The 115,343-nt window shown below is 39.0% G+C and carries 102 protein-coding genes, 1 tRNA gene, 1 rRNA gene, 11 pseudogenes, 1 riboswitch and 1 other annotated feature (1 of these 117 running past the window's edge); of the genes and pseudogenes, 82 read left to right on the top strand and 33 right to left on the bottom strand.

Going from position 1 to position 115,343, the window contains the following annotated elements; genetic code table 11:
- Both rrf and RDV78_06490 read left to right on the top strand, forming a co-directional pair.
- A 5S ribosomal RNA gene (gene rrf / locus RDV78_06485) occupies positions 1-101 on the top strand; the annotation flags it as partial.
- 254 nt (positions 102-355) lie between these two features.
- On the top strand, positions 356-751 hold the full coding sequence (locus tag RDV78_06490) for a (deoxy)nucleoside triphosphate pyrophosphohydrolase (GenBank protein ID MDS1030139.1): 396 nt from the start codon (positions 356-358) through the stop codon (positions 749-751).
- Positions 752-794: 43 nt separating this feature from the next.
- On the opposite strand, the gene RDV78_06495 is transcribed toward RDV78_06490, so the two are convergent.
- The gene (locus RDV78_06495) at positions 795-2,561 is read right to left on the bottom strand and encodes a DUF5050 domain-containing protein (protein ID MDS1030140.1); all 1,767 of its coding nucleotides are present in this window, start codon (positions 2,559-2,561) and stop codon (positions 795-797) included.
- Positions 2,562-2,704: 143 nt separating this feature from the next.
- Positions 2,705-4,987: an EAL domain-containing protein gene (locus RDV78_06500; GenBank protein ID MDS1030141.1), complete on the bottom strand. Its 2,283-nt coding sequence runs from the start codon at positions 4,985-4,987 to the stop codon at positions 2,705-2,707.
- Between the two features lie 1,143 nt (positions 4,988-6,130).
- On the opposite strand from RDV78_06500, the gene RDV78_06505 reads away from it, so the two are divergent.
- Complete coding sequence (locus RDV78_06505; protein MDS1030142.1) at positions 6,131-8,029, top strand: APC family permease; 1,899 nt, start codon at positions 6,131-6,133, stop codon at positions 8,027-8,029.
- An 83-nt stretch (positions 8,030-8,112) separates the two neighbouring features.
- Here the strand turns inward: RDV78_06505 and RDV78_06510 are convergent, their stop codons facing one another.
- Positions 8,113-9,813 carry a DUF2156 domain-containing protein gene (locus RDV78_06510; protein ID MDS1030143.1) on the bottom strand — a complete coding sequence of 567 codons (1,701 nt, stop codon included), beginning with the start codon at positions 9,811-9,813 and terminating at the stop codon, positions 8,113-8,115.
- Between the two features lie 423 nt (positions 9,814-10,236).
- Between RDV78_06510 and RDV78_06515 the strand changes: the two genes are divergently transcribed.
- Both RDV78_06515 and RDV78_06520 read left to right on the top strand, forming a co-directional pair.
- Complete coding sequence (locus tag RDV78_06515) at positions 10,237-10,434, top strand: cold-shock protein (GenBank protein ID MDS1030144.1); 198 nt, start codon at positions 10,237-10,239, stop codon at positions 10,432-10,434.
- Positions 10,435-10,548: 114 nt separating this feature from the next.
- On the top strand, positions 10,549-11,955 hold the full coding sequence (locus tag RDV78_06520) for a DEAD/DEAH box helicase (protein ID MDS1030145.1): 1,407 nt from the start codon (positions 10,549-10,551) through the stop codon (positions 11,953-11,955).
- 25 nt (positions 11,956-11,980) lie between these two features.
- On the opposite strand, the gene RDV78_06525 is transcribed toward RDV78_06520, so the two are convergent.
- On the bottom strand, positions 11,981-12,238 hold the full coding sequence (locus tag RDV78_06525; GenBank protein ID MDS1030146.1) for an ATP-binding protein: 258 nt from the start codon (positions 12,236-12,238) through the stop codon (positions 11,981-11,983).
- A 92-nt stretch (positions 12,239-12,330) separates the two neighbouring features.
- Entirely contained in the window at positions 12,331-12,639 is a 309-nt protein-coding gene (locus RDV78_06530) for a histidine kinase dimerization/phospho-acceptor domain-containing protein (GenBank protein ID MDS1030147.1), read from the bottom strand.
- A gap of 146 nt (positions 12,640-12,785) precedes the next feature.
- Here RDV78_06530 and RDV78_06535 point away from each other — a divergent pair, with 146 nt between their 5' ends.
- Complete coding sequence (locus tag RDV78_06535) at positions 12,786-13,430, top strand: SdpI family protein (GenBank protein MDS1030148.1); 645 nt, start codon at positions 12,786-12,788, stop codon at positions 13,428-13,430.
- Between the two features lie 67 nt (positions 13,431-13,497).
- Here RDV78_06535 and RDV78_06540 read toward each other — a convergent pair whose 3' ends face one another.
- Together RDV78_06540 and RDV78_06545 are read right to left on the bottom strand one after the other, a co-directional pair.
- On the bottom strand, positions 13,498-13,959 hold the full coding sequence (locus RDV78_06540; GenBank protein MDS1030149.1) for a DUF4342 domain-containing protein: 462 nt from the start codon (positions 13,957-13,959) through the stop codon (positions 13,498-13,500).
- Between the two features lie 71 nt (positions 13,960-14,030).
- Positions 14,031-15,258, bottom strand: a pseudogene (locus tag RDV78_06545) (ABC-F family ATP-binding cassette domain-containing protein).
- A gap of 212 nt (positions 15,259-15,470) precedes the next feature.
- Between RDV78_06545 and RDV78_06550 the strand changes: the two are divergent.
- The 3 genes from RDV78_06550 to RDV78_06560 are packed head-to-tail and all read left to right on the top strand — an operon-like array spanning position 15,471 to position 18,761.
- A complete protein-coding gene (locus RDV78_06550) occupies positions 15,471-15,857 on the top strand; it encodes a GntR family transcriptional regulator (protein MDS1030150.1) in 387 nt (128 codons plus the stop codon).
- Entirely contained in the window at positions 15,854-16,753 is a 900-nt protein-coding gene (locus RDV78_06555) for an ABC transporter ATP-binding protein (GenBank protein MDS1030151.1), read from the top strand. The genes RDV78_06550 and RDV78_06555 overlap by 4 nt, the downstream gene beginning before the upstream one ends.
- Positions 16,728-18,761 (top strand): DUF6449 domain-containing protein, encoded by a 2,034-nt coding sequence (locus RDV78_06560; GenBank protein ID MDS1030152.1) that lies wholly within the window; start codon positions 16,728-16,730, stop codon positions 18,759-18,761. The genes RDV78_06555 and RDV78_06560 overlap by 26 nt, the downstream gene beginning before the upstream one ends.
- A gap of 151 nt (positions 18,762-18,912) precedes the next feature.
- Here the strand turns inward: RDV78_06560 and RDV78_06565 are convergent, their stop codons facing one another.
- Positions 18,913-19,407: an ECF transporter S component gene (locus RDV78_06565; GenBank protein MDS1030153.1), complete on the bottom strand. Its 495-nt coding sequence runs from the start codon at positions 19,405-19,407 to the stop codon at positions 18,913-18,915.
- 174 nt (positions 19,408-19,581) lie between these two features.
- Between RDV78_06565 and RDV78_06570 the strand changes: the two genes are divergently transcribed.
- The 3 genes from RDV78_06570 (at position 19,582) to RDV78_06580 (ending at position 22,078) form a co-directional block, all read left to right on the top strand.
- Complete coding sequence (locus RDV78_06570; protein ID MDS1030154.1) at positions 19,582-20,247, top strand: HAD family hydrolase; 666 nt, start codon at positions 19,582-19,584, stop codon at positions 20,245-20,247.
- A 17-nt stretch (positions 20,248-20,264) separates the two neighbouring features.
- A complete protein-coding gene (locus RDV78_06575; protein MDS1030155.1) occupies positions 20,265-21,221 on the top strand; it encodes an HD domain-containing protein in 957 nt (318 codons plus the stop codon).
- A gap of 71 nt (positions 21,222-21,292) precedes the next feature.
- On the top strand, positions 21,293-22,078 hold the full coding sequence (locus RDV78_06580; protein MDS1030156.1) for a transposase: 786 nt from the start codon (positions 21,293-21,295) through the stop codon (positions 22,076-22,078).
- A gap of 26 nt (positions 22,079-22,104) precedes the next feature.
- Here RDV78_06580 and RDV78_06585 read toward each other — a convergent pair whose 3' ends face one another.
- From RDV78_06585 to RDV78_06605, 5 genes are read right to left on the bottom strand one after another with little or no spacing between them, the layout of a single operon-like run.
- Positions 22,105-23,121: a spermidine/putrescine ABC transporter substrate-binding protein gene (locus tag RDV78_06585; GenBank protein MDS1030157.1), complete on the bottom strand. Its 1,017-nt coding sequence runs from the start codon at positions 23,119-23,121 to the stop codon at positions 22,105-22,107.
- A 29-nt stretch (positions 23,122-23,150) separates the two neighbouring features.
- Positions 23,151-23,954 (bottom strand): ABC transporter permease, encoded by an 804-nt coding sequence (locus RDV78_06590; GenBank protein MDS1030158.1) that lies wholly within the window; start codon positions 23,952-23,954, stop codon positions 23,151-23,153.
- Positions 23,948-24,772, bottom strand: coding sequence for an ABC transporter permease (locus RDV78_06595; GenBank protein ID MDS1030159.1), 825 nt, complete (start codon positions 24,770-24,772; stop codon positions 23,948-23,950). Before RDV78_06595 ends, RDV78_06590 begins: the two co-directional genes overlap by 7 nt.
- Positions 24,769-25,824: an ABC transporter ATP-binding protein gene (locus RDV78_06600; protein ID MDS1030160.1), complete on the bottom strand. Its 1,056-nt coding sequence runs from the start codon at positions 25,822-25,824 to the stop codon at positions 24,769-24,771. Before RDV78_06600 ends, RDV78_06595 begins: the two co-directional genes overlap by 4 nt.
- Positions 25,825-25,862: 38 nt before the next feature.
- On the bottom strand, positions 25,863-26,402 hold the full coding sequence (locus RDV78_06605) for an XRE family transcriptional regulator (protein MDS1030161.1): 540 nt from the start codon (positions 26,400-26,402) through the stop codon (positions 25,863-25,865).
- A 256-nt stretch (positions 26,403-26,658) separates the two neighbouring features.
- Between RDV78_06605 and RDV78_06610 the strand changes: the two genes are divergently transcribed.
- The 8 genes and pseudogenes from RDV78_06610 to glgP all read left to right on the top strand — a co-directional run bounded on the left by RDV78_06610 (position 26,659) and on the right by glgP (position 37,456).
- Entirely contained in the window at positions 26,659-27,282 is a 624-nt protein-coding gene (locus RDV78_06610) for a DUF47 family protein (protein MDS1030162.1), read from the top strand.
- Entirely contained in the window at positions 27,275-28,273 is a 999-nt protein-coding gene (locus RDV78_06615; GenBank protein MDS1030163.1) for an inorganic phosphate transporter, read from the top strand. Before RDV78_06610 ends, RDV78_06615 begins: the two co-directional genes overlap by 8 nt.
- Before the next feature lie 88 nt (positions 28,274-28,361).
- Positions 28,362-29,621 (top strand): exonuclease SbcCD subunit D, encoded by a 1,260-nt coding sequence (locus RDV78_06620; protein MDS1030164.1) that lies wholly within the window; start codon positions 28,362-28,364, stop codon positions 29,619-29,621.
- Entirely contained in the window at positions 29,618-33,214 is a 3,597-nt protein-coding gene (locus tag RDV78_06625; GenBank protein ID MDS1030165.1) for an SbcC/MukB-like Walker B domain-containing protein, read from the top strand. The genes RDV78_06620 and RDV78_06625 overlap by 4 nt, the downstream gene beginning before the upstream one ends.
- 25 nt (positions 33,215-33,239) lie before the next feature.
- Entirely contained in the window at positions 33,240-34,382 is a 1,143-nt protein-coding gene (locus RDV78_06630; protein MDS1030166.1) for a class I SAM-dependent RNA methyltransferase, read from the top strand.
- A 106-nt stretch (positions 34,383-34,488) separates the two neighbouring features.
- A pseudogene (locus tag RDV78_06635) lies at positions 34,489-34,590 on the top strand (choline kinase).
- A gap of 146 nt (positions 34,591-34,736) precedes the next feature.
- A complete protein-coding gene (locus RDV78_06640; GenBank protein MDS1030167.1) occupies positions 34,737-35,582 on the top strand; it encodes a DegV family protein in 846 nt (281 codons plus the stop codon).
- Between the two features lie 179 nt (positions 35,583-35,761).
- Complete coding sequence (glgP, locus tag RDV78_06645) at positions 35,762-37,456, top strand: alpha-glucan family phosphorylase (GenBank protein MDS1030168.1); 1,695 nt, start codon at positions 35,762-35,764, stop codon at positions 37,454-37,456.
- Positions 37,457-37,505: 49 nt separating this feature from the next.
- On the opposite strand, the gene RDV78_06650 is transcribed toward glgP, so the two are convergent.
- From RDV78_06650 to RDV78_06665, 4 genes are all read right to left on the bottom strand, one after another.
- Positions 37,506-37,661, bottom strand: a complete 156-nt coding sequence (locus RDV78_06650; GenBank protein ID MDS1030169.1) for a hypothetical protein — start codon at positions 37,659-37,661, stop codon at positions 37,506-37,508.
- Positions 37,662-37,673: 12 nt separating this feature from the next.
- The gene (gene feoB, locus RDV78_06655) at positions 37,674-39,656 is read right to left on the bottom strand and encodes a ferrous iron transport protein B (protein ID MDS1030170.1); all 1,983 of its coding nucleotides are present in this window, start codon (positions 39,654-39,656) and stop codon (positions 37,674-37,676) included.
- A gap of 24 nt (positions 39,657-39,680) precedes the next feature.
- Positions 39,681-39,899, bottom strand: a complete 219-nt coding sequence (locus tag RDV78_06660) for a ferrous iron transport protein A (GenBank protein ID MDS1030171.1) — start codon at positions 39,897-39,899, stop codon at positions 39,681-39,683.
- A gap of 258 nt (positions 39,900-40,157) precedes the next feature.
- Entirely contained in the window at positions 40,158-40,298 is a 141-nt protein-coding gene (locus tag RDV78_06665; GenBank protein ID MDS1030172.1) for a hypothetical protein, read from the bottom strand.
- A gap of 630 nt (positions 40,299-40,928) precedes the next feature.
- Here RDV78_06665 and RDV78_06670 point away from each other — a divergent pair.
- Positions 40,929-42,128, top strand: a complete 1,200-nt coding sequence (locus RDV78_06670) for an MFS transporter (GenBank protein ID MDS1030173.1) — start codon at positions 40,929-40,931, stop codon at positions 42,126-42,128.
- 3 nt (positions 42,129-42,131) lie between these two features.
- On the opposite strand, the gene RDV78_06675 is transcribed toward RDV78_06670, so the two are convergent.
- Positions 42,132-43,511, bottom strand: a complete 1,380-nt coding sequence (locus RDV78_06675) for a [Fe-Fe] hydrogenase large subunit C-terminal domain-containing protein (GenBank protein MDS1030174.1) — start codon at positions 43,509-43,511, stop codon at positions 42,132-42,134.
- A gap of 82 nt (positions 43,512-43,593) precedes the next feature.
- Between RDV78_06675 and RDV78_06680 the strand changes: the two genes are divergently transcribed.
- Both RDV78_06680 and RDV78_06685 read left to right on the top strand, forming a co-directional pair.
- A complete protein-coding gene (locus tag RDV78_06680; protein MDS1030175.1) occupies positions 43,594-44,391 on the top strand; it encodes a lipid II flippase Amj family protein in 798 nt (265 codons plus the stop codon).
- Positions 44,392-44,533: 142 nt separating this feature from the next.
- Positions 44,534-45,436 (top strand): sensor domain-containing diguanylate cyclase, encoded by a 903-nt coding sequence (locus RDV78_06685; GenBank protein ID MDS1030176.1) that lies wholly within the window; start codon positions 44,534-44,536, stop codon positions 45,434-45,436.
- An 85-nt stretch (positions 45,437-45,521) separates the two neighbouring features.
- Here the strand turns inward: RDV78_06685 and RDV78_06690 are convergent, their stop codons facing one another.
- The 4 genes from RDV78_06690 to RDV78_06705 all read right to left on the bottom strand — a co-directional run bounded on the left by RDV78_06690 (position 45,522) and on the right by RDV78_06705 (position 49,481).
- Entirely contained in the window at positions 45,522-46,037 is a 516-nt protein-coding gene (locus tag RDV78_06690) for an ATP-binding protein (GenBank protein ID MDS1030177.1), read from the bottom strand.
- Positions 46,038-46,136: 99 nt separating this feature from the next.
- Positions 46,137-47,306 carry a trypsin-like peptidase domain-containing protein gene (locus tag RDV78_06695; GenBank protein ID MDS1030178.1) on the bottom strand — a complete coding sequence of 390 codons (1,170 nt, stop codon included), beginning with the start codon at positions 47,304-47,306 and terminating at the stop codon, positions 46,137-46,139.
- 88 nt (positions 47,307-47,394) lie between these two features.
- Positions 47,395-48,705, bottom strand: a complete 1,311-nt coding sequence (locus RDV78_06700; GenBank protein ID MDS1030179.1) for an ATP-binding protein — start codon at positions 48,703-48,705, stop codon at positions 47,395-47,397.
- Between the two features lie 110 nt (positions 48,706-48,815).
- The gene (locus RDV78_06705; protein ID MDS1030180.1) at positions 48,816-49,481 is read right to left on the bottom strand and encodes a response regulator transcription factor; all 666 of its coding nucleotides are present in this window, start codon (positions 49,479-49,481) and stop codon (positions 48,816-48,818) included.
- A gap of 170 nt (positions 49,482-49,651) precedes the next feature.
- Between RDV78_06705 and RDV78_06710 the strand changes: the two genes are divergently transcribed.
- The 21 genes from RDV78_06710 (at position 49,652) to RDV78_06810 (ending at position 74,332) form a co-directional block, all read left to right on the top strand.
- Positions 49,652-50,632 (top strand): glycosyltransferase family 4 protein, encoded by a 981-nt coding sequence (locus RDV78_06710; GenBank protein ID MDS1030181.1) that lies wholly within the window; start codon positions 49,652-49,654, stop codon positions 50,630-50,632.
- Between the two features lie 12 nt (positions 50,633-50,644).
- Entirely contained in the window at positions 50,645-51,523 is an 879-nt protein-coding gene (locus RDV78_06715) for a glycosyltransferase (protein MDS1030182.1), read from the top strand.
- Positions 51,524-51,576: 53 nt separating this feature from the next.
- Positions 51,577-53,139 (top strand): murein biosynthesis integral membrane protein MurJ, encoded by a 1,563-nt coding sequence (murJ, locus tag RDV78_06720; protein ID MDS1030183.1) that lies wholly within the window; start codon positions 51,577-51,579, stop codon positions 53,137-53,139.
- A gap of 183 nt (positions 53,140-53,322) precedes the next feature.
- On the top strand, positions 53,323-53,961 hold the full coding sequence (locus tag RDV78_06725) for a corrinoid protein (GenBank protein MDS1030184.1): 639 nt from the start codon (positions 53,323-53,325) through the stop codon (positions 53,959-53,961).
- A gap of 120 nt (positions 53,962-54,081) precedes the next feature.
- Positions 54,082-56,040, top strand: a complete 1,959-nt coding sequence (locus RDV78_06730) for a hydantoinase/oxoprolinase family protein (GenBank protein ID MDS1030185.1) — start codon at positions 54,082-54,084, stop codon at positions 56,038-56,040.
- Between the two features lie 54 nt (positions 56,041-56,094).
- Positions 56,095-56,898: a methyltetrahydrofolate cobalamin methyltransferase gene (locus RDV78_06735; protein ID MDS1030186.1), complete on the top strand. Its 804-nt coding sequence runs from the start codon at positions 56,095-56,097 to the stop codon at positions 56,896-56,898.
- A gap of 516 nt (positions 56,899-57,414) precedes the next feature.
- Positions 57,415-58,794: a methyltransferase MtaB domain-containing protein gene (locus RDV78_06740; protein ID MDS1030187.1), complete on the top strand. Its 1,380-nt coding sequence runs from the start codon at positions 57,415-57,417 to the stop codon at positions 58,792-58,794.
- A gap of 101 nt (positions 58,795-58,895) precedes the next feature.
- A complete protein-coding gene (locus tag RDV78_06745; protein MDS1030188.1) occupies positions 58,896-60,206 on the top strand; it encodes a PocR ligand-binding domain-containing protein in 1,311 nt (436 codons plus the stop codon).
- Positions 60,207-60,227: 21 nt separating this feature from the next.
- Complete coding sequence (locus RDV78_06750; protein ID MDS1030189.1) at positions 60,228-60,863, top strand: cobalamin-dependent protein; 636 nt, start codon at positions 60,228-60,230, stop codon at positions 60,861-60,863.
- 161 nt (positions 60,864-61,024) lie between these two features.
- Complete coding sequence (locus RDV78_06755; protein ID MDS1030190.1) at positions 61,025-62,854, top strand: ASKHA domain-containing protein; 1,830 nt, start codon at positions 61,025-61,027, stop codon at positions 62,852-62,854.
- A gap of 257 nt (positions 62,855-63,111) precedes the next feature.
- A complete protein-coding gene (locus RDV78_06760) occupies positions 63,112-64,428 on the top strand; it encodes a PocR ligand-binding domain-containing protein (GenBank protein ID MDS1030191.1) in 1,317 nt (438 codons plus the stop codon).
- A gap of 3 nt (positions 64,429-64,431) precedes the next feature.
- Entirely contained in the window at positions 64,432-65,091 is a 660-nt protein-coding gene (locus RDV78_06765; protein MDS1030192.1) for a corrinoid protein, read from the top strand.
- A 16-nt stretch (positions 65,092-65,107) separates the two neighbouring features.
- On the top strand, positions 65,108-65,686 hold the full coding sequence (plsY, locus tag RDV78_06770; protein ID MDS1030193.1) for a glycerol-3-phosphate 1-O-acyltransferase PlsY: 579 nt from the start codon (positions 65,108-65,110) through the stop codon (positions 65,684-65,686).
- Between the two features lie 159 nt (positions 65,687-65,845).
- A complete protein-coding gene (locus RDV78_06775; protein ID MDS1030194.1) occupies positions 65,846-66,247 on the top strand; it encodes a GrdX family protein in 402 nt (133 codons plus the stop codon).
- 21 nt (positions 66,248-66,268) lie between these two features.
- Entirely contained in the window at positions 66,269-67,555 is a 1,287-nt protein-coding gene (locus RDV78_06780) for a glycine/sarcosine/betaine reductase component B subunit (protein MDS1030195.1), read from the top strand.
- Positions 67,556-67,590: 35 nt separating this feature from the next.
- Positions 67,591-68,031 carry a glycine/sarcosine/betaine reductase complex selenoprotein A gene (gene grdA, locus RDV78_06785; protein MDS1030196.1) on the top strand — a complete coding sequence of 147 codons (441 nt, stop codon included), beginning with the start codon at positions 67,591-67,593 and terminating at the stop codon, positions 68,029-68,031.
- Positions 68,032-68,074: 43 nt separating this feature from the next.
- Positions 68,075-69,379, top strand: a complete 1,305-nt coding sequence (gene grdB, locus RDV78_06790) for a glycine reductase complex selenoprotein B (GenBank protein MDS1030197.1) — start codon at positions 68,075-68,077, stop codon at positions 69,377-69,379.
- Between the two features lie 19 nt (positions 69,380-69,398).
- Positions 69,399-71,969, top strand: coding sequence for a glycine/sarcosine/betaine reductase complex component C subunit beta (gene grdC, locus RDV78_06795; GenBank protein MDS1030198.1), 2,571 nt, complete (start codon positions 69,399-69,401; stop codon positions 71,967-71,969).
- Between the two features lie 159 nt (positions 71,970-72,128).
- Positions 72,129-72,290, top strand: a complete 162-nt coding sequence (locus RDV78_06800; GenBank protein MDS1030199.1) for a rubredoxin — start codon at positions 72,129-72,131, stop codon at positions 72,288-72,290.
- A 79-nt stretch (positions 72,291-72,369) separates the two neighbouring features.
- Positions 72,370-73,350, top strand: a complete 981-nt coding sequence (locus tag RDV78_06805) for a hypothetical protein (protein MDS1030200.1) — start codon at positions 72,370-72,372, stop codon at positions 73,348-73,350.
- A gap of 70 nt (positions 73,351-73,420) precedes the next feature.
- Positions 73,421-74,332, top strand: a complete 912-nt coding sequence (locus RDV78_06810; GenBank protein MDS1030201.1) for an SLAP domain-containing protein — start codon at positions 73,421-73,423, stop codon at positions 74,330-74,332.
- A 9-nt stretch (positions 74,333-74,341) separates the two neighbouring features.
- Here the strand turns inward: RDV78_06810 and RDV78_06815 are convergent, their stop codons facing one another.
- From RDV78_06815 to RDV78_06835, 5 genes are all read right to left on the bottom strand, one after another.
- Positions 74,342-74,959 carry a PilZ domain-containing protein gene (locus RDV78_06815; protein ID MDS1030202.1) on the bottom strand — a complete coding sequence of 206 codons (618 nt, stop codon included), beginning with the start codon at positions 74,957-74,959 and terminating at the stop codon, positions 74,342-74,344.
- 67 nt (positions 74,960-75,026) lie between these two features.
- Positions 75,027-75,932: a selenium metabolism-associated LysR family transcriptional regulator gene (locus tag RDV78_06820; protein MDS1030203.1), complete on the bottom strand. Its 906-nt coding sequence runs from the start codon at positions 75,930-75,932 to the stop codon at positions 75,027-75,029.
- Positions 75,933-76,007: 75 nt separating this feature from the next.
- Positions 76,008-77,087: a tartrate dehydrogenase gene (locus RDV78_06825; GenBank protein ID MDS1030204.1), complete on the bottom strand. Its 1,080-nt coding sequence runs from the start codon at positions 77,085-77,087 to the stop codon at positions 76,008-76,010.
- A gap of 10 nt (positions 77,088-77,097) precedes the next feature.
- Positions 77,098-78,678 carry a phosphoglycerate dehydrogenase gene (gene serA / locus RDV78_06830; GenBank protein ID MDS1030205.1) on the bottom strand — a complete coding sequence of 527 codons (1,581 nt, stop codon included), beginning with the start codon at positions 78,676-78,678 and terminating at the stop codon, positions 77,098-77,100.
- Positions 78,679-78,707: 29 nt separating this feature from the next.
- Positions 78,708-79,859, bottom strand: a complete 1,152-nt coding sequence (locus tag RDV78_06835) for an alanine--glyoxylate aminotransferase family protein (GenBank protein MDS1030206.1) — start codon at positions 79,857-79,859, stop codon at positions 78,708-78,710.
- A 91-nt stretch (positions 79,860-79,950) separates the two neighbouring features.
- Positions 79,951-80,154, bottom strand: a binding site (T-box leader).
- A 96-nt stretch (positions 80,155-80,250) separates the two neighbouring features.
- Here RDV78_06835 and RDV78_06840 point away from each other — a divergent pair.
- The 9 genes and pseudogenes from RDV78_06840 (at position 80,251) to RDV78_06880 (ending at position 86,964) form a co-directional block, all read left to right on the top strand.
- Entirely contained in the window at positions 80,251-80,820 is a 570-nt protein-coding gene (locus tag RDV78_06840; GenBank protein ID MDS1030207.1) for a cyclodeaminase/cyclohydrolase family protein, read from the top strand.
- A 259-nt stretch (positions 80,821-81,079) separates the two neighbouring features.
- Positions 81,080-81,418, top strand: coding sequence for a P-II family nitrogen regulator (locus RDV78_06845; protein MDS1030208.1), 339 nt, complete (start codon positions 81,080-81,082; stop codon positions 81,416-81,418).
- Between the two features lie 172 nt (positions 81,419-81,590).
- Positions 81,591-82,865 carry an ammonium transporter gene (locus RDV78_06850; GenBank protein MDS1030209.1) on the top strand — a complete coding sequence of 425 codons (1,275 nt, stop codon included), beginning with the start codon at positions 81,591-81,593 and terminating at the stop codon, positions 82,863-82,865.
- A 94-nt stretch (positions 82,866-82,959) separates the two neighbouring features.
- Positions 82,960-83,292 (top strand): P-II family nitrogen regulator, encoded by a 333-nt coding sequence (locus RDV78_06855; GenBank protein MDS1030210.1) that lies wholly within the window; start codon positions 82,960-82,962, stop codon positions 83,290-83,292.
- Positions 83,293-83,615: 323 nt separating this feature from the next.
- Positions 83,616-83,691: transfer RNA gene (locus tag RDV78_06860), tRNA-Ala, on the top strand.
- 831 nt (positions 83,692-84,522) lie between these two features.
- Positions 84,523-84,726: pseudogene (locus RDV78_06865) on the top strand (MOSC domain-containing protein).
- Between the two features lie 542 nt (positions 84,727-85,268).
- Positions 85,269-86,021, top strand: coding sequence for a tRNA threonylcarbamoyladenosine dehydratase (locus tag RDV78_06870; protein MDS1030211.1), 753 nt, complete (start codon positions 85,269-85,271; stop codon positions 86,019-86,021).
- 363 nt (positions 86,022-86,384) lie between these two features.
- The gene (locus RDV78_06875; GenBank protein MDS1030212.1) at positions 86,385-86,681 is read left to right on the top strand and encodes a DUF2325 domain-containing protein; all 297 of its coding nucleotides are present in this window, start codon (positions 86,385-86,387) and stop codon (positions 86,679-86,681) included.
- A 196-nt stretch (positions 86,682-86,877) separates the two neighbouring features.
- Positions 86,878-86,964: pseudogene (locus tag RDV78_06880) on the top strand ([FeFe] hydrogenase H-cluster radical SAM maturase HydE).
- A gap of 170 nt (positions 86,965-87,134) precedes the next feature.
- On the opposite strand, the gene RDV78_06885 reads toward RDV78_06880, so the two are convergent.
- Positions 87,135-87,716, bottom strand: a complete 582-nt coding sequence (locus tag RDV78_06885) for a hydrolase (protein ID MDS1030213.1) — start codon at positions 87,714-87,716, stop codon at positions 87,135-87,137.
- A 262-nt stretch (positions 87,717-87,978) separates the two neighbouring features.
- Between RDV78_06885 and RDV78_06890 the strand changes: the two are divergent.
- From RDV78_06890 to RDV78_06935, 10 genes and pseudogenes are all read left to right on the top strand, one after another.
- Positions 87,979-88,173, top strand: a pseudogene (locus RDV78_06890) (nitrogen fixation protein NifB).
- A gap of 139 nt (positions 88,174-88,312) precedes the next feature.
- Positions 88,313-88,660 carry a NifB/NifX family molybdenum-iron cluster-binding protein gene (locus tag RDV78_06895; protein MDS1030214.1) on the top strand — a complete coding sequence of 116 codons (348 nt, stop codon included), beginning with the start codon at positions 88,313-88,315 and terminating at the stop codon, positions 88,658-88,660.
- Positions 88,661-88,750: 90 nt separating this feature from the next.
- The gene (locus RDV78_06900) at positions 88,751-88,948 is read left to right on the top strand and encodes a hypothetical protein (protein MDS1030215.1); all 198 of its coding nucleotides are present in this window, start codon (positions 88,751-88,753) and stop codon (positions 88,946-88,948) included.
- 316 nt (positions 88,949-89,264) lie between these two features.
- Positions 89,265-89,426, top strand: a complete 162-nt coding sequence (locus RDV78_06905; protein ID MDS1030216.1) for a YezD family protein — start codon at positions 89,265-89,267, stop codon at positions 89,424-89,426.
- Between the two features lie 216 nt (positions 89,427-89,642).
- A complete protein-coding gene (locus tag RDV78_06910; GenBank protein ID MDS1030217.1) occupies positions 89,643-90,092 on the top strand; it encodes an Rrf2 family transcriptional regulator in 450 nt (149 codons plus the stop codon).
- Positions 90,093-90,363: 271 nt separating this feature from the next.
- Positions 90,364-91,419, top strand: coding sequence for an ABC transporter substrate-binding protein (locus tag RDV78_06915; protein ID MDS1030218.1), 1,056 nt, complete (start codon positions 90,364-90,366; stop codon positions 91,417-91,419).
- A gap of 46 nt (positions 91,420-91,465) precedes the next feature.
- Positions 91,466-92,269 (top strand): ABC transporter ATP-binding protein, encoded by an 804-nt coding sequence (locus RDV78_06920; GenBank protein MDS1030219.1) that lies wholly within the window; start codon positions 91,466-91,468, stop codon positions 92,267-92,269.
- A 12-nt stretch (positions 92,270-92,281) separates the two neighbouring features.
- Positions 92,282-93,202, top strand: a complete 921-nt coding sequence (locus RDV78_06925; protein ID MDS1030220.1) for an ABC transporter permease subunit — start codon at positions 92,282-92,284, stop codon at positions 93,200-93,202.
- Between the two features lie 109 nt (positions 93,203-93,311).
- Positions 93,312-93,428 (top strand): annotated as a pseudogene (locus RDV78_06930) (oxidoreductase).
- 18 nt (positions 93,429-93,446) lie between these two features.
- Positions 93,447-93,775: pseudogene (locus RDV78_06935) on the top strand (pyridoxal-phosphate dependent enzyme).
- A 1-nt stretch (position 93,776) separates the two neighbouring features.
- On the opposite strand, the pseudogene RDV78_06940 reads toward RDV78_06935, so the two are convergent.
- From RDV78_06940 to RDV78_06950, 3 genes and pseudogenes are all read right to left on the bottom strand, one after another.
- Positions 93,777-93,947, bottom strand: a pseudogene (locus tag RDV78_06940) (PLP-dependent transferase).
- A 67-nt stretch (positions 93,948-94,014) separates the two neighbouring features.
- Positions 94,015-95,160: a PLP-dependent aspartate aminotransferase family protein gene (locus tag RDV78_06945; protein ID MDS1030221.1), complete on the bottom strand. Its 1,146-nt coding sequence runs from the start codon at positions 95,158-95,160 to the stop codon at positions 94,015-94,017.
- Between the two features lie 261 nt (positions 95,161-95,421).
- Positions 95,422-95,559, bottom strand: a pseudogene (locus RDV78_06950) (transposase).
- A 120-nt stretch (positions 95,560-95,679) separates the two neighbouring features.
- A riboswitch (SAM riboswitch) is annotated at positions 95,680-95,783 on the bottom strand.
- A 185-nt stretch (positions 95,784-95,968) separates the two neighbouring features.
- On the opposite strand from RDV78_06950, the pseudogene RDV78_06955 reads away from it, so the two are divergent.
- The 17 genes and pseudogenes from RDV78_06955 (at position 95,969) to RDV78_07035 (ending at position 111,867) form a co-directional block, all read left to right on the top strand.
- Positions 95,969-96,596, top strand: a pseudogene (locus RDV78_06955) (IS607 family transposase).
- The gene (locus tag RDV78_06960) at positions 96,566-97,732 is read left to right on the top strand and encodes a transposase (protein MDS1030222.1); all 1,167 of its coding nucleotides are present in this window, start codon (positions 96,566-96,568) and stop codon (positions 97,730-97,732) included. The pseudogene RDV78_06955 and the gene RDV78_06960 overlap by 31 nt, the downstream one beginning before the upstream one ends.
- Positions 97,733-98,444: 712 nt before the next feature.
- Positions 98,445-99,752: an O-acetylhomoserine aminocarboxypropyltransferase/cysteine synthase family protein gene (locus RDV78_06965; protein MDS1030223.1), complete on the top strand. Its 1,308-nt coding sequence runs from the start codon at positions 98,445-98,447 to the stop codon at positions 99,750-99,752.
- Positions 99,753-99,786: 34 nt separating this feature from the next.
- The gene (locus tag RDV78_06970; GenBank protein MDS1030224.1) at positions 99,787-100,818 is read left to right on the top strand and encodes an ABC transporter substrate-binding protein; all 1,032 of its coding nucleotides are present in this window, start codon (positions 99,787-99,789) and stop codon (positions 100,816-100,818) included.
- A gap of 133 nt (positions 100,819-100,951) precedes the next feature.
- Positions 100,952-101,938: an ABC transporter permease gene (locus RDV78_06975; GenBank protein MDS1030225.1), complete on the top strand. Its 987-nt coding sequence runs from the start codon at positions 100,952-100,954 to the stop codon at positions 101,936-101,938.
- A gap of 23 nt (positions 101,939-101,961) precedes the next feature.
- Positions 101,962-102,726 (top strand): ABC transporter ATP-binding protein, encoded by a 765-nt coding sequence (locus RDV78_06980; GenBank protein MDS1030226.1) that lies wholly within the window; start codon positions 101,962-101,964, stop codon positions 102,724-102,726.
- A gap of 31 nt (positions 102,727-102,757) precedes the next feature.
- Positions 102,758-104,239 (top strand): nitrogenase component 1, encoded by a 1,482-nt coding sequence (locus RDV78_06985; GenBank protein MDS1030227.1) that lies wholly within the window; start codon positions 102,758-102,760, stop codon positions 104,237-104,239.
- A complete protein-coding gene (locus RDV78_06990) occupies positions 104,223-105,542 on the top strand; it encodes a nitrogenase component 1 (protein ID MDS1030228.1) in 1,320 nt (439 codons plus the stop codon). The genes RDV78_06985 and RDV78_06990 overlap by 17 nt, the downstream gene beginning before the upstream one ends.
- Positions 105,543-105,638: 96 nt before the next feature.
- Complete coding sequence (locus RDV78_06995) at positions 105,639-105,995, top strand: NifB/NifX family molybdenum-iron cluster-binding protein (protein ID MDS1030229.1); 357 nt, start codon at positions 105,639-105,641, stop codon at positions 105,993-105,995.
- A 72-nt stretch (positions 105,996-106,067) separates the two neighbouring features.
- On the top strand, positions 106,068-107,264 hold the full coding sequence (locus tag RDV78_07000) for a PLP-dependent aspartate aminotransferase family protein (protein MDS1030230.1): 1,197 nt from the start codon (positions 106,068-106,070) through the stop codon (positions 107,262-107,264).
- A gap of 40 nt (positions 107,265-107,304) precedes the next feature.
- Positions 107,305-108,597, top strand: coding sequence for a pyridoxal-phosphate dependent enzyme (locus RDV78_07005; GenBank protein MDS1030231.1), 1,293 nt, complete (start codon positions 107,305-107,307; stop codon positions 108,595-108,597).
- A gap of 186 nt (positions 108,598-108,783) precedes the next feature.
- Entirely contained in the window at positions 108,784-109,176 is a 393-nt protein-coding gene (locus RDV78_07010) for a DUF4418 family protein (protein MDS1030232.1), read from the top strand.
- Positions 109,157-109,384 carry a hypothetical protein gene (locus RDV78_07015; protein MDS1030233.1) on the top strand — a complete coding sequence of 76 codons (228 nt, stop codon included), beginning with the start codon at positions 109,157-109,159 and terminating at the stop codon, positions 109,382-109,384. The genes RDV78_07010 and RDV78_07015 overlap by 20 nt, the downstream gene beginning before the upstream one ends.
- 580 nt (positions 109,385-109,964) lie before the next feature.
- On the top strand, positions 109,965-110,894 hold the full coding sequence (gene cysK / locus RDV78_07020; protein MDS1030234.1) for a cysteine synthase A: 930 nt from the start codon (positions 109,965-109,967) through the stop codon (positions 110,892-110,894).
- Between the two features lie 123 nt (positions 110,895-111,017).
- Positions 111,018-111,356, top strand: a pseudogene (locus tag RDV78_07025) (SPFH domain-containing protein).
- A gap of 9 nt (positions 111,357-111,365) precedes the next feature.
- Positions 111,366-111,545, top strand: a complete 180-nt coding sequence (locus RDV78_07030) for a toxin-antitoxin system HicB family antitoxin (GenBank protein MDS1030235.1) — start codon at positions 111,366-111,368, stop codon at positions 111,543-111,545.
- Positions 111,546-111,660: 115 nt separating this feature from the next.
- Positions 111,661-111,867 carry a hypothetical protein gene (locus RDV78_07035; protein MDS1030236.1) on the top strand — a complete coding sequence of 69 codons (207 nt, stop codon included), beginning with the start codon at positions 111,661-111,663 and terminating at the stop codon, positions 111,865-111,867.
- Between the two features lie 75 nt (positions 111,868-111,942).
- Here RDV78_07035 and RDV78_07040 read toward each other — a convergent pair whose 3' ends face one another.
- The gene (locus RDV78_07040; protein MDS1030237.1) at positions 111,943-112,107 is read right to left on the bottom strand and encodes a hypothetical protein; all 165 of its coding nucleotides are present in this window, start codon (positions 112,105-112,107) and stop codon (positions 111,943-111,945) included.
- Between the two features lie 291 nt (positions 112,108-112,398).
- Positions 112,399-112,893, bottom strand: a complete 495-nt coding sequence (locus RDV78_07045; protein ID MDS1030238.1) for a permease — start codon at positions 112,891-112,893, stop codon at positions 112,399-112,401.
- Positions 112,894-113,114: 221 nt separating this feature from the next.
- On the opposite strand from RDV78_07045, the gene RDV78_07050 reads away from it, so the two are divergent.
- Complete coding sequence (locus tag RDV78_07050) at positions 113,115-113,798, top strand: response regulator transcription factor (GenBank protein ID MDS1030239.1); 684 nt, start codon at positions 113,115-113,117, stop codon at positions 113,796-113,798.
- A 3-nt stretch (positions 113,799-113,801) separates the two neighbouring features.
- Positions 113,802-115,343, top strand: partial view of an ATP-binding protein gene (locus RDV78_07055; GenBank protein ID MDS1030240.1) — the 5' portion only. It continues 243 nt past the right edge of the window; only the first 1,542 of its 1,785 coding nucleotides appear in the window; the start codon lies at positions 113,802-113,804; its stop codon lies beyond the right edge, outside the window.

Here is a 115,343-nt window from a genome sequence, read left to right on the forward strand (position 1 = left end):
CGGAGGGGAACCACCCGTTCCCATCCCGAACACGGAAGTTAAGCCCTCCAGCGCCGATGGTACTAGGGAGTATTCCCTGGGAGAGCAGGTCACTGCCGGAATTAATTTTTAAGTCCAGTTACAAGAGTAGCTGGACTTTTTAAATTTAAACGTGACAGGGGCTGTTCTTTGACATAGCTCTGTTATCCTTTGAGAAAATAATATGAATTATAAGAAATTATTAATTGCTCCTGAGAAGGGATATAATTGTATTAGATGAAAGGACTAAGCAGATACTATGGGAAAAAACGGAAGAAATTGTTTGCTATGAGAAGTACGAAGTGTAAAAACAAATAGCCCATAATAGGAGATGTTTATGAAACTTGTTACTGCAGCAATAATTATTAAGGATAGGAAAATTTTAATTGCCCAACGGGCCGAGGATGATAAACTTGCCCTTAAGTGGGAATTTCCCGGCGGTAAAATTGAAGGTGGTGAAACGCCAGAGGAATGCCTAAGACGGGAAATAAATGAAGAGTTAAATTTAGATATCAAGGTAAAAGGACATTTTGCAACTAGCCTCTATAAATATCCAATGGGAGAGATCAAGTTAATGGCTTATCTGGCTGAAATAACCGGTGGCCAAATGGAGCTAAAGGTCCACAATGATGTGCAATGGGTTATGAAAAGCGAAATTGACGCTTTTGATTTTTGCCCAGCAGATGTGCCTATAGTAGAGGGGATAAAGAAAGATCCTTCAATCAGCTGTTGAAGGATCTTATTTAATCAAACTTACGCTAAATAGGAGAACATTTTTACTTTTCCGCATAAACCCTTTCCTGATAGCGCAGAGTATATACTATTCCCGAATCCGTTAGTAAAGCAGTATCTATACTGTCAGCAACTAGGCATGAAATTTTGCCTGGAGCATCAATTTTATAGAGGCCTAAATCATATCCGTCGGACTTAAAGTATACTCCTGCTTTGCCTACAAAAAACTCACTGGCACTTTGTTCACTCAATTTTGTTTCTTTCCCACTGGCGATGTTATATTTATATAGTTTGCCTAAATTATCAGTATTGTTATATTTATTTACCGTATAATAAATATTTCCGTCCAAGAATTTACAGTCAATTACCTTTTTGGCAACTAATATCTTTTGATTATTTCCTTCCAGATCTGCCCTGACCAGATAGCCTGTATTTAGATCAATATAATATATTGTCTGATCAATTAGCCAAAATTTTTGTGCAGGTTCAGTCAGCTTACTTTGGGTTTTGCCGTCAGTACTAATTTTATAGATACATGGCAAATCTTTTTCATCACTTTCCTGATAGCCTAAAGTATAAATATAACCATCTTCAAGATAGAATGGGCTATTGCCAGAATAACTTACTCCTTGTTCATCTATTGTCCGAAAGATGCCGTAAGTGTAGCCATTGATACCTAATTTTTCCTTTTCCCGGGTATTTAGGTTCAATTTAAATAGATTGTCAGCTGTATTAGTCATAAATCTAAAATCCGTATAATAAAAGTACTCTCCTGCTGCGGCAAAATTAGTAATACTTTTTCCGCCGGCAATTTCCTTTAACTGTTCATTTTCAAGTTTGTATACACTTTCTCCTCCCATGGTTATGTCGCCAGAGTGAAGTACTACATAAAAATCCTTGTCTAAGATTTTCATATCCCCTAGCCAACCGTCTCCAGGATTCCATTGTTCTATAGTACACAATTTCCGCGATTTATTGCTAGCAAAGTTGAAGACATGCAGCTCATTTTTTCCATTAACTTTAGAAAAATAATAGAGCTCGTTATTGATTAGTTGACAATTGGTAAAACTTTCCTCACCGGGCAACTCAATTTTAATAGCTTGTTTGTTGCCTGTTTTTTCGTATAGTCCAGCAATTTGTTTATGATCATAACTATCTAAAGTGTAATAGACAGTATCTCCGTATTTAGCAATAAGTGTGGCCCTTTGCTCATCAGAAAGTGGTTTTCTTGAATCTATTAATTGGGCTTTTATTTTAGCTTTTAGTTCCTTAGTTTGGGGACTTTGCAAGTCTATAGCTTCATTACTAAAGATAATTAATCCGTCAAGCCAGGCAACATTTTTTCCTAGTGTTTCCCCGATACCCCTTAAAGGAAGTACAATTCTACCTTCAATTTTCTGGGGAGGCACATCAAGAGTTCTAGGTTCATTATTGATGTATATGGTTTTACTGTTGACCTTTAATTTTATTGTTTTCTGTAGTGCATGATTAGTTAAAATAACGTCATTTGGTTTTTGGGCATCCCATTGAACATCCCAATAACTGTTGTTTTCGTCTAATTCAGCAGCTAATAACCCCATTAGCCTAATGGGAACCAACACTCGTCCACTTTTTTGAAATAGCTTATAGTCGCCGTAGAGATCAGTTTTTTGCCCCTTTAAGAAGACCTTATTATGGTAAGTAAAAGGCATAATTACAGCCCGCTCAAAAACCTCATCCAAGTTTTTTTGCTTAGGTTCCTCTGCCCAAAGAATTGTGCTTCCCGCCAGAAATACGGTCAATGTTAAGATTATAGTTTTTAACAACCTCACTTAAATCACCCTCTACTTTGTTGTATGGTCTATTAACCATGCTATATAGACGTAATGCTAGCAGCAAAAGTTCCTTTATAGTGCTGCAAAAAATAACTCCTGATATCTCGTTCAAAATTGAACTAGATATAGGAGTTGTTTTTTTACTTTCGAACTTCTAGCAGTTTAATGGCTTGTTCTTCGGGGAGAGGTCTGCTAATAATATAACCCTGAATAAGATCGCAGCCATATTTTTTAAGAACATCGTATTGTTCCCAAGTTTCAACACCTTCCGCTACAACTTCTAAATCTAATTTAAGGGCAAGTACGATAATCAGTTCCGTTAAGTTTTTATTGCTATTAGGGTTTAAATTGTCAATAAAAAATTTATCTATTTTAATCGTTGTCACTGGAAGCTGCTTCAAATAATACAAAGAGGAATAACCTGTCCCAAAATCATCAATTGCAAAGCGGACACCTTCCTTGAGCAATTGTGAAATGTTTTGCATACATAATTCGTAGGATTCCATAAATCTGCTTTCGGTAATCTCAATTTCAATACTTTCTGGTGGAATCCGGGCTTCTTTGATGGCATCCAGTACTACCTTGCTGAAATTATTGTCCATAATTTGGATAACTGAGGCGTTCAGGGACATTCTTAAGTCAGTGTATCCAAGGTTCAAAAGCCTTCTAACAAAAAAACATGCATTTTTAATCACCCTAACTCCTACAGGTATAATTAAGCCCGTATCTTCAAGTACTTTAATAAATTTGCTCGGAGTTACTACTTGCTGATCTGGCATTATCCATCTGAGAAGTGCTTCAAAGCCAATTATTTTATTGGCATTTAAATCATATATTGGCTGATAATATAGTTTAAATTCATCGTTTACTAAAGCCTTTCTTAAATTTTTTTCTTGTAGCGACTTTTCTATGATAGATTCATTCATTTTGCGGTCATAAAATTCACTTCTACCTTTGCCGTTTTCTTTCCCTTTGAACATGGCTGTATCTGCATTTTTTAATAATTCATTGACGCTGGTGGCATCGTCGGGATAAATAGCAATGCCGATGCTAATGCAAATATAATAAATATTGTCATTTAGGAAGATGGGTCTATTCACCGCTTGGTGGATTTCCTTGGCGATGGAACTTATACCGTCCTTGCCACTAATGTTTTTGACGGTAAGAACAAATTCATCTCCCCCAAATCTAGCTGCAGATATTTTATCTCCTGCCAAGGTAAGGAGCCTTTGGCCAATACAATTTAGAACTTCGTCCCCGGTGGAGTGGCCGTAGGAGTCATTAATTATTTTAAAGTTGTCTAGATCCATAAAAAAAAGGGCGAATTTCTCATTTCTCTTAATCAGTGCACTTATTTCATCATAGAAGTATAATCGATTAGGAAGATTTGTTAAAGCATCGAAATATGCGAGATTTTTTAATTTTTTTCTACTCTCCAGCAGTTCGGTATTTTGTTTGTTCAGATCCTTAACTAGTTCAGCTAGATTATGAGCCATTTTTATAATGGATTTGCCTAAGATGCCAAATTCATTTTTGCTGCTAATGACCGAATCAAGGAGATTATCTTGGCTAAAATCACCTTGCATAATTTTATGCACTTTTTTTAATAATTTATTTAATGGTTTATCAATAGTATCTTTAATTACTAAACTTAAGAGAAAAGGAAAAATTAGAAGTAAAAGAAAAAATAATAGAAAATAAAATCTAAGTGTACTAATAAAGGAGCTATAAAGTTCATTCTCTGGGAAAATCAGCACTAAACTTAACCCCGAATCCCCGATGGCAGCATAAGAAGCAATTTCCTTATTTTGCTTAAGCTCCAGTAAACCGCTGCCTTCCGCAAAAACTAATTTTTCAAGATTTTTATATTCATTGTTTTTTTCATCTTTAATATTCGTGACTTTGTTAATGTCGTAGTTTGCCATAGTGCCTTTTTGCTTATTTTCAGCCTGGATGAAGGGTGGATTACCTAAGATATAGCCATTATTAGTAAGTACAAAAGCATAGCCTTCACGGCCAACCTTGATCTCTCTAACGTAATCATCAATCTCACGGATAGAGATATCTGCAGTAGCTCCCCCCATAAATTTATTATTTTTATAAATTGGAGCTGTTCCTGTTATAAAATAAGTGTTTAAGATTTTATCGTAAAAAACATTGTTAAAATAAATGTCCTTTTTTTGGGGGCCAAAGCCAACTTTGTACCAATCTTCATTGAGATAATCATAACTGGAAGTACTATATCTCCAAGTAAAGACATTTTGGTTGTTGTTATCCCGATATATATAAGGGCCATAATATTTCCTGCTTTTATCATATGCATATGGTTCAAACCAAACCCCCATGCCGAAAAGCATTGGATCACTGGCTAACTTTTCTTTTATTTTGGCAAAAATAATTTTTTCATTATAATATTCAGGCATAGCTTCAATAATATCAGCTAAGTTTACTGCTGTTTTAGCTGTGGAATATAGTTTATAGTTTAGTATGGTAGCTTCCTTTTTTGCTTGAATTTTAAGTATATTAGCAATGTTTTGCTTATCATTTTTAATGTAAATATTACTGATGATAAAAAAAAGAAAACTTAAGGCGATAACAGTAATAATAACTACAAATGAAGAAAGTATAAAATAGACACTTTTGTTATTTTCTATGGGGATCTCTCCTTACTGTTCTAAAGGTATGCGTAGTTTTTCACATAAATATAAAGTGTCTTCCAACGAAATGTTTTTCATCATTTCTACCATAATAGTTTGCTGAATATCTTCAGGCACTTGAGACCAATTTTCCATAAATTGTTTAAGTGCTTTTTCTTTGTTTTGTAGCTTCCTCCTATATGAATGACACAGCGGTGTTGAGGGTCTATACGCATTTTTTTCAGCAGTTTCAAATGCAATTCTAAAACTTTTATAGAAGAGTCAAATACTCCATCGTTTATGAAATTTAAAACTACAAAATGATACAGGATGAAAATCGATCCGCATCTGTTATGTAAGGCAAATTGACCAATGCCGGCTAGGGATTTTTCTAGTGGGGGAAAGTAGTTCCAACTAGAGAGAGCTTCATGAGTAGCAAGGAGAATTAATTTAGAACTAAGCCTAAAGAATCTAATGCCATGTGCTTTATTATGTTTTAACAGCCGCAAACAGTTTGCTAAATTTTCCTTGGCGATCTTCGATAGCCTCTTTAGGGCCGCTTCTTGATCAGGGATTTTTAGAAATTGTGCCCAAGTCATAGTTTGAGAGGGGGGAACATGCTTCTAGAATAACGCTCATGGCCACATAACTAACCGGACAATAGTCATAGCTATCACCTTTGGTTAAATAATAGCAATAATTGTTTTACTAATCAATAAATAGTATTATTGCTTTTGGGGAAAATATTTTTTAATATTAGTATTTGTATAGTATCAAACAATAAAAAATCTTTGTGCTAACAAATAATTAAAATTGACCATAAATCATTATTTAGGCATATTCCTTTTAATTTGCCACGGGTATATATTAAGTGAATGGCATTGAAAACTAAGATACTATAGTATTATTTCTTATTAGGAAGTGAATCAGTTGTATCAAAATTTTAAGCGTTGGCTTTTAGGTGAAAAGCTTGCCTCAAACCAGTTGAGCCAGGAAAAATTCAATGTTTTTTGGGGTTTGCCCGTTTTGGCTAGCGATGCAATTTCTTCTGTTGCTTATGCTGTTGAAGAGATTCTTTGGGTTTTTGTACCTGTCATTGGACTAGCATCCTATTTGTGGCTGCCAAAGGTAGCAATAGGAATTATAGCATTACTGATCATTTTAACCATTTCCTATCGGCAAATAGTTGATGCCTATCCTTCTGGGGGAGGGGCATATATTGTCGCCAAGGAAAATTTAAGAACTGAATTTGGCTTAATTGTGGGGGCCGCGCTTTCCATAGACTATATCTTAACTGTGGCCGTAAGTATCTCAGCGGGTACTGCAGCTATAACATCCGCGTTGCCATTTTTGTATTCTCATAAAATAGCAATTGCAATTTTTATTATGCTGCTCATGGCTTTGGGGAACCTACGGGGAGTTAAGGAATCTTCCAAAGTGTTTGGTATACCAACCTATGCATTTATTTTATCCATCTTGACTCTGATTATAGCAGGTGTAGTTAAAACTGCTCATGGGACGGGAGGTATTATTCCGCCTAGTCCTGTGAATTCTAATGTTAGTTTTGGAACCCATGCCATTTCTTTATTTTTAATTATGAAGGCTTTTTCTTCAGGATGTGCTGCTGTTACTGGAGTTGAAGCCATTTGTGATGCAGTGCCAAATTTTAAAGCACCAGCCCAAAGAAATGCAAAATTTGCCTATATATTATTAGCTTCAGCAGTACTAATAACCTTTGGCGGAGTTGCCTATTTAGCTACACTTTACCATGCGGTGCCTAACCCTAAGCAAACAGTAATTGCGCAAATTGCACTGGATGTTTTCGGCCATAACTTTATGTTCTATATTATTCAAGCTACTACGGCGGTAATTTTAGCTATGGCAGCCAATACCGCTTATGCGGGATTTCCAACTCTGCTTTCAATTATTGCCCAAGACGGCTATGCACCTCGGCAATTTGCCAGCAGAGGTCATCGTTTGAATTATTCCAATGGGATTCTACTGCTAACCATAGCAGCCGGACTGTTGATTATAGTGTTTCAAAGTGATACCCATTTATTAATACCCTTATATGCCATTGGAGTTTTTGCTTCCTTTACCTTGGCCCAAGCCGGCATGTTTGTAAGGTGGCTCCGCATTAAACCCCAAGGATGGCATTACAAAGCTTTTGTCAATGGACTAGGCTGTTTGGTTTCTTTGATTACAGTAATAATTATTGGTATTACCAAATTTATGAGCGGTGCCTGGATAGTTTTTATAGTTATTCCCTTACTGGTGTTTGTGATGTTAAAAATACGAAACCATTATAAAATAGTATCTAAACAGTTGGACATTCCCAATGAAACTCTTAGTCAATTAAAATTAAGCCCAAAAGCAGCACCACATGTAATTGTGCCAATCGACAGTTTGAACAAAATGGTAATTAAATCATTGCGCTATGCTCAAAGCATATCTACCAATGTAGAGGCCTTTCATGTAGAGCTTTATGAGGGTGAAGCTAAAAAACTTAGAAGCAAGTGGGATCTGCTGAACACGGATATTCCTTTGGTTATTAAACAATCCCCTTATCGTGAAGTAATTAGAACTTTAGTTAAATATTTAGATTCAGATGAACATTCTTCAAAACCAGGAGATATGATTACCGTACTTTTACCTCAATTCCTTGTATCGAAGCCTTGGCAAATGATGTTACATAATAATACTAGTATCTTTATTACAAGTGCTTTGCTGAAAGAAAGAAATATAGTAGTATCGGTTTTACCTTTTTATATTGAGGAGGAACCTGAATTAACAAAAAAACCAAATGGGAAAAAAACTAGTGAGAAGTAATTAGAGACATCTAAATAGCTAAAAACGCTCTACATTCGTAGGGCGTTTAATTATATTAGCTTCAATTTAGGCTAGTTCTTAATTCAAATTTTATTTTTTTCTTCGCGCAGAAGTAAGTTTTTCATTTGGACCAGTACGAAGTCACTTATTCCTTTGGGATTTTGGGCTTTAAGTAAGCCATAAATAATTTTAGGTGTAAATACTTTCGGGTAGAAAATTAAATAACGGGTAATCCAAGCAGTAGGGTTATATTTTCGTTTATACTGGTGCAAAGATTTAAATCCATAGAAATTATTCATTTTTTCATAAGCAAAATCTAATAAAACAGCAGCAATAGATATTTCGCTGGAATCACGAACATTGGCCAAAGGAGCAAGCCCTAAGCTAGCTTCCTTAACTCCTTGGTCTTTCATTAAGTTAAAGCATGAAATTACTAATTTTTCCATGGTTCCTTTAGGGGCAGTAGGCCTTTTGCGTGTAACATCTAGATAGTAGCCGGTTCCGCCGGCATAAGGGACACAAACTAAAAAGGCCTCCACTTTTTTTTCAGCGTTTAAAGCTAAATAATATTTTCTGCCTTGAGGAAAATCTAAAGAAATGCTGCCTAAAAGAAAAGATAATTCGCTGCTTTTTTTCTCACTCAGCCACTCTTGAGATACTTCGATAATTTGTTGTTCCAACGCATAATCTCTTTTGAGCAACGGTTCATATTCGATTACATTTATGCCGGCTTTGTCGGCAGCATTAAGCATTTGCCTGACTTTCTGGGTTTTAGAGCCTTTAATTGTATATGTTGTTAAATCAAATATTGCTTCCTCGCCATATTTTACGTAACCATACCCTATTTTTTTAAACTGCTTTAAAAAACGGTCGGAAACAGTAGAAAAGCAAATATCAAGATTATTCTGGCGGCAGTATTGAGTGAATTCATTTAACAAGACTTCTGCTGTATTATCCGGGCAAAGAGGATCTCCTGCGGCTACGGCAACTCCGCTATGAACCACATAAGCAATTACTCCTGAACCGTTACTGGCAAAAAAGTACTTTTTATCATGCTCCAAAGCAAGAAAAGAGATGGGATTAAAACCATATTTTTTAACTAACCTAAATACTTTTTTCCGGTCGCCTGTTGTAGGTATTGGCGTAAAAACAAAAGGTTTTAAAATTAGGACCAAACTGGCAATTAAGCTAAAAAGATGAATCCAGAGAACTGTTTTAGCAAAATTGTAAGCTATGGCTGTTTTAAAACTCAGATGTTGAGGAACAGTGCCAAAAAGATGTTGTAAAGCTATGTCGATGCCTTTGCGGACAAAATGTATTTCATGCAATTGTTGGTGCAAGATAAAAAAACCAATGATACCATATAAAAAGGCAAAGGACATAGTTAATAAGCTGAGTATTATCCCCAGCTTAAAGGTGAAAGGGTCGCTGTCTCTGGTAAAGGATTGATGTTCATAGACTAGAGCCAGCAGAACCAATAAACCTAAAATACTATTGAGATGAAAGAAGCCTAAGCGGTGAGCCTGTACGCTGAAAGAAACGGCAAGTATAGGCACGGCTATTAACCAGGCAACTTTAAGCCTCTTGTATAAACCGTTAGCTAAAATTAATAAGCTAAAGCCAGTAAGGGCCGATAAAGTTCTATTAATTTGGATTGATTCTAAGGAAATATGACCAAGACCGTAAATTAGTTTATATTTCCAGGGAAATGCGCATAAAATATTAGAAATACCTGTTAAGACAATTAATCCCAGCAATGCATTTAAAAAAATTCTCTTACTCATTATTACCCGCCTATCAATATAAATAGTAATCTTAGATGAGTTAAATTATATTTACTTTGATTATACACTTTTTAGCTACTATTAAAATATTAAAACATTAGCCAATTCAGTTTCCAACTGTGCAAGGAACTATTACCAAAAGAAAAAATACATAAAAAGCCTTGTTAAAGTATAAAATTAAATTAAAGTTGGAAAACATATATAGGTAATTTTTCGTCCAGATAGAGGCAGCTTAAAAAATATTGCTAATTGCAAGTTTTGTTTAATTTTTCCTTGCAATTTCAGCAATAGTATGGTATCATTATGCTTGTGTTAAAAAGATGAGAAGAACGAAAGCATCTTGAGGCCTCTTATTATAAAGATGGATGAAAGATATGAAGTTATTCCGCTTTTTGATTAAAATTATTTTAGGAGGCTTTAAAAATGCAAGGTAAAGTAAAATGGTTTAACTCTGACAAAGGTTTTGGCTTTATTGAAAGCAACGAAGGTGGAGATGTTTTTGTTCACTATTCAGCAATTCAAAAAGAAGGTTTCAAAACCCTTGAAGAAGGTCAAGATGTTGAATTTGATGTAGTAAGTGGCAATCGCGGACCCCAAGCTGCAAACGTTAAACTTATCTAACATTCATAACGAACATTGAGGCATTTCCCTTAATAGGAAATGCCTTTTTTGATTCTATTTTACCTATTTTGGGTAAATTATAAAAAAAAACATTTTTATTTAAGAGGTGTATTTATGCCAACTTTTTATGAATTAGGTTTAAGCCATCCTGTTGTTAGAGCTACTTTGAAGATGGGCTTTGAAGAAACAACGCCAATTCAGGAAAAAACCATTCCTTTGGCGCTTACAGGCGCTGATGTAATTGGCCAAGCTCAAACTGGAACAGGGAAAACAGCTGCTTTTGGGATTCCTTTAGTAGAAAAGATAGATAAAGATTTGGGAAATGTTCAAGGTATGGTTATCACACCTACGAGAGAATTAGCTACTCAAGTAGCAGAAGAACTAAATAAGCTGGGCCAATTTAAAGGTGTAAGGGCTGTGCCTATTTACGGTGGACAAGATATTAGGTACCAAATTAAAGCATTAAAAAATAAGGCTCAGATTATCGTTGGAACTCCTGGCCGTCTGCTGGATCACTTAAAAAGAAGAACCATTAGACTTCAACATTTAAGTTTGGTAGTTCTTGACGAAGCTGATGAAATGCTGAATATGGGTTTCATTGAAGATATTGAAAATATTTTGAAAGAAGTTCCCGAAGAACATCAGACCCTACTTTTTTCAGCCACTATGCCGGAATTAATTCGGAAATTAGCGGAAAAATTTATGCATAATCCCCATTTTATAAACATTAAAAATAAAGAGCTTACTGTGCCCGATACGGAGCAGATTTATATAGAAGTTCAAGAAAAACAAAAGTTTGATGTACTGTGCCGTCTGATCGATATTCAATCACCAGAGTTGACAATTATTTTTGGACGCACCAAAAGAAGGGTAGATGAAATTTATGAAGCATTGAATATTCGAGGATATTCTGCAGAAGGCCTTCATGGAGATTTGACCCAAGCTAAAAGAAATAGTGTACTGCGCCATTTTAAAGAGGGTATTACTGAAATTCTAGTGGCTACAGACGTAGCGGCTAGGGGATTAGATATTAGCGGCGTGACCCATGTTTACAACTATGACATTCCCCAAGACCCGGAAAGTTATGTGCACCGCATTGGACGCACAGGCAGAGCAGGGAAACATGGCATTGCAACAACCTTTGTCACACCCCGGGAAATTGGACAGCTCAAACAAATTGAGCAAGTTATTAAGCGAAAAATAGCTCGTAAGCCCATACCTACTTTGCTCGAAGCTATTGAAGGACAACAGAGATTGACAATTGAAAAATTAATGGAGACAGTGGAGCAGGGAGATACACTACAATACAAAGAATTAGCAGAGGAACTGCTAGAAGAAATTGATTCTGTAGCCCTCCTATCGGCTGCCTTAAAATTGTTAACTAAACAACCTGATACAACTCCCGTTAAAATTACTGAGGAGAAACCTTTTGTTCCTAAAAAGTCAAAAGGAAAATCCTACCGGAAGCCTAAATTTAAGAGTGAAGGCAGAAATGATAAAAAGTATAGTAAAAGAAAATAGTTAAACACATTTTTCTAAGGCCTTTTTAAAGTAAACCTTTTTCTTTAGTTGTTAAAAATGGTTTACCTAAATCCTCCAATATTTTTGGCTCTATTCCTATGCCTTGGGCTTCACTTGCTAAGATAACGTGGTTTTCCTCAGCAGCTGCCTTGATAACTAAATTATGGCCTGGCTCCATGGCCTCAAAACCATTGGGGACGAGGTTGAAAATTAATTGGCGAATCTCTTTTTCATCTACTAGGATTGTTGGTAAATTCGCAGCTAATTCTAGGGAGAAATTCATTTCATGGCTAATGGCAGCTGCTTTGATTAGCGGCTTTAATAATTAAATAGTGATTAAGATTAATAAGTGCCCTTTGATTAAGCTCAGCAACTTTATTTTCTTGCTAAGTAAAGAAACTCTGTAATAATAGAATTAGTCCGACTTAATTCTTCAATTATAATAGAGTAATGTTTTTGAAAAGGAGCACATTTTTTTTTGCTTAACAATTGCAACAACTCTAAAACTGTCATCATGGAGTTTCTGATCTCATGGCTGATGCCGGCTGCCATTGCTCCCATCATGTTTAGACGTTCGATCCGCAGCAATTCTTCTCCTACCTTTTTCCGTTCCGTAATATCTCTACCAATGATGTGCAGACGAGGAAGAGTAAGTGTTACTAAATAGGACCCAATTGCAGACAAAAAACCACCATTTAAACATTTTAAAAAATGCCGGATTGGTCCCGGATGAACGTCAAGGTCAAAATATTACTTATTCCTTAAATTCAAGTGTTGTTGAAGATATATTAAATTGGTTTTTAAGTTTAAAAAAAAGGAGGTTGAAGCACATGAGCAGCTTCAGAAAAGATTGGCTGATAATGCTTATCCTAGCTATAATTTTTATAGTTGGGGTTCTAGTTTATCCCTTGCTTCCAGCTAGAGTGCCTATGCACTGGAATGCAACAGGACAAGTTGATGGGTATGGATCTCGCTTTTGGGGAGCTTTTGGACTGCCTTTAACGGCACTGGCTTTGTATCTTTTGTTTATCTTTTTGCCAAGGTTAGATCCCAAAAAAGAGAATCACCAAAAGTTTAGCAATGTATATGGTTTATTAAAATTAATTATTATTCTTTTTCTCACAATTATGTACTTGGCTCAAATAGGTTTTGCCATTGGTTATCCGATTAATATAGGTTTTATCACCAAATTCTGTGTAGGTTTAATCTTTGCCGTAGTAGGCAATTATTTTGGGAAATTGCGGTTTAATTATTTTGTAGGAATTAGGACTCCTTGGACTTTGGCTAATGAGCAGGTTTGGACTAAAACCCATCGGATGGCAGGACCCCTCTGGGTTGGAGCAGGTGGTGTCTTTATTTTTTCCGCTTTCTTTAATGCTGCTTGGACCTTTTGGCTTTCTATTGGTGCCTTGATGTTAGCAGTAGTAATACCATTTATCTTTTCTTATCTTTTATTTACGAAACTTCAAAGTTAGCATTGATTAGATCCAGCTCAAATAACCAGCCTGCTGTTACGTTAAACATACAGCAGGCTGGTTATTCTTATGGCTTTTTGATTTCCTGAGTGATTTTTTTGGTGAGGTTTTTGACTACGTTAGAAAATTTAGTAATTTTGTTATTAATGGAGCATTCGTCTCCTGTATTCTTCATAAAGCCTATTTTACAATTTGTGAATACAGCAAGTACAAGGGCTGCTAAAGTAACAGGCAGTGAGACAATGGCTGCTAGCAAAGCAATTGTAGTAGGTACATTGAGAACGGTTTTATCCTGTTTTTTAATTGTAAAGTTAATTCTATTTAGTTTGATAAACGCATTTTTTGTTTTTCTTAGCAATGAGGAATTAGCAAAGTGCATTCCCTCTTGCTTAAGTTTGTTTTGTTCCTCAAAATAAGCAAGGGTTTCTACTATATCTCCATTGAATTTTTCCAATGCCTCCTTAGCCTCTTTGTAGTTCACTTTAGCTCTTGCCCTAATTATATCGATTTTTTCCAGGGATATATCCATTTTTAATCCCTCCGCTTTTTTATTTTCCCTTTGTTAATATAGTAGATAAAAAAAGTTAGAAGGATAATAAATTAGGCAAGTTTTGTTGTCCAAGAGGAACAATTCCAAATGTCGGTGACAAAGTCCTGATAAAATTCGGGCTCGTGGCAGATGAGAAGAATACTGCCTTTGTATTTCTGCAAAGCACTCTTCAATTCTGCTTTAGCATCTACGTCTAAGTGGTTAGTAGGTTCATCTAAAACCAGTACATTAGTTTCTCGATTGACAAGTTTTCCTAACCGAACCTTAGCTTGTTCCCCGCCGCTTAAAACAACAACTTTGCTTTCAATATGCTTAGTTGTTAGGCCGCATTTTGCTAATGCTGACCGCACTTCATACTGGGTATAGGAGGGGAAATCCTGCCAAAATTCTTCAATACAGGTATTATAATTAGTTTCTTTAATCTCCTGTTCAAAGTAGCCAAGATGCAGATATTCCCCAAGTTCTACAGATCCCTCCAGGGGATTGATTTCACCTAAAATACTACGGAGCAAAGTGGTTTTTCCTAAACCATTGGCACCGATGAGCGCAACCTTCTGCCCTCTTTCCATGGTAATATTTAAAGGCTTGGACAAAGGCTCGTCATAACCGATGACTAAATCTTTTGTTTGAAAAATTATTTTGCCTGAAGTTCTGGCTTCCTTAAAATTAAATTGGGGTTTGGGCTTTTCTTTCAGCAGCTCAATTTTTTCCATCTTGTCAAGTTTCTTCTGCCGAGACATGGCCATGTTTCGAGTAGAAACCCGAGCCTTATTCCTAGCAACGAAGTCCTCTAGCTCCGCAATTTCTTGTTGCTGTCTTTTATAGGCAGCTTCTAGCTGTTGCTTTTTAGTTTCGTAAACTGTAAGAAAATTATTGTAGTCCCCGACATAGCGGTTTAGTTCTTGATTTTCCATATGATAAATTATATTAACTACGCTGTTTAAAAAAGGAATATCGTGAGAAATAAGAATAAAGGCATTTTCATAATCCTGTAAATAACGCTGCAGCCACTGGATATGTTCCTCATCAAGAAAGTTGGTTGGTTCGTCTAAAAGAAGAATATCCGGCTTTTCCAGCAGCAACATTTTTAGCCCATTCTATTTTTCCTTCATCTGGTTCCAAGTTACCAGTGACAATGTTCATAAATGTGGATTTTCCTTCCCCGTTGGCCCCAATAAGTCCAATGTGCTCCCCTTTTAAAAGCCGAAAAGAGACATTATTAAAAATTGCCCGGTCTCCAAAACCATGGCTCAGGTTTTTTACTGTTAAGATACTCATTTAAAGCTCCTTTCCAGATGTTTAAATATACATAATCCATTATAGCCAAGTCTAAAAGGAATACAAAGAATAAATAAAATAAACTGCCAAAACCAGTATTTACAATTGAGTAATTCTCCTTTATAATCTAACTGTACTAACCATAATAGTACGGATAAAACAGCCTGCTGTTAGATTTAGGCTAATAAGATTAAAGGGAGAGGAGGGAAGCAATGTTAGATTTAGATTTTAGAAGCAGGGTCCCAATCTATGAGCAGCTAGTAGAGAAGTTTAAGGAATTAATTATAACTGAAGTTTTGAAAAAAGATGAACAATTACCCTCAATTCGAGCTTTGGCTAAAGAACTGACCATTAACCCCAATACTATTCAAAAAGCATATCGGGAGCTAGAAATGCAAAGCTATATTTACTCTGTACCCGGGAAAGGAAACTTTGTAGCAGCTATGACCAATAAGATCAATGAAGAAAGGCTGTCTCAATTAAAAGAAGAAATGACTAAGCTTTTAGCAGAAGCTATGTTTTTAGGCCTAAAAAGAGAAGAAATCCTAGGCATTATTGAGGAGATAGATAAAAGCGGCAAAGGAGGAAGAGTAAGGTGATTGAAATTACTGGCGTAAATAAATCTTTTGAGGATTTTACTGCCTTAAAAAATATTAGTTTAAAAGTTAAAAAAGGCTCTATCTATGGCTTAGTAGGGTCAAATGGTGCAGGAAAAACTACTTTGCTGAAAACAATTGCAGGCATTTATAAGCAAGATACAGGGCAAGTGCGGATTGAAAATGAGGAAGTATTTGAAAATGTGGAGCTAAAAGCCAAAGTTAGCTTTATTCCGGATGCTTTGTATTTCTTTACTAACTTTACTATTCAGGAGATGGCTAAATTTTATAGCAGCATTTATCCTTCCTGGAATGTAGAAAGATATACAGTACTGCAGAAAGTTTTTAAGTTAGACGTAAAAAAAAGAATTAATCGGCTGTCTAAAGGGATGCAGCGCCAAGTTGCCTTTTGGCTGGCTTTATCCACTATGCCTGAATATTTGCTTTTGGACGAACCCCTAGATGGTTTAGATCCAGTGATGAGGCAAAAAGTTAAAAATTTAATTGTACAGGATGTTGCAGAAAGAGAAATGACCGTTTTAATCTCCTCCCACAATTTAAAGGAGCTGGAGGATTTATGTGATTCCATTGGGATTTTACATGAGGGGACTGTTCTATTAGAAAAAGATTTAGATGATTTAAAGGCTGACACGCATAAAATTCAAATTGCTTTTAAAGGAAATGTTCCGGAAAATCCATTTATGGGTTTAAATGTTTTATATATAGAGGAAAGAGGCAGCGTAAAAATTTGTATTATTAGAGGAAATAGGGAGAGCATTGTTGCCAAACTACAGAACTTAGGGCCGGCAATTTTAGATATTTTGCCTTTGACCTTGGAAGAAATATTTATTTATGAAATGGGGGATGTAGGTTATGAAGCCAGTAGCATCATTTTTTAAACCAGGGGTCTTTTTAAATGATTTTCATCGGCTTGGTTGGATTGGAGTTCTACATACCTTAGGACTGCTGTTATTGATTCCGGTGCAAATTCTGATGATAATGGGGGAAAGTTATGTGGACCCCCTTAGATTCAAAAATATCTTTTATTACAACAATCAGGAATTTCAAAGTTTTCTAGTAGTAATTATGCCAATTATTTTAGGAATGTGTATGCTGCGCTATCTGCAAGTTAAAAATTCAGTAGACATGATTCATAGCTTACCTATTAAAAGAAGTGCTTTACTGGGCACCCATACTTTAGCGGCATTGCTGCTGCTGTTCTTACCTGTGCTAATTGTTTTTGGCACAACATTGCTAATGCAGACTGTTTTAAATCTAGGCAGCTATTATACTATAGTTGATTTACTAAAATGGGCTGGTTTTACCATGCTAATAGAAACAACTATTTATTTAGTCAGCATTTTTATAGGCATGGCCGTAGGAATGACTATTGTTCAGGGTGCTGTAACTTTGATTTTCTTATTTTTGCCGGCAGGACTGTTGGTATTGTTTGCGGAAAATTTGAAACTACTTCTTTATGGTTTTGATTATAATTGGAGCGGAGTAATTTTTACGAAAATTTCCCCAGTTCTCAGGGTTTTAGAAGGATTTGACGCGGCAAGGCATAGCTGGGTAGCTAAGTTAGGAATGACTGCCGGTGAAATTATAGCTTACATTGCACTTTGTTTAATTCTTTATTTACTATCAGGTTACCTATATGGCCGGAGAAAATTAGAAGCGGCTTCTCAGTCCATAGCTTTTCCCTATTTGCGTCCTGTTTTTAAATATGGAGTAACCTTCTGCACAATGCTTGTAGGAGGACTATATTTTGCAGGACAACATAGTTATGCCTGGCTGTTTTTCGGCTATTTAATAGGCTCTCTATTTGGCTATTTTATTGCAGAAATGATTATAAAAAAATCCGTCAGGGTTTTGAACAGCAGCAAAGGATATGTGCTCTTTTGCTTGGTAATTCTTATACTTTTCTTAGGGATTAAATTTGATATTTTAGGCTATGAAAGAAGAATGCCGGAGCTAAGTGAAGTGAAGAGCATCTATTTTGCAGATAATTTTTATTCTTTGCAAGATCAAAGGTTAACTAAGCAAGAAACTTATGTCCAACCAGATAACATAGCCAATATCTATGCTTTTCACAAAGCATTAATCCAAGATAAAAATGAAAATGGTATTCTAGGCAAAGGTGAGTCAAGAAAGAATGTTGTCTTTGTTTATCAATTACAAAATGGCAAGAAACTGACTAGGGGCTATTCCTTTCTCCAAGGAAAATATGCAGATTACTTTAAGCCTATTGAAGAATCGGAAGAATACAAGAAAGCTCGTTATGATGTTTTAAATATAAACTTTATGGATGTTGAAAAAATTACTATTTCCCCGGAAATGAACTCCAGTAAGCAAGCTATTGTTCTAAAACCAGAGGAAATAAAGGAAGCTATAGAAATGCTAAAGAAAGATATTCATGCTCAGACCTACGAACAAATGCATAATGGAATCAAACCCTGGGCCAGCATTAACTTCCTAATTGCCGAAGATAAACTAGGCAAGTACTTTAAAAATAATGGAGAGACCCATGAGAGAAGTTTATCTGCATCCTGGGAGAAATCTTACCGAAATTTTGCTTTATGGTTACAAAAGAAAGGTTATCTGAAGGAGGCTAGAATTTTGCCTGCTGAGGTAAGTTACATTTCTGTCGAAGAATATACCAATCAACAAGAATTTAAGGAGAAGGTCTTTGGGACGGATACTGGCCGGGATAAGAGTAAAAAACGCCTTTATTTAACTGAAAAAACACAGCTGGAATATTGCTTAAATAATTATCAGTATATTGATCTGGAGAAAAAGGGCGTCTACTATCTAAGATTCTATAACAACAATAAAGAATTTATTGGAGATGGCATGTTTGATCAGAAGAATGCTCCAGAGTTCATTACGGACTTTTTCTTCAAATAAATAATTGCTCAAATAATACCCTGTTCATTCAGGGTATTATTTTTTTAGAGGCATTTGACAATAATAAGAAAACAATTCTATAATTATTGGCAAATGACATAATTGAATAGAATTTGAGATAATCCTCCCGGTTGGGAGGATTTTTTGAGAGTTAATTTTCTGCTGGTGTCAATATATTTATTAATATCTGAGCTAGAAATAACGCTGCGAAACCACCGAGTAAGGCAGTAAAAAGCTGAGGCAAAGTTAGAATTTTGGCAGCTGCAGGAGGTACGTTAACTAAATAGTTAACTGCTAAAGATAACACTAAAAATTTAGTAATTGCTCCGGCCATAACTCCGCAGATCTGTAACCCTAAGGGACGTTTAAAGAGTAAGCAGCTAAAGTAAACAAAAAGGGCATTGCCAAGCATAATGAAAGGAATTGCTGGTGCCAAAGGACCAGGCAGAATTCCCCTCAGGAAAGCCAAAAGAGGCGTTAGGATCCCAATACAGATGCCGCTTAAGGGGTTAACAAAAATCCCCGATAAAAATAAAATGCCGTTTACAGCAGGACCGGTGAATTTTTGAGGCAGTCCGGCCATTTGAACTGTAAGTGCTAAAGCCAGGAATAATGCGGTTCTTGTTACACATTGGATTTTAGACAAATAGATCACCTTCATAACTTATGCTTTTAAGTTATCTATATGTTTTAAATTTAAAAATATTACCAGCTGCTGTACCGTTAAAGAACTAATGCCAATATCTTTGGAAAAATGATATAATATTGCACAGCTAAGCACTTAAAAAGGCCGTGCTAATTTTAATTTGGGGTGTTGGATTTGTTCAGCCTTACTAACTATAAACACATCATTTGGGACTGGAATGGTACTTTATTAGATGACCTAGCTATAACCATCAAAACAATTAACCGTATTTTAAATAACTACCATTTACCAGCTGTGACAAAGGAGCAGTATCTGCAGATTTTTGATTTCCCAGTAAGAGAATGTTATGAAAAAATGGGGTTGGATTTTACAGTAGTTGATTTTAAAGAAGTTGCAGATTCTTTTGCCCGGGAATTTGAGAGATTAGTAGTAAGTTGTAATTTACAAGCAGGTGCCATTGCTGTATTAGAACAATTTGCTCGCTTAAAAATACCTCAATCTATGCTATCAGCCACGTACCGGAAGGACTTGCTGCCTTTTGTGCAGAAATTTGAAATTGACCATTATTTCCAAGAGATTTGTGGTTTACAAAATAATCATGCGGACAGTAAAATCGAAATTGGTAAATGCTTAATGGAAAAATTAAATATTTCCCCTAAGGAAGTAATTCTATTTGGAGATACAATTCATGATTACCAAACAGCTCAGGCTATGGGGACAGACTGTATTCTAATTGCCGCTGGGCATCAAACTAGGCAAAAACTTGAAAAATGCGGCGTACCGGTACTGGAATCTTTACAAGAACTACTGGAAGAAGAAAAAATAAGTTTAGCGAAATAGTTGCAGGTGGTGGGTTAATGATTCTAAGAATCTCAGATTTAAAGCCGAATCAGAATTATGAAGGCTGTCTTGCCGTTAAAAAGGCGGAGTTAGCGCAGGCGCGTAATAGCAGTACCTACCTGAAACTAACTTTAACAGATGGCATGCATGAAATTTTTGCGAAGTTTTGGAACTATGAAGGCGAAGTACCCCTTTCTGACCAGATAATTAAGGTTGGAGGCAGAGTTGAACAATACCAAAGCTACTATCAAATGATCTTGAATAGTTGGCAGGAGGCAAGCCAAGATGACTATGATCCTGCAGAGTTTATTCCTCGCTCGTCACGAAGTCAAGAGGAAATGCTTTTAGAGTTGCAAAACTGGATTGAGAAAGTAGAAAATACAGCACTTAAATATTTACTGCACCAGACTTTTGCTTCTGCAGCTGATCACGGGATCATAGAAACTTTTGCCATCTGCCCTGCGGCTATCAGCCATCATCATAATTATTTGGGAGGGCTTCTAGAGCATAGCCTGGAAGTAACTGCCATGGCCTATAAAATAGCTTCAGAAACTACCTGTAACCTAGATCTGGTTATAACCGGAAGTCTGCTCCACGATGTAGGTAAGATTGAGGAATATTCCTGGCAGGGAACCAGCATCAAAATGACTGAACGGGGAATGCTGCTGGGCCATGTAGTATTGGGAATAATGTACCTAAATCCTAAAATACTGGACAATAAAGAATTATCACATGAACTAGGATCCCAACTGTTACACATCATTGGTGCTCATATGGGCAAATTGGAATGGGGAGCAATAAAGGAACCTATGACCGTAGAAGCTCAAATTGTGCATACAGCAGATTTAGCCAGCTCAGAGCTGCACAAATTTAAGAGTGCCAAAGGAAAAAGAGTAAAGGGAGCTAGCTTTATCTATTCCAAGGAACTAGGACGAAACATTTGGGTCGGAAAAGGAGATGATGAAAGTGAGTAAGACACTGGGACGGTTCTCTTGTCTTGACTTTACCCCAACTGAATTGGTATAATGTACCAGGGTGATAAACAATGCCTAGGCAACCAAGAGTGAAGAGTAATAGTGGGTACTACCATATCATGATTCGAGGAAACGAACGCCAGAATATATTTCGAGACGAAGAAGATAAATTTCGCTTTCTAAATATCCTATGTGAAAAAAAGCAAGAAAATCGGTTCAATCTTCATGTGTACTGTTTGATGGATAATCATGTCCATTTAATGCTGAGCGAAGGAACAGAAGACGTAGCCAACGTAATGAAAAGAGTTAACGTTAGCTATGTCTATTATTTTAATAAAAAATATAAAAGAATAGGACACCTTTTCCAAGATCGTTTCAAAAGTGAAGTAGTTGAAAGGGATGCCTATGTACTTGCCTTAGCAAGATATATCCATCAAAATCCGGTAAAGGCAGGAATCGTTACATATATGGAACAATATAAATGGAGCAGTTACCTCTGTTATTTAGATCAAAATAATGATTTTGATCAACTTTTGGAAAAGGAAACTATATTAAGTTACTTTTCTAAGGACAAAGAAAAAGCTAAAGAACAATTTAAAGAATATATGAATGAAAAAACGCAGGAAGAATTTCTTGATATACAAGAAAAGCAAGAAGAAATAGATGAAGGAGCGGCCAAGGAACTATTTAAGAAAATGTTACAGGAAAAGGGCATTATCTGGAATGATGAAATTAAGAAACAATTACCGGATGACCTTATAAGGGAATTTAAAGAAAGAACTAACCTGTCTATAAGAAGGATAGCAGTAATTTCGGGATTGAACAAAGATAGAATTAATAAAATTTTGAAAAAATGATTAGACAGGAGAACCGTCCCTGTGTCTTACTCGATTTCAGCCTTAAATTCTGTCCAGACGCGGTCGTAATCTTTGATAAATGTACCTAGATCTTTAAAGATTTCACATTTAGCTAAATCTTTGTCATCTGGGTAAGCAATTTTATTTTTCTGCAGTTCAGGGTCTAATTTTGCCTTAGCTGCAGGGATTGGAGTTGAGTAGCCAATATAATCTGCATTTTTAAAAGCTACTTCAGAATCGCACATGTAATTGATAAATAGTTCTGCTTCTTTTTTATGTTTGCTGCCTTTAGGAATGACCATCCCATCAAACCATAAGTTGCTTCCTTCTTTAGGTACTACAAAATGCAAATCCGGGTTTTCCCGGTTCATGTAAATGGCATCACCAGACCAAACTACTGCTAAAGCAGCCTCACCGGAAATCATTTTATCTTTGACATCATCTCCGACGTAAGCAAGAACTAGGGGTTTTTGTTCAATTAAAGCTTGTTTTGCCTTTTCCAGTTCTGCCACATTTCTAGTATTTAAGGAGTATCCCAGCATTTTTAAGGTAATTCCAATGGAATCCCTCTGACTGTCTAACATTAAGATTTGCTTGCTATATTTTTTATCCCATAGTATTTTCCAGCTATCCACAGGTTCTTTGACCATGGTTTTATTGTAGAGAATACCTACGGTTCCCCACATGTAGGGTATGGAATATTCGTTATGAGGGTCATAAGCTAAGTGCTTAAATCTTTCGTCCACATTCTTAAAATTTGGAATGTTAGCTAGATCAATTTTCTCCAGCATATCCTCTTTCTTCATCTTTTCAATCATGTAGTCGGATGGAATCGCTACATCATAATTGTTGCTGCCGGATTTGATTTTGATGTACATATCTTCATTAGTAGAAAATGTATCGTAATTGACTTTGATGTTATATTTTTGCTCAAAATCTTTAAGTATGGACTCATCAATATAATCTCCCCAATTATAAACATTTAACTCAGCTTTTGGCTTTTGACTACAGCCTCCTAGTAAAAAACCAAAGCAGAGTAAAATAAAACTGTAAATTAAAAGTTTTGATTTTTTCAAATGAGATTCTCCTTTGCTGAGTTTTCTTTGGATGTACGATAATTGACTAGAAGCAGAAGCAGCAATACAACAATAAACATTAAAGTGGACAAAGCATTAATTTTCGGATTAATGCCTCGGCGTGCCATGGAGTAGATTGCAATTGATAAATTAGATACTCCGGAACCTGTGGTGAAAAAGCTGACAACAAAGTCATCTAAGGATAAGGTAAATGCTAGAATCGCCCCAGTAATTACGCCTGGCAATATTTCAGGCAAGATAACTTTGCGCAAAGCGTAAAAAGGCGGAGCACCCAGGTCCAATGCTGCTTCGTAGAGATTGCTATTAAGCTGTTTTAATTTGGGCAACACGGAAAGTATCACATAAGGAACATTAAATGTAATATGTGCCAGCAATAAAGTCAGAAATCCTAATTTCAAGTTGGTAAACTGACTAAAAAAGATAAATAAAATCATCAGGGAAATACCTGTAACAATGTCTGGATTAACTACTGGCAAATAGGTCAAATTTAAAAAAATTTTACGTTGTAACTTATTTAAGTTATGTATTCCAATAGCTGCAATGACTCCCAAAAATGTAGCTATCAAAGAGGAAAGAATTGCCACAGCTAAGGTATAATATAAAGCCATTAGTATTTGCCTGTCTTGTAAAAGCTCCAAGTACCATTTTAAAGTAAAGCCGTCCCAATGTCCTCGAGACTTAGAATTATTAAAAGAGAAAACGATTAAAACAACTATGGGAGCGTAGAGAAAAAAGAAAATCAATCCCACATAAAACTTTTGCAACAGTTTTTTCACCATAGACCGCCCCCTTTCTGCTCCTGCTCATACCTAGAGGTAAAACTCATTCCTAAAAGTACCAGCAGCATGAGGATAATGGAAATAGCTGAACCAAAATTCCAATCTCCTACATATAAAAATTGCTGTTCAATTAAATTGCCTAACAGAGTAAATTGTCCTCCGCCTAATAACCTGGAAATAACAAAAGTAGTTACTGCCGGTAAAAAAACCATTGTAATGCCCGAAAAAACACCAGGTAAGCTTAAAGGGAACAGCACCCGGCGAAAGACTATCCAATTGTCTGCTCCTAGATCTTCTGCCGCTTCAATAATATGAGGTTCAATTTTCGTTAAAACAGAATAAATGGGTAGCACCATAAATGGCAAGAAATTATAAACCATGCCTAATATTACAGCCGTATTATTGTACATTAAGTGTAGTTTTGGCAAACTAAGTGAAGCAATAAATGTATTTATTAAACCGTTACGCTCTAAAAGTGTCATCCAAGCATATGTACGCAATAAAAAATTCATCCACATTGGTAAAACGAATAAAAGGATGAGAGTATTTTTTTTACTTAGATTTTTCGATGCTAAAATCATTGCTAATGGGTAGCCAATGAGTAGGCAGATCAAAGTGCTAATCAAAGCTAGTTCTATGGAAAGCCCTAAGACTTTGAAATAAACAGGATTATATAAACGCTGGTATTGTTCTAAGGTAAATCGTAATCCAGTGCCAGTCTGAATTGTTAAACTATAATAAAGAATAAGAAACAATGGGACAACTGTAAATACAATCATCCACCCTAAATAGGAATAAGCGAGCCAGTTTCTCTTCATTTTTTGGACACCTTTTTCATTACATGAATATCATTGGGTAAAATGCGCAACCCTACTTGGCTGTTGACCGGTTCCATCCGAGTACTATGCACTGTCCACTCAATGCCTTCGCCGACTACAATCATTTCATAATGAACTCCTTTGAAGATTACAGATTTAACAATTCCCGTTAACATAGCTGTTTCTTCGGAGTTAAGACGAATATCTTCGGGACGGATGACAACATCTACCGGTTCGTTTTCTTGGAAACCACAGTCTACGCATTCAAATTCATGGCCGGCAAAATGAACTAAATAATCAGCCAGCATTTTTCCACTGACAATATTGCTTTCACCAATAAAATCTGCAACAAAGGTATTTTTAGGTTCATTATAAATGTCTACAGGGGTACCTATTTGTTGTATTTCACCATCTTTCATGACCACGATTGTATCAGACATAGTTAAAGCTTCCTCTTGGTCATGAGTTACATAAATAAATGTAATGCCTAGCCTTTGCTGCATTGCTTTAAGCTCCAGCTGCATTTCTTTGCGTAATTTTAGATCTAATGCACCTAAGGGTTCGTCCAAAAGCAGCACTTCAGGCTCATTAACTAAGGCCCGGGCAATTGCCACCCTTTGCTGTTGCCCGCCGCTTAAAGATTCTACAGATCTTTTCTCATATCCGCTTAAATTTACAATGTCCAGAACTTGACTAACTTTTTCTCGAATTGTGTTTTTATCTAAATGTTTAATTTTTAAACCAAAAGCAATATTATCTGCAATGTTTAAATGGGGGAAAAGAGCATACTTTTGAAAAACTGTATTTAACTTCCTCTTATAAGGCTGCAAGTTTGTAATATCCTGTCCCTCGAATAAGACTTGGCCAGAGGTTGGATGCTCAAAACCTCCAATAATCCGCAAGGTAGTGGTTTTTCCACAGCCGCTAGGACCTAACAAAGTTAAAAATTCATTTCTGCGTATGTATAAGTTAATATTTTTTAAGGCTTCGCTGCCGTCATATTCTTTCGTAATATTAACTAATTCTATGACATTATCCGACTTAGGGGCCATTTCTGTTCTCCTCTCAAAAGCAAGGTCTCGAACCCTGTTTAAAAGCTAGGTGGAGTAGAAATCCAAAGCACATTAGCTGTTCTTCTGCCTGGGTTGGAGATATAATGAATAGTTGTAGGTTTGAAATAAAAACTTTCTCCTTTTTTAGCACTGTATTTTTTATTACCTAAATGAATTCTAATACTGCCGGACAAAATATAACCAAATTCTTCTCCGTCATGGGGATTATCAACTTCTGAACTTCCCCCGGGTTCTAAAGTAATTAAAATGGGTTCCATGCTGTTTTTTTGTGAATTAGGTACAATCCATTTAATTTCATAATTTAATTCTTTGTTTTCTTTGATAAAAATGTCTTCATTGCTGAAAATAATTTTTTCCTCGACAATATCATTAAAAAAATCTTTTAAATTTGTCCCTAAACACTCCAAAATATCAGTCAGCGTAGCGATTGAGGGGGAAGTTAAATCCCGTTCTACTTGAGAAATAAAGCCTTTTGACAACTCGCTGCGGTTAGCCAGTTCTTCCTGAGTTAGTCCATTTTGAATTCGTAAATCTTTAATTTTTCCACCAATTTTCATGAGGCACCTTTATTTTCGATTTTTATTACTAAACTTTTTGTTTAGATTTGCTAAACTTCATAACAAATTCATTTTAAACAGTTACTCAAAGTAAGTCAAGATTTTCTCTTTGTTTTTAAAAACCAAAATTTTTAGATTTATTAATTTTGTGTTAAGAGTATATTAATTTAGAAGGAATTATAGTATTCTAATCTTGGTACAAAACCCTTGTTTAATTATTTAATTAAAAATAAGTCTTAGTAGTGGAGGTTCGAAAATGTTTAATTTATCTCCAAAAGATGACAAGTTTTATGATTTTTTTATTGCAATGGCTAATACTACTCTAAAATCAGCACAACTTTTAAAAGAGTTAGTACAAAATTTAAACGATTGTGAGGACCGCTTTAAAAAAATTAAAGAAATTGAACATGAGTGCGATCAGTTAACTCACAACTTATTTGGGGAATTGAATAAAACATTCATTACACCTATTGACCGTGAAGACATTTACGCTATTGCCAAGCAAATGGATGATATTGTAGATTTCATAGAATCTACTGCCAGCAGGTTTGCTATTTTTAATTTAGCAAAAACAACTAAGGAAGCTAATATTATTAGTGATTTAATTTTGGCCTGTGCCAAAGAGCAGATTCATTTAATGGAAGAATTAAAAATAATGAAAAAAAGCAAAATGCTAACTAAAAAAATTATTGAAATAAATCGAATTGAGGAAGAGGGGGATGCTGTTTATCGAGTCGCTATAAAAGATTTGTTCAGCGGCGAAATCCCTGTACTGGAAGTTATTAAATGGAAAGAAATTTATGAAAATCTAGAAAGTATTCTTGATGCTTTTGAAGACGTAGCCAATAGTGTTGAAGGGGTTGTTATGAAGAATGCTTAATGGCGATTTGGCTTTAATCGTGGTGGTAGTTATCTTAGCCTTGGCTTTTGACTTCATTAATGGCTTTCATGACACCGCTAATGCTATTGCTACTTCCGTTTCGACGAGAGTTTTATCTCCTCGGGCAGCAATTATTATGTCTGCCAGCTTAAATTTTTTAGGTGCTTTTATTAGCGTTAAAGTTGCCCATACAATTGGCAGTGGAATTGTTGACCCTGAGCTAATTTCCCAAAATGTTGTAGTAGCAGCTTTACTAGGAGCAATTATTTGGAACTTGTTGACCTGGTATTTTGGTTTACCCAGCAGCTCATCCCACGCTTTAATTGGCGGCTTACTGGGCGCCGCTATTATTTATCGGAATTCTCTCTTCGTTGTAAGCTGGTCAACTCTTTTCTGGAAAGTTATGTTGTGGCTTATCCTATCTCCAGTTATTGGTTTTATAGTTGGTTTTATTTTTATGACAATTTTAAATTGGATTTTAAGACCTTTAAGACCTGCGACGGTTACCAATATTTTTTCTAAGGCCCAAATTATTTCTGCTGCTTTAATGGCTTTGAACCATGGAGGCAACGATGCTCAAAAATCTATGGGAATTATTACGATGGCCTTACTTAGCGGCGGCGTAATTGCCCAGTTCGAAGTGCCTTTATGGGTTAAGCTTTCCTGCGCTTTAATGATGGCTCTTGGAACTTCTATGGGTGGTTGGAAAATTATTAAAACCATGGGCATGAATATGGCTCGTTTAGCACCAGTTAATGGTTTTGCCGCTGAAACGGGTGCTGCAGCAGTTATCTTTACGGCAACTATGCTTCACGCACCTGTCAGCACTACCCACATTATTTCTACTTCAATTATGGGGGTAGGCGCGGCAAAAAGATTATCTTCTGTAAAATGGATAGTAGCTAAAAATATTGTTTGGGCTTGGGTTTTAACCATTCCCATTTGTGCCTGCTTATCCGGGATATTAATTGCAATTTTTGAAATGCTTTAAGTTTTAGAAACTTTTTTAGATTAACATAAAAGCTTTCAGGCATTCTCTAAATAAGGGGATGCTTTTGTTTTTAAAGGAGGATGTTGATATGAGAATTTTACATACCTCAGACTGGCACTTAGGCTGTACTTTGGAAAATAGAAGCCGCTTACCTGAACAAGAAAAGTTTATTGCTGAATTGGTACAGATTGTTAAGGACGAAAAAATAGACCTAGTACTTATTGCCGGCGATATTTTTGACACGGCTAATCCCCCGGCAGCTGCTGAAGAATTATACTATAATGCCATAGATGCATTATCGGCTGATGGAAAAAGAGCAGTTGTTATTATTGCCGGTAATCATGATAACCCGGAAAGACTTTGCGCAGCTAGTCCTTTAGCTGGCCGCCAGGGAATTATTTTACTTGGCTTGCCCAAGGAGAAACCCTGGGAAGGAGTAAATAATGTGCAGGGGAAAGCAGTGCCTATCCAAAGTGGACAAGGCTGGGTGGAATTAGGTCTTCCAGGAGTGAAGGAAAGTGTTGTGATAGGCCTTTTGCCTTATCCTTCGGAAGCACGCTTAAATGAAGTTTTACTTGGCTCGTTGGAGGATGAGGAAATTGTACAGCAAAGTTATGCCGAAAGAGTTAGTTATTTGTTTCAGAGGTTAAATGCTCATTTTAAACCCCAGACTGTAAATATTGCAGTTAGCCATCTTTTTGTTAGAGGGGGAATTACATCAGATTCAGAACGGCCCATTCAACTGCAACTAGGAGGAGCAATGGTTGTAGAACCGGCTTCCCTGCCTTCGAAAGCTCAGTATATTGCTTTAGGCCATTTACATCGGCCCCAAAATGTGCACAATGCTCCTGTTCTGGCTCGCTATTCAGGTTCTCCTATTGCCTATAGTTTTTCCGAGTCTGGTTATGCCAAATCTGTTACTATAGTTGATGTAAAACCGGGAGAAAAAGCGGCAGTACAGGAAATATATTTATCTTCCGGTTACCCTTTAGTAAAATGGCAGGCCAAAGAAGGTTTAGCTCAAGTCTATAATTGGATCAATGGCAAAAGAGATCTTGATGCGTGGATTGATTTAGAAATACATTTAAGTAAACCTCTTAGCGCCAAAGAAATTGGAGATCTCCGCAGGATGCGGGAACGTTTTATTCATATTCGCCCTGTTTTTCCACAAACCCAAATGGAAACTATTGAAGGTAGAGCTCATCTGCCTTTAGATGAGCTGTTTTGTTCTTTCTTTCGCCGGCAAAACAGCGGCGCGGAACCCGATGAAGCATTGGTGAAGCTTTTCCTAGAACTGGTAGGCAGTGCAGATAACAACATTTCCTCAAAAGAGGAGGAATCCTTATGAAGCCTATTTATTTGAGAATATCAGGTTTAAACAGTTTTCGACAAAGCCAGGAAATACAGTTTGAACAGCTGTGTGCAGCAGGAATTTTTGGTATTTTTGGCCCTACGGGCAGTGGAAAGTCTAGTATTTTAGATGCCATTACTTTGGCGCTTTATGGGAAAGTAAGCAGAACCAATGGAACCCAAGGAATAATGAACCAAAATGAAAAAAGAATGTCGGTAGAATATTTGTTTAATTTAGGCCCCAAAAGCTATTTAGTAAGTAGAAGCTATCGCCGCAAAGATGAAAAAAGCCTAGTGGCTGCAAATTGTAGGTTAGTTGAGATAAATGGGGACCGGGAACAGGTTTTGGCAGATAAAAGCGAGGAGGTAACTAAACGCATTGAGGGTATTATTGGTTTAAAATTCGAGGATTTCACCAGGGCAGTAGTTTTGCCTCAGGGCAGGTTTGCCGAATTTCTTAATTTAAGCGGTGAAAATAGACGGAGAATGTTGGAAAGAATTTTTGCCCTTGAAGAATATGGAGAAAAATTGAATTTTAAATTAAATACTCGTGCCGCTCAAGTAGATTCGGATTTGCAGGGTGTTGTGCAGTATCAGTTAGGATTGGGAGATGCTTCCGGGAAGGCTGTGAGAACTGCTGAGCTGGAAGTGGAAAAAATCTCGGAACTAGTTGCCAAATTAAGCACGGAATATAATGCTCTTTTGCTTCGCTATGAGGAGGATAAGGCAGTTTGGAAACTCCAAGAAGATTTAAAGTCACTACTTGTAAAAGAAGAAGAATTAATTGCCCAGGGGAAGGAAATAGATTTACTTAAAGTAATAGCTATGAAAGCTAAAAAGGCTCAAGGAGTAAAGCCTTTATTAGAAGAACAAAATAAATTAACTAACAGCTTGCAAGAACTGTCTTTAAAAATAGGTGTGAAATCCAAAGAACTACACCAAGCCCAGCTAGAGAAGAAAAAAGCGGAAGAATTTTATCAAAAAAGCCAGGCAGAAAGAATAAGCTTAGAACCCCAGTTACTTGCTAGCCTGTATCAATTGGAAGAGGCTCAGCATATTGAGAAGGAATTAGCTTTACGGCAGCAAAAGCTACAGAAATTAAGAGATCATTATGGAGAATTACAAAGAAAAGGTGCAGCAATAGGGGAGGAAATACTGAAGCTTAATGAGCTTAGAGAAAAAACAGGAGCAGCTTTACAGCAGAGAAAAGACTGTTTAAAAAAAATAGAAGTAACTCCTGAAGAACGGCAGCAGGTTATAGAAGCAGCTGGGATTTGGCAGAGCTGTACAATAATTGCAGCCGAAAAGGAAAAATTAAAGCAGGAAATAAATTTAGCAACAAATGAATTAAACTCTTTAGTAAGCAAAAACAGAACTTCTCAAGAGAAATTGCACAAGGAACAAATTTTTCTAGGAAAATTGGAAACAGAATTACTGGAGCTAAGGAAAGTTACCTTGACTGAACAGGAAATTGGCAGCAGAGTGCAAATGCTAGAAAGAACAAGGGCTGTTATCTCCAATGCAGTCCGGCTTAAGGCTGAACTAAATCAGGTTAGGGATTTACAAAGCCAAGAAGAAAAAGGTCTAGTAGAACTAGGGAAGATAATCAGCCTCAAGGAGCAGCAACTGCAGCAATTAAACAAGCAAATAATGGAAAACTCACAGAAAAAAGAGCTTTGGCAGCAGTACATCAAAGAGTTAGAGTTAAAAAATTCTGCCGGCTATATTAGTGCTGTTTTAGTTTCCGGGGAACCTTGTCCTGTATGCGGTTCTAGACAGCATCCTGCACCGGCTGCAGCAGTAGCTGCCGAGGACTTAGAAAAGGCAGCCAAAGAAATAACTGCATTGGAGGAAAGTTATCAGCACTATACTCAGCGAAAAAATGAGCTGGCAGTAGAACTAGCCAGAATAGAAGAAAGTTACAGCGCTAAGCAGGAGGCTGCCAAGCTACGCCAAGAGGAAATTAAAAGTATAGAAGGGGAATTACATAATTTCCTAAGCAAGCTTCCCCAAGAGCTGGCCAAAGAACCTGAATCCCTTTGGAATCAGTGGTTGGAAAAAGAAGAAAATGCTATTAATATAGTTGCCGCTAATCTGCGCAGTAGGCAGGAAAAGGAAAAACAGAAGAATGAAGAATTTGGGCAAAAACAAAATGTTGTACAATGGTTAAAGGAAGAAGCAGCGGTTTTAGCTGCAGATCAAACAGCATTGGAACGTTCTATACTTCAAATGCAGAAGAAGTTAGATCAGTACACTAGAAATTTAGCAGCAAAGGAACAGGAATTTAAAGCAATATGGGGGGAAGTTTCAGCCCAGAAACTGCTTGCCCGCCAAAAGGAAATTAAAGAACAGGATAAGCAAGCAGCTTTGTTCAGCAAAGATCTGGAGCAGCTAGAGAAGGAAAATGAGGGCTTAAGGAAAAAAGCTGATGAGTTAAATAAAGTAAAAGTTGATTTAGAATTAAAATTAAAGGAATTAGAAACGGTAGGTCAGCAAGAAAAAGAGGAGTTTGAGGCAGGCAGTGCTAAATTAGCAAAAATTACAGATGGAAAGCCTGCAACAGAGCTGTTGCAGGCAGCGCAGCAGCAGTTAAAAAAAATTCAGCACAATGCAGAAGTCTCTCAAAAAGCTTGGGAACAGGCCAAGGAAAAATTAAATCAGACTACGAGCAGCTTAAAATCCTTAGAAACGGAAAAAAACCTGCAGGAAAAAAGTTTAGCGGAGATTAATCATCGGCTCCAACAGTCTTTGGAGCAACTTGGTTTTGCTACTGCTGAAGAGGCTTGGTTAGCAGTGGCCAAAGAGCAGGAAATTGCTCAAATGGAAGAGAAAATTGAAAACTTTCAAACAGAATATGTACTAGTTAAGAAAGAAAAAGAAAAAATAATTAAAAAATTAGGGAACCGAAAAGTTACTCCAACAGAATGGGAAAAATGGAAGGACAAGTTACAAGAGGCTGAAAAAGCTCATGCTCAGTGTTTGCAGCAGTTGGGGGCAGCTCAAAATAAACTCTCTGATCTTTTAGCTAAGAGGGGAGAATGGGAACAATTAGAGGAAAAACGGGAAAAGTATTGTCGAGAACTAGAACTACTTAATACGTTGAAAAAAACCTTTCGGGGAAGAGCCTTTGTGGACTATTTGGCTGAAGAGCAGCTGCGCAGCGTTGCTTTAGATGCTTCCCAGCGCTTGGCCCAGCTAACTAATGGCCGCTATGCACTGGAGATATCCTCTGACGGCAGCTTCATTATCCGTGACGATGCCAATGGAGGACTACGTAGAACGGTTAACACTTTATCAGGAGGAGAAACTTTTTTAACCTCACTTGCTTTAGCTTTGGCCTTATCCTCGCAAATCCAATTATTAGGCCAATACCCTTTGGAATTTTTCTTTCTTGATGAAGGCTTTGGTTCTTTAGACCCTTATTTACTGGAAATGGTAATCAATACTTTAGAAAGGCTGCAAACGGAAAATATTTCCATCGGTGTAATTAGTCATGTTCCCGAATTAAGAGACCGTATACCTAGAAAGTTATTAGTTTTACCAGCTGAACCGGGAGGGGCAGGCAGCCGGGTTAGGTTGGAATTAGCGTAAATGATATGAAGGGAGTTTAAAATAGTTGGCAAACATCGAACTAATTGCTACGGCAACTTTTGGACTAGAGGCAGTCGTAGCCCGAGAATTAAAGAATTTAGGCTATGAAGATCAAAAAATAGATAATGCTAGAGTTATTTTTAGCGGAGATGAAAGTGCTATTTGCCGGACTAACTTGTGGCTGCGTTCTGCAGATCGAGTTTTAATTAAAATGGGCGAATTTCAGGCACTGAGTTTTGCAGAGCTTTTTGAGCAAACAAAAGCTCTCCCCTGGGCAGACTGGCTGCCGGAGGATGCCTGCTTTCCTGTAGAGGGCAAATCCATTAAGTCTAAACTCCACAGTGTTCCTAACTGTCAAGCAATAGTTAAAAAAGCTATCGTGGAAAAAATGAAGGAAAGTTACGGGAAAAGTTGGTTTGAAGAAACTGGACCTCGTTATCTAATTGAAGTGGCTTTGCTTAAAGATATGGTTACTTTAACTATAGATACAAGTGGGGCAGGGCTCCATAAAAGGGGCTACCGCAAGTTAGCTAGCGGCGCTCCTTTAAAAGAAACTCTGGCAGCAGCAATGATCCAGCTTAGCTACTGGAATCCTGAAAGGATTTTAATCGATCCCTGCTGCGGTTCTGGAACCATTCCAATAGAAGCTGCTTTAATTGGTTTAAATATGGCGCCGGGTTTAAATAGAGAATTTGTCTCTGAAAAGTGGCCTAATATTTCCAAAGGCCTTTGGCAGGAAGCCCGCCAAGAAGCAAATGACCTAATCAAAAGAGAACAAAAGCTTTCTATTTTAGGTTCAGATATAGATGGACAAGTCTTAAGTTTGGCTCGCTATCATATTGCCCAAGCAGGTGTGGAAGGACAGGTAGCCGTACAAAAACTGCCTTTAGCTGAACTTCGTTCTCGAAAAAAATATGGCTGCATCATCACCAATCCTCCTTATGGACAGCGTTTGGGAGAACTAAAAGAGGCAGAAGCATTATACAAAGAAATGGGCAAGGTCTTTCAATCTTTAGATACCTGGTCCATTTATGTACTTACTTCCCACCATAATTTTGAAAGCCTATACGGACGGAAAGCTGATCGAAAGCGGAAGCTGTACAATGGTCGCATTGAATGCAACTATTATCAGTATTATGGCCCTAGACCACCTAAGCAAGAAGATTAAGTAACTTAACCCTTAGGCAATAAAATAATGGATGAATGATATTTAATTAAAAATAACTCATAAATTAGTCGGCGAAATAGTCTAGTTTACAAAGCTAATCCACCTAAAACTTGCTCCTTGTCATAATGACCCTCTATGCGAAAACTGGTTAGATGATGAAAAGAATTTCTGGTTAATTGACTGGGAATACGGCGGCATGAATCTTCCTTAGGACATCTGAGTTATTTAAAGATGGCAGCTTGGATCATCCACAATTTTTCAACTAAATATGCCAAAAAGAACTAAATGTTGTTAAAAAATTAAAAGTTGCGTATATTAATAACAGATAAGTTATAAAAGAGTGGAGGATCTAAATTGAAGATTGCCATAGTCACTGATAGTACTTGTGACTTAGAACAAGAATACTTAGCACAACATGATATCTATGTATTGCCTTTAAAAGTTGTTTTTAAAGACAGGCAATACCATGATCGGGTGGATCTCCAACCAAAAGAGTTTTATGCACGTTTGGCTCACGAAATACCAAGTACATCTATGCCGGGACCAGGTGAAGTAGCGGAGCTTTTTAGTCTGCTGGAGTCTAAAGGCTATGACCATGTTTTGGCTGTACATATATCTAGCGGATTGAGCGGTACCTTTAATGTAGTGAAAATGGTAGCTCAGCAATTTCCAAACCTTAAGGTAGAAGTAATTGATTCCAAGGCATTATCCTTAGGATTGGGTTTTCTAGTTATGAAAGCAGTTCAGTTGCGAGATTTAGGGGAAAAATTCAGCGACTTAGTTAAACAAACCAAAGAAACTCAGAAGAAAACAAAAATTTTTTTTATTGTTAAAACACTAGAATACCTAAAAAAAGGCGGCAGAATTGGATTGATTCAAAGTTCATTAGGTGAACTGCTGGATATTAAGCCGATTATCTCAGTAAACGAAGAAGGAAAATATTATACTTTTGCTAAAGTTAGAGGTAGAAAGAAATCTATTGAGAAACTTAAGGAATTGGTTTTAGAGCTTATTCAAGGACGGAAGGTTAATTTAGCTGTGGCCCATAGTGATGCTGAAGAAGAAGGCAGAAGGGTTTTACAGGATTTAGTACAAGCTGCAGGAGATAGTATTCAAAAATATTTTTTGTGTGAACTTGGCCCTGGAATGGTAGTACACTGCGGACCGGGGCTTTTGGGGATAATATTTAATTTCGTTTAAACCTTAATTTTTCTATATTTATTTGATGCTTGTAAAGGTAGGGTTCATAGTGAAAGCTATTGGTCCTATCTTTTTTATTTAGCTCTGTTGTTAATTTGTTGTACTTTTTGTTATAAAAATTCCCTATTGCGGGAAAATAATTATGATTTTACTGCAAATTTCAATGGAAATGAGGTTCGATGATGAGTTCTGAAAAATTACCTCAAGTCGCCTATTTTTGTATGGAATATGGCTTAGATAAAGAATTACCCATCTATGCTGGCGGGCTGGGAATTTTAGCCGGCGATTATCTCAAATCAGCTAAGGATTTAGATTATCCTGTTGTGGGTATTGGAATTCTTTGGAAGCAAGATTATACAACTCAGCTAATCGGTGAAGACGGCCGCCCTTATGATCAATATCCTACTTACGATTATAGCTTTGTCAAAGATACGGGCAAAACAATTACTGTTCGAGTTCGTGGTGAAGAGGTCACCTGTAAAATTAAAGTGGTAGACCAGTACGAAAATGCTCCTCTTTATCTTTTAGATACAAATTTTCCAGGAAGCCCTCACGGCTGGATGACTTGTCGTCTCTATGGGGGAGGTGCCCAGGACCGAATTGCCAATGAAATTATTTTGGGAATTGGAGGAGTTAGAGCCCTAAGAGCTTTAGGCATTTCCCCAGCTGTTTATCACTTTAACGAAGGACATGCTGTTTTTGCAGGACTAGAATTAATTCGTGAAAAAATGAAATTGGGTATGGACTTTGAAAAAGCTTGGCAGGAAATTCGCAAGCAAATTGTATTTACGACCCACACTCCTGTAGAAGCTGGAAACGAAATGCACGATCATGGTTTATTACAGCATATGGAAGCATATAACGGGCTGAATTATGAACAAATGAATAGGCTAGGGGGAAATCCTTTTAATATGACTGTGGCTGCTTTAAGGCTTTCCAGCCAATCCAATGCTGTTTCCAAGATTCATGCTCATACAGCCCAAGAGATGTGGAAAAATATTGAGGACAAAGCTCCAATTGTAGCAATTACCAATGCAGTTCATGCTAAAACTTGGCAAAACCCTGAAATTAAAGCAGCTTATGATGCAGGTAATGGACTTTGGGATGTTCATAAAAAAGCCAAGGAAAAGTTAATCCAATATATTCAAGATAAAAACCAAGAAACTTTAAAGGCAGATGCCCTCATCATTGGTTTTGCCCGGAGAGCTGCAGCTTATAAACGTTCGGAATTAATCTTTCGGGACTTTGAAAAAATTAAGCCGCTGCTTAACGAAGGGAAAATTCAATTAGTTTTTTCCGGTAAAGCACACCCCAATGACCAACACGGTAAGGATATTATAGCTCGGATTGTCAATATGGATAAAACTTTTGGAAATAGTGTAGTTTTTTTGGAAAACTACGATATGGATATTGCTAAAATCCTTGTTCAGGGCTGCGATGTTTGGCTAAATAACCCGAAACGCCCTTTAGAAGCTAGTGGAACATCTGGAATGAAAGCTGCATTAAACGGTGTTTTAAATATTAGCGTTGTCGATGGTTGGGTTGCAGAAGGGGTGAAGCATAAGGAAAGCGGTTGGCTCCTAGACTACGTTTGCCAGCGGGAAGAATGTTGGAAACAAGATGAATTTGATGCTCAAGCACTTTACTATGTGCTGCAGAATGAGGTATTGCCTACTTATTATAATGATCAGAGTAGATGGGAAAAAATGATGAAAGCTAGTATTGAAATGGCAGAAAGTTATTTTACGGCCGAACGAATGGTTAAGGAATATTATGAAAAAATGTATATGCAGGCTGCCCAAGCAAAACAACCTGCTTGGATGTTGGGAAATGAGTTTTACAAACATGAAACCCAAAATCAACTAAATCCTTAGGTCTAAATAAAAAACTGAGGCGGAGAAAATACTCCCCTCAGTTTACATATTACCTTAATTTGCATTTGTGGCAGCTGCCCTGACAGCTGGAACCTACTTTTGTACCACAGCGAGGACAGCGTAGAGTTAAAATTTCAGTAATAATATAACCGCACTGGGGACAATTACGAGCAGTACATGAAGCTTGTGCTTTTTTTTCAGCCATGATTGCTACCTCCTAATTTTCAATGGTGATGAAAGGAGAAGCTTGTTTTTTAAAATACTTCAGCACTAAAATTAGAACTAAAGCAATTGTCCAAACTGCAGCTGCAATGGCTAATATTTGCCAAGGTGTTGTAGTTCCAATTAGATGTGCCAATTGAGCAACAATTCCTCCAACTGTAAAAGCAATTACCCAAGTCCCTAACCACATCAGCAAAGCTTCTTTTTTAGATCTTTCTTTAAATATAACCAAAATGGAAGCAATACAGGGTACAAACAGTGTAATAGTGATTAAAGCTACAATTACTTGGAGTGATGTTAACTGCATATTAGCTAAACCTGCTGCACCAAAATCCCGCCGTACAATTCCCATAATAAAAGCGTTGGCAGATTCCTTGGGCAAATGGAGCCAATTCATGGTCAAAGGTGAAAGCAAGTTCTGTAAAGATGCTAGTACGCCTGTTAGCTGTAAAACACTAATTAATAAGGCTCCTAAGGCGAATAAAGGAAAAGCTTCTAGTAAAAATTGATAAGATTTGGTCCAAGTTTTTGTTAAGACATTTTTCAAAGAAGGTAATCTTAAGGGAGGCAAATCAATTAATAAGTCGGAAGTATTGCCCGGCAGCAGTATATGTAAAATAGTTCCCGTTGCTACTAAGACTGTCAAAATTACTGAGATGTATAAGATTATAAACTGAGGTGCAATTTTAGCTAGCATTCCAGCAATAACACCTAACTGAGCAGAACAAGGAATAGTGAGACCTAGTAAAAATACGGCAATACGTTTCTCTCTTTCTGATCCCAATAGCCTGGTAGTAATTGTAGCAACTGTTACACAGCCAAATCCGAGAATTAAAGGAATGATTGCTCTGCCATTTAAACCAATTCCCGTTAGGGCTCTATCTGATAACGCAGCTATCCTGGGAAGATAACCAGAGTCTTCAAATAAAGAGAGAAAGAAATAAAAGCCAACTACTAAAGGCATTAAAAGCCCTAAAACATAAGTTACGGTCATAGTTAGCAGCCCAAATTCACCAGCCAGGATGGTGCCTAAAACTGAATTAAGATTAATTATTTGGCTAACAAGGTGCCGCGCAAATGGTTCGTAAATGCCAACCATAACTGTTTCCTCTGTGAAGCCAACGACCGTACCGGCAACAAAGACTCCAATTGTTTTGTACATTATATACAAAGCTAGCAGGAATAAGGGAATGCCGGTGCAAGGCCGAATCATTAAGCGGTTAATAAAAAGACTTAAGGCAGAATTTTGCTTGGTATCCTGTACAATTTGATTTATAATGCTGTCAACTTTTTGGCGTCGGTGTAAATATATTTCTTCTTGTTCCGTACCCGGCTGCATATTATATTTTTTAGCAATATTTTTATCGCCCTCTAAAATAAGGAGTGCTTCACCTTTATTTTTTACTTGATCTGATAATGTCAGGATTTTTTCAGCTATTTTTTTATCAACATGGCCAGGCAGCGCTTCATAAATTGCACTTTTTAACTGATCTAAATTTTGTTTTTTAATGGCTACAGTAGGAATAATTCTTACTCCAAGCAATTGACTTAATTTTTCATAATCGATTTTTAGTCCATTTTGCTCCGCTTCGTCCACCATATTTAAAACAACAACAGTTGGAACTCCTGTATCAATAATTTGTAGTGTTAAAAATAAATCCCGCTCTAGATACATGGCGTTTACTACATTAACAACTACATCTGCTGATAAAATTACATCCCTGGCTACTCTTTCCTCGTCATTAAAAGATGAAATGCCATAAACACCAGGAGTATCAATAACTAAGTTTCCTTCATAGTGGCCATGAGATATTTCCAAAGTTGTTCCGGGGTAATTGGAAACATCTACATACATTCCCGTCAAATAGTTAAAAATGACTGATTTACCTACATTAGGGTTACCGGCCAAAACGATCCTTCGGGCACCTGGTGGCATTTCAATTCGAGTTTCTTTTGAATTATGACAACAATTTGCCATATTAAGTACCTCCAATCAATGAAATTAATCTAATTCTACTTTAATTTTTGCGGCTAAATGCCTGCCGATGGCTAACTGCTGTCTATTCTTTCTTATAATGATAGGCCCCGCCGGAATAACTTCATCGCATAAAAGTGATTCCCCTTCGCTAATACCGAAACGAATAGTTTGCATTTTAATACTTTCGTTAGGAATGTGGATAATTTTAAAACGCTGTCCATATTTAACTTTATCTAAAGTCATAATCACCCCTCCTGGTAAATGAGAAACGTTCTCGATTACAATTAGTTATTTACAAAAAAAATGTCTAAAATCAGGAAAAATATCCTATTTCAACTTTTTGCTAACTGATAATTATTATCATCTACATCTACAATGCTAAGTATAAACTTTCGCCAAGATGATGTCAATTGTACTTTCGGTCAAATCCTTGTAAATTACTAGGAATTAATCCGAAAAAATTAGAACTAAAAAAAAGCCCTAAACAGGCTTTATTGAATTTTACTTTTCTTTATTATTTTTGATAGTTTTATTTAAGATTTTAATATGTTTGTGAGCTTGAAGTACAAAACGCAGGATAACTAAGAAACCAACCCCCGTAATTAGAACAATGGCTAAAGTACGTAACTGAGTTAGATCCATACTACACCTCCAAATAAATTCAATAATTATATTGCCGGCAACAAACAGATTATATATATAGTAAAAATAATAACACAACTGGCTGTTTATAAGCAATTCAAAGTAGCCCATAAGGGAATTTTGGCTTATTATTTGCCAAGAAGAAAATTCTAATACTGTAGTTAATACTATTTTACCAATTTTAAAATTTTTGCTTCATTGTTTTAAAGTTATAATTACACCTGTGGCTGTTATCATTAATAGCTGAATCAAGCATGGTCTGGGCAAAATAAATAGGCGGAAACCCGCCTATTTTTAGTGCTTAATGGTTATTGCAGCATACCATTAAAATTAAAATAATGAAAACTAACCAGTTGGTAAAATCGTTTTCCATTTTGGAAACGTTTTTGGAAACGCTAGTAACGCTGTTTTCCCCCATGAAAATTCCTCCTTTAAATTTTTATATTGAGGTTCATCTGGTATATATTATGGTGGGGGAAATAATTTTGTTAAGCTAAAGTCTGTTCATTTATGGATGTAGAGAGAAGTTAAATGTGCTTGCAAAAGAATAGACGAATAAGATGAATTGTACTAAAATTAAAGCTTAATAGAAAACATATGGTGGAATTTTGCAGTGGGAGGATTAACTAGATGAATAACCATACTGTAGCATTAAACAAAACAAATTCTAGTGGTTTTAATTTTCGCATCTTATTACTTCTATCTTTAGGCCATTTAGCCACAGATCTTAACCAAGGTGCCCTGCCGGTGATTTTACCTTATTTAAAAGGTGCTTATGATCTTTCTTATGCGGTAGCAGGTCTGATCCCTTTGGTAGCTAATATTAGTTCCTCCTTTATTCAGCCTTTTTTTGGCTTAATAAGCGACAGATTTAATTGTAATTGGCTTTTGCCAATAGGCTGTTTGGCAGCAGCTATAGGAACTGCGCTTTTAGGATTTGCCAATCATTACGTTATAATTCTGCTGCTAATTTTATTTAGCGGTTTAGGTGTTGCAGCTTATCATCCGGAAGGGGCTAAAGTAGCCCTATATGCAGCAGGAGGGCGTAAGGCCTCAGCTGTTTCCGTTTTCTCAGTTGGAGGAAACTTTGGTTATGCTTTTGGTTCTATTATTATGGCGGCCCTGCTAGTTCAAGGAGGCCTTACTAATAGTATTTATTTACTTGTTCCAGCCATAATTGTTTCTTTCTTTCTGTGGGTTAAAATGAAGGATTTTCCTTGCCAACAGCCGCTAAAAACCCAAGTTCAAAGATTAAATCTGGGTTTAAATAAAAATAATATTGGACCTCTTTTAACTGTAATAGGTATTATTATCATCCGTTCTTGGGTTCAATCAGGTTTAGCCTATTACATCCCTTTTTATTACATTAATTATTTAAAAACAGGGCAAGTTCGCGCCAGTTACATTTTATTTGTTTTTTTGCTGGCGGGTGCTTCCGGTACCTTAACGGGAGGACCTTTAACCGATCGGTTTGGCCGTAAAAAGGTGATTCTATCATCTATGCTTTTATTGCCGCCATTACTTTTAACATTTATTTACGGTCATTTTGTCATTTCCTTAATTGCTTTATTTGTAGCTGGGGGTGTGATAGTTTCTACTTTTTCCACTACAATCGTTCTGGGTCAAGAGTTACTGCCCCAAAATATAGGTATGGCCTCCGGGTTAATGACTGGATTTGCCGTGGGAACAGGAGGGCTAGGAGTTACTCTTCTAGGTGTATTGGCAGATGCTACAAGTGAACATGTAGCTATGGTAACAATAGCGCTACTGCCCTTAGTTGGAGTTCTTCTGACCTTGCTTTTACCTCCGGAGGGCAAAAAAAATAATTAGTCATTACCTCAACTGCTTACGGTGCAGTATGCCCCAATCGGCTAAAGTATCGGGAGTAAATTTTTGGTTTATACTTGCTAATAGTTCTGCTATTTTTTGGTTTTCTAAAGGATTTTGGGCTTCGGCTTTATCGCCATATTCTCCCACTAGTTCTGCTGCTTTTTTAGTGTCGATAATTCTGCCTGGTCCTCCTACACACCCTCCGAGGCAAGCCATTCCTTCAATAAAGCTGCCAATATATTCATTAGTGCTAATTTTAATTAAACCATCTTGACATGCTTTAATTCCGTCTAGGGAAACAGATTCAAAAGTGCCCTTATGTTCTGGCTCCAGCCTTTGTAAAGTTCGACGCATAGAAGCGGCCACCCCTCCGGTACGGGCGTAGACTCTTCCGCCCCAGGAAGATTGGGGATTTTCTTGGGCTGGAAAATCAGCGGGATTAATTCCTACTGCATCAAAGATTGTTTTGAGCTCCTTAAAAGTAAGCACATAATCGATGGCACCTTTTAAATCATGGTCGGCAGCTTCAGCTTTTTTAGCAATACAAGGACCGATAAATACAACCTTTATATTTTGGTGAATCTTCTTCAGTACTCTCCCACCGGCAATCATGGGAGAAACTGAAGGAGCTACGTGTTTAAGTAAGTTAGGAAAACGGTTTTCAATCAGCTTAATCCAAGCAGGGCAGCAGCAACTGGTAATTAAATAGTCACGCTCTTTTTGCACGGAGTGAATATATTCAAAGGCTTCTTTAATTGTTAAAATGTCAGCAAAAAGAGCTACTTCTACTACTTGAAAAAAGCCAAGGTATTTTAAAGCTGAACGAAGTTGTCCAATAGAAACTTTAGGGCCAAATTGCCCTACAAAAGCAGGGGCAACTATGGCAAAGACAGGCTGTTCTTTTTGTTTTAAAGCACCAATTAAAGGGACAAACTGCCCTTTTTGGACAATAGCATTTAATTTACAAGAAGGAATACATGAACCGCAAGCTAAACATTGATCGTCTTCTTTATTATTAGTACTGCACAAAATAGGTCCTTGATTACACCCTTTGTCGCAGCTTTTATCATGACAATACTGGCAGGCTCCAGGAATAGTTTCAATAATTTTAGTAGTGCTTTCCCAGTCGTTTAAAGATTTTGCAGCTGCTTCCTGTAAATTTCCTTCTTGATGCTGAGCTGAAAGCCCTAATCCTAACCTAATATATCCATCAATCAAATTCTCTTCCAAAGGTGAGTTTTCCGTGGCTAGTTTATGGGGCAATGATTCAATGTTATCTTCTAGAGTACCTGCCCAGGCCATTTGGGCAATTTCAAACAACACTTTTTGCTGTAATTCTCTGTAGTGTTCCATGGATTGCATAATTTTCACTCTCTTTTTCAACTTAATCTCTTAATCCTTGTATATTTTTGCCCATTGTATTGTAAAAAATAAGTGGTGGGTAATACTTTAAAGGGTGAAAATAATGCGACTTGGGATAATTATTATATTAGTTATAATCATTAACATGTTGGACACTTTAGCCTATGGGGCAAGAATTGCCGGAGTAAAAACTAAAAGCCCTACAATGGCTGCATCTTTATTTAATCTATTAGCTCTTGTTTCAAGAATCGCTAATTTGATTCAACTTCCTTTATTAGCAGTTTTAGTTGATAGGGCAATAGCCGCCAATGCTCAAGATGCCCTCCTGCCGGTTTTTCGGGTAGTTATTTTAGCTAATAGTGTAGGAACCCTGCTGGGAATTTTTTTGATTCCCACTTTTGTCAATGTCATTATGCAAGGCATTTATGCTTTAGAAAAATTTGGCTCTGTGCCTAGTGCATTTGTAGGGGGTTTGAAGGGTGGTGTCTTTCGAAAGGCCATGCATTCTTTCCGGTTGCCAGCCAAAAGACATTTACATCTATTGAATATTAATGGTTTGCCAAAATACTTTCTAGTGGCTAACTTGCTGTTAACTGCTATTTATTCAGTAGGAATTTTAGCGGCTATTTATGCCGGCTGCTTAGTACCCGAATATAGGTTAACAGCCAGTAATTTATCTGGCATTATTAATGGACTGGCTACAATTTTTTTAGTTATTTTTGTTGATCCTGTAACTGCTTTACTGCAAGATCAGATTATTCAAGGCAAAAGGGAAGAGACGGATTTGAAAAGAGCAGTTTCCTTGCTGCTGGGCGGAAGGTTTTTGGGTTCTTTATTGGCTCAATTCTTATTTCTGCCGGCAGCCCATGTAGTGGTGCTAATTACTTATTTTATTAGTTGATTTATTTTACATTTTTTTTAGGACACAGCTAAAAAAAAGTAGTAGATTATTAACTAAAAGAATTAAAATAAGATTTTGAATATTATAAATAAGATAAGGGATTCAAAATGAATTGTTACTACTATTTGAGAGAAGGAAGGCTATGGTCACAAAAAAAATCGCCTCAAAGGAGCTGCGCGATAGTCTGATCATTGCTAATACGCTAGATTATATTTTAACAATAGATCCTAAGGGTAATATCGATTCTATAAACCCTGCAGCGTTAAAATTTTTTGGATATGATGAAGTGAATATTATCAAAAAGAACATCAATTTAATTATTCCGGAAATCCGCTCCTGGGATTTGTTTATAAAATGCTGCTTGCAAAGCTCCGATGGAAATAATGTTTTTGAATTGGTTGGGAAAAACCGTGAAGGTAATGCTGTGCCTTTAGAAGTTTCTTTTAGTAAAATGCGGTTAGGGAATAACAACTTTTATATTGCAATTATGCGAGATATTACGCATAAGAAGATGTATGAAGAAAAATTGAGGTTTTTTGCCCACCATGATCCTTTAACTGGCTTGCCCAACAGACTATATTTTAATGAAAATGTCTGTCAGGAGTTGTATCAGCTTGGCCGCTGCAAGAAAACCATGGCTGTAATGTTTTTAGATTTGGATAATTTCAAAAATATCAATGACACCATGGGACATGACGTAGGTGATTCACTGCTTAAAGAAATTGCCGGCAGGTTGAAAAATGTTTTACGCCGTAAAGATATTATTGCCCGCTATGGGGGAGATGAATTTGTTATCTTTTTACCGGATATTTATAATCAGGCTGCTGCTGCCAGAGTTGCACGGAAAATCATTCGTACTGTTTCGCAAAATTATAAACTTAAAAACAGTAAAATTTATATAACTGTTAGTATTGGCATTAGTATTTACCCTCTTGACGGGGAAAATTTAGAAACCCTTCTTAAGAATGCTGATTTAGCATTATATCGAGCTAAAAAAATGGGTAAAAATAATTTTCAGTTTTACAAAGCAACAAAGCAATTTTGATTATATTTCGGAAAATTGGATGGAAAGTTGTGGAAAAAAGATAAACGGACGGGCTTATGAGTAAAGTGCCCGTCCGTCTTTTGAATTACTTTAGGGTATAGTAGTGCTCGGCTTCTGTATAAATGATTTCAGCTTTATTGGCGCAGTCAGGCAAATCCCCTTGCAATGTATCTCCATTACGGTTGGCTACACAAATAATGTTAATAGAAAGATCTTGTTCCGGAGTTGATTCTAAAAGATTTGTGAGTGCATCGAAAAGGTCTTCCGCATTAAGTTTAATAGAATTAAAGTTATCCACAAAAATGTGCGAATAATGGTTAGAAGCTATGAGCTTTTTGATTTCTTCTAAGTCGGAAGCAGTTTCAAGGGTTGTTCTGTGTGTGCCCTCTAAAGGATAGGAGGAATTGTATAACAAGCGCGTTAAGTAAGAAGAAGGGTCATCCGTTAAGTAAAGTACCTGTTTGTTTTGGTTTTGGGCTATAGATTCTGCTAAATACTGGCCAAGCTTGCTTTTGCCGCTGCCATTGCTGCCGGTGATGAAACGGGTTCCTGCTTTTAAAGATAATTTTAACACATCTTCTAAAGCAATTTCTTTTAACATGCACCAAAGCCCCCTTTAATTTTGTGATACCCTTTTTTATTTATAACTTTACCATACTTTTACCTATATTTACAAGTGATGGATGAAACTGCTGGCTTCTTACGTAGTTTTTTCCGTTATGTTTAGGGTAACATAAGAAGTTTTTTTGTTCCTCCAAATTAGAGCTGAAACCTTTTCACCAATTTTAACTTTGGCTACTGCTTCCTGTAAATCGTTAGGGCTAGTTACTTTCTTTTTATTAAACTCCAAAATAACGTCTCCTCTTTGCAAACCGGCTTTGGCTGCAGGGCTATTAGTAATAACTGAGGTAACAATAGCACCGTTTTGGGTAGGTAAGCCAAAATAATCAGCCAGTTCTTTAGTTACGGGCTGCATGTATACACCAATCCAAGGGCGGCTGATTTTACCTTTACTCATTAATTCCTGAAGTACATCTGTTACTGTAGAGCTTGGAATTGCAAAACCTATTCCTTGAGCAGAAGCATTAACGGCTGTATTAATTCCGATAACTTCACCTTGGAGATTTATGAGGGGTCCGCCGCTGTTCCCGGGGTTAATAGATGCGTCTGTTTGCAGCAAGTTTTTATATTGCCGATTTTCTACTTCCACTGGGCGTTCTTTGGCACTGATGACTCCTACTGTCACCGTATGATCTAGGCCTAAGGGGTTGCCAATAGCAACTACCCAATCACCTGACTTAACTTGATTTGAATCTCCTAATTTTAAAGTGGGTAAATCTTTTTTGCTTTCAATTTTTAAAATAGCCAAGTCCAAATCATAATCTTTACCAACAACCTTAGCGGAGAAACTGTTATCATAACCGGAGACTAGAACCTGAATATCTGTAGCACCGTCAATAACATGCTCATTAGTTAGAATGTAGCCATCTTTGCTGATGATGAAACCTGAGCCAAGGCCTTGGGTAACCCTCGGTTGATTTTCCAACCCCATATTCCCGAAAAATTGTTGAAAAAATGGATCATTAAAGTAAGGATCGTTTGAACTGCTGGTTTGGGAAGTTGTTTCAATTTTGACAACTGCCGGGCCAGCTTTGTCTACAATATTAGAAATTGTGTTAGGCCCTAAGCCTGGGAGTGTAAAGGACGCTTTATCAGCCTGAACAGATGTTTGCCGGTTTTGTTCTACGGATAGGCTGTTTTCTTGCTTTTGGTTATAAAGAGTAACGGCACCTAAAGAAAACAACACTGCCAAAGCAATTGTGGTAATAGTGTATAAAAAAACATTTCTTTTAGAATTAAAAAAGTTCATCTTTCCACCTCATTTCTTAAATTTAATTTGGACTTGCAAATACAGTATAAAAGGGAAACCTGAAAAAAAACTTAAAAAATACTGTAAATTACACAAAAATATAAAAAAATTTAATGGTAAAAGTAGAGCCTATCCCTAATTGGCTGCTGACTTTAATGTCAGCAGCGTGGACTTCTGTAATCCATTTAGCGATAGCTAAACCTAAGCCTGTTCCTTCTTGGCTGCGGGCTTTATTCCCTCGGTAAAAACGTTCAAAAATGTGGGGTAAATCTTCAGCTGCAATACCAGATCCCGTATCTTTGATCTTAAAAACAACAGATTGGGGTTCCTTGGTAAAAGAAAAAGTAACTGTTCCTTGAGGAGGGGTAAATTTAAAAGCGTTGTCTAGTAAAATTAAAAAAAGTTGCCGTAAATAATCTGTGTTCCCTAGAATTTTAACTCCATGAAGTTCTTCCGGATCATCATAAATAAAATTGACCTCCTTTTTTAATAAACTTCCTTGACGTAAAACTTCCCGTAAGAAAGGGGTAAGTGCAATAGGCTCTTTTTCCGGAAGTTGACCAGCTTCTGCCCTGGCTAAAGCCAATAAATCGTTGACTAGACGGGACATCCTTTCTGCTTCGCTTCTAATATCAGCCAAACACTCCTGCCTAAGTGCGGAACTGTTTTCTCCTATTTTTTCTAATAATTCCACATTTCCGCGAATAGTAGTCAATGGAGTGCGCAATTCATGAGATGCATCAGCTAAAAACCTTTTTTGCATTACATAAGAATTTTCTAATTTTTCATAGGCAGTTTGCAGCCTTGCCAGCATAGTATTAAAAGTTTGAACTAGCCTGCCTACTTCATCGGAAGGACCATTGTACTGTACTCGGTGGCTTAAATCCTGGTGTTCTCCAATTGAACCAGCTTCTTCGGTAACTTTTTCTATGGGACGGAGGGCAGATCTTGCTAGAAACCAGCCTGCGCTGGCTGCCGCCATAATTGCCAAGGTAAGACAGGTTAGTAAAATTAAACGTAGGTTAGTTAAAGTTTGTACACTTGAATTTAGAGTGCGCGCTACCTGTAAAATACCTACCAACTCTGCATCTAAAAAAATGGGCTGGTTATAGATTCTAAGCCGGACGTTTTTATAAGAGTATGTTTTAAAAGAAAGCTCTTTTCGGCCTGCGGAAGTAATTGTTTGCAAGTCAATGGGTAAAAATTGACCTCCCAAATTACTGGAGCGGGCTATATTACGACCATAACGGTCTACCACTTGTACGTAAACATCGGGAGAGGCAAAAACATCTATATCAGGTAAAATTACTTTTTGCAGAGCATGATTTTCGGTGTCGATAATTTTAATTGAATTAAAGACTTCAACAGCCTTAGCTGTTAATGATTTGTCTATTTCCATGTAAAGGGTATGCTTTAAATAAAAGTAGATCCAGGTTCCAAACAGTGCAAAGCTAGCGCTTAAAATAACTGTATAAAGTATGGTTAGACGCAAGCGTAAGGACAAGTGCTTCACTCCCTTAGGGTATATCCAATACCTCTAACAGTATGGATTAATCTAGTTTCTTTGTTAGCTTCTAATTTTTGGCGCAAGTAGCCGATGAAAACTTCTAAGACATTGGATTCCCCGTTATAGTCAATGCCCCAAACCTCATCCATCAAAGTATCCCTAGTAAGAATTTGCCGGGGATGGCGTAAAAAAATTGCTAGCAGATCAAATTCTTTATTAGTTAGGCTGATTTTCCTTTCCCCCCTTTGAACTTCTCTGGTTTCAAGGTTAAGGCTCAGATCAGAGTACTCTAAGATTTTGGCAGTATCTTTCCCGGAACGCCTAAAAAGTGCTTTTATCCGAGCTAGCAGTTCTTCTAAGGCAAAGGGTTTAACTAAATAATCGTCTGCGCCTACATTTAGACCCTTAACTCGGTCTTTAATTTCATCTTTAGCAGTTAGCATTAAAATAGGGACGGAGCTAAAAGAACGTATTTCTTCACATATTTTAAAACCGTCCATCCCTGGCAGCATTAAATCTAAAATGATTAAATCGGCCTGGCCTTTTTGGGCTTCCTTTAGTCCGGAAAATCCATCATAAGCCACGGATACCTGATAACCTTCATATTCTAAACTACGGCGCAAAAAAGCAGTTATTTTAGCGTCATCATCAACAACTAGAATATGCATAATTCCACCTCAGTTTTGAAAAAACTTTTGTGCTATTCTTGCTTTTATTCTACCTAAGATCAAAATTTCTTCAATGTTAAAGAAAACTAATTTTAGCTCTTAAGCTCAATTCTTAAACTCCCTTCATATAGTATAGTATTGAACTTAGGTTTTAGGAAGGTGCTGCTCTAATGAAAATAGCAATGATTTCCACGAATCTGCTTAGAACTCCGCCGGTGATGTACGGAGGCGCAGAAAAGGTTATTAGTTTACTTACAGAGGAGTTAGTAAAAAGGGGGCATGAAGTAACTTTGTTTGCTACGGGAGATTCCTTAACTTCCGCCCACCTGAATTATTTGTATGAAAAGCCGGACTGGTCCTGGGAGAAGGAAACCAAATTTGCCCAATATGCTTTTGCCAATTGTAAGGAATTCGATCTGGTGCATAACAATTCTTATCCAGGTTTGGAAATGGCTCAATTTTGCCCCGTACCAACAGTTACAACAATGCATAGCTTATCAGCTCATTACAAGAAATATAGGGATAATATGTATATTGCCATTAGCTCAAGGCAACGGTTCCTTTTTCGGGAATTAAGAAAGGTTCGAGTGATTCATCATGGACTAGATGTTAATCAGTATCCATTTTCAAGTGATTGCGACAATTACCTGGTTTGGGTTGGGCGCATCTGCTGGGAAAAAGGAGTCCATCATGCTGTCCAAGGGGCAAGAAAGTACGGCCTGCCTTTAAAATTAATTGGCCCAATTGCAGACGAAGATTATTTTAGTCAAAAGATAAAGCCCTATTTAGGCGGAAAAATAGAATACCTAGGTGAAATGGGTGAAAGCAAAAATCAGATTGTAAAAAAAGCTAAATGTTTTTTAATGCCTATTGAGTGGGAAGAACCCTTCGGCTTAGTAATTATTGAAGCAATGGCTTGTGGAACGCCGGTTATCGCATTTAATAGAGGAGCAGTCATGGAACTAATTGACCATGGAAGGACAGGATTCATTGTTACTTGTCCCGAAGAAATGTTTCAGGCAGTGGAAAATATTGACCAAATAGATCGGTTAAATTGCCGGCAGCATGTAATGAAGAATTTTTCCATTGAAAAAATGGCTTCAGACCATGAGAAGGCTTACCTTGATATTTTAAAAGGAAAATTTAGATAAGGAGTTGGGCAAATGGCAAGATTTCTTCCGCAAGATCTTTCCGTAGTAATACCGAGTAAAAATGAAAAGGATCTTAAAAACACTTTATTATCTTTACGCTCTGCTAAATTTGGCGAAAAGGTGGAATTAATTGTTGTTGATGATGGTTCCACCGATGGCAGTTGCAAAGATTTGTTTTGTATAGAACCCAGTGTCCACATTCTTACTACTTCAGGTAAAGGAGTTTCTTATGCTAGAAATTTAGGGGCAAGAGCAGCCCGGGGTAAAATATTAGTTTTTTGCGATGCTAACTTAATTGCCCTACCTAACTTGTTTGAAGAAATACTTAAAGCTTTTGAAAATGAGCAGATTCTTGTTCAGGCACCTTATATTAGTGACATAGCAAACCCTGATGCTGCCGGCTTTGGAATGACATTAAACCAAAATTTAGAGGGAGTATGGCTGGGGAGATGTGATGATTTAACCCCGGTACCAATTTTACCTTCAACCTGTTTGGCCTTACACAGCGATATTTACTGGCAAGTAGGAGGCTTTGATGAAGGATTTAAAATTTTAGGACACGAGGATGTGGAACTATCTATCCGCCTTTGGCTGTGTGGGCATACATTATATCTAAATCCTTTTACGGGAATTAAACACCTTTTTCGAGCTCTGAAACCCTATTACTTTAGCCGTGAACATTATGTGTATAACATTATCCGCCTGGCCTGCTTACATTTTAATACTGCCAGAATTACTAAAACTTTAAATTTGTATGCAAACAATGCCTACCTAAATAGATTGGTTAGCGAAACTATGCTTAGCGATGTTTGGCAAACTAGAGAGAAGTATCAGCAGCTAAAAAAATACGATGATAATTGGTACGTGGAAAAGTTTAAAATCCCTTTTTAAGGTGATATAATAAAATATCACAAATGTTTAGAATTTTAAGTGCGAGGTAAACTATGTCCGGTAAATCTGTTTTTAAAGCTGCTGGAATAATTATGGTGATTATGGTTGCTTCCCGGGTAATTGGTTTTGTCCGGGATGTTATTATTTATAGTCAATTTGGACAAAACCGCATTACTGATGCGTACAATGCTGCTTTTTCTATTCCCGATGTATTGTACATGCTGTTAGTGGGCGGAGCCCTAAGCTCCGCCTTTATACCTGTTTTCTCCAAATATATAAGCACCAAACAGGAAAAAGAAGGCTGGGAAGTGGCCAATATAGTTCTTAACCTAGTAATGATTTTGATGTTAATTGGTATTGGAGTAGGCTATATTTACACTCGACCTCTAATTTTGTTGCTTGTACCGGGTTTTAACCAGGAAGCTCTTGAGCTGACGGTGAAGCTAACGAGAATCATGTTTTGGCAGGCTTTTTTTATGGCCATAAATGGCGTAACCTTTGGTATTTTAAATGCGTATAAGATTTTCATTATACCTACCTTAGGTACGATTCTTTATAACTTAGCAATTATTGTGGTCGGGCTGATTTGGAGCCCCAAATATGGTATTGCTGCTTTTTCCGTGGGAGTTGTAATAGGTGCTTTTTTAAATTTCGCTATCCAAATACCGGATTTACGACGGATTGGGTATCGCTACCGTTTCATTCTAAAACTAAATCACCCAGGGCTAAAAAATATTCTAGGTTTAATGCTGCCTATCTTAATTGGATTATCTATTGGACAAGTTAATTTATTTATTAACCAAAATTTAGCTTCTGCTTTACCGGCGGGAATTGTGGCGGCTTTACATACAGGGCAGCGTTTAATGCAAGTTCCCATTGGCATATTTGCTATTGCCATAGCTATGACAATTTTTCCAACTCTGACTGAGCAATCTGCCAATCACAAAATGGCTGAATTTAAACAAACGGCCAACTTAGGCATTCGGTCAGTTATTTTTATCACCTTACCTGCAGCTGCAGGTTTAATTGCTCTGAGTGTGCCTACGATTCGCCTTTTATTTGAACAAGGCAAATTTACCCATGCCGACACACTAGTAACTTCCGTGGCGCTGAACTTTTATTCAATTGGCATATTTGCCCAATCGGCTTTGCAAGTCTTAAATCGTATATTTTATGCACTGCAGGATACTATATCTCCAGTGGTAATAGGAGCATTTTCCATAATTATCAATATTGCTGGAAGTATTATTCTGATTCGTTATTTAGGCCACGGAGGCATAGCTCTTGCTTATTCCTCGGCTGGAATTTTTAACCTTGTACTACTTTTATGGTGGTTAAAACGAAAATTGGGCAAGATAGATGGAAAAAGAATTATTTTATCCTTTTTACAAAGCTTAACAGCTTCTTGTCTGATGGGGGCAGCAGTTTATTATACTGCATTGGCTATGGATCAAATACTAGATATGTCAATTAAACTGAATCAGTTGGTGCAGGTGACTTTAAGCATCTTGGTAGGCGCAGCAGTGTACGCGGTTATTGCTGCTATTTTAAAGAATGAAGAAACCCAAATGGTTTTAGGGGTTTTAAAACGTAAGTTTAAAAAAGGGAAAAAGTAGCTGAATAGAAAAGTACCATAAATGATAGGATGTTACCTAGGAACTTTTTGATGAAAGAAAGAATCTATACCAAGAAAACGGTTTGAACTATAACATCTTAGAGCATTCTAGATCATCATAGGTGCTGACAAAAGTAGTAGTTTACTGTATTAAAGACAAAAAATAAAAATTAGGGGGTATTTTATTATGGCATTTGAAGAAATGTCCCAAGCCGTAATCAGTGGTGATGAAGCAAAGGTTAAAGAATTAGTTAACAGTGCAGTTAACGCTAAAGAAAGCCCATTGGCAATTATTAATGATGGTTTAATCGCTGGTATGAACGTAGTAGGTGCTCGTTTTAAAGAAGGAGATATGTTCGTTCCTGAAGTATTAATGGCTGCTAAAGCTATGGCTGCCGGCGTTGATATTGTTAAACCTTTACTTGGCGCTGATGATATGCCTTCCGCTGGTACTGTGGTATTAGGTACTGTTAAAGGTGACTTACACGATATCGGTAAAAACTTAGTTGCTATGATGATGGAAAGCGGCGGCTTGAACGTTATCAACGTAGGAATTGACGTTGCTCCTGAAACATTTATCGAAGCTGTTAAAGCTAACAATGCTCAAATTGTTGCTATGTCAGCTCTCTTAACTACTACTATGCCTGCTATGAAAGATACAATTGAAGCTTTCCAAGAAGCTGGCTTGAGAGACAAAGTTAAGATTATTGTTGGTGGTGCTCCTATATCACAAGAGTTCGCTGATCAAATCGGTGCTGACGGATATGCTCCTGACGCTGCATCCGCTACCGATCTTGTTAAAAAATTAATTTCCGAAATGTAATTAAGTTTTAACAATTTACGTTTTTGTTCTTAAACATAAAGCTGCCTGCAATTGTAGGCAGCTTCTTGTCAGAATATAGGTATTTACATAGAACTAGATTTATTGCCGGGAGGAACTGCTATGCCTTTAGCTCTAGGAATAGATACAGGCGGAACATATACTGATGGCATTGTTATCGATTTAGAGCAACGCAAAATTTTTGCTAAAGCAAAGGCTTTAACAACCAGGCAAGATTTGGCAGTAGGTATCCGGAACTGTATTAATTCTTTGCAGATAGAACAAGAAACCATAAAAATGGTAGCGATTTCTACAACTTTGGCTACTAATTCCATCGTTGAGGGACATGGAGCCGAGGTAGGCTTGATTTTAATTGGCAGCGACCCTATTAAAAATTTACCTGTCAAAAATTTCGCCGTAATTCCTGGGGGACATGATACTAAAGGCAGGGAAATGAGCAGCCTTGATTTAACGATGGCTAAAAGTGCCATTGAGCGGTTTAAAGGCAAGGTAAGCGCTGTGGCTGTTTCAGGCTATTTCAGTGTACGCAATCCAGAGCATGAATTGCAAGTCCGGGAACTTATTCGAGATGTATTGAGTGTTCCTGTGGTTTGTGCCCATGAACTAACAACTGCCCTGGGCTTCCATGAACGTACCGTTACTGCTGCTTTAAACGCTTGCCTAATCTCAGTTATTGCTGAATTGCTTGAAGCTGTAGAAAAAGTACTTTTTGAGGCCGGTATCAAAGCCCCTGTCATGATTGTTAAAGGCGATGGTACCTTAATGAGCGAAAACATTGCTAGAGTAAGACCCATTGAAACGATTCTTTCTGGGCCGGCAGCTAGCATTATAGGTGCTACTTTTTTAACAGGTCAAAAAGATGCATTAGTATTAGACATGGGTGGTACCACGACAGATATTGCCATCTTACATTCTGGAGTGCCTCACATTAATCGAGAAGGTGCTTTGGTGGGCGGGTGGCTGACTAGGGTTAGGTCGGCTGAAATTAATACTTATGGCGTAGGCGGCGATAGTTATTTACAAATTACAAAAGACGGAAAAATTAAGGTTGGTCCTGAAAGGGTGCTGCCTTTAGCAGTCCTAGCGGCTGAATATCCTTATTTATTAGAACAATTACAAAAGCATCAAGGACGTAAAAGTGAATTGCTAACTGCTGAGCCTACGGATTGTTATCTTCTGCTTAAAGATACCGAGTTAGAAAATTTGACTTTCTTAGAAAAGGAAGTTCTTAAATACTTGCATAAGGGACCTGCATCTTTAATTACAATGGCCGGTGCCATAGGTGAGGATCCTAATTTGTTTAACTTAAAAAGGTTGGTTAATGCTGGCATAATAGCTAAAGCATCCCTGACTCCAACTGATATTTTACATGCTAGAGGTACATACTCAGAATGGAATGAAAAAGCGGCTATTGCTGGGTCCAAGCTTTTAGCTAAAAGGATGGGCAAATCCTTGGAGGAATTTTTAGACTTTGCTATGGAAAGTATCATTAACGAGTTATGCTTTACAATATTGCAGAGCGTAGCCAATTTTGAAGGAAATGCAATTTTGCTAAAAGAAAGCCAGGGGGCTGAGTATTTTTTGAATAAGTTTTTGCGGCCAAAAGCCCAAAAATTTGCCGAATGCCAGTATAAAATGAAATTACCAATTGTCGCCATAGGAGCACCAATTGGTGCATACTTACCTCAGGTATCGGAAAAATTAAATGCTGAGCTTATTATTCCTGAATCTGCTGAAGTTGCTAACGCCATAGGAGCGGCAGCTGGGCAGGTTATGGAAACAGTTAAGGTATTAATTAGGGAAGGCTTCGGTCAATATCTTCTTTTTGCTCCATGGGGACGAGAAAAATTTAAGAGTTTAGATGAAGCTAAAACCTATGCTTTAGACGCTGCCCAAAAATTTGCTTTGGATTTGGCGGAAAAAGCAGGTTCCAAGCAGACGGAAATTTTAGTTTCTCTAGAAGACATTTATGCTAATTCCAACGTTTGCTTTGAACAGCGAGTCTATATTGAAACTAAAATTGAAGTAAATGCTGTTGGAAGTCCTGGATGGAATGATTGACAAATCTAGTTAAGGCTGTAAAATGAATATATAATAATTAAGGAGGAATGTAACATGCCTATTATTGTAGGAGAATTAATTAATTCCAGTAGAAAAGCAATTAAACCTGCTGTAGAAGCCAGAGACAAAGCTTTCATTCAAGATTTAGCTCAAAAACAAGTTGATGCAGGTGCAGACTATGTTGATGTAAACTGTGGTACTATGGTTTTCAACGAAGAAGAAACAATGCAATGGTTAGTTGAAACTATTCAAGAAAAAGTTCAAGCTCCATTATGTATTGACAGCCCCAACCCTAAAGCTTTAGAAGTTGGTTTGTCTCTGTGCAAATATGGACAGCCTATGATTAACTCTATCTCTGATGAAAAAGAAAGATACGACGCAGTTCTTCCTTTAGTTTTAAAATATAAAGCAAAAATCGCCGGCCTGTTAATGGATGACGAAATTGGTATGCCTGATACAGCTGAGCAACGTGTTACGATTGCTAGAAGTTTAATTAAAAAATTAACTGATGCTGGTGTACCTGAAGACGATATTTACTTAGATCCATTAGTAAAACCTATTAGCGCTGTTACTAATGCAGGTATGGAAGTATTAGATGCTATTTATCAAATTAGAAAAGAGTTCCCAAAAGTTCATGGTATCTGCGGTTTAAGTAATATCTCTTACGGTCTGCCTAACAGAGCGAAATTAAACCAAGCATTCATGGTTCAAACCATGGCAAGAGGCATGGATGGCTACATCTTAGATCCACTGGATAAAGCTATGATGGGCTACTATTATGCTTCTATCGCATTACTTGGACAAGACGAGTACTGCATGGGCTACTTAAAAGCTCACCGTAATGGACTTTACGACTAAAATTAACTCTATTTTAAAGCAAAACCCCCAGGCTAAAACTCGGGGGTTTTTAGTTTGTCCGGCATGTTTGCTGAGCCGATGAACTGAAAGAACCCTATCGCCTAACCGGCAGGAAGATAACTCGTAAGCAAGGGCGTCACTGGTAACTGTGGGGTCTGAAGGAAGCCGAAGGGGGAACTTGGAACATAGTGCAAGCAAACCGAGGTTGGCTAGTCAGGGGGTAACTTTACTCGATTTTTTGACGTACAAGTTTAACTTGTTGACTTGTAAAATGCTCTGCTATCTTATAAAATAATATGTGAAATAGTAAAAATAGTGATATATAAGACAAAAAAATCCGTAGGAGATTAAATGGGTAATGGTGAAGTATATACACAGTTCAAACACATAGTTCAAACCGTTTCAAAAAACCGTTTTTCATCTTTTAAAAATGTCCAAGGGGTGAAAGGAGGCAGAATAAACCGGAAATTTGGCAATATTCTGAAAAAAGGATTAAATTATAAGGAGGAATATATAATGGGCAAACAAGTTTTCAATGAGGTAGCTTATAACAGTTTAGATGAATTTATTTATGGTAAAGCAAAAAAACCTGTTACAACCAAAAGCGGTATGGTAATCGGTGGAGGAACTGTTTATCCAGAAATTAACTTTACTCTTCCTACAATGCCTATAAATGAAAGTACATTACCTCAAGCTTACAAACACTATGATGAAATGATTAAAGGCATCTGTGAAAAAGCTCACGAACTAGATGCACCTGGTATCGTAGCTGAAATTGAACTTCTTCCGAACTTCACGTTTAATCCTAAATGGGGTATTGAAGTAAATAAAATCGTTAAAAATGTAATGTTAGAATACCAAGAAAAATATGGTTTAAAAACTGCTGTAAGAATTACCCCTGTTGATATAAGAGAAGGCAGAGACTTAGTCCATATGTATCATGGCAAACATTGGGATGCAGTTATGGAAACATTCCAAGGCTGTGCTGAAGACGGAGCTGACTTATTAGCTATCGAGTCAATCGGTGGTAAACACCTCCATGACGATGCTTCCATGATGTGCGACCTGCCTAAAGCATTATTCTCATTAGGCGTTGTTGGTGTTAAAGATATGGAAATTCTCTGGACAAATATAGTTAAGATAGCTGAAGAAACTGGCCAAATTGCTGCTGGTGATACAGCTTGCGGTTTCGGTAACACATCAATGGTACTTGCAAACAGAAACATGATTCCTAAAGTTTTTTCAGCCGTTGATAGAGTTATGTGCGCTGTTCGTACTTTGGTAGCAGTTGAAGTTGGCGCTAAAGGACCTGACAAAGACTGCGGTTACGAAGGTGTTTATATTAAAGCAATTACTGGTACACCAATCTCCATGGAAGGAAGAACCAGTGCTTGCGCTCACTCCAGTACTGTAGGAAACATCGTTGGCGGTATGTGCGACCTGTGGAGTAATGAATCAGTAGCTAATACTCGTCTCTTAGGCGGCATGGCTCCGACAGTTTATACAGAACAACTTATTTACGACTGCAGATTGTTTAATACAGCTTCAGAACTCGGAAAAGCAATTGAATTAAGAGATATTTTTGTTGAGTCCGATAGCAAATATGATCCACATGCTTACATTATGAATCCTAAAGTAGTACTTGACTTAAGTAAACAAATTGTTAAAGGTAAAACTGCATTTGAAAGAACAAAAATTGCAGCAGCTGCTACAATAGATGTATTACGTAAAGGATATAAAGCTGGTGAATTATTACTTGCAGATCGTGAAGTTAAATACTTAGACGTTTTAGAAAAACAATTAGCTGGTGTTCCTGATGACGAAGAAAAATTCACTGAGACTATGATTAAAAATAATACCACAGCAGCTTTTGATCCTGCACAATATGATATGTAAGTTCGAAAAGTATCCTAAATTAAATTAGTTTGAAGTATGTTATAATTTACTCAATTAAAATTTAAGTAAAGATGAGAGCAGACCCAGGCGGAGGTGCGAAGATGGACCGGAAATTAGAAACCCCTTGGTTGGGGAAATCAGTTGAAAAAACTGTTTTAGAGAAGTTGTTATGCTCCTTTTCTAAATTAACCGGTCTAAAGGCTTTGTTAGTAGACTCTGAAGGCAATACTCTTGTATCTACCGAACACGAGGTTACGGACTGTGCTTTCTGCCAGATTATTAAATCTGACAGGCTAGGTAGGGAAAAATGCAAGAGGTCTTATGCCCGAGCTGGCAGAGAAGCAACGAAATATGGTGAACCGTACATATTTCGTTGCCATGCCGGTTTGATTGCCTGGGCTGCTCCTATTTTACTAGAAGAATATGCCGGCGCTATTATTTGTGGGCAAGTGCTCATGTGGGACCCGGAAGATTACTTTTTAGATGAAATACAAGAAATGGTTAAAGGGTTAAATGTTGATTTGCATGCCGTAAAAAAAGCGGCAGTTACACTTGATGTTATGCCTAGCGATAAAGTGCAAGCCGCATCGGACTTATTATTTGTTGTGGCTAACCAAATAATGCATAGAGGTGTGGAAGCACTGGAACAGCGTAAGAAAATTGCTTCTCACCAAGCGATTCTAGGGGAAACTATTCAGGATAAGAAAAAGCTATTGTCTGTAACACATAAACTGCCTGTGCCAATTAAGCGACTGGAAAAGTATTCGTTGAATAACGAATACGAGCTTATGGCTAAGGTTAGAAATGCTGAAAGAAAAGCAGCTGAGGAACTTTTAGATAGTTTGCTGGTTAATATCATCGAAAAAAATTTTGGTCAAATAGATTCTGTTAAAGCTAGAGTTATGGAAATTTTAGTCATGATTTCAAGAGCCGCCGTAGATGGCGGAATAAGCTTCGATGAAGTTGAACGATTGAATTGTGAAATATATGAGCAGTTGTACAAAAAAGAAAATACTGAAGAAATTTGTTTTTGGACTAAAAGTGTATTGAATACTTTAATAGATAACGTTGAAAAATCCCGAGGCTTCAAAAGCTATAAGGTTGTGCAGAAAGCTGCTGAATATATCAGAAATAATTTTCATACTAAAATGACCCTTAATTCAGTTGCTGAAGCAATTCATTTAAGTCCTTGCTACCTTAGCAGAATTTTCAAACAAACTTATGGCTGTACATTAATGGAGTATCTTACACACATTAGACTTGAAAATGCTAAATTAATGTTGCGCAGCTCGGATTATAATATAATGCAGATTGCTTTGCAAAATGGCTTTGAAGATGCTAGCTATTTTGCCAGAGTTTTTAAAAAAATGGAAGGCATTTCTCCGAGCCAATATAAACAGAAAGCACAGTAACATGAGGGAAGTGCAAAGCAGATGAAAGAAGACTTAAGGGATATAATTGAGGCTCTGGAGAAAGGTCAGGCAAATAAAGTTAAAATGCTGACTGAATTTGCTCTTGAAAATGGTCTTAAGCCGAGCCAAATATTAGATCACGCCCTGTTGCTGGGGATGCATGCCGTCAGTGAAAAGTTTCGCAATAATAAAATTTATATTTCTGATATAATTATTATATCTCGTGCTATGCATGCGGGGCTACACGTTTTAAGGCCTTACCTTTCTGACGCTAGACATTCCTACCGGGGCAAAGTAGTGATTGGCACTGTGGCCGGAGATTTACACGATATAGGTAAAAATATTATCATAATGATGCTGCAGAGCATGGGTTTAGATGTAATAGATTTAGGCGTTGATGTTTATCCTGAGGATTTTGCCAATGCTATGATTGAGCATCGACCTGATATGCTGGCTATGTCTGCAATGCTAACAACTACTTTAAATGAGGTGGCAGTAACCATTAAGGAACTGGAAAAAAGGAAACTAAGAAGCAATGTTAAGATTATTATTGGCGGAGGGCCTGTTACTGAAAATTTTAGAGTAGCTGTTGGTGCTGACGCTTTTGCTTATGACGCATCTGAAGTTCTTGATGTGGTTTCCGACTTATTGTCGTAATATTTGCGAAACTTATTTGCCTTAAGGATTAAATAAATTGAAATTGCTATTTCTTTATCAACAAATTTTGCCTGAGCTAAAAAGTTTACGGCCAAAGAAGATAGAAGTATAATGTAAATAGGTTTAAATGTTAGGTAATTTAAGGCAAAGGGGTCTTAGATATGAAAAATTACAAGCTAAGGGTTCTACCGGCTGATGTAGAGTTATCGGTGCCTGAAGGGTATACTATAATGAAAGCCTTAATTGAAGCTGGAATTTACGTTGAAGGGACTTGTGGAGGACGCGGTACCTGTGGGAAATGTAAAGTTGATGTTATGGACGTACCCTATCAAGAGTTTGATCTGGAAAAAGCTGAGCAAATCCCTAAACAAGCAAAATTATCTTGCCGCTACGAAGTTAAAAATGATTTAGTTATTACTGTTCCTAAGGCTGCAATAGATGATGCACGTAAAAGTTTGTTGCAAAAGAAACACTATGGCGATGTACGGAACAACCGTGTACAAAAAATATTTATGCAGATGCCAAAGCCCAATTTGGAAGATCCATGCTCAGATCAGGAACGATTAAGCAAAATTCTGGAAGACAATATAATTCCTCCAAAGACTTTAGCTGTTATGCATCAAATGGCAGAAGTGCCGAAAAAGAGCAAGTATGAAATTACATTGGTAACTCGATACGGTCAAATCATAGCAATAGAGCCCGGTGATACAAGCAAAGAGCTATATGGAATAGCCTTCGATATTGGTACAACCACATTAGTTGGCTCTTTAATTAATCTTTTAACAGGTGAAATCTTGGCTACCCATTCGGAAGCCAATCCCCAAAGGGTATTTGGAGCAGACGTTATTGCTCGGATATCTTATGCTGAAACTGAAGCTACAGGCCTAAAGACCTTACAAGGCAAAGTAATTGCTGCCTTAAATGGTATTATTGATAAGCTCACCTCGGATGCTGGCGTTCCTAAAGAAAAAATTTATGAGACCACAGTTGTAGGAAATTCAACAATGACTCACTTGTTACTAGGGATTAATCCTTCTTCTTTGGCTCATGCCCCATATCTTCCCGTTTTTAAAGAAGTAGAAGATATTCCGGCACAAGAGCTGGGATTGGAAATTAATAAGGCTGGTTACTGTATTGTAGTACCTAACATTGCTGGTTTTGTAGGTGCAGATACAGTTGGAGTTATTCTGTCTACAGGGATAGACAAGGGGGATAAGATTAGGCTGGCAATTGATATTGGCACAAATGGCGAACTTGTATTAGGTTCTCAGGAAAAAGGGCTGGTTTCATGCTCTACAGCAGCAGGCCCTGCCTTTGAAGGTGCACAAATTCGTTTTGGAATGAGGGCTGCACCTGGTGCTATTGAAAGAGTAGATATAGAAAACGATGTAGTTGTTCAGACTATTAATGGGCTTCCGGCAATAGGTATCTGCGGATCCGGCTTGATTGATGTTGTGGCCGAAATGGTCAAAACAGGGGTTATAGATGCCGGCGGCCGTATTGCAGACCCAGCAGGAGCAACTAATTTACCTCCTAAATTAAGAGAGCGGCTGGTAAAAGGCTCCAACGGTTTTGATTTTATTTTGGTTTATAAAGAGGATACAGGTTTAGACGAGGATCTGTTAATTACCCAAAGGGATATTAGGGAGTTGCAGCTAGCTAAAGGAGCAATTTTTGCTGGCATTGAGATTTTAAGGCAGGAATTGGGTGTAGACGAAGGCGAAATTGAAGAGGTGCTTTTGGCAGGGGCCTTTGGAACGTATATTCGAAAGGAAAGTGCCTGGAGAATTGGTTTAGTGCCAAATATGCCACTTGAAAAAGTTAAAGCAGTTGGAAATGCTGCCGGCTTAGGATCTCAGCTAGTATTAGTATCTGAGGAAGAACGTAAGGCAGCAAGGAAGATTGCAGAAAATGTTCGCTACATTGAACTTGCTGCACGTTTAGATTTCCAAGATCTTTTTGTTCAAGCACTTCGTTTCCCGCAATACTAAGTTCCAAGAAAAATAGACAGGCAATTTGGCATAACAACATGAATGTCAAATTGCCTTTTTTCAACAAAAATTAACAATATTTTTAAAAATAGCAGGAATTTAAAATATTTAATCTAAATAATAAATATGACTATATTACAATAAATCTACTAATCAGTATTTATGGCATAATTAACAAATACCTACTAATGTAAAAATATAATATTTATAGTACAATACAGAAGGAAACATTTGCATTATAGGATTGAGGTGATTCCATGGAAGAGCAAATTGTTAATGAAAGTCAGTTAGAATTTTTGGAGGTAGCAGAAATAAAAGTTTTACAACAGATTTTGCGTTCTTTTTCCAAAGCAACTGGCTTACGAGCTTTTATTGTAGATGCTCAAGGTGAAATACTAGTTACTTCAGAGGGGCAGGACAAATATTGTGATTTTTGCAAACTAGTTAGGGCCAGTTCGTGTGGAATATCTAAATGCAAACGTTCCTACGCTCGCGCCGGCTTTGAAGCTAGTAAATATGGACAACCATATATATTCCGTTGCCATGCTGGATTAATTGAATGGGCTGCACCCATTTTAATTGAAGACAAATATATTGGAGCTATTATCTGTGGACAAGTTTTAATGTGGGAACCTGAAGACTTTTTCTGGGAAGAAATTGAAGATATGACCAGAGGTTTGGATTTAGATGTTAGTACTTTAATTGAATCTGCTAAAAAACTTGAGGTATTGTCTGGAGAAAAAATTCAAGCTGCAGCAGATTTGCTGTTTGTAGTGGCCAATCATGTTATGCAGACAGGTTTAATTACCTTACGTCAGAGGGAAGCTATTAGTGAGCAGCAAGCTAAACTAAATGAAGAAATTCAAGCTAGGAAAAATTTAGAAGAAGCATTAAAGAAAATTGACAGCTTATCTGTACGGGGTTATTCCTTAGAAAAAGAACAGGAGTTAATTTGTTTAGTTCGTAAAGGAGATAAAGCAGGGGTAGATAAACTTCTTAATAAAATTTTAGCAGAAATACTCCAACGTTTTTCCGGAGATGAAAATGGAATTAAAGCAAGAACGTTAGAGTTAATGGTTATCTTATCTAGGGCAGCCATTGAGGGTGGTGCTATGTTAAAAACGGTATTAGCCCTGAATTCTGAATATGTTAAACAATTTTCAGAGCTAAAAAGTTCCGAAGATATTTTCCAATGGATTGATAAGGCAATTTTGAGTTTTGTGGCCGCTGTAGAAGAAGGCAAAGACGTTCGTAATCTTCAGGTAGTACAAAGAGCTGGAGACTATATGCGCAACAACTACAGTAAAAAAATTGCTGTAGAAGATGTAGCTCAAGCAGTATATTTAAGCCCTTGCCATTTAAGTAAAATATTTAAACAAGAACTGGGTTGCACAATTATGGAATTTTTGACTAAAATCCGCATAGAAGAAGCCAAGAAATTATTACGCAACCCTCAATATAATGTAATACAAGTTGCAGATGAACTAGGCTTTAAGGATCCCGGTTATTTTACGAAAGTGTTTAAACGCAGTGAAGGTATAACACCTAGCCAATACAGAGAAAAAGCACTGTAAGAGGTGAAACTTGTGAATGAGATGGAGCAAATTGCCAATGGGGTGGTAGAAGGAAATGCCACATTGGTAAAAACACTTGCTGAAAAACTATTAGCTATCGGAGAAGCACCGGAAAAAATATTGCATGATGGTTTAGTTGCAGGAATGAATATAGTCAGTGAGAAATTTAGAGATGAAAAATTTTATGTACCTGATGTTTTAATAGCATCCAGAGCGGCTCATGCGGGAATGAGAGTTTTAAAGCCATACTTACGTCACGAAAGTGCGAACAACGGGAAAGTAGTCATTGGCACCGTAGCCGGCGATTTACACGATATTGGCAAAAATATGGTGGTTATGCTTTTAAGATCTCAAGGCTATAAAGTAATTGATTTAGGTATTGATGTTCATCCTGAAGAATTTGTGGAAGCTGTAGAAAATTATGAACCTCAGGTACTAGGTATGTCAGCTTTATTGACAACTACTATGCCAACTATGCTGGAAACTATTAAACTACTAGAAAAAACAGGTTTACGTAAAAAGGTAAAAGTAGTAATCGGCGGCGGACCTGTTACCCGAGATTTTCAGGAAGCAATAAATGCCGATGGTTATGGCGTGGATGCATGGTCGGCAGTAGAAACAGTAACTAAATGTGTTAAGAGTTTAAGCGAAAAACAAAAATAATTGCGTGGTGGAATTAGTGAAAATTATAGGAATATTGCTGGCAGGATACTTACTAGGCTCTATTCCTTTTGCTTTAGTAGCTGGGAAAATAGTTAGCGGCAAAGATATACGTAATTTCGGCAGTGGAAATCTAGGTGGAACTAATGCAATTCGAGTCCTAGGTTGGCAAGCAGGATTAGCTGTAATTGCAGCAGATATTTTTAAAGGAGCATTGGCAACTTATTTGGGATTACTTTTAGGAAATGAGGTAACGGGGATGGTTGCAGGTATAGCTGCGGCTTTAGGTCACTGCTACCCAGCCTTTGCAGGTTTTCGTGGCGGTAAAGGAGTAGCGACTGGCACAGGGGTTTTCCTCGTTTTAGCTCCTAAGGCAGTTTTCTTTGGAGCTATAGTATTTGCCATTACACTGCTTATTTTTAGGTATGTATCCCTTTCATCGATGACAGCAGCTTTAACTGTTGCCAGCCTAGCCTGGGCAGAAGGAATGCACCCCATAATTATAATAGCATCTTGGCTTTTAGTGGCTTTTGTTATTTCTCGGCATCATTCTAATATTCGGCGCTTATTTAGCGGTAAAGAAAATAAAATCAGGTAATTTTATATTATTAGACAGTTTAAGATTAATAAAAGCAGTTTGGCTCATGAAGCTGAACTGTTTTTTTGTTTTTTAGCCAATGGACTGGCACAAACCTAGGGTTTTTTTCGTATATAGGGTAGTAAGGATAAAATTATCAGGAAATACTGAAGGGCAAAGGTGGATAGTTTAAAAATGCAGCAACTTCTTATCTTAAGCAATAATCCTTTGGTTTGGGAATACTATCCCTCAACCCAGAAAATAGAAGCTTCTGCAGTTAACGTTTTAGCTACAGCCAGAGATATGGTTATTCAGGGCTATTTACTTGTTAATCATCCCTTGTCCGGCAATTTACAACCAAACCAAATGCCCTATAAATCAATAGTTTTAAAAAAAGCTATTGGCTCTAATCCAACGCCACCTAAAATTGATATATTTTCTCTAGCGTTAATCGAAAAAGCATTAGAGCTATATAGAAAAAATACTTTAAAAGAAGATGATTTGGAACAGGCGTTTTTACAGGCTTTCCAGTTTATGGATTTGGAACTATTAAAAACAGCAATAGTAGATTTTACGAGCTGATTCTTGAAAGAGGGTGATTGCTTGCGCCTAGAAATAGGTGAAATCCAAATTAAAGATGTCCAATATGGTTCTCAAACGGAAATACGTGCAAATATACTGTATCTTAACCAAGAGGAATTGTGCCGAATAGTCGCAGATGATGATCGAATAAGCTATGTAAAAGTATTTATAGCAAAACCGGGAGCATCTGTGCGAATTATACCTGTTAAAGATGTTTTGGAGCCACGTGTTAAAGTTAGGGATTCAGGAGGCATTTTCCCGGGATTTTGCCATAAAGTAGATATGGTAGGAGAGGGAAGAACTCACGTCTTAAAAGGTACAGCAGTTGTTACAACGGGAAAAATAGTCGGCTTTCAAGAAGGCATCATCGATATGTCTGGAACAGGTGCCAAGTATACACCTTTTTCTCAAACTTTAAACGTTGTTTTACAGGTTCAGCCTAAAGAAAATTTAGCCCAACATGAACAAGAGGAAGTCATCCGCTTGGCAGGATTTAAAGCTGCTTGCTATTTAGGCGAAGCAGGAAAAAACATTCAACCAGATGAAATTAAGACTTTGGAAACAAAGCCGCTCTTAGAGCAAATTCAGCAATACCCCAATTTGCCAAAAGTCCTTTACGTGTATATGCTTCAATCTCAGGGATTGCTTCATGATACCTATGTCTACGGTGTTGACGCCAAAAAAATAATTCCAACCTATTTATATCCAACAGAAGTTTTAGATGGGGCTATAGTAAGCGGCAACTGTGTTTCAGCTTGCGATAAGAATCCCACATACATGCATCAAAATAACCCAGTTATCTTGGATTTGTACAATCAGCATGGAAAGACCCTTAATTTCCTCGGCTGTATTATTACAAATGAGAATGTAACCCTGGCAGATAAAGAACGCTCTGCGCAAATGACAGCTAAGCTAGTTGAATTGCTAGGAGCTGATGGTGTAATTATCTCCAAAGAAGGTTTTGGTAACCCAGATGCGGACTTAATCTTAAATTGTCAGTTCCTCGAAAAAAAAGGAATTAAAACTGTGCTCTTAACAGATGAATATGCCGGACGTGATGGGGCTTCCCAATCCTTAGCTGATTCAACACCCCTTGGAAATGCAGTTATTTCAACTGGCAATGCTAACCAAATAATTAAACTGCCTAAGCTGGATTTAGTTATTGGATATCCAGAAGTTGCCGAACAAATTGCAGGGGGCTTTAAAGGAAGCATTGCAGCAAATGAAAGTATAACTGCCGAGATTCAACTGATTACCGGAGCAACCAATGAACTGGGTTTTGGTTATTTACAGGCAGTAGATGCATAATAAGAATAAAGTGATTTTGCAGAAGGGAGATTCAAATGCTAAAAGGCAAAAAAGCGATAGTTTTGGGAGAACGGGACGGTATTCCCGGGCCAGCCATTGAAGAATGCCTAAAATCGGCTGGAGCAGAAATTGTCTTTTCAACTACGGAGTGTTTTGTTTGAACAGCTGCTGGAGCAATGGATCTGGAAAACCAAGCTAGAATTAAAGAACTAGCAGGTAAGTATAGTCGGGAGGATCTAATTATTGTCTTAGGCAATGCGGGAGCAGATTCTTCGGCACTTGCTGCCGAAACTGTTACCCAAGGAGATCCTTCTTTTGCAGGTCCATTAGCTGGAGTCTCGTTGGGACTCAAAGTTTATCATATTTTTGAATTAAAAGATAACATTGACCCCCAAATTTATGAAAATCAGGTAGGCATGATGGAAATGGTACTTGAAGTAGATTCTATTAAACAGTCTGTAGCCAAATACAGATAGGAGCGGATACGAGTATTTTGGACGATTTAAAGGGGGAAAGGCTGTGGTTTTTTTAAAAATTGTCCATTATCTTAATCAGTTTTTTGCTGGTATTGGGGGAGAGGAAAAAGCAAACATAGAGCCACAATCCCGCCCTGGGGCTGTTGGTCCTGGCCTGGCCTTAAAACAAGCGCTAGGTACTAATGCTGAAATTGTAGGTACGGTTATCTGCGGAGACAGCTATTTTAATGAAAATATAGCTGCAGCTAGTTCCCAAATTACAGCTTTAATCCAAAATTTTCAGCCTGATCTAGTTATTGCCGGTCCGGCTTTTAATGCGGGCCGCTATGGTATTGCCTGCGGTGCTGTAGCTAAGGCTGTTAGCGAAGTATTAGGCATACCTGTTCTTACAGGCATGTACCCAGAAAACCCTGGAGTGGAAATGTATAAACAATATGCCTATATTATTCCTACAGCTAATTCAGCAGCAGGAATGAGAGATGCTGCTCGGTCCATAGCAAGGCTAGCTATAAAGGTTGGCCGAGGAGAGGAACTTGGTACACCTGAGGAAGAAGGCTACCTGCCTAGGGGCTTACGTAAAAATATTTTTGCTGCCCAAAGGGGTTCTACCCGAGCTGTAAAGATGCTTCTCAAAAAGCTAAGGGGAGAAGAATTTGCTACAGAATATCAAATGCCTGTTTTTGATAAAGTATCACCCGCGCCTCCAATAAGGAATTTGAAGGAATCTAAAATTGCCTTAGTTTCTTCTGGAGGGCCTGTGCCTAAAGGAAACCCGGACAGGATTGAATCCTCAAGTGCTTCAAAATACGGCAAATACAGTCTTAAAGAGATAATGGATCTCAATCCCGAAAATGGAGAAACAGCTCACGGTGGTTATGATCCCGTTTATGCCAATGAGGATTTAGATCGGGTGCTGCCCATAGATGTATTAAAAGAGTTGGAATTACAAGGGGAAATAGGTTCTTTGCATGACTACTGGTATGCTACTGTTGGCAATGGTACATCTGTAGCAAATGCTAAAAAATTTGCCCAAGCAATAGCTCAAGATTTGCTTGCTGCTAATGTAGATGGTGTACTACTGACTTCCACCTGAGGAACATGTACACGTTGCGGTGCAACAATGGTCAAAGAAATTGAGCGGACTGGATTGCCGGTTGTGCATTTATGTACAATAGTACCTATTTCCTTAACTGTAGGGGCCAACCGAATTGTACCTACAGTAGCTATACCCCATCCCTTAGGAAATCCTGCTCTAGGCCGGGAAGAAGAAAAAGAGTTAAGAAGGAAATTGGTTAGAAAAGCGTTACAAGCTTTGACTAAAGAAGTTACCCAGCAAACAGTCTTTTAAAAGAGGTGAACCTCACAAGATGTTATATCCTGTGCTGAAAGGGGCAAGTTATACTCTGGTCCATGCTCCCAATCTAATGCTGCACCAAGGCACCAGTCTTTCCGTAGAAAGGCAAAATAACCCTAGTTCTGAATTACTTGAAAAGCTTCCAGAAAAGCTACGCAGTTTTTCAGAGGCAGTTCAATATAGCCCTAATCAAGTTTACATTGGAAACCTCACTCCAGATGAGTTGGCTCAAATTCCTCGTCCCTGGCATCAAAATCTTTGGCCCCAGGCTCAACCTAGGGGTAAATATGGAGAAATTATGCCGGAAGATGAATTCCTCGGATTGCTCCAGGCCGTAGATGTATTTGACTTGGTACTCTTGGAAAGAGTATTTCAAGAACAAGTTAAGGCTAAACTTATTCAGCACCCTATTTTGAAAGGGCTTCCTGCTTTAGTACGTTTGAACAAAAATACTAGAAGTGCAGAAGAAATTGCTCGGCTTGTGGCCAAAGGCTCTGGAGAACCACTGTACATGGGTACAGAAATAGTAGGCTGCGTAAAGAAGGCCCACGACTTTGATCCGGCTTTAACCCAACATGTAATGTTGGAAAATTTAGTTAACAAAGCGACTGGGGTGCTTGCTTTACAATCATTGCTAGTGTTTCAACAGATAAATGCAGAAGAAATAGACTATATTATTGAATGTTCGGAAGAAGCCTGTGGCGATATGAACCAAAGGGGAGGAGGAAATTTTGCTAAAGCTATTGGGGAAATTTGTGGCTGTGTAAAGGCCACTGGTTCTGATACCCGCAGCTTTTGTGCTAGTCCAGCCCACGCTGTAATAGAAGGAGCAGCCTTGGTTCAATCAGGAATTTACCATAATGTAGTCATTGTTGCGGGGGGAAGTTCGGCTAAGTTGGGAATGAATACTAAAGAACTGTTTAAGAAAGGGCTCCCTCCTTTGGAGGATATGTTAGGCTCCTTTGCCCTTCTGCTGGCCCCTAACGATGGAATTAGTCCGGTTATTCGTACAGATGCAGTTGGATATCACTCTATTGGTGCAGGTGGTTCTCCTCAGGCTGTAGTACAGGCAATTGTTGTAGACCCTCTCAACAAGGCAGGCTTAAAAATTAGGGACATTGACCGCTTTGCTCCCGAATTGCAAAATGTTGAAGTAACGGAAGCAGCTGGAGCAGGAGATGTAGCCCAGGCCAATTATAAAATGATTGCAGCTTTAGGGGTGAAAAAAGGTGAATTTCAAAAGGAGAAGCTGGAGCAAATAGTAAGGAAAATAAGTATCCCTGGCTATGCTCCTACCCAAGGGCATATACCTTCTGGAATACCTTATATGGGACAGGCAAGAGACCAAATTTTGGCTGGGCAGATACAAAGAGTCATGATTATTGGCAAAGGCAGTTTGTTTTTAGGCCGCTTAACTAACCTTTTTGATGGTATTTCTTTTATTCTTGAACAAAATACTGGCCTCCAACAAAACATCGTTCCACAGACGAAGGACAAAATAAAAATTGGTGTAACTATTCTGGGCAGCGAACTAGGCCCTTGGGAAGTCCTTCATGGAGCTAATATGGCCCAAAAAGCTAATCCGGATTTAGAAGTTACAGTAATTGGCAGCGGAGTAGATACAGATTTGCCCCTTGTGGAGGCTTTTAATGGGGAAGAAGCTCACCTAGCTATGGAAAGAATGTTATCAACAGGTACTTTACAGGCAGCAGTAACTATGCACTATAGCTTTCCTATAGGAGTTGCTACAGTTGGCCGAGTAATAACACCTGCCCAAGGCAAAGAAATGTTTATTGCTGCTACTACAGGAATTTCGGATGTACAGAGGGTCCCTGCTATGGTGAAGAATGCTCTTTATGGGATAGCTGTAGCTAAAGCCTATGGAATTGAACATCCCAAAGTAGGCATTTTAAATATTGAAGGCGCCCAAAGTACAGGGCGAATCTTAAAAAAGTTAGCACAAAATGGTTATCCTATTCATTTTGTAGAGTCCATTAGAAGAGATGGGGGATTTATTCTCCGGGGCAATGACATTTTATTGGGGCTACCAGATGTTCTTGTAGTAGATAGTCTGACCGGAAATGTTCTCGTAAAAATGTTTTCCGCCTACACCAGTGGTGGTAACTATGAAGGTCTTGGCTTTGGTAACGGGCCCGCAGTAGGGGAAAATTATCAGAATTTAATTGGCATAATTTCTCGGGCTTCGGGGAAAACAGTTACGGCCGGCGCTATTCAATTTATGGGTCGGATGGTTCAGGGCGGTTTAAGGGCAAAAGTAGGGACCGAGTTCCAGCTAGCCCGCCAAGCCGGGCTGGATATACTTTTAGAAACAGCCCAAGCTCAAAACAATAGCTTTACTTCAAAGAAGCAGCCCAATTCTTTAGTTTCCCCAGGGTCCAAACCCGTTAGCTCAGAAATTTTAGGTGTTGATATTCTGCAGCTAGAGGATGCAGTTTATTTGCTTTGGCAAAACAATCTTTACGCTGAAAGCGGGATGGGCTGTACGGGACCGGTAGTCTTAGTAGCTGAAGAAGATAAGGAGAGGGCCCAAGAAATATTACGAAGAGAAAAGTTTATAGAGTAAATTAAAGTATTCTTGTTTGGTGTAAAATCATGATTTTATGGAAAAATATATATTTAATTCCTTTAATATCTTCCCAAAAGGCTGCTTATTATGTACAATAGGTTTACATTAAAGGGACAACAAAATATGGATTATGTTAAAAAAAGTGAGGTAGATAAAATGACAAAGTGGAAATGTACTGTTTGCGGCTATGTTTATGATCCGGCAGTAGGAGATCCTGATAACGGGATTGCACCTAATACAGCTTTTGAAGATCTGCCGGAAGATTGGGTTTGCCCAGACTGTGGCGTAGGTAAAGACTTATTTGAAAAAGTAGACTAAATAAGTAGCCAAAATGGGGAGTGGTGATAACTACTCTCCATTTTATTTGGAAATTAAATATAACATAAGAGAGGTCAAGATGAAAAGAGTTTTTATCCTAGGAGCAGGGGCCTCTAAAGCAGGAGGCATTCCAGCTTTAAAAGATATATTAAGTTGTTTAATGCAGCAGCCTAAAATAGCTGAATTTATTACAAAAATATTTAAGGCAGATTTACACACAACTCAGGAATTCCTTCCGGGGGTCGATGACCTTTATTCCCTAATTGACTTTGCTCTTTACCATGATCACCACTTAGGAGATTTTACTCAGGATGATTTGCGAGAATTACGCAGGGAACTAAACTTGAGTATTTGTCGGCTTTTTAGCCAAGATTCACACAAGGTTAACACTTCCGGAGCCTATGAGGTTTACCGCAAATTTGCTGAGGATTTAGTCTACGAAGAAGATGCGGTTCTAACTCTAAATTGGGATACTGCTTTAGATAAAGTACTTTCTAAAGAACTGGGCTGGCAGCTTAATTATGGAATCGAGAAGAAAGAAGAGAACAGTTTTCCCTTGCTAAAACTCCATGGCTCCATTAACTGGTTGTGGTGCGAAAACTGCTCGCAATTTTCCATTAAAGATGACTCTTGCCAACAAGAAAAGATGGCCTGCCCCACTTGTCAAAAAACGAATCTTAGCCCTCTAATCGTAGGGCCTACTGTTTTACCGCGTCACAAAGATACCCCCTTAGAAAATGGGTGGATGACTGCCATGCGTTACTTAATTTCGGCAGAGCGAATCTATTTTATTGGACTTTCTTTAGATGCTATTGACTTAGCTTTATTTGAACTTGTGAAAAGAGGAACTATGCTTAACTCCCATAACCCCCAAATTTTTGTCATTGGACACGGCTTGGAAAATGAAGAGTTTAGCTCTGGGGTGGACCAATTCTTTGCACGGAATCAAACAGTTCAACGCTACATTCAGCTTTTTGGCCCCCAAACTGCTTTTTACATGTATGGATTTGCTGGACCCATTCCTCAAGATGAAGAGTATGTACAACCTTACAGCCATTAGGCTGTTTTTTTTTACTAAATACGTTATAATTAAAGCAATAAATTATTTTGGACAATCTAAGGAGGCTATAATGCTAAAGTTTTTGCGGGAATTGCTTAAAGGCTCAGATAAAGATCAAAATACACAAAAAGCTGGTCAAACAGAGGAACAGCAAAATTATAAAATTATTGAAGACGGGGAACGGAAGGTCATTAAGCCCGGTTTATCACTACCAAAGGAAATGCGAGTTAAAACCAGCGGTTTAGCTAAGCAATATATGGAAGAAGATCTAGAGGCACTTCCACCTGTAAAGGAAGGAGATATTAATATTTCCGGTGTTTATGCTTATAAAAACGCTGGAAAATTAGAGGTTAGCTTTTATCTGCAAAACGGTTTAAACCGTCCCGTTGCTTTTGAAAAAGTACCTTTAATGCTTATAGACTCCCAAAAAAAAGTCTTAGCCAGGCAAGTTTTTGATTTAAGCAGTGTAGGTGCCATCGATCCTTTTGGGGCAAGACCATGTAAAGTTTTTTTTGCAGAAGAAAACATCTTAGTTCAGGAAATTCCTAAAGATGATTGGCGGCTAGTCTTTGAATTAAACCCAAGAAAAGTTCAGCCAGAACTAAAGGTGGAATTAACTACTTGGCCGGAGGATTATACTGAGGAACAGGTTCTGCAAGTAAAACAGTTTTTGGCTCAGTTGCCTCCAATCAAAGCTGGCGAATTGAATTTTACTCCTTACCAATGCCAATTTAATGCTCAAGGGGATTTAATAGCTTCAGTATTGCTTAGAAATGGGGCAGCAAAAGAGGTTAGACTAGAGGGCATACCCCTCTTAATAAAAGATGCTGAGCAAAAAACAACGGCCTTTTATCATTTTAAATTATCCGATTGTCTTTTGAAACCCCAGAGTGCCGTTCTTTACAACTTAACTTTTCCTGCAGAATCGGTTTTAGAAAAAGAGCCTAATTTGAGCAAATGGACATTAGAAATAAAAAAATAAGATCAGGGATTAGTTCTGTAGATTGGATTCATTAATTTTTTGCTGGATCCATTCCCGCTGATGCTGGAATAAAAATTGAATTATTTTGTCCCTGTCTCTTTCGGCAATTCCGAAAAATTGTATTCCAATTTGATAATGGGGAACAGCATTAGTTGTTTTTTTACTGACTCTGACCACACGGCCATTAAATTTAAAAATTTGAGCCGGCGGAAGCTGTAGTTGAATTTTAATTTTATCATTTTCTTTTAACTTATGTTCAGACAACATGAGCATTCCGCCTGCACTTAGATTTTGCAGCCTAGCTGATAGATATTTTGCATCAGAAGCAGCAATGTCAAAATTATCCTTAATAAATTGAACATTCAAATTAAGCGGCACCCGAACCCAGGAGCGTCTTTGGTTATTTGATTTAGAGTAAAAAGTATTGGTTAAGAGCTTACGATCGTACAAAGGAGCCCCAATAATCTGCCGATAACTTTCTTCTTTTTTGGTTACTGTCCGGTAAATTCCGTAGCCTAGGCCAGCTAAGAAAATAATACCTAGCATTAATACCCAGCAGCTTTCCAAGACCAGAATGTTACTTTTGAAACCAATTTTCAATGATTCCACAAAAGTATCATAATCCATTCCCAATCCCCCTTTCAGCAATTTATCTTCTACCCTATGCCGGAATTATCCTTTTTATTCCTAATTTTCACTTAGATAGACTGGCATGGTTAAGCATAAATTCCCTAAATTTATCTGCTGGAGGAGAGAAGATTTTTCTCTTATGTGTAATCAGGTAAAAGTTGCGATCTAATTCTAAATCAGCGAATTCAAATTGTTTAATTAGCCCTAACTTAACTTCCTTGGTTATAGCCATCTTAGAAATAACACTTAAGCCTAAGCCAGCTGAAACAGTATTTTTGATAGCTTCAATACTTTCCATTCTTACAGATATATTTAATTTTTTGGGGTCATATCCTTTATTCTTTAAAGCGCTGATAAAAGTCTTTTGGGTTCCTGATTCTTCTTCCCGTAGAATAAAGGGCTCTTTAAGTATGTCTTCTAAGCTTAAAGGTGATGACCAATCTTTATATTTACCTGTTACAGGGGTAATAAGAACCAGTTTATCTTTGAGTAGAGGCACTGCGTTTATTTCCTGTTCTTTGTCAAGTGCTCCTACAATGCCTAGATCTGCCTCATAATTTTGTACTGCACTCCAAACCTTTTGGGAACCAGCTTGGAAAATTTCGATATTAACCTTAGGATACTGCTGAATAAATTTAGTAATTAAGCTAGGGAGTATATAGTCTGCCGGAATGCTGCTGGCCCAAATTGTTAGGCGGCCGGATATTTCCTGTTGATATTTGTTAATGGTCGCTAAGGCTTTTTGTTGGATATTAAGCATTTGATTTGTATATTTAAGAAATATTTTTCCTGCTTCCGTTAATGATGTTTCTTTACCTTGCCGCTCAAAGAGCTTTATGCCCAGTTCTTCTTCCAAAGCGCCTATTTGAATACTGACGGTAGGTTGGGAAATATACAACAGTTTTGCTGCTTCTGTAAAACTGCCACATTTTGTTACTAGTAAAAATGTTTCTAATTGTTTAAATTCCAAGGAACTCGCTCCTAAAGTAAAGCGGGCAGGAAATCCTGTCCGCTTTAACCTAACTAATTTTTTTAGGGACCATTATTAGCTTAAAAGTTTTTTCAGTTCTGCACAAATAGCATCTCCCACTTGCTGAGTTGTGGCTTTACCTCCTAAGTCAGGGGTTAAGTATTTGCCTTCTGTTAAAACTGCTGTAATGGCTTTTTCAACGACGGCACCTTCCTCGTCGTTTAACAGGAAGTCTAACATCATTTTTACCGTCCAGACCATAGCAATTGGGTTAGCTAGACCTTTGCCGGCAATATCCGGAGCAGAACCGTGGACAGGTTCAAACATTGAAGGATATTCTTTTTCCGGGTTTAAATTAGCACTGGCAGCAAAGCCAAGGCCCCCCTGAATAGCTGCTCCTAAATCTGTAATAATATCGCCGAATAAATTAGAAGCTACCAGGACATCATAAACTTGGGGCTTTTGCACAAAGAACATAGACAAAGCATCAACGTGGGTAAATTCTGTTTCCATCTCAGGATAATCCCGGGCAACTTCTTTAAAGACTTTATCCCAAAAGACCATGCTGTAATTCAAAGCATTTGACTTAGTTACACAGGTTACCTTATGCATTTTGTTGCGCTTTCTAGCTAGTTCAAAGGTATAGCGCATTAATTTTTCCGTATTTTTCCGTGTAAAGACGGAAGTTTGAAGAGCTATTTCTTCTGGGCGGTCTGGGAAACGGATACCACCGACTCCCGAGTATTCGCCTTCTACGTTTTCACGGACTACTACAAAGTCTATATCCCCAGGTTGCTTATCTTTTAAAGGACAAGGAGCCCCCGGTAATAGTTTTACTGGTCGCAGATTAACATATTGGTTAAAGCCCTGTCTAATTTTTAAAAGTAGTCCATGTAAGGAAACATGATCCGGTACAGAAGGAAAACCTACTGCCCCAAGAAGGATAGTATCAAAGTTTTTGAGCTTTTCTAATCCATCCTCATCCATCATTTGACCAGTTTTTAAATAATATTCACAGCTCCAAGGGAAATGTTCATATTCAAATTTAAGGTTTCCTTTTAACTCTGCAAACGTGTTTAATATTTTTATTCCTTCGTCAGTTACTTCGTTCCCGATGCCATCTCCGGGAATAGCTGCAATTTTAAAGGTAGTCATTATTAGCCTCCTATAGTCTCACTAATTTTGCACTGTTGACACCATCAATACTTTGAATTAAATCCAGAACTTCTTTAGAAATAATGTTGTCTACAGTTATAACCATCATAGCGTGTTTTTCTTTCATATTTCTCGATACCTGCATCGTAGCAATATTAACTTTGCTGACCCCTAAAATTGTACCAATCTGCCCAATAATGCCAGGCTGGTCTATATTTTCAACAACTAAAACGTATGGTGCAGGAATAACATCGAATTCAAAACCATAAACATCGACAATTCTGCATTCTCCATTACTGAAGACATTTCCAGCAAAAGTATAAATATTATCTTTAGCAGTTATTTCAATTTTTATGGAACTAGTCTGGTTATTAAGATCGCTCTCTTTACTTTCTGTAACTGTGATACCCCTATTTTCAGCAATGAGGTTAGCGTTAACATAGTTAACTCTTTCTTTTAAAATAGGGTCAAATAAGCCTTTTAAAATCGATAAAGTTATGACAGATGTATTAAGCTTGGAAACGTCTCCTTTGTATGTAACCTCAACCTTGCTGACAGGGTCTTTTTCCAACTGATGATATATTTTGCCTAATGTTTCTCCTAAGGTAAGGTAAGGACTGAGTACAGCCAGCTCCTGGTGCTGAATTGTTGGCAAGTTGACAGCGTTAGGTACCATGTCTCCTTTTAGAGCACTTAAAACCTCTTTGGCAATTGTTAAGCTGACGTTATTTTGAGCTTCAACTGTATCGGCACCTAAGTGAGGTGTAAGAACCGTATTTTCAAAATCAATTAAAGGAGAATCAGTACTAGGTTCATTAACTAAAACGTCAATACCTGCACTAGCCACAATCCCATCACGAATTGCTTGAGCTAAAGCTTCCTCGTTAATAATTCCTCCACGAGCACAGTTTACAACCCGAACTCCTTTTTTAGCTATGGCAAACTGCTCTTTTCCAATCATGCCAAATGTTTCTTCTGTTTTGGGAGTATGCACTGTAATGAAATCTGCTTCACGAACTAAATCGTTTAATGTTTCCTTTTTTTCAACGCCAAATTTTTTAAAACGTTCATCAGTAATATATGGATCGTAAGCAATAACACGCATATTAAAAGAATGCATTCTAGTTGCCACTAAAGAACCAATCCGGCCTAGTCCTACGATACCGATGGTTTTTCCGTGGAGTTCTACACCTTTTAATTTGCTCCTATCCCAAACACCACTTTTAATAATATTGTTAGCCCGTGGTATATTTCGGCTGGAGCTAATTAGTAAACCAATAGTGTGCTCTGCTGCGGAAATACTATTGGCTTCAGGAGTGTTGACAACGATAATTCCCCTTTTTGTTGCCCCCTCCATTTCAATATTATCTACGCCATTTCCAGCTCTGCCCACAACTTTTAAGTTTTTAGCTCTTGAATAAAGTTCTTCATTTATTTTGGTAGCACTACGCACAATAATAGCATCGTAATTAGCAATACAGTTGAGTAAATCCTCTCTCGAAATGCCTACCTTAAAATCTACTTCTGCTCCTCCTTGACGGAGAATTTCAATTCCTTTTTCCGAAATTTGTTCTGTAACAATAACTTTCATGATCTTTCCTCCTTTCAATCTTTATAACATTAAAGTGCTTTATTATATGCTTCTTGGGCCGCTTGAACCCCTGTTCCCAGCTGAACATTATAATTCAATTCCTGCAGGGTTTTTTCAAGAGCTGTGAAGGTTTCATATACATTATTTTCATTTACATAGCCCATATGTCCTATACGAATAATTTTGCCTTTTAAATGTTCCTGTCCTCCTGCAATGATTACTCCATACTTTTCTTCCATTATACTTCGAATTTTATTACCATCTAAATTTTCCGGAAGTGCTACAGAAGTAATACAGCTAGAGCGGGCAGCTGGTGCTGCAAATAGTTTTAAACCAAGAGCTTCAACTCCAGCCTGAGTAGCTTGGGCTAAACGGTTGTGTCTAGCAAAAATTGCTGCCAAACCTTCTTTTTTAATAAGTTTTAAAGCCATATTAACTCCCCGAACTAAAGAAATGGGAGGAGTAAAAGGATTTTGGGGCGGATTTTTTTCCAAAGCCTTTTTTGCTTTCAAAATATCCCAATAAAATTTAGGACAGGTGGATTTTTCTGCTGCCTCCCAGGCTTTAGGGCTCACACTCATGAAAGCTAAGCCAGGGGGACACATTATTGCTTTTTGGGAAGCACTAATGACAACGTCAATACCCCAAAGGTCTGTTTGTAGTTCTATTGCTCCTAAAGAGCTAACTGCGTCTACAATAAAGAGCAAATCTTGACCCTTTAAAACTTGACTAATTGCTTTAATGTCATTAACAGCTCCCGTTGAGGTTTCATTATGGGTAGCAAAAACAGCTTTAAAACCTCCTTCAGCTAAATATTTTTCAACTTCCTTAGGATCTACTCCTTGGCCCCAGGGAACATCGATTTTAACTACATTTAAACCAAAGGATTGAGCAATAGCTGCATAACGGTTGCCAAAGACACCAATACTAATAACTAAGATTTTGTCTCCAGGAGAAAAAAAGTTAACTACAGATGCTTCTAAGCCGCCTGTACCAGAAGCAGAATAAGATATAATAGTATTATTAGTTTGATATAGGTAACGTAAATTTTCGTTCATTTCTGTGAATAATTTGCCGTATTCCGGAGTTCGGTGGTGGATCATTACTTCACTTTGTGTAGCTAGAACCTCATGAGGGACCATAGTAGGGCCAGGAGTCATTAATAGTTTTTCTTTACTCAATGTTCACACCTCTTTGTAGATTAATATTATAGTCAGCTAATTTCATTTTAAGTTTATAATATGTACAAAAAAGCCCTCATCTTTAGCTTACGCCAAGGACGAGAGCTTTACTCACGTGGTGCCACCTTGTTTTGTCATAAATATGACCTATTGTGATGATAACGGCATCTACCGGATTGAGTTATTTCCCCATCTACTTAAGGGTGGATTCAATAGGATAAAACACCAATTTTCACTAATCATTGGCTCTCTCTAGTTTTATGAGCTATTTACTATTCCCTTGCATTGCATTTTTAGATTATTTAATTATAAATATATGACTTAATATAGCATTACCTCAAAGCTTTGTAAAGGATTTTATTAACCATTATTAATAGGAAAAGGAGGAAATATGAACCGGGATAAGTTACTTGGAAATTCTGTGGAGCATTTTGTGCAGCTTGTTGCTTTACCTAAGGCAGCTACTCCTGGAGCAGGCAGCACGTCAGCAGTTGTAGCTGCTCTGGCAGCTTCGTTGTTAGAATTAGTGGCTCTTTTAGCGGAAAGGGCTAACAGGCAAAAATCATTAGCCAGGGAAGTTATCTTTGAAGCTCATGCTTTAAGGCTGAAATTATTGGAATTAGTGGAAGATGACAACGAAGCTTTAAAGAATTTAATTAATTCTGGATATAAAAGTATACCGGTAGAAGCCTTAAATATTCCTCAGCTAATTATTTTATATAGCCTAAAAGTTTGTCGCCTAGCCAATAAAGCTAGGTACCTGGAAACAAAAACTTCAGCTGGAGATACATTAGTAGCAGGACAGTTAGCTAAAAGCGCAGTTTTAGCCGCTATAGAAGTACTTCGCCAGAACAGCAAAAAATTGAAAGATAAATGTGAACAAAAACAGCTCCTTCAACAGGCTACCCTTTGGGAAAAGGAGCTGGATGCAATTTTTACTACTTATGATTTGCTCCAATAAAAAAATTAAAATATGTATTGCAACTCTTTTAAAGTGATGATATAATATAAAAAAAGTTGATAAGGCAATGGAGCCTATAGGTGTTATAATCCTATAGGGTTTTTTGCTTAAGACGCTTTTAAAATTTGGCGGTAGCTGCTGTAGTTTAAATACATCGCTATAGGGAAAACGTTTGGACAATGGAGTCTAAATAAGTTATGTAACTTATTTAGGCTTTTTTGTTCCATTTTAGATAGAATCACAAATGGAGGTGTTAAAAATGAAAAAAATTGAAGCAGTTATACGTCCGACAAAGTTGGAAGAAGTTAAAAAAGTTTTGGATGATTTACAGGTCAGAGGTATGACAGTCTATGATGTAATGGGCAAAGGGCTACAGCAAAATGAAAAACAATATTATCGAGGGCAAGAGCATAAAGTTGATTTATTTCATAAAGTGAAAATAGAAATTATATGTCGAGATCATTGGGTAGATAGGATTATCGATGCAATTGTCAAGACTTGTCAAACAGGCAAAATTGGGGATGGGAAAATATTTGTTTATCCTTTGGAACAAATTGTGCGCATTAGAACCAACGAACGCGGTGAAGACGCACTTTAATTCATTAATATTAAAATAGAATAATATTGTGGGCAAAGGCGCTCTAACTCTGTTTTTCCGAGTAGGAGCGCCTTTTTTTATAGATAAAAAATTTGGGAGAGTGAGTAAAATGACAAAGAAAAATTTACTGCGGACATTATTAACTACATTATTTTTGTTAAGCTGTCCTTTGATGGCTTTTGCAGCTGATGAATCTCAAATCAATACAGGAGATACATCATTCATAATTATTTCTGCTGCTTTAGTATTACTGATGACGCCTGGTCTGGCTTTGTTTTATGGCGGTATGGTGCGCAGAAAAAATGTGTTAAGTATCCTGATGCAATGTTTCGTAATTATGGCTGTTGTCTCGGTACAATGGGTCCTATTTGGTTATACTTTATCCTTTGGCCCAGATATTAATCATTTGATTGGCGGCCTCAATTGGCTAGGTTTAAAAGGTGTAGGCATGGTACCTAACGCAGATTATGCAGGCACAATCCCCCAATTTGCATTCTGTGCTTTCCAGTTAATGTTTGCCATTATTACAGCAGGTTTGATTATAGGTGCTTTTGCCGAGAGAATTAGATTTTCCGCTTTTTTACTTTTCATTATTCTGTGGACTACATTTGTTTATGATCCTTTGGCTCACTGGGTCTGGGGAGTTGGAGGCTGGTTGAGAGAATTAGGGGCATTAGACTTTGCTGGTGGAACAGTTGTACACATTAGTTCTGGTGTATCCGGTTTAGTAGCTGCTTTGGTTATTGGGAAAAGAAAATGCGGCCAAGAACCTATGCTGCCAGGTAATTTACCTTTAACTGTTTTAGGAGCGAGCTTATTATGGTTTGGTTGGTTTGGTTTTAACGCAGGCAGCGCTTTAGGAGCAAATGGCCTTGCAGCCTTAGCATTTATAGTTACTAATACTGCTGCTGCTGCTGGTGCTTTATCTTGGATTATCGTTGAATGGCTTCACCATGGTAAACCAACAACCCTTGGAGCCGTCAGCGGTGCTGTAGCTGGTTTGGTAGTTATTACACCGGCGGCTGGTTTTGTTAGTCCTTTAGCCTCAGTTGTTATGGGATTATTAGTAAGTCCCATTTGCTATCTAGCAGTTAGTAAAATTAAAGTTAAACTTGGTTATGATGATTCCTTAGATGCTTTCGGTATCCATGGCGTTGGTGGAACCTTTGGAGCCATAGCCACAGGTATATTTGCCTCCAAGGCAATTAATCCATTAGGTGCAGATGGCTTATTGTACGGCGGTGTAGAATTATTTCTCCATCAAATATTGGCAGTTATTGCCACCTACTTATTTGCTGGAATTGTGACCTTTATTATTTTAAAAGTTGTAAGCTTATTTATTCCTTTGAGAGTTGAAGAAGAAGATGAGGAAGCTGGCTTGGATATTACTCAACATGGGGAAAATGCTTATAATTATGACCAAGCGTTTGCTGAAATCGCAAAATAGTTATTGCATTTATTAAAGGCAATGAGGCCTAGAAGAATCGTTCTTCTGGGCCTTCCAATTGCTAAGGTTATTTAGGGGAAAGAGGTGTTAGGAAATGAAAAAAATTGAAGCTATTATCCGTCCTACAAAAGTTGAGGAATTAAAAATAGCTCTTGATGAACTACAAGTAAGAGGAATGACTGTCTATGATGTAATGGGCAAAGGCCTGCAAATTAATGAGTACTATCGGGGTCAAGAACGCAAAGTTGATTTATTTCATAAAGTCAAAATTGAACTTATCTGCCGAGATCACTGGGTAGATAGAATAATTGACGTTATTGTCAAGACCTGTCAAACAGATAAAATAGGAGATGGAAAGATTTTTGTCTATCCCCTTGAGGAAATCGTTAGAATTAGGACTAACGAACGTGGTGATGCTGCGCTATAGAGTAATACAGTTTCGTCAACATGGAGGATTCTTTTTACCATTGGATTTATTGAATTAACATTAGGATGGAAATTGCCCTGGTAGTAATTGTTATAACTATTACCAGGGCAATTTCGTCAAAATTAGAGTAAATTAATTGAACATATAGGTAAAAGTTAAGTTATGGATGTAAATCAGAAAAAGAAAAAACTCTGCATATAAAACATTTTATGTTTTAGTAATTTTTGACTTGCGTTTTAAGCTGATTAGACAAGGAAAATGTTACTTGCGCAAGGAATAACTTTATGATAAAATACATTTTGCAAGTATCAAGTAAAAAAAGAGGGGCTATAGCGCAGTTGGGAGCGCGCTTGACTGGCAGTCAAGAGGTCAGGGGTTCGAACCCCCTTAGCTCCACCAAAATAAAACATAATAAGGAAAAGGGTTTCGGTAATCACCGAAACCCTTTGACATGTGCGCCACGCATGGCGATTAACTAGGTGTGAAAGTCCACAAGGATAAAATTTACAAAGGGCAAAATTAACTTGACACTTGTCAATACGAAATTTATAATAAAATTAACAGATCCCACCGAGCCTCTGTAACGCTTTTGCGGTACATGCGTAACGCGGTGGGCCTTTTGCTTTACGGGGGGAAAAATGTCAGAGATAAAGCCGTTTAAGACTTTTGAGGAACAATTAAACATATTAAAGGAACGGAAGCTTATAATCACTGACGAAGAAAAGGCTTTAGAAGCTCTTTTCTAACTTGGGATTTCCTGATAACTGGGAAGAATTGTTAGAATCATGAATAAAAATACAATTATTCGAATAGAATACTTATAACAGATCCTGCGAGCCTCTCACTGAAGCGTAATACTGCAGGCCTGCCCCCGGAGTGATCCGGGGTTTTTATATGCTCAATATTAATTAACTGACTTTCAGGCACGGTGCATTTAAATCGGGCTAACATTACAATGGAATATTATCCGAACCATTTTGTCTTTCCGGACAGTTTCGGAATAGTAATAAAAATAGCGGACAGGGAATAATCCCCGCCCGCTGTTTTTTTGTTTTTATTCTGTTTTGCTCTGATCCTCTATGTTTTCCATGATGTCCCCAGGCTGGCAATTAAGTTCCTTGCATATCTTGCTAATTATATCGGTCTAAGCGACTTCGTCACGTCTTAACTTGTTTCATTTTGAAAAACTTTTTATTAAAATGCCTTTTAGAAAAATTTCTAAGATAGAAAAAATATATTACCACAGAAGGGATTATTCTTTATGAACTTCCTATCGGCACCCGGCTTAAAATTGGCGAAAGGTTGATGGAAGTAACCCAAATCGGTAAAAAATGCCACAACGGGGACTGGGTGATGCCAAGGGAAGGTATATTCCCCAAAGTGATCAGTCCGGGTTGGATCAAGCCGGGAGACAGCATTGAGGTCGAACAATAGGAATAAGATTTTGCACGTGTATTTACAATCATAAATGATCTGTTAATGGTGGCTTGTGTGCCACCTTTTGTTTATTTGGGTGCCCAGTTAAGCATGTGTCTCAAACCGGTGAAAGTCCGGTCGGGGTAAGTGACAAGGCGTCTCGTAGCCAGGATGCCTGTGTAAAGAGAAAGCATATAAGCCCAAAAGGTGAAATGGTTTTCTGCTTATTAACAGTTTGTACAAAACTACTCTTTATAATTTATGTCTGAAAAGGTGAACCAAAGGAGCGGATATTGGCAGCTTAGAATACTAGTATAACTATATAAACACTAAACTTTATGATATAATTAAATAGTTGTTAACAATCCCCCGACAATTCACAAATACAATTTGGAAAAAGAACTGCGGCAGGGAGAAATATCATAGAGTTGTTTACCCCTAAAAAAAAGGGACTATCGTTTATACCTGTTGGATGGGAATGATTCGGAGTACGATCACGGTTGTTGATGATATTGACGATTTAGTAATTCAGTAAAATAAGTAAAAGACGAGGGACCGCTATGCAGCATCAGTTTTCACGCACAGAATTGTTGATAGGTGAAGAAGGACTGGAAAGGCTTAAAAAAAGCAGGGTATATATCTTCGGACTCGGCGGAGTTGGATCTTATACGGCTGAAGCCTTAGTCCGGGCGGGCATAGGCTTTTTTAAGCTTATCGATTTTGATGAGATATGTTTAACCAACATTAACCGGCAGATTCATGCCTTGCATTCGACCGTAGGACAGTCCAAAGTTGAAGTTATGAAACAAAGAATGCTGGATATTAACCCTAAGGCAGAGATAGATATTTTTCAAACGTTCTACCGCGGGGAAGATGCAGATTTTTTCCTGGCTGATAAACCCGATTATGTAGTGGATGCTATCGATACCGTAAAAAGCAAGGTTAGCCTGGCTAAAGAGTGTCATCTCAGACAGATTCCTCTTATTTCCTGCATGGGTGCAGGCAACCGCCTGGATGCCTTGAGTTTCAAAGTTGCCGATATTTCCCAAACAAGTGGCTGCCCGCTGGCCAAAGCTGTACGCAAACTTCTGAAAAAGGAAGGAATTACCCGGGGATTCAAAGTAGTATTTTCACCGGAGCCTGCTTTGAAACCTTTGAAGCAACAGATGAGTTGCGCCACAAATTGTATTTGTCCCAGCGGGGATGCCCACTGTTCCCAAAAACGCCAGATCCCCGGCAGTGTTTCTTTTGTTCCTTCCGTGGCAGGTTTGCTTGTGGCAGGGGAAATCGTGAAAGAAATATTAGGGTATTAAGAGATGACATACAATTCAGCATCTGCATATTATTGAAAGAAAAAAAGGTCAGGATGTAACCATTGAAAAGCCAATTCTTACATTATGGGTTAATTATTTTAGAGAGGGTTATTGAATGCAGGAAGCTATTTATGCACATGTTCACAAAACATTGGATGTTGCATGAAACCGCTCATTGCAAAGAGGGCTGCCTATGTTAGTCCTGGGGAAGACGGTAAACTTCCTGTGAGGGCCTGTTCGTTGAATGGGCTCTTTTTTATTGACAAAGAGTAATAAGGAAGGTAAAATTTAAAAATATAGATAAACTATAGGAATACTAAAGATTGAAACGGAAATATCTGAAAATAAAGGAGTATGTTATTAATGCGTATTGTACTAATCGGAGGCCATGATAGGATGCACCAGGAGTATAAAAGGATCTGTGCCAGGCAAGGACATTGCGTAAAAGTATATACACAGAAACCGGTTGGCTTTGAGAAAGTGATTGGTCACCCTGACGGGATCGTGTTATTTACCAGTACAGTATCTCATCAAATGGTGAATGTGGCTGTAAAAGTTGCTAAAAATAAAAATATACCCCTCATCAGAAGTCATTCCAGCAGTGGAACCTCACTGGGGGAAGTGCTCAAACAGTTTGGAGAACGTTTAACGTGTGCTTAATAAGGTTTGACTTTTTTGCAAGGAGGAAATCATATGCCTATTAAAATACCGGATTTTCTGCCCCAAGGCTGTTCTAGAAAGCGAAAATATATTCGTTATGGGTGAGGATAGGGCGCTTCACTAGGATATTCGTTCGCTGAAGATTGCCTTATTGAACCTTATGCCGACCAAAATTGTCACGGAAACGCAATACCTCTACCGTCTGACGGAAGAGGAAATTATTGCTTGCTGTCAGGTAGGATATGCGCTCGGCTACCGGACTTTTGTACTCCAGAGCGGGAAGATTACTGTTACACCAAATCCGTACTCGAAAGTACCGCTGGCCGGATCCAGAGCTACCTGTCCGGAAGTAAACAGCAAAGAATTCAAAGCAACTGTGAATAGGGGCCAACTGCCTCGGGGGCGTTTTCAGTATAGACAATAATCTTTTCACTCATGATAGTTCCTCCTTACTTATAGCTCTCCCTTTAAACCTATTTCATCCGCCACTTTTTGCATTCCATGGATGGTTTCTCCGATAATAAAGTCTAAGTCTAATCCCAACAGCTCGCAGCCCTTCTTGATAACTTCGCGGTTTACCCCCACCGCAAAACCTTTTTGTTTCCACTTCTTTTTTACCGATTTGACTTCAAGATCCAAGATGCTCCTGCTGGGCCGGAGAATAGCAGTAGCTGCAATCAGGCCGGTTAATTCATCAATAGCGTACAATACTTTTTCCATTTTGTGCTGAGGTTCTACATCCACAGTTAAATTCCAGCCATGGCTTTGCACCGCATGAATATATTCTTCCGGCCAACGGTTATCGGCAAGAATTTCCCGAACTTTTATACAGTGCTGATCGGGGTATAACTCATAGTCCAAATCATGGATTAAGCCGATAATGCCCCATTTTTCCTTAGCTGGTTCATTAAAAAGGTTGGCAAAATGCAGCATGACTGCCTCAACCGCCAAAGCATGTTTTATTAAACTTTCGCTTTGAGTGTATCTTGTTAAAAGACTATAGGCATCGGATCGGGTTGGTATAATATTTTCCATGGGATCACTTCTTTCATAAAATACATAAATTCTATGAACATTATAAATATTAGTTGCGTATATGTCAATTTGGGATATAAGCCGTTGGCTATGGAATGGCGGGACCAATGCGTGTTGCTGGGCAATTTATGAACTTGCTGAGGATTAAAATCAGTTTTTAAAAAATTTAAGAACCCAGGGTTTAGATATTGACAAGAGACAGGTTTTCGATTTAAAATCATATAAAATCTATAAATTTACTAGAGATTAGTTGACCGGAAAGATGGATCTGGGGAACTGCGCTCAAAGGAAGAATTACAATCAATTTGACCATCTGGTGAAAAAACACCCTTGTTACAGCGGGGAGGCCCATGTAAAGTACGGCGGAATTCATTTACCGGTAAGTCCGGCATGCAATATCCAATGCAAATTCTGCCAAAGAAGCTTCAATAAATGGGCAAAAAGACCGGGGGTAACTGGTTCGCCTTTAACATTGCCAGCAATGCCGGGCGGATGCTTGTGGAATACCGGGTGCCGGAGTGGACCTGGCTGGACAGCTTTACGCGCAGCCGTTATACACGTTTTCTTATGGATGATTCTGAGGAGGTTGTGAGACTATGTCTTATAAAATTGCGGTAGCAAGCAGTGATGGGAAGTTCATTAACGAGCACTTCGGGAGAAGCAAACAATTCTTAATTTTTGAAGTAGCTGAAAATAACGAGTATCGTTTCCTTGAACTTCGCCACAATACTCCTCCCTGCAACTCCGGAGAGCATGGCGAAGATCAAATGGAAAAAACCATTAATTTGCTTTCGGATTGCAGTATTGTCTTGGTAAGCCAGATAGGCCCCGGCGCCGAACGAAAACTGCAGGCCAAAGGGATGCGGTCCTATAGTGTTCCCGATTTTATAGAGGATGCCCTAACGAAATTAATTCAATCTGAGAGCAAAAAAGCTGGGAGGTAAAGGCAAAAAAGCGTCAAAACTACGATTGACAGATATTATCAACTTAATTATGATTAAATCCTGAATACGTCCCGTTGACAGGGAGGATATATGAAACTGTTGCTTATTACGGCTTCTTCTGATGAAATTAGACAAATTAGAAAAACAAGAATAATAAACTTTCAACAGGTTACAATACCGTATTTAGCTGCCCTGACCCCACCAAATTGGGAAGTCGGGCATATAGATGAAGGTCAGGAAAAAATCGAATTGATAGAATTAATTCCTATGGAATATCTGTCCAAGTAGGGATTATCTTCGGGTTTGACCAAGATGATAAAAGCATATTCGGAAAAACGATTACTTTCCTTGAAGATGCTGGAGTTCAAAACGCTACCTTCAATATGCTTGTTCTCCCCTCCAAAATGAGCCTGGCACTTGCCAGGTATTTTTTCGTTAAAAAGCCTACACATTCAAATTCAGAGTCCTTGTAAGCAAAAAGGAGAAGCTTCTTTGGATAATTAAAGTAAAGAAAAACTATTGACAAAAGTGCTAATTCTTATTTTTATGGTATAAATACTACTAAAACTAAAGACTTTGTGTGGATAAAAAGGGAGGGGAAATCATGATAGAAAAAGTGAATGATACCAATGAACCCTTACCGGTTAAAGACTTACATACCATACTGAAAATAATCAAAGAAATTCGTCATGGGTCAGTAAACTTAATTATTCAAGACGAATTTGTTATTCAAATTGACAAGCATGAAAAGATCAGGCTAAAATAGCAAAATCAGGCTGAATCGAATCAGGGTCAGCCTATTAATCTTTAGAAATTATCCGGCGAAAATCGTTGGATAGTTTTTTGGTTAGTTGACTATTGATTAAAGTTATAGTATATTTTACTAAACCTATTGAAATAGGGGATATTAAAAATTGTTTTTTTGTCTGTGTTAAAATATAACGATAAATACGGATTAATTCAGTGTGAAAGAAGGGGTATTATGAAATTATCCACGAAAGGGAGATATGGTCTAAGAGCGATTCTGGATGTGGCTCTTAATCAGCATGAGGGCCCTGTTACCATTAACAGCATTTCCAAACGTCAGGATTTGTCTGAACGTTATCTGGAGCAACTGCTTATCACCCTGAAGCAAAACGGCCTGATCAAAAGTATCCGAGGTTTCCAAGGAGGATATATCTTAGGTAAAGAACCCCAAAATATTACGGCTGGTGATGTGATCAGAGCTTTGGAAGGTCCCATTGCTCTGGCTGATTGTGTAAGTGGAGATAAGCCGGGGTTCTGTTCCAGGGCTGACTTTTGTGTGACCAAAATAGTTTGGGAAGATTTGAAAAACGCAATGATTAAGGTACTGGATTCCTATACTTTGGCTGATCTCATGGATGAACATCAAAAAATGAGCAGCAATTCCTACGATTATTATTATATTTAAAAAAATACCGAATCAAGAGGTAGACACAATTACTTGGTTCGGTATTTTTGTTTTGCACTTGGTACCTTGGTTTATGGGTTAAAAACTCTTGACAAAGGGGTTAATTTCGTTTATCCTTTGCATAAAGACTACTAAAACCATAGATATTATAATAGATGATTTTATCTGACCGGAAAACCGGAGGTTAAACTTCTGAAAGGAATGTTGGGCCTCCGGTTTTATTATAAAGACCGGTTCCATAGAAAAACATATAAATGAGGAGGAAAGTAGGTTGAAAAAAAGTTTTACGGTGTTGCTGACATTGCTGCTTGTGCTAACGGTTCTTGTCAGCGGATGCGGAGCCAACAAGACTCCCGCCCAAAATGCTGAAGCTCCCAAAGAGCTCAAAAAATTCAATGTAGGCTATCTACCCTCTACCGGGCATATCCTCTATTTTATCGCCCAGGAAAAGGGCTATTTCAAGGAAGAGGGACTCGATGTGGAACTCTTCCAGTTTACCAATTCCGGCGAAGGGCTCAATGCCATTGTAGCGGGGAAACTGGATGCCGGTTCTTTCGGTACGGCACCGCCTTTAACTTTTATTTCCAAAGGGACCGACCTGACTATCTTCGGCGGGCAAATGACGGAAGGGCATGCCATCATCGCCAAGCCGGAAAATGCGGCTCAATTTAAGGATCTGACAAATTTCAAAGGAAAAACTGTAGCAACGGTAAGGCTTTCCACGGGCGACATTGTTTTCCGGGGCGGTTTTACCCAGGCCGGAATCGATTGGCAAAAAGACATTACCATCCAGGAACTGGAATCGCCGGCTGCCGTGCTGGAAGCGGTAAAGAAAGGCAGCGCAGATGCGGGAATTGTCTGGACACCTTACAGGCAACTGGCCTTGCAGCAGGGCCTTGCTATCGTGAAGTATAGCGGAGAAGTGGCGCCCAACCATCCCTGCTGCCGCCAAGTGGCTCTGACGGAAAAAATTCAAGCCAATCCTGAGGACTATGAAAAGTTTTCAGCCGCTTTGATCAAGGCTTACAGGTTCTACCAGACCAGCCATGGGGAGTCTCTGGATATCCTGGCTAAATACGTCAATGTTGACAAAGACGTTCTCGAAGCAGAAACTTACGGCGGGCATATCAGCAGCAATCCCGACCCCAACAAAAAAGAGGGAGAAGACTTCTGGAATTTCATGAAGCAAATCGGCTACATTACCTCCGATGAAAACATCGATAACCATATTAATACGGCTATTTACAAAAATGCTCTGGAATCTGTGCTCAAGCGTTATCCCAATGATGAGACCTATAAGAAACTGAAAGCGGACTTCAAGGAATAAAGGAGGTGGGAGAGCCTACCCCTGGGGAGTAGGCTCTCCGTCAACATTGACAAAAATCAAACTGAAAAATGTAACTTTTCGGTACAAAGATCAAAATGGAGAATATACAGCCCTCAGGGATATCAACCTTGCTGTAGAGGAAGGTGAGTTTTTGAGTGTTATCGGCCCCAGCGGCTGCGGAAAAAGTACGCTGATCAGCCTTTTTGCCGGTCTGTATTTTCCGGCCGAAGGAAGCATTATTTTAGACGGCCGGAAAATAAACGGAACCGGAAGCGAGCGGGGGGTGGTCTTCCAGCACTACTCGCTCTTCCCGTGGATGACCGCCAAAAAAAACTTGATTTTTGGCCTCAAACAGGTGAAGAAAGACAGCAGCCGCAGGGAAATTGAGCGTATCGCCGACAACTATCTGGAACTGGTGGGGCTGGGAAGCTTTAAAAACCAATATCCCTTCCAGCTTTCCGGGGGCATGCAGCAGCGGGTAGCCATTGCCAGGGCCCTGGCCATGGAACCGAATATTTTGTTGATGGATGAACCATTTGGCGCTGTGGATGCCAAAAACCGCATGGCTCTGCAGGAATTATTGTTAAGGCTGTGGGAAAGCGGGGAAAAAAAGAAAACAGTGGTTTTTGTCACGCATGATATCGATGAAGCCATTCTGCTGGCCGACAGGATTATTATCATGTCCTCAGATCCCGGCAAGATCAAAAAAGAGATTGTGGTGCCCTTTACACGTCCCCGGGACAGAAGCCAATTGTTCAGATCTCCGGCTTATTCGGATTTGAGAAATAGATTGGTAAATTTGTTTTATGATGACTTGCTGGAGAAAATGGAAGAGGAAATCGTCTTTTGAGGGAGGTATGGCATGAAAACAATCAATAAAAAAATAATCAATGCGGTCAATATATTTTTTCTGCTGTTGGTTTTGAGTGAACTGATCCCTGCCAAAGCAATGCCTGCCGAGAGCAACTATTTGCTTGGTCTGGCTGTCATCATTGAAATCATTTATATCGCCAATCTCATCCGGAATAAAAACAAAGAAAAAGTTCAGGCCTGCGGAGATGTTGCCGCTCTGATCCTGGCTTTTCTCTGGCTGTGGGAATTGGGCACGGCCAAGTTGGGCATTCTCGATAAATTCCTCTATCCTGCTCCCGGAGTCGTCTTAAAGCTTTTCATCCAGGAGTTTCCCTTTTTACTCAAAGGACTGCTTAATTCCATACAATTGCTGGCGGGGGGGTATCTTCTGGCTCTCCTGGTTGCTGTTCCGCTGGCGCTGGTCATTGGCTGGAGAAGAAGGTTATACCAGGCTGCCAAGCCCCTGACCAAAGTTCTGGGTCCCATTCCTCCCATTGTGTATATACCCTATGCCATCGCCATATTGCCGACATTCAAGGCTTCTTCTATTTTTGTGATTTTTATTGGAGCTTTTTGGCCGGTTTTTATCAATACCCTGAATGGGGTCTTTAATATTGAAAAGAGGATTATTGATGCAGCGAGGGTGTTAAACGTGGGGGAAAGGGAAATGCTGTTCAAGGTAATTTTGCCCGGCGCCCTGCCCTCCATGCTCAGCGGTGCGACCATCGGACTGGTGTTTTCCTTTATTTTGCTGACGTCAGCGGAAATGATCGGGGCGACATCGGGGATCGGCTGGTATGTCAAGTATTTTTCGGATTTTGCCGATTATCCCCGCGTGGTTGTCGGAATCCTTTTTATGGGACTAGTGGTCACAGTTATCACCTATTTCTTTGATCAAGCAGAAAGATTTCTTTTACGGTGGAGAAGATAATTATTTATAACGTAGGGAACGAGATGCCAAAAAGCAAAGATGTCCTGCACGAAGAACTTTCGGAAGCTGTCGTGGAGATGGATGAAGAAAAAACGGTACGTGTCCTCAACTGAGCGTGAGTTTTCCGGCGGCCAACGGGACGGTACTGGACCGGGGCTATACCGGATACCGCGGGGGATTGCGGCTGATCGAGGATTTATTAAGCGCAATTATGGCCGGCAGATGAATAATTGAAAATGAAACAGTGAAACCAAATTTTGATTCGCCTGTATTGTCCGGAGGAAATCCCGGTCCGCACAAAATACAGGGGATTGGCGCCGGTTTTGTGCCCGGCGTCTTCAACAGATCGGGAGTGGATGAGATTTACAAAGTGAAAAATGAGGAGGCCTTTGACACAGCCCCCAGGCTTGCGCAGACCGAGGGACTGCTGGTGGGCATCTCATCAGGGGCTGCAGCTTTTGCTGCTGCGCAGATTGCCAAAAGACCGAAGAATAAGGAGAAAAAACGATTGTAGCGATTTTGCCCGATACGGGCGAGCGTTACCTTTCCACACCGCTTTTCCAGGAATTATAAATTAAAAATCAACTGCAGCTAAAAAATCTTTTATTAAGTCCTCCGGGTCTTCCAGTCCGACAGACAGCCGCAAGAGATTATCGCAGATCCCCAGTTCTTCTCTGACGGCGGAAGGCATCGCAGCATGGGACATGGTCCCCGGGTGGGTCAGAATACTTTCCACAGCGATGATATGGTCTCCGGGAGCGAAGAGGAATAAATATCTTCCTCAAAACTTTTAGGAAGTATATCTTGTTTGGTTACTCACATTCAAAAGCCTGGCTAAGGTCGTCAATCAAGTCCAGAACATTTTCGATGCCGACGGAGATTCGCAGGAGACGCTTATCAACCCCTAACTGTTCCCTGATGTTTTCAGGGATGTCGGCATGGGTCTGGACAAACGGATAAGTAATTAAACTCTCAACACCTCCGAGACTTTCGGCAAAGGAAATAATCTTAACGTTTTTCAGGATGGTTGGAACATAAGATTTGTCTTTTACGGTAAAAGAAACGATCGCCCCAAATCCGGAAGCCTGACTACGATGGGTGGTATGTCCGGGATGATTTGGCAATCCGGGGTAATATACCTTTTCAACCAGCGGATGTTTCTCCAGCCAATGGGCTATTTGCAGAGCATTCTGCTGCTGGCGATCCAAACGAAGGCCCAGTGTTTTAAGTCCCCTGACCAGCAGCCAGGAATCCTGGGGCCCCAGGATGGTGCCCAGGGCGTTTTGTAGAAAGCCTACCCGCTCTGCTAATTTTTCCTCTTTTACGGCGACAAGCCCGGCCACGACATCATTGTGTCCTCCAATATATTTGGTTGCGCTGTGGAGCACTATATCGGCACCGAGTTCCAATGGCCTTTGGTAATAGGGTGTCAGAAAGGTGTTATCAAAGATGGTAATAATATTGTGAAGTTTCGCCAGGTTGCAAATGCTTCGAATGTCGGCCACTTTCATTAAGGGATTGGTCGGTGTTTCACAAAAAATAGCCTTGGTGTCAGGAGTGATGGAATTTTTAATAAGTTCTGTCTGGCTGGTGTCCACATAGGAGACGGAGATGCCGAATTCTCTGAAAATTTTATTCAAGAGACGATAAGTCCCTCCGTATGGATCTTCCGTCATGATGAGATGGTCGCCGTGTTTAAAAAGGGATAAAACCGTTGTGATGGCTGCCATTCCGGAAGAAAAGGCAAACCCCCTGCATCCTTTTTCCAGCTGGGCAATACAGTCTTCTAAGACCGCCCGGGTGGGATTTCCCGATCTGGAATAATCGAATCCGGTGCTTTTGCCAAGTTCAGGGTGGGCAAAAGCAGCCGAATAGTAAACCGGAAAACTGATGGCCCCCGTGGAATCAAGCCTATTGCCGATTTGAGCGAGTTGGGTCATGATGTTTCTGTTTTTCATCTTGATATTCCTCCTATCTCAATTTGTGAAATATATCAACGGATTGCTCCGTCAATCGCAGTATTTCTTAGAATTGTAGTATTTTACATGATTTTGGCCATTACTATCCAAAAACTCACCCTATCATAACTCGCTGGGTCTATGCCCTTACATTCCTTCGTGCTGTTTCATGTTTCTTGCTTTACTTCTTTTGGTGCATCGATATCTTTTGCAATTTTACCCCGGTATTTCTACGATATTGCAGCATGGGCACTTGCACAGCACCCTGAGTTCAGCAAATATATCCTGCGGCATATATACCTCGTAGTACCTGCCGTCACGTACAAGCTTCGCTATAGTGAGAGCATCTTTCTTGTCGCTCTTGGTCTGGCTGTTATCATCTAGTTCTTTGGCCCTTCTCGAAAAGCTGGCTTCCGTAAAGCCTTGGCGAAAGCCTGACTGCCCTGGCTTTATTCGGAAAGCAGCTATGCTTTCCGCAATATGAATAAAGCCTCTTCCCAGAAAAAGAAGAGGCGAATTCTCTCATCTCCAGGATAAAAATATCCTTCAGGAATTAGCACCGTACCTTTTTGGTCGGTTGCCGGGTATCATAGGGCCAGTCCCTCCACCGCTCTTGATAAGATAGTAAACCTATAAAATTAGTAATCTTTTATAAGAGTATATTGAATTATCTGGTCTTCGTCAAGCTTTATTTTTATATGTATATGATTTGCATCCAGATGCGCAAGAAATGGTTAAAAATACAAAGGAGGAATAAATAATTCCCTAACATGTTGACAAATATAGACAAATATACTACAATATGTATATGAACAAATATAAGCCAAACGAATTTGCAGATATGTTACATGTATCAGTGAAAACATTACAAAGGTGGGATAAAGAAGGCATATTAAAAGCTTATCGTACTCCTAAAGGAAGGAGATATTATACACATCAACAATATGTTGAGTATATGGGGCAATCTTTAAAAGAAGAAAATAAAGGTAAGGTAATAATATATGCCAGAGTATCCACCACAAATCAAAAAGATGATTTAAAAAATCAAGTAGAATTCCTGCAAACATATGCTAATGCTAAAGGTTGGATAGTAGATGAAATCTTTGAAGATATTGGTTCCGGATTAAATTACAATCGTAAGAAGTGGAATAAACTTCTTGAAGATTGTATGTTAGGACTAATATCTAAAATAATTGTTTCTCACAAAGATAGATTTGTGAGATTTGGTTTTGAGTGGTTTGAAAGATTTTTAAAATCTAATGGGGTTGAGTTAGTAGTTGTCAATAATGAAAAAATGTCCCCCGCAAGAAGAAATGATACAAGATTTAATTTCAATAATACATGTATTTTCATGTCGTATCTATGGACTTAGAAAATATAAAAAGAAAATTAAAGAGGATGATGAATTGTTGTGCGAGCTTACAAAACAGAAATAAACCCATCCTCAAAACAAAAACAATTGATACACAAAACTATAGGTGTTTGTAGATTTATTAATAATTTTTATATAGCACGTAACAAAGAAGTCTATAAAAAAGAAAAACATTTTGTTTTAGGAATGGAGTTTTCAAAATGGCTAAATAACGAGTTTATACCAAATAATCAAGAGTACAAATGGATTAAAGAAGTTAGCAGTAAGGCAGTTAAACAGTCTATCATGAATGGAGAAAAGGCTTTTAAAAGGTTTTTTAATGGGCAAAGTAAATTCCCTAGATTCAAAAAGAAAAGAAATCAAGATATAAAAGCATATTTCCCTAAAAATAATAAAACTGATTGGACTGTAGAAAGACATAGAATCAAGATACCAACTTTTGGTTTTGTGAGATTAAAAGAAAAAGGTTATATCCCTATTAACGCAAAAGTAATAAGCGGAACAGTTTCATACAAAGCAGGAAGGTATTACGTTTCAGTTTTAGTTAAAGAAGAAAACCAAGTTAATAATCATTTAGCATATACAAGTGGTATCGGTATAGATCTTGGATTAAAAGAATTCGCAGTAATTAGTAATGGCGTTATTAAATCAAACATCAATAAAACAACTAAAGTAAAGAAACTTGAAAAGAAACTTAAACGTGAGCAGAGACGTTTAAGCAGAAAATATGAAAATAAAAAGAAAAGAGGTGAAAAGTCTGCTACTAGGTTTGCAAATATAGATAGACAGATATTAAAAATCCAGAAACTTCATCAAAGGCTTAATAATATTCAAATAGATTATATCAATAAAATAGTTAGTGAACTGGTGAAAACCAAGCCAGAATTCATAACTATTGAAGATTTGAATATTAAAGGCATGATGAAGAATAGACATTTATCAAAAGCAGTTGCTCAACAAAATTTCTATAGTTTTAGAACTAAACTTCAAAACAAATGTAAACAGTTAAAGATTGAATTAAGGGTAGTGTCAAGATTTTATCCTTCAAGTAAATTATGTTCTTATTGTGGTAATGTTAAAAAAGACTTAAAGTTATCTAACAGAGTTTACAGTTGTAAAGAGTGTGGTTATGAAAACGATAGGGATTTAAATGCAGCAATCAATTTGAGAAATGCTAAAGAATATACTATAGCTTGTTAATTGCTTTTGTATATATGTACCGATGGCCAGTTGGGAATTTACGGCTGTGGAGTGTTAATAAAACTGTAGTAGGATTCATCCGAGGCAGAACACGTTGAACCAGCAATTTTCTGGATATGGATAAAATGTCTATGTTTATCTATATTTCTAGTGGCAGGCATCCAGGTCCATTCAAAAACAAAAATGGATTGGAATTGCCTTTTTCTTTGATGAAAAAACTTTCTGCAGGAAGTCGGGACATCATCATTGGGTCGTTATTCGGAAAAAATACGATTTTTATCCTATTGACAACAAAAGATATCTTTGGTATTATCGTTTAAACACTACAAAAACCATAGACATTATATACATTGATTTATTTTCCCCATTGAAGGACCGAACGTAAAATATTTACTTAAGTTGTAAAAAAAATGAGATTGAACAGAAATCAGTTGACCGAAAAACCGGAGGCTGAGCCCAGAAAGGGCTCAGCCTTTAATAATATAAAAATAAAGAGGGAGAGGTGATAACAGATGATCAGGAGCAAAGGCACCTAAAGATAATGTTCAATGAACAGGGTGTGGGTTATCTGGAGATCTTCAAAATAGTTATAAGCAATCTAAGGGCTGGTTGCTTATAACTTGCCCCATGTTAAAGCTATGAAGTATCAATACAAATAATAGCTGAAGTATGAATTGACGCGAAATACATGTAAAAAGAAAGAAGGTTTGTTATGGCTGAAAACAATTACGGGTTTGATACCTTAAAAATCAGAGCGGGTTATGATTCCAAAGAACATAATTATGCAGTGGCAGTTCCCATTTACCAAACGGTTTCGTATGATCTCGGCAATACGGAAAGAGCGGAAAGGTTGTTGGGTCTTGATGAGCTGGGCTACGTTTATACCAGGATCGGCAATCCGACCGTGAGTGTTTTGGAACAGCGGGTAGCAGCTTTGGACAGGGGAAAAGGGGCGGTTGCGCTGGCTTCAGGGATGGCGGCAGTATCGTATACGCTGCTCAATCTGGCGGAGGGAGGCGGAAGAATTCTCACAACCCCCAGGCTGTACGGGGGAACTTTTGATGAACTAAAGAATTTATTCCCCAAATACGGGGTCAATATTGATTTTGTAGAAGATTCCGAGGATCCAGAGGCTTACCGGAAAGCCATCCGTCCGGATACCAAAGCGATTTTAATAGAATCCATCAGCAACCCGAATGCAACCCTGCTGGATATCGAAGCAATTGCTCAAATAGCGCATGAACATGATATTCCCCTGGTTGTTGATAATACCTTCGCAACCCCATATCTTCTCAATCCGTTTCAGTACGGCGCCGATATCATCATTTATTCTGCTACCAAAGCGCTGGGCGGACATGGGACCACCTTGGCAGGATTAATCGTAGAAAGCGGAAAATTCAACTGGGACAACGGCAAATTCCCTCAATTCCAGGAACCAGGGTATACGCTCAGGGAACGGAAAAGCGGACGGGAACGGACTATTTTAGAGGTATTCCCGGATAATCCGTTTACAAACAGGATCCGTCTGCTCTACCTTGCTTATTTCGGAGCGGCTTTAAGTCCGTTCGATGCTTTCCTGATTCTGCAAGGACTGGAAACCCTTTCGGAAAGAGTGGCAAAACAAGTGGCTAATACCGAAAAGATTATTAAATATTTGGAAAATCATGACAGGGTGAGCTGGGTGAGCCATCCTTCCGCCCAAAACAGCAAATATAAAGAACTGGCAGCCAGATATTTTCCCAAGGGGGCCGGTTCGGTCTTTACTTTCGGGTTTAAAGGGAGCCAGGAAGAGAGCGAAAAGTTCATCAATTCAGTGAAACTTTGGAATTACCATGCCAACGTCGGGGATGCCCGGTCCTTGATTATTAATTCTCCCAAAACCACGCATGGAGAATTAAATCCGCAGGAACAGGTTTTAGCAGGGATTCTTCCGGAAACAATCCGTCTTTCCGTCGGGTTGGAGGATGCGGCTGATCTGATTGCGGATCTGGATCAGGCTTTCAGCAAAGTATTTGAATAGGAAAAAAGAGTAAATAGGGTAGGAGAGGAAAGAAATGAAAAGATTTCATCAAGCCTTAGCTGTTTCCTTAGTGCTTGTCCTTATTTTCGCGCTAGCAGGCTGCTCGAGAGGTGCCAAACCGGCTGACAATAGCAATGCCCAGAGTACGGATACTGCCAAACAATATAAATACGGCAAACTGAAAATTCAGGCCCTGGGTGGCGCGGTCTGCGGAGCACCTGCTTATGTGGCCTATGAAAAGGGCTTTTTTGCGGAAGAAGGTTTCGATGTGGAACTGGTCAGCGGGACAATGGAAACAAATAAAACCGGACTGGCGACCGGCGAATTCACAGTGACGAATGGAGATTTTGTCTGGTTTACGTCAATTCAGCAAGGACTGGACTTAAGGGTTATCGGCGGACTGCATAAAGGCTGCATCCGCTTGGTTGTTCCTCCGGGATCCAGTATTAAGACGGCAGCCGATCTGAAAGGCAAAACCATCGGCGTGGATGAGATCGGCGGCGTTCCCATGGCGGTGGCGAGCGTGGTAGCCGCCAATGCGGGACTCGATCCGCAGAAAGATGTGAAGTGGCTGGCTTATCCCCTGGATCAATTGGAAGAATCGATTAAAAAGGGTGAAGTGGATGCCTTCGCGGCTTGGGATCCCTTTGGCAAGCTTGCTGAAGTGAACAGTAATTATACGGTGCTCTCCAGTATTTCCGAAGATCCGATCTTTAAGGGCAGGAGTTGCTGCTTCCTATATGCTTCAGGCAAAGAAGTGGATGCCAATCCGGAAAAAGTGAGGGCGATAGCCAGGGCCTATCAGAAGGCAACGGAGTGGATAGCCGCTCATCCGGAAGAAACGGCCAAACTGGAAATTGAAAAGAAATATGTAGCTGCCGATAATGCAGAGCTCGTTACCCAATTGATTAAAGACTATGATTTTAAGTACACAACGGCGCAAGCTAAAGATGATGTCAATTACTTTGTGAAGCAATTCAGCAAGACCGGGTTCCTGAAAAAAGATACCGATCCTGTTGCTTTTACCCAAAAAGTGTATTATGACGTTTTTGGTTCTTCCAAGTAAAACAATTCAGGGCCGGTTTTAACAAATTCCTGCCGAAGGCAGCAGCTGGTCGGGGGTTAAGCCTTGATTTGCTGCTGATTCCCGGCAGGGGCTCACTTTGTCAGGTATTCAGGTAGCGGAAAGGAAGTGTACAGTGAGCAAGCTTCAAGATCAAAAATCAATTCGTTTTCCTCAAGGGACAGTTAGAGAGTATTCCTGGAACATTTTACAGATTGTCTTATTTGCCGGTGCACTGCTGGTCAACTTGGTTATACCGTCAAAGCATATGGTCGATTTGTTTCCTTACCGTGTCGTCCTGGGGATATTCCTTCTTATTTTCCTTGTTCAAATCATTGTTTCTTTTTCTAATAATAACGTGAAAAGAAAAATTCAATACAGCGCCCAGTTTTATTGCGCTCTCGGTGTTGCTTTTATCCTTTGGGACCTGCTGACTGAAAAATTCAATTTGCTCCCCTTGCCTTTTTTCCCAAGCCTGGCGCAAATTATTCAGGTGATGGTGGAAGATGCTGCGACGCTGCTGCTGAGTACGGGGTACTCTATCAGGCTCCTGGTGATCGGTTTTGTTATTGGCTTATTGCTCGGCCTCATCACGGGAGTATTGATGGGATGGTACAAAAAATGGCATTACTGGCTTTTCCCGGGAATTAAGATTATTGGGGTGATTCCGGCAACTGCCTGGATACCCATTGTAATGATTATTTTTCCCTCAAGCTTCTATGCCAGCATTGCGCTGATTGTAATCAGCGTCTGGTTTCCTGTAGCGTTTATGACCAGCACCGGGATCGCCAATATTCCCAACAGTTACTTCGAAGCGGCCAAAACGCTGGGAGCCGGTGAAAAATTCCTTATTTTTAAAGTAGGGATCCCGGGGGCCATGCCTTCCATCATCACCGGGGTTTATATGGCCACGGCCTTGGCGTTTACCACGCTGGTCGTTTCCGAAATGATTGGGGCTAAGGCCGGTCTGGGCTGGTATATCAACTGGGCCAAAGGCTGGTCCAATTATGCCAAAGTATACGCTTCCATCATCATTATGGCTGTTGTTTTCTCTTTGTTGATGGCTCTGTTCTTTAAAATAAGGGACCGGCTTTTAATCTGGCAGAAGGGGTTGTTGAAATGAACGATGCAACCAGGGGCTACATTATGATCAAGAATGTGGACAGAGTTTACGTGGATGCCCACGGGAATGAAATTGAGGCTTTGAAAGATGTCAATTTGGATATCCGCCCCGGACAATTTATCTCCTTTATCGGTCCTTCCGGGTGTGGCAAAACAACCTTGCTGCGGCTGATTGCCGGGCTGGATGAGCCCCAAAACGGCCAAATTTATTTGGACGGCGAGTTGGTGAAAGGGACCCATTATGAACGGGGTCTGGTCTTTCAGCAAGCCAACCTGTTTCCGTGGATGACGATTGAAGAAAATATTGCCTGCGGACCGAAAGCCCGGGGAATTTATAGGTATTCAACAGAGGAGATCAGGGAATTTATCGAGCTTGTAGGTTTAAAAGGATTTGAAGAATCTTATCCCCATCAGGTTTCAGGCGGAATGGCGCAAAGAGCTTCCCTGGCCAGGGCTTTGATTAATCACCCGAGAGTATTGCTGCTTGATGAACCGTTGGGTGCTTTGGATGCTTTTACCAGGATGAATCTTCAGGATGAATTATTAAGATTGTGGCTCGAAAGAAACACCACGATGATTCTGGTGACCCATGATGTTGATGAAGCGGTGTACTTGAGTGATCAGATCGTGGTTATGACGCCCAGGCCCGGAAAAATTGTTCAAATTGTGAATGTGGAGATTGGCAGACCAAGAGATCGCAGCGATGCCGACTTTATTCAGATCCGGTCCAAGATTCTTAAAATTCTCCAATTTGCAGGCGAGAAAAAGTCACCGGAATACTATTTATAAAGATTTTTGTGTAGAGTAGAGGAGGGATTTGATGAGTGACATTAATTTAAAAGCAGCGGAAGTCACGATCCGGGAAATACGCCTTGGCTCGATTACCGGTTTTGAAGGAACAGCGGCACAACTGGTTCAGTGTGCCCAAGCCGGAAACTTAAGAGACAACTCGCGCTCTTTCAGCCAATGCATGGGCTGCAGTTCAGGGAATGCGTTTTGCCAGCTGGCTATGATTCAGGATGCGGCCGTCATCAATCATGCCCCTGTGGGTTGTGCCGGGGATTTCTTCGGCTTTAATTTCACATACCGGGTGGAACAAATGAAACGCAACCTGCCGCCGGTGATCGGCCGCTATTTCAATACCAATATTGAAGAGAAGGATACGATTTACGGTGCGGCTGAAAAATTGGAACAGACTATCCGGGCTGTCTACCAACGGGTGAAACCCAACGCTATTTTCGTCACGACTTCCTGTGCTTCCGGCATTATCGGGGATGATGTGGAGAGTGTGACTGATCTATTAACGGAAGAACTGGGGATTCCGGTGGTGGCCTGTTTCTGTGAGGGGTTTAAGTCTAAAATCTGGACGACCGGATTTGATTCGGCCTATCATTCCATTGTCCGGAGGATTGTAAAGCCGCCCCGGAAAAAGACAAACAAAGTCAATATTATTAACTTCTGGGGAAGCGATATTTTTGACGGGTTGCTGAAGCAATTAGGCTATGAGGCTAATTATATCGTCCCGTTTTCTACCATTGCCCAGTTGGAACGAATTTCCGAGGCGGCGGCCACCATTCAAGTCTGCCCGACGCTGGGAAGTTATCTCGGAGCAGCGCTGGAACAGGTCTACGGTGTTCCGGAAATCAAAGCTCCGCCGGCTTACGGGATAGCAGCGACCGATGCCTGGCTGAGAGAATTGGGCAAAGTCCTGGACAAGGAAAGCGAAGCAGAAGAAATTATCCGTACGGAAAAAGCCGGAATCCTGCCCAAACTGGAAGAGTACCGGAGCAAACTGAAAGGCAAGACTTGCTATGTGACGGCCGGAGCCGCCCACGGCCATGCCTTGATTGCACTGCTGAGGGAACTGGGTTTGGAGGTACAGGGGGCTGCTATCTTCCACCATGACCCCCTCTATGACAACGGCGATCCCCAGTCGGATATGCTGGCCCATGCCGTGCGGACTTACGGGGATATTCCCAACTATAACGTCTGCAATAAACAGGCCTATGAACTGGTCAATATCTTGAACAGGGTCCGGCCGGATATTATGATTGCCCGCCACGGGGGCATGACGCTTTGGGGAGCTAAGCTGGGCATTCCTACGCTGCTAATTGGGGATGAGCATTTCGGGTTTGGCTACCAGGGAATTTTGAAATATGCGGAAAGGATTTTGGAAACTATGGACAACAAAGAATTTGTGACAAACCTGGCTAAACACAGCACCATGCCTTATACCAAATGGTGGCTCGAACAGAACCCCTATGCTTTTTTGGGAGGAAATGCCCATGTCCAACTTTATTGAACAGCCCAGGTACTCCTGCGCCTTAGGGGCCCAACAAACGGTTATCGCGATAAAAAGGGCGGTCCCGGTGGTGCATTCCGGGCCTGGCTGCAGCGTCAAAATCTGCAGTCTGATTGGCCAGGGGGAAGGGTATGCGGGGGGCAGCACCATTCCCTGCACCAATTGCAGCGAGAGCGAAATTGTTTTCGGCGGGGTGGATAAACTGCGTGGGGTAATTGACGGCGCTTTCAAGGTCATCGATGCCGATTTATATGTGGTGCTCACCGGCTGCACGTCCGATATTGTCGGGGATGACATCGGTCAGCTCACCCGGGAATATCAGGAACAGGGGAAAGCAATTGTTTATGCCGAGACCGGAGGGTTTAAAAGCAATAACTATGTCAGCCATGATGTCGTCGTGAAGGCAATCATCGACCAGTATGTGGATAAATTTGCCCAACGGAAAGAAGAGAAAATAGCGGGACTTGTCAATGTTTTTGCGACCATTCCTTATCAGGACCATTATTGGAACGGCAATCTCTACGAAATAAAAAGAATTTTGGAAGGCATCGGGCTTAAAGTCAATATTTTATTCGGGAACGAGTCGCAAGGTGTCCAGGAATGGCTGACCATTCCCCGGGCCGAGTTTAATATTTTGATTTCCGCCTGGCCGGGACTGGAAATCGTTCAGCATCTTCAGGAAAAGTACGGAACTCCGTTCTTTCATTTCCCTTATCTGCCGATCGGCGGCGTGGAGACATCCAGGTTTCTTAGGGAGATAGCGGCTTTTGGCAGGCTAGACCCGGCCAAAGTGGAATCCTTTATAGCAGCTGAAGAAGAAAAGTTCTATTCCTATCTGGAACGAACTGCTGATTTCATGTTGGAATTCCGTTACGGTTTGCCCAGGTCTTTCTATACTATTCTTGATGCAACTTATGCCATCGGGTTTGCTAAATACCTGTTAAATGAGCTTGGCATCCTGCCGGCAAAACAGTATATTGTCGATGATACCCCGGAAAAATACCGGGATAATATCCGGGAACAGTTCCGGCATATATCCGAGCTGCGCTCCGCAGACGTAACATTTGCAATCGACGGTGGTCAAATCCAGGAAGAAATCCGACGGGACGCACCGAAAAACCGGTCACTTATCCTCGGCAGCGGATGGGAAAGAGACCTGGCCAATGATATCAAGGGCGATTTGCTGCCGGTCAGTGTTCCGGTGACTTACCGCCTCATTCTAAACTGCGGTTATGCCGGCTACAACGGCGGTTTAAGAGTAATAGAAGATATCTATGACCGGGTGCTCCACACCTACCGGTAATGGCGGAAGAAAATTTGCGGAGCGGAAGTCGGGATGGGTATTAGCTTCCTGATAAAATCAGACAGAATCAGATAGAAAAGTAAAGGAGGAAAAAATATGCCGCACCGGATTGCCCTGGCCAGCTCAAACGGAAAAGTGATTGATCAGCATTTTGCTCAGGCGCGCAATTTTCAGATCGTCGATCTTTTTGAAGACCGCTATCTCCTGGTGGAAACAAGAAACATTCAGCCTGTTCCCGGCGGGAAAGGGCACAGTACCGGTGTTTGGGAAAACATCGCCGGGCTTTTGGCTGATTGTGAAGGGGTTTTTGTCAGCCGGATCGGCTATGGGGCAGCTGCCTATCTAAATTCTATTGGCTTAAGGGTCTTTGAAGCCCCATATCCGCTGGAAAGTGTCCTGAAAAAGCTGCTTGCGGGTAAAATTCTGGAAACGGAGAAAGAGTCAAATGAATAAAGAGTCAATGGAAGAAGGATTAAAAGTAAAACAAGATAAAAAAAGCAGTTAATCATAAGGAGCGTTTAACGTATGACAATCAAAAAAGAGCAAAAACCACAAAGGCCACAGAAGGAGCGCATCGAAACCCGCTTGATCCACGGAGGGATTGATGGGGATCCCAGGACAGGGGCTGTCAGCGTTCCCATTTACCAGACCTCAACGTACAGGCAAAAAGCTTTTGGGCAGTCCCCGGAATATGAATACTCGCGCACCGGCAATCCGACCAGGGAAGCCTTGGAGAAGCTTATTGCCGAACTGGAAGGGGGGACGCACGGGTTTGCCTTTGCTTCAGGTATGGCAGCGCTCACCGCTGTTCTGCTGTTGTTTCAAAGTGGAGAAAAAATTGTCATCTCCAACAATGTCTATGGCGGAACCTTTCGCATTTTAGATAAAGTGTTGAAACAATTCGGGCTGAGCTACGAGATAGTCGATACGACGGACCTAGATCTTTTGGAAAAAGCTTTTGCTGATAAGGCGGCGGCCGTTTTGCTGGAGAGTCCGGCCAATCCCCTTTTAACCGTCACCGATATTGCCGGAGTGGCGGCCCTAGCCAAAGCGCGGGGAGTGCTGACCATCGTGGACAATACCTTTATGACCCCTTATTTGCAAAGACCTTTGGGGTTGGGAGCGGACATAGTGGTCCATAGCGCCACCAAATATCTGGGTGGGCACAGCGATCTGGTGGCAGGTTTAGCGGTGGTGAACAGTGCGGAACTCGCGGAAAGACTTCACTTTATCCAGAACGCCACGGGCGGCATCCTGGAACCATTCGATTCCTGGCTGTTGATCCGGGGAATCAAAACATTGGGGGTCAGAATGGATCGGCATTTGGAAAATGCCCGGTATCTCGCAGAATTTCTCCGTGGTCAGCCGGGAATTAAAAAAGTATTCTATCCAGGATTTCCGGACAGCAGCGGGTATGCTATTCAGCAGAAACAGGCGTCAGGTCCGGGTGCAATCATCTCTTTTCTTCTTTCCGAGGAATATGAACTTTCCAGATTTTTTGAAAACCTGGATTTGATCATTTTTGGAGAAAGCTTGGGAGGGGTGGAGTCCCTAATCTGCCACCCTGCTAGTATGACCCATGCAGCGATTCCGGCCGAAATACGCCGGCAGGTTGGAATCGAAGACAATCTGGTCCGGTTATCGGTAGGGCTGGAGAACAAAGAGGACCTCACCGATGATTTGACCAAAGCATTAACAGCAGCGAGAAAAAATAGGCGCTAAAAGCTTGCGCCAGTTAAGTTTTCTATAAAGGGTGAAGGAAATGGTATCAGCAAAAAAAACGATTGATCTGATCGGCAATACCCCTTTAGTGGAAGTGACGTGCTTTGATGTCGGTGTTTGCCGCTTGTTTCTCAAGCTGGAATCCCAGAACCCCGGGGGCTCGATTAAGGATCGCATCGGTCTGGCCATGGTTGAGCAGGCTGAAAAAGATGGCAAGATTCAGCCCGGAGATACGTTAATCGAAGCCACAGCAGGCAATACCGGACTGGGACTGGCCCTGGCGGCGATTACCAAAGGTTATAAGCTTATTCTAGTAATTCCGGACAAAATGAGCATTGAAAAAATTAATCATTTAAAAGCGATGGGGGTAGAAATTGTTATCACCCGGTCCGATGTAGAAAAAGGGCATCCGGAATATTATCAGGACTATGCCCGGCGGTTGTCCCAGAAAATCCCGCATTCCTTCTATGTCAACCAATTTGACAATCCGGCAAATCCGCTGGCCCATGAAAGGACAACGGCTCCGGAAATCTGGGGACAAACAGGACATGAGGTGGATGCGATTGTTGTCGGGGTCGGTTCGGCCGGGACATTGAAAGGACTAACCAATTATTTTCAAAAAGTGAAACCGGACTTGGAAATAATTCTGGCTGATCCCCGGGGTTCGGTACTGGCTGACTATGTGAACCAGGATCAGATTCCTCGAGCTGGCAGTTGGTTGGTGGAAGGAATTGGCGAAGATTTTGTACCTCCGCAATTTGATTGCTCTTTGATCAAAAGAGCCTACACAGTCAGTGATTTAGAAAGCTTCGAGGCGGTTAGAACCTTATTGCGGCGGGAAGGGATCCTGGCCGGTTCTTCCACCGGAACGATGTTGAGCGCAGCGGTTCAATATGCCAAGGAGCAAAATGAACCGAAAAACATTGTGACCTTTGTTTGTGACAGCGGCAATAAATATCTTACCAAAATGTTTAATGATTTTTGGATGATCGATCAGGGTTTTATTCCCAAAAAAGATCAGGGGAACCTTGAGGCTTTGGTAACAAGGAAATATTCCGAAAGAAGCGTTATCAGTGTAAACCCCGAAGATACGCTGTTGAATGCCCACTCCAAAATGCGGCTCTATGATATTTCCCAAATACCCGTACTTCAGGACAATAAAGTTGTTGGTATTATTGATGAATGGGATATTTTAACCGCCGTGGAAAACGATGAACAGAATTTCAAAAAAACCATCGGGAATTATATGGCTAAAAATGTGGTGTCCGTATCTCTTGATGACGACTTAGGCAAAGTTGCGGAAATCTTAAAAAAAGATACTTGGTTATTGTGAAAAAGGAAGAGCAATTTTACGGCCTGATTACCAAAATGGATTACCTCAATTATTTGCACCGCAAGCTGAAATAAAAATAGAGGAAAGAAGGAGATAATTATTTCAGAACTAAAAAATTTAAAAAGTACCAAACAGAACAAAATTTTTAAGGGGCTGGGGGTTGCTGCTTTTGTTATTTTTTTATTCATATTTTTCTTACCGAGCATTGTTCCCGTTTGCCAGATGCAGATTCAAACCGCTTCCGGAGAGTCTGTGCCTATGCGCTGCTTTTATGCCTTTCTGGCTGTCAAGGCGATTGCTCTGTTGGGGGCGGCTGAATCGGTAATCCTGTTTTTGGTCCGGGAAAAACAGGCCAGAATTTTCGGTGGAGCTGCAATCATATTGTCCGCACTGGTCATACTTGCTATCCCCCAGTCCTGGGTGATCGGTATTTGCGGCCCTGCGGATTTCCCTTGCCATGGAACGTATTTCTGGACCGTGATTGCCGGTATTGTTCTCATTGTTTTAGGGGCTTTTACTCTTTGGTTTAGTTCCAGAAAGTTAAAACGTGGAGTTTCTGATGATCAGGCTGATAGTTAGATCCTTGCTTCACCGCAAAGCCCAAAGTCTGGCAACGATTTTAGCAGTATCCGTGGGTATCGCCCTGCTGCTTTTTGTAGCAGTTTTGAGGCAGGGATTGTTTCAAGGGCTGGAAGAGCAGGCCGGAAAGTTATTAAAGGAATTTGGACTTGGGGAGAAACTTTACCATAAGCCCCAGGAACTGAGTTTGGCCAAATCCGCAGAGTAGCGGCGGCCCGGGCTTTACTGCTCGAACCTTCCCTTATCCTGGCCGACGAACCCACTAATGACCTAGACCCGTTGCTCGCAGCCGAGTTGACAGATATTTTGCTGGCTTACAAGGAACGGGGAAGCGCTGTTACATGTTAGACTGGCCGAAGTAAACACTAAGCAAACCTGGCCTACACTGCGTTCAGAACTAGAAGATTTGCATTTAATAGAATACGAATCAATTGATGGCAAGATGTTACAAAGAACTGAATTAACCGATGCTCAAAAAAGAATTCTTTCATTGCTTCAACTTCCCGAACCCCAGAAAATATGGGATATTTCCCTTCGGAGGGGGCAAAAACCGCAGACACACTCCAAATTATCCACAGGTGCTCTAGTCCTTATGCAGCAAGGGTTTGAGGTACTTCTTGTGCCTACATACTGTCGAAGCCGAGAATAAGCAGCTGTATAATACAAAAAAATACTAACAAAAAAATATTAAATATTAACTATTGACAAATCTTAAAAACAAAACTATTATTTTCTTAAATTTTACTAAAACTATAGACATTATAGGTTTTAAAAAGGAGGCATTTCCTATGGGAAAAATTTATGAAGATCTGACAGATCTGATCGGCGGGACTCCCTTGGTGAGATTAAAAAAAGTTTCAGCAGGATTAAAGGCGGATATCGTTGTTAAGCTGGAATCTTTTAACCCGGGGGGGAGCGTCAAAGACAGAATTGCCCTGAGTATGATCAAAGCGGCAGAGGAACAAGGTCTGATCAATAAGGATTCCGTAATTATTGAACCGACCAGCGGCAATACCGGAATCGGTTTGGCTTTTGTAACGGCTGCCAGGGGATACCGGCTGATTCTCACCATGCCCGATACCATGAGCATTGAAAGGCGCAACCTGCTTAAAGCCTATGGAGCGGAGCTTGTTTTAACCCCAGGGGCTGAAGGGATGAAAGGTGCCATCAAAAAAGCTTCGGAACTGGCCGACGAGATTCCTAATTCCTTTATTCCCCAGCAATTTGAGAATCCAGCCAACCCGGAAATCCACCGGAAAACAACAGCGGAAGAAATATGGGCCGATACCGACGGGAAAATAGATATCATTATTGGCGGTGTCGGAACAGGCGGAACCATCACCGGGATTGGTGAGATAATAAAATCCCGGAAACCTGACTTGAAAGTGATCGCTGTGGAACCCAATGATTCTCCGGTTCTTTCCGGAGGGAAGCCGGGCCCGCATAAGATCCAGGGAATTGGAGCCGGTTTTGTTCCCAAGGTTTTGAATTTAGGCATTGTGGATGAATTTTTTAAGGTAACCAATGAACAGGCCTTTGAAACCGGGCGGATACTTGCCAAAGAAGAAGGCATCTTGGTCGGTATTTCTTCCGGAGCGGCCACTTATGCAGCCTTGGAAGTGGCCAAACGTCCGGAGAACGAAGGGAAACTGATTGTTGTAGTACTGCCTGACACCGGAGAAAGATATTTAAGTACGGCTTTATTCCAAGAAAATTAACCTATACAAAAGACGGAGGCCATGATGAGCCAGACAGAAAGAGGAAAATAGAAACTAAAGACAGGTTTGGCAGAGATGTTGAAAGGTAGAGTCATCATGGATGTGACGACTCCGTAACAGGCTAAAATTGCAGAAGAAGCCGGGTTAGCAGCGGAACTGCAAGACAGATTGCAGGTAGCGGGAGTTGAAGTAATGGAAACCCGTTTGACCCATTTAGCTTATGCTACGGAAATCGCCAGCGCTATGCTGCAGCGTCAACAAGCATCGGCGATTATTTCGGCTCGGCAAAAAATTGTTGAAGGAGCTGTGGGTATGGCTCAAATGGCAATTGCTAAGCTGGAACAAGAAGGAGTAGTTGAGCTGGATGAAGAACGGAAAGTTGCGATGATCAATAATTTAATGGTTGCCATTGTATCCGACCGAGCTGCTCAACCGGTATTAAACACAGGAAGTTTGTATTAAGGAATTCCCATGGCGGCAAGAAAAAATTTTCCTTTACGAATTGATCCTAAACTCTATAGCATTTTAGAACAATGGGCAGCTGATGAATTGCGCAGTGTCAACGGACATATTGAATTTCTCTTGCGGGAAGCAGCCCGTAAAGCTGGGCGTTTAATGGAGAAACAAAGTGCTGAGAAAAACGAGAAATAAGAAATAAAGCAAAGAAAAACCTGCAGTCGGTGAAGAGGCAGGTTTTTTTACTAAATAATATTGTTAAAGTTAAAAAATAAAGATATAATTAGATTTTTAACTATAAACGTTTTTCATGGATCATTTGATATATTTAGAAAAAACCATTTTAGATGTTGAAAACGAAATAAATCAATGTCTAAGTCCATACCGTCAAGAGATTACACTGTTGAGTTTACTACCCGGAGTTAGTTTAGGAAACAATAAAAGTGTTGGTAAAAAAAGTAAGCAGACAACTCCCGGAGGTAAAACACTAAAAGAAGTACTATGTGAATGTGCATAGGTTGCATCAAAAACCAAATGCCAATCGAAAGCTTTTTACCTTTATTTATTCATCTCAAACAAAGATTTAAGTTTTTCAAAAAAATCTTTGGTATGTTTCAATAGTACCGCCGCAATAGTTTTCGTCTGGGTCACTGGGATACATGTCAAAAACAAGATTATTGGGATCATTTTCACATTTATAAACATTCATATTACAATCTTTTCCTGAAACTTTAAGAACAAGTTGTACTTTACCCATAGTTCTCACCCCCTTACTTTTAGGATAATAGTATTGCACAGCTTAAAAAATAATTCCTATTTTTGTGACTTAATACGTATGCTATCTTTAAAAGTTGAGTAGTTTTTAAGAAGTGGATAGAGAATTATAGTGCTGCTGCATATTAGGGGGAAAGAAAAAAGCAACTTATTTTGGATGACAAATAAAAAAGGCGGTTAAATTAACCGCCTTTTTTTACTGCTGTTGATTTAAATCATTGTTAGAACTTAGATTAGCATTACTACGGCGTTCCTCTGCTCATTTTAAAGATAGTTACATATGATGCATCCCTGGCATATGAGGGGACGTAATAATCATGGGGTCAACCATACCAAAAATCATAGCGATATGAGCAACTACCAGGAAGCCGCCTACCAGGGTAAAGTGAATTTTCAACTTTTCTTCAAAGGTCTTATTCTTAAAGATTAAACCCAATTCCATCAAGGCTATGGGAAGAAGGAATAAGACACCGCTAAGATAAAAACCTACAGCTACTACATCAACCCAGGTATTCCATCCTCCTGTAGCAGTTAGGGGAATAACGGCAGTTTGCATTAAATAGATAAAAATGCCGGTAAAGTAGAATCCATCAAAAATCCCTGCTATTTTGCTAATAGTTTTAATGGGGCCACTTTTAATTCTGTTAAAAATAATAATAAATTCTGTAATAGTAATCGTTTCTGCCAGAATAACCGGAATTGCCATGAAAATAATCAAGTTCCAAGGTTGGTTTTCGGCTAGAAGCCCCATGTAGTGTGTCATATTCATTTAATCGACCACCTTTCTATAGTTTTCATAATGTACTTGTACTATAACAAAAAGATGTGAAGAAACTTTATTGGAAATGTGATCAATTTGTGAAATTTTCTAATCAAAGAACCGAAGTAAAGAAGTAAAATAGTTAGGGGCGCATTATTAAAGACATATTTGAAAAATAATAATGACAACTCCAACTATACCTGGTGAAAGATATGAGGTAGAATAGCAATATGACTAGAAAAAATATTCTGGTAGTTGACGATGAACCCAAAATGAGGGAATTGATTTCCTTATATTTGACTAAAGAAAATTATCAAGTGGTTACCGCTGAGGACGGATTACAGGCTTTGCAGGAACTTGATAAAGGTACCCCATTCAGTTTATTTATTATTGACGTTATGATGCCAAATATGGATGGATTTACCTTATGTAAGGAAATCAGGCGTATTTCCGACAAACCTGTGGTTTTTCTTACGGCCCGTGGCGAGGAGCATGAACGCTTATTGGGATTTGAGAGCGGGGCCGACGACTATATTGTAAAACCCTTTAGCCCAAGGGAGTTGTTAGCCAGAGTCAAAGCTATTTTGAAAAGAACAGAGTCTACTTTGGAAGCAGCAGGTAAACAAACCTATGGTGACATAACAATAGATATAGAAGGCAGGGAAGTAAAACTGGGTGCTAAAAAGCTGAACTTGTCACCAAAAGAATTTGATCTGTTGGTTTATCTAGCTAAAAATTCGGGTAAAGTTTTGTCTCGGGAACAAATTACAGAAAACGTCTGGGATTATGAATACTATGGTGACCAAAGAACTGTTGATACCCATATTAAAAAACTACGAGAAAAACTGATGGATAAGACAGAAAAGTATATAAAAACAGTATGGGGTGTTGGTTATAAATTTGAGGTGGAGTGAACAATGACCAGAAGCATTGTTGCTAAGTTATGGATAACTATAGTGCTGTTAATCATTGTAGTGTTCATTGTCTTGGGTCTTGGTTTATTTCAGGCTGTGGGGAATTACTATTATACTCAAATAGCCAGCAACCTTATTAGCCAGGGCCAAGAGGTTATTAGCTTGTATGCCGAAGACCCTGTTGAGTTTCAAAAGACCAAGGAGATTGATCATATTTCCCGCATTATCAAAGCCCACATAATTATTTTAAACGAAAAAGGAATCGTCCAGATCTGCAACCAGATGAGGCATCTGTCTCCGGGCTCCCTTTTTGAGGAGACGGAACTGACGCAAATCTTTCATGGGGAAATAGTAGCAAAGAGAGGGTATCATCATACCTTCGATAACCAAATGTTATCCGTTGGGCTCCCAATTATGAAGAATAATAAAGTTGAGGAAGCTTTGCTGATCTATACCCCTATCGCTCCTTTATCAGCAGCGTTAAATACTTTTCGTGGCATTATTTACTGGGGTTTACTAATAGCTGTTATTTTAACATCTATCTTGGCTTTTTTTCTTTCCCGTACCTTATCAAGACCTCTGATTAGAATGAATCAAGTCGCCTTAAGCCTGGCCAAAGGTGATTATAGCCAACGAGTTACGGTGAAAAGTAGGGATGAGGTAGGAGCGTTAGGTGCATCATTAAATTTTCTCTCAGAGCAGTTAAAGAAAAACATTTCCGAATTATCTTATGAAAAAGAAAAAATCGAAAATATTCTTATCGGTATGTCCGACGGTGTAATAACCTTTGACACTAAGGGGAAGATAGTTCTTTTTAACCCCCAGGCTAAACACCTACTTGTCGGTTGTGCTGAAATCGAAAGAAATAAGGTTCTAGAACATTGCATTTATCTAAATCAGCTCTACAAGTTATATCAGCGTACTATGGAAACTGGAAATCTAACACAAGGTGAAATAAATGTTCAGGGGAAAATCCTTTCTGCCAAGCTCTCTCCTTTATTTGATGAAACCAGTAAAAACCTAATTGGGGTAGTAACGGTGCTCCAGGATGTAACGAGAGAACGAAAACTAGAAGAAATGCGCCGTGAATTTGTCGCCAATGTCTCCCATGAACTAAGAACACCCATCAGCCTGATCCGGGGTTATTCTGAAGCTATCATTGATGGCGTTGCCGAATCCCCAGACCAAAGGAATAGTTTTCTTAAAATAATTCTGGAGGAAGCTAATAGGTTAAAATGGTTGGTTGAGGACCTTCTTGAATTGTCACGGCTGCAATCAGGTGCTATTTTATTAGAAAAAGAATGGATTGATCTTGTCCAAGTATTTGCCCAGCTAAAAGCCAGATTCCAAACATCATTTAATCAAAATGGAATAGATTTTCAGGTGGAAATCGGACCCGACGCAGCTTCCCTTTTAGCTGACCGCTTTAGGTTAGAGCAGGTGCTAATTAATTTAGTAAATAATGCCATACGTTATGCTGCTGGGGGGAAAATTGAAGTAAAAACGCGCAAAGTTAGAGATGGCGTTGAACTAAGCATTAGCGAT

It is taken from the genome of Bacillota bacterium LX-D (assembly GCA_031628995.1).
GTDB lineage: Bacteria > Bacillota > DUOV01 > DUOV01 > Zhaonellaceae > JAVLUO01.

What these genes read in the sequence shown, in the direction of transcription:
- RDV78_06610 (MDS1030162.1), top strand. Translation starts at nt 26,659, where the DNA reads ATGTTTAATTTATCTCCAAAAGATGACAAGTTTTATGATTTTTTTATT.
- RDV78_06520 (MDS1030145.1), top strand. Translation starts at nt 10,549, where the DNA reads ATGCCAACTTTTTATGAATTAGGTTTAAGCCATCCTGTTGTTAGAGCT.
- RDV78_06625 (MDS1030165.1), top strand. Translation starts at nt 29,618, where the DNA reads ATGAAGCCTATTTATTTGAGAATATCAGGTTTAAACAGTTTTCGACAA.
- RDV78_06550 (MDS1030150.1), top strand. Translation starts at nt 15,471, where the DNA reads ATGTTAGATTTAGATTTTAGAAGCAGGGTCCCAATCTATGAGCAGCTA.
- RDV78_06815 (MDS1030202.1), bottom strand. Translation starts at nt 74,959, where the DNA reads ATGGATTATGATACTTTTGTGGAATCATTGAAAATTGGTTTCAAAAGT.
- RDV78_06685 (MDS1030176.1), top strand. Translation starts at nt 44,534, where the DNA reads ATGGTCACAAAAAAAATCGCCTCAAAGGAGCTGCGCGATAGTCTGATC.
- RDV78_06650 (MDS1030169.1), bottom strand. Translation starts at nt 37,661, where the DNA reads ATGGCTGAAAAAAAAGCACAAGCTTCATGTACTGCTCGTAATTGTCCC.
- RDV78_06945 (MDS1030221.1), bottom strand. Translation starts at nt 95,160, where the DNA reads ATGAAAAACAGAAACATCATGACCCAACTCGCTCAAATCGGCAATAGG.
- RDV78_06590 (MDS1030158.1), bottom strand. Translation starts at nt 23,954, where the DNA reads ATGGTGAAAAAACTGTTGCAAAAGTTTTATGTGGGATTGATTTTCTTT.
- RDV78_06995 (MDS1030229.1), top strand. Translation starts at nt 105,639, where the DNA reads ATGCCGCACCGGATTGCCCTGGCCAGCTCAAACGGAAAAGTGATTGAT.
- RDV78_06700 (MDS1030179.1), bottom strand. Translation starts at nt 48,705, where the DNA reads ATGGAAATAGACAAATCATTAACAGCTAAGGCTGTTGAAGTCTTTAAT.
- RDV78_06805 (MDS1030200.1), top strand. Translation starts at nt 72,370, where the DNA reads ATGAAAAGAGTTTTTATCCTAGGAGCAGGGGCCTCTAAAGCAGGAGGC.
- RDV78_06840 (MDS1030207.1), top strand. Translation starts at nt 80,251, where the DNA reads ATGAACCGGGATAAGTTACTTGGAAATTCTGTGGAGCATTTTGTGCAG.
- RDV78_06560 (MDS1030152.1), top strand. Translation starts at nt 16,728, where the DNA reads ATGAAGCCAGTAGCATCATTTTTTAAACCAGGGGTCTTTTTAAATGAT.
- RDV78_06905 (MDS1030216.1), top strand. Translation starts at nt 89,265, where the DNA reads ATGATAGAAAAAGTGAATGATACCAATGAACCCTTACCGGTTAAAGAC.
- RDV78_07015 (MDS1030233.1), top strand. Translation starts at nt 109,157, where the DNA reads ATGATCAGGCTGATAGTTAGATCCTTGCTTCACCGCAAAGCCCAAAGT.
- RDV78_06680 (MDS1030175.1), top strand. Translation starts at nt 43,594, where the DNA reads ATGCGACTTGGGATAATTATTATATTAGTTATAATCATTAACATGTTG.
- RDV78_06745 (MDS1030188.1), top strand. Translation starts at nt 58,896, where the DNA reads ATGGACCGGAAATTAGAAACCCCTTGGTTGGGGAAATCAGTTGAAAAA.
- RDV78_06600 (MDS1030160.1), bottom strand. Translation starts at nt 25,824, where the DNA reads ATGGCCCCTAAGTCGGATAATGTCATAGAATTAGTTAATATTACGAAA.
- RDV78_06605 (MDS1030161.1), bottom strand. Translation starts at nt 26,402, where the DNA reads ATGAAAATTGGTGGAAAAATTAAAGATTTACGAATTCAAAATGGACTA.
- RDV78_07045 (MDS1030238.1), bottom strand. Translation starts at nt 112,893, where the DNA reads ATGAATATGACACACTACATGGGGCTTCTAGCCGAAAACCAACCTTGG.
- RDV78_06970 (MDS1030224.1), top strand. Translation starts at nt 99,787, where the DNA reads ATGAAAAGATTTCATCAAGCCTTAGCTGTTTCCTTAGTGCTTGTCCTT.
- RDV78_06965 (MDS1030223.1), top strand. Translation starts at nt 98,445, where the DNA reads ATGGCTGAAAACAATTACGGGTTTGATACCTTAAAAATCAGAGCGGGT.
- RDV78_06540 (MDS1030149.1), bottom strand. Translation starts at nt 13,959, where the DNA reads ATGGATATATCCCTGGAAAAAATCGATATAATTAGGGCAAGAGCTAAA.
- RDV78_06710 (MDS1030181.1), top strand. Translation starts at nt 49,652, where the DNA reads ATGAAAATAGCAATGATTTCCACGAATCTGCTTAGAACTCCGCCGGTG.
- RDV78_06850 (MDS1030209.1), top strand. Translation starts at nt 81,591, where the DNA reads ATGGCTTTTGCAGCTGATGAATCTCAAATCAATACAGGAGATACATCA.
- RDV78_06580 (MDS1030156.1), top strand. Translation starts at nt 21,293, where the DNA reads ATGCCTAGGCAACCAAGAGTGAAGAGTAATAGTGGGTACTACCATATC.
- RDV78_07000 (MDS1030230.1), top strand. Translation starts at nt 106,068, where the DNA reads ATGACAATCAAAAAAGAGCAAAAACCACAAAGGCCACAGAAGGAGCGC.
- RDV78_06855 (MDS1030210.1), top strand. Translation starts at nt 82,960, where the DNA reads ATGAAAAAAATTGAAGCTATTATCCGTCCTACAAAAGTTGAGGAATTA.
- RDV78_06705 (MDS1030180.1), bottom strand. Translation starts at nt 49,481, where the DNA reads ATGCATATTCTAGTTGTTGATGATGACGCTAAAATAACTGCTTTTTTG.
- murJ (MDS1030183.1), top strand. Translation starts at nt 51,577, where the DNA reads ATGTCCGGTAAATCTGTTTTTAAAGCTGCTGGAATAATTATGGTGATT.
- RDV78_06525 (MDS1030146.1), bottom strand. Translation starts at nt 12,238, where the DNA reads ATGAATTTCTCCCTAGAATTAGCTGCGAATTTACCAACAATCCTAGTA.
- RDV78_06515 (MDS1030144.1), top strand. Translation starts at nt 10,237, where the DNA reads ATGCAAGGTAAAGTAAAATGGTTTAACTCTGACAAAGGTTTTGGCTTT.
- RDV78_06730 (MDS1030185.1), top strand. Translation starts at nt 54,082, where the DNA reads ATGCCTTTAGCTCTAGGAATAGATACAGGCGGAACATATACTGATGGC.
- RDV78_06500 (MDS1030141.1), bottom strand. Translation starts at nt 4,987, where the DNA reads ATGCCTGAATATTATAATGAAAAAATTATTTTTGCCAAAATAAAAGAA.
- RDV78_07050 (MDS1030239.1), top strand. Translation starts at nt 113,115, where the DNA reads ATGACTAGAAAAAATATTCTGGTAGTTGACGATGAACCCAAAATGAGG.
- RDV78_06870 (MDS1030211.1), top strand. Translation starts at nt 85,269, where the DNA reads ATGCAGCATCAGTTTTCACGCACAGAATTGTTGATAGGTGAAGAAGGA.
- RDV78_06895 (MDS1030214.1), top strand. Translation starts at nt 88,313, where the DNA reads ATGTCTTATAAAATTGCGGTAGCAAGCAGTGATGGGAAGTTCATTAAC.
- RDV78_06985 (MDS1030227.1), top strand. Translation starts at nt 102,758, where the DNA reads ATGAGTGACATTAATTTAAAAGCAGCGGAAGTCACGATCCGGGAAATA.
- RDV78_06660 (MDS1030171.1), bottom strand. Translation starts at nt 39,899, where the DNA reads ATGACTTTAGATAAAGTTAAATATGGACAGCGTTTTAAAATTATCCAC.
- RDV78_07035 (MDS1030236.1), top strand. Translation starts at nt 111,661, where the DNA reads ATGGATCATTTGATATATTTAGAAAAAACCATTTTAGATGTTGAAAAC.
- RDV78_06755 (MDS1030190.1), top strand. Translation starts at nt 61,025, where the DNA reads ATGAAAAATTACAAGCTAAGGGTTCTACCGGCTGATGTAGAGTTATCG.
- RDV78_06750 (MDS1030189.1), top strand. Translation starts at nt 60,228, where the DNA reads ATGAAAGAAGACTTAAGGGATATAATTGAGGCTCTGGAGAAAGGTCAG.
- RDV78_06845 (MDS1030208.1), top strand. Translation starts at nt 81,080, where the DNA reads ATGAAAAAAATTGAAGCAGTTATACGTCCGACAAAGTTGGAAGAAGTT.
- RDV78_06810 (MDS1030201.1), top strand. Translation starts at nt 73,421, where the DNA reads ATGCTAAAGTTTTTGCGGGAATTGCTTAAAGGCTCAGATAAAGATCAA.
- RDV78_06510 (MDS1030143.1), bottom strand. Translation starts at nt 9,813, where the DNA reads ATGAGTAAGAGAATTTTTTTAAATGCATTGCTGGGATTAATTGTCTTA.
- RDV78_06990 (MDS1030228.1), top strand. Translation starts at nt 104,223, where the DNA reads ATGTCCAACTTTATTGAACAGCCCAGGTACTCCTGCGCCTTAGGGGCC.
- RDV78_06875 (MDS1030212.1), top strand. Translation starts at nt 86,385, where the DNA reads ATGCGTATTGTACTAATCGGAGGCCATGATAGGATGCACCAGGAGTAT.
- RDV78_06615 (MDS1030163.1), top strand. Translation starts at nt 27,275, where the DNA reads ATGCTTAATGGCGATTTGGCTTTAATCGTGGTGGTAGTTATCTTAGCC.
- RDV78_06620 (MDS1030164.1), top strand. Translation starts at nt 28,362, where the DNA reads ATGAGAATTTTACATACCTCAGACTGGCACTTAGGCTGTACTTTGGAA.
- RDV78_06575 (MDS1030155.1), top strand. Translation starts at nt 20,265, where the DNA reads ATGATTCTAAGAATCTCAGATTTAAAGCCGAATCAGAATTATGAAGGC.
- RDV78_06670 (MDS1030173.1), top strand. Translation starts at nt 40,929, where the DNA reads ATGAATAACCATACTGTAGCATTAAACAAAACAAATTCTAGTGGTTTT.
- RDV78_06925 (MDS1030220.1), top strand. Translation starts at nt 92,282, where the DNA reads ATGAAAACAATCAATAAAAAAATAATCAATGCGGTCAATATATTTTTT.
- RDV78_06740 (MDS1030187.1), top strand. Translation starts at nt 57,415, where the DNA reads ATGGGCAAACAAGTTTTCAATGAGGTAGCTTATAACAGTTTAGATGAA.
- RDV78_06910 (MDS1030217.1), top strand. Translation starts at nt 89,643, where the DNA reads ATGAAATTATCCACGAAAGGGAGATATGGTCTAAGAGCGATTCTGGAT.
- RDV78_06760 (MDS1030191.1), top strand. Translation starts at nt 63,112, where the DNA reads ATGGAAGAGCAAATTGTTAATGAAAGTCAGTTAGAATTTTTGGAGGTA.
- RDV78_06535 (MDS1030148.1), top strand. Translation starts at nt 12,786, where the DNA reads ATGAGCAGCTTCAGAAAAGATTGGCTGATAATGCTTATCCTAGCTATA.
- RDV78_06980 (MDS1030226.1), top strand. Translation starts at nt 101,962, where the DNA reads ATGATCAAGAATGTGGACAGAGTTTACGTGGATGCCCACGGGAATGAA.
- RDV78_06595 (MDS1030159.1), bottom strand. Translation starts at nt 24,772, where the DNA reads ATGAAGAGAAACTGGCTCGCTTATTCCTATTTAGGGTGGATGATTGTA.
- RDV78_06490 (MDS1030139.1), top strand. Translation starts at nt 356, where the DNA reads ATGAAACTTGTTACTGCAGCAATAATTATTAAGGATAGGAAAATTTTA.
- glgP (MDS1030168.1), top strand. Translation starts at nt 35,762, where the DNA reads ATGATGAGTTCTGAAAAATTACCTCAAGTCGCCTATTTTTGTATGGAA.
- RDV78_06885 (MDS1030213.1), bottom strand. Translation starts at nt 87,716, where the DNA reads ATGGAAAATATTATACCAACCCGATCCGATGCCTATAGTCTTTTAACA.
- RDV78_06695 (MDS1030178.1), bottom strand. Translation starts at nt 47,306, where the DNA reads ATGAACTTTTTTAATTCTAAAAGAAATGTTTTTTTATACACTATTACC.
- RDV78_06665 (MDS1030172.1), bottom strand. Translation starts at nt 40,298, where the DNA reads ATGGATCTAACTCAGTTACGTACTTTAGCCATTGTTCTAATTACGGGG.
- RDV78_06800 (MDS1030199.1), top strand. Translation starts at nt 72,129, where the DNA reads ATGACAAAGTGGAAATGTACTGTTTGCGGCTATGTTTATGATCCGGCA.
- RDV78_06825 (MDS1030204.1), bottom strand. Translation starts at nt 77,087, where the DNA reads ATGACTACCTTTAAAATTGCAGCTATTCCCGGAGATGGCATCGGGAAC.
- RDV78_06735 (MDS1030186.1), top strand. Translation starts at nt 56,095, where the DNA reads ATGCCTATTATTGTAGGAGAATTAATTAATTCCAGTAGAAAAGCAATT.
- serA (MDS1030205.1), bottom strand. Translation starts at nt 78,678, where the DNA reads ATGAAAGTTATTGTTACAGAACAAATTTCGGAAAAAGGAATTGAAATT.
- RDV78_06690 (MDS1030177.1), bottom strand. Translation starts at nt 46,037, where the DNA reads ATGTTAAAAGAAATTGCTTTAGAAGATGTGTTAAAATTATCTTTAAAA.
- feoB (MDS1030170.1), bottom strand. Translation starts at nt 39,656, where the DNA reads ATGGCAAATTGTTGTCATAATTCAAAAGAAACTCGAATTGAAATGCCA.
- cysK (MDS1030234.1), top strand. Translation starts at nt 109,965, where the DNA reads ATGGGAAAAATTTATGAAGATCTGACAGATCTGATCGGCGGGACTCCC.
- RDV78_06715 (MDS1030182.1), top strand. Translation starts at nt 50,645, where the DNA reads ATGGCAAGATTTCTTCCGCAAGATCTTTCCGTAGTAATACCGAGTAAA.
- RDV78_07030 (MDS1030235.1), top strand. Translation starts at nt 111,366, where the DNA reads ATGGCGGCAAGAAAAAATTTTCCTTTACGAATTGATCCTAAACTCTAT.
- grdC (MDS1030198.1), top strand. Translation starts at nt 69,399, where the DNA reads ATGTTATATCCTGTGCTGAAAGGGGCAAGTTATACTCTGGTCCATGCT.
- RDV78_07005 (MDS1030231.1), top strand. Translation starts at nt 107,305, where the DNA reads ATGGTATCAGCAAAAAAAACGATTGATCTGATCGGCAATACCCCTTTA.
- RDV78_07040 (MDS1030237.1), bottom strand. Translation starts at nt 112,107, where the DNA reads ATGGGTAAAGTACAACTTGTTCTTAAAGTTTCAGGAAAAGATTGTAAT.
- RDV78_06900 (MDS1030215.1), top strand. Translation starts at nt 88,751, where the DNA reads ATGAAACTGTTGCTTATTACGGCTTCTTCTGATGAAATTAGACAAATT.